The sequence below is a fragment of the Mycolicibacterium sp. TUM20985 genome (genome assembly GCF_030295745.1).
Taxonomy (GTDB): domain Bacteria; phylum Actinomycetota; class Actinomycetes; order Mycobacteriales; family Mycobacteriaceae; genus Mycobacterium.
The window spans coordinates 5,520,504-5,635,846 of sequence record NZ_AP027291.1; the positions used below are offsets into that span (position 1 = coordinate 5,520,504).

The 115,343-nt window shown below is 68.8% G+C and carries 104 protein-coding genes (2 of these 104 cut by a window edge); 56 read left to right on the top strand and 48 right to left on the bottom strand.

All coding sequences use genetic code 11. The annotated features are described in order from the left end of the window. Both QUE68_RS26850 and QUE68_RS26855 read left to right on the top strand, forming a co-directional pair. A protein-coding gene (locus tag QUE68_RS26850; protein ID WP_284229693.1) for a 3-oxoacyl-ACP reductase crosses the window boundary here: on the top strand, positions 1–596 show its final stretch. It extends 811 nt beyond the left edge of the window; 596 of the gene's 1,407 nt are visible here — the last part of the coding sequence; its start codon lies off the left edge, out of view; the stop codon is at positions 594–596. Position 597: 1 nt separating this feature from the next. Next, positions 598–1,440, top strand: coding sequence for a MaoC/PaaZ C-terminal domain-containing protein (locus tag QUE68_RS26855; protein WP_286274699.1), 843 nt, complete (start codon positions 598–600; stop codon positions 1,438–1,440). A gap of 117 nt (positions 1,441–1,557) precedes the next feature. Here the strand turns inward: QUE68_RS26855 and QUE68_RS26860 are convergent, their stop codons facing one another. Genes QUE68_RS26860 through QUE68_RS26870 form a run of 3 tightly spaced genes read right to left on the bottom strand, consistent with a single transcriptional unit; the run spans position 1,558 to position 5,324 of the window. Beyond that, positions 1,558–3,426, bottom strand: a complete 1,869-nt coding sequence (locus tag QUE68_RS26860; protein WP_286274700.1) for an ABC transporter ATP-binding protein — start codon at positions 3,424–3,426, stop codon at positions 1,558–1,560. Between the two features lie 10 nt (positions 3,427–3,436). After that, a complete protein-coding gene (locus tag QUE68_RS26865; protein ID WP_286274701.1) occupies positions 3,437–4,060 on the bottom strand; it encodes a TetR/AcrR family transcriptional regulator in 624 nt (207 codons plus the stop codon). A gap of 28 nt (positions 4,061–4,088) precedes the next feature. Then, complete coding sequence (locus QUE68_RS26870) at positions 4,089–5,324, bottom strand: glycoside hydrolase family 3 N-terminal domain-containing protein (protein WP_286274702.1); 1,236 nt, start codon at positions 5,322–5,324, stop codon at positions 4,089–4,091. Positions 5,325–5,386: 62 nt separating this feature from the next. Between QUE68_RS26870 and QUE68_RS26875 the strand changes: the two genes are divergently transcribed. From QUE68_RS26875 to QUE68_RS26890, 4 genes are read left to right on the top strand one after another with little or no spacing between them, the layout of a single operon-like run. Then, positions 5,387–6,895 carry a serine/threonine-protein kinase gene (locus QUE68_RS26875; RefSeq protein WP_286274703.1) on the top strand — a complete coding sequence of 503 codons (1,509 nt, stop codon included), beginning with the start codon at positions 5,387–5,389 and terminating at the stop codon, positions 6,893–6,895. Positions 6,896–6,929: 34 nt separating this feature from the next. Continuing rightward, positions 6,930–7,103, top strand: coding sequence for a DUF2613 domain-containing protein (locus tag QUE68_RS26880; RefSeq protein WP_284229704.1), 174 nt, complete (start codon positions 6,930–6,932; stop codon positions 7,101–7,103). A 19-nt stretch (positions 7,104–7,122) separates the two neighbouring features. Continuing rightward, positions 7,123–11,346 (top strand): alpha-(1->3)-arabinofuranosyltransferase domain-containing protein, encoded by a 4,224-nt coding sequence (locus QUE68_RS26885; protein WP_455013540.1) that lies wholly within the window; start codon positions 7,123–7,125, stop codon positions 11,344–11,346. Next, complete coding sequence (locus QUE68_RS26890) at positions 11,347–12,324, top strand: phosphotriesterase family protein (RefSeq protein ID WP_284229707.1); 978 nt, start codon at positions 11,347–11,349, stop codon at positions 12,322–12,324. Between the two features lie 36 nt (positions 12,325–12,360). Here QUE68_RS26890 and QUE68_RS26895 read toward each other — a convergent pair whose 3' ends face one another. Then, a complete protein-coding gene (locus QUE68_RS26895) occupies positions 12,361–13,470 on the bottom strand; it encodes an acyltransferase family protein (RefSeq protein ID WP_284231419.1) in 1,110 nt (369 codons plus the stop codon). 198 nt (positions 13,471–13,668) lie between these two features. Here QUE68_RS26895 and QUE68_RS26900 point away from each other — a divergent pair, with 198 nt between their 5' ends. From QUE68_RS26900 to QUE68_RS26910, 3 genes are read left to right on the top strand one after another with little or no spacing between them, the layout of a single operon-like run. Continuing rightward, entirely contained in the window at positions 13,669–14,874 is a 1,206-nt protein-coding gene (locus QUE68_RS26900) for a DUF3068 domain-containing protein (protein WP_284229709.1), read from the top strand. Between the two features lie 56 nt (positions 14,875–14,930). Then, entirely contained in the window at positions 14,931–16,571 is a 1,641-nt protein-coding gene (locus tag QUE68_RS26905) for a hypothetical protein (RefSeq protein WP_284229711.1), read from the top strand. Between the two features lie 5 nt (positions 16,572–16,576). Further along, on the top strand, positions 16,577–17,374 hold the full coding sequence (locus tag QUE68_RS26910; protein ID WP_284229713.1) for a hypothetical protein: 798 nt from the start codon (positions 16,577–16,579) through the stop codon (positions 17,372–17,374). On the opposite strand, the gene QUE68_RS26915 is transcribed toward QUE68_RS26910, so the two are convergent. Beyond that, positions 17,336–18,487: a glycosyltransferase family 4 protein gene (locus tag QUE68_RS26915; protein ID WP_284229715.1), complete on the bottom strand. Its 1,152-nt coding sequence runs from the start codon at positions 18,485–18,487 to the stop codon at positions 17,336–17,338. The genes QUE68_RS26910 and QUE68_RS26915 overlap by 39 nt on opposite strands. 99 nt (positions 18,488–18,586) lie before the next feature. On the opposite strand from QUE68_RS26915, the gene QUE68_RS26920 reads away from it, so the two are divergent. Next, positions 18,587–19,351 (top strand): class I SAM-dependent methyltransferase, encoded by a 765-nt coding sequence (locus tag QUE68_RS26920; protein ID WP_284229717.1) that lies wholly within the window; start codon positions 18,587–18,589, stop codon positions 19,349–19,351. Positions 19,352–19,406: 55 nt separating this feature from the next. Beyond that, complete coding sequence (locus QUE68_RS26925; protein ID WP_284229719.1) at positions 19,407–20,891, top strand: aldehyde dehydrogenase; 1,485 nt, start codon at positions 19,407–19,409, stop codon at positions 20,889–20,891. 9 nt (positions 20,892–20,900) lie between these two features. Here QUE68_RS26925 and QUE68_RS26930 read toward each other — a convergent pair whose 3' ends face one another. Together QUE68_RS26930 and QUE68_RS26935 are read right to left on the bottom strand one after the other, a co-directional pair. Then, a complete protein-coding gene (locus tag QUE68_RS26930; RefSeq protein WP_286274705.1) occupies positions 20,901–22,736 on the bottom strand; it encodes an acyl-CoA dehydrogenase in 1,836 nt (611 codons plus the stop codon). Between the two features lie 5 nt (positions 22,737–22,741). Beyond that, positions 22,742–24,577 (bottom strand): acyl-CoA dehydrogenase, encoded by a 1,836-nt coding sequence (locus QUE68_RS26935; RefSeq protein WP_286274706.1) that lies wholly within the window; start codon positions 24,575–24,577, stop codon positions 22,742–22,744. Positions 24,578–24,798: 221 nt separating this feature from the next. Between QUE68_RS26935 and QUE68_RS26940 the strand changes: the two genes are divergently transcribed. Both QUE68_RS26940 and QUE68_RS26945 read left to right on the top strand, forming a co-directional pair. After that, entirely contained in the window at positions 24,799–24,945 is a 147-nt protein-coding gene (locus QUE68_RS26940; protein WP_284229725.1) for a hypothetical protein, read from the top strand. Next, entirely contained in the window at positions 24,945–25,571 is a 627-nt protein-coding gene (locus QUE68_RS26945; RefSeq protein WP_286274707.1) for a TetR/AcrR family transcriptional regulator, read from the top strand. The genes QUE68_RS26940 and QUE68_RS26945 overlap by 1 nt, the downstream gene beginning before the upstream one ends. Here the strand turns inward: QUE68_RS26945 and QUE68_RS26950 are convergent. Continuing rightward, complete coding sequence (locus QUE68_RS26950) at positions 25,568–26,092, bottom strand: dihydrofolate reductase family protein (RefSeq protein ID WP_286274708.1); 525 nt, start codon at positions 26,090–26,092, stop codon at positions 25,568–25,570. The two genes, QUE68_RS26945 and QUE68_RS26950, sit on opposite strands and share 4 nt — an antisense overlap. A gap of 1 nt (position 26,093) precedes the next feature. Next, entirely contained in the window at positions 26,094–27,029 is a 936-nt protein-coding gene (locus QUE68_RS26955) for a helix-turn-helix domain-containing protein (RefSeq protein WP_286274709.1), read from the bottom strand. A gap of 80 nt (positions 27,030–27,109) precedes the next feature. Here QUE68_RS26955 and QUE68_RS26960 point away from each other — a divergent pair, with 80 nt between their 5' ends. From QUE68_RS26960 to QUE68_RS26985, 6 genes are all read left to right on the top strand, one after another. Next, entirely contained in the window at positions 27,110–28,267 is a 1,158-nt protein-coding gene (locus QUE68_RS26960; protein WP_284229733.1) for an acyl-CoA dehydrogenase family protein, read from the top strand. Next, complete coding sequence (locus QUE68_RS26965; protein WP_286274710.1) at positions 28,264–29,271, top strand: acyl-CoA dehydrogenase family protein; 1,008 nt, start codon at positions 28,264–28,266, stop codon at positions 29,269–29,271. The genes QUE68_RS26960 and QUE68_RS26965 overlap by 4 nt, the downstream gene beginning before the upstream one ends. 88 nt (positions 29,272–29,359) lie before the next feature. Next, positions 29,360–29,875, top strand: coding sequence for a hypothetical protein (locus tag QUE68_RS26970; RefSeq protein WP_286274711.1), 516 nt, complete (start codon positions 29,360–29,362; stop codon positions 29,873–29,875). A gap of 159 nt (positions 29,876–30,034) precedes the next feature. After that, positions 30,035–30,775, top strand: coding sequence for a 1-acyl-sn-glycerol-3-phosphate acyltransferase (locus tag QUE68_RS26975; protein ID WP_284231421.1), 741 nt, complete (start codon positions 30,035–30,037; stop codon positions 30,773–30,775). 5 nt (positions 30,776–30,780) lie between these two features. Further along, a complete protein-coding gene (gene fadD12 / locus QUE68_RS26980) occupies positions 30,781–32,427 on the top strand; it encodes an acyl-CoA ligase FadD12 (RefSeq protein ID WP_284229736.1) in 1,647 nt (548 codons plus the stop codon). Then, a complete protein-coding gene (locus QUE68_RS26985; RefSeq protein WP_286275956.1) occupies positions 32,408–33,640 on the top strand; it encodes an alpha/beta hydrolase in 1,233 nt (410 codons plus the stop codon). Before fadD12 ends, QUE68_RS26985 begins: the two co-directional genes overlap by 20 nt. Here QUE68_RS26985 and QUE68_RS26990 read toward each other — a convergent pair. The 3 genes from QUE68_RS26990 to QUE68_RS27000 form a co-directional block, all read right to left on the bottom strand. Continuing rightward, on the bottom strand, positions 33,637–35,064 hold the full coding sequence (locus tag QUE68_RS26990) for a DUF4185 domain-containing protein (protein ID WP_286274713.1): 1,428 nt from the start codon (positions 35,062–35,064) through the stop codon (positions 33,637–33,639). The genes QUE68_RS26985 and QUE68_RS26990 overlap by 4 nt on opposite strands. Before the next feature lie 166 nt (positions 35,065–35,230). Next, positions 35,231–36,646 carry a WS/DGAT/MGAT family O-acyltransferase gene (locus tag QUE68_RS26995; RefSeq protein WP_286274714.1) on the bottom strand — a complete coding sequence of 472 codons (1,416 nt, stop codon included), beginning with the start codon at positions 36,644–36,646 and terminating at the stop codon, positions 35,231–35,233. Between the two features lie 4 nt (positions 36,647–36,650). Continuing rightward, entirely contained in the window at positions 36,651–37,874 is a 1,224-nt protein-coding gene (locus QUE68_RS27000) for an alpha/beta hydrolase (protein WP_284229742.1), read from the bottom strand. Positions 37,875–37,963: 89 nt separating this feature from the next. Between QUE68_RS27000 and QUE68_RS27005 the strand changes: the two genes are divergently transcribed. Together QUE68_RS27005 and QUE68_RS27010 are read left to right on the top strand one after the other, a co-directional pair. Further along, on the top strand, positions 37,964–40,156 hold the full coding sequence (locus QUE68_RS27005; RefSeq protein WP_286274715.1) for an acyl-CoA dehydrogenase: 2,193 nt from the start codon (positions 37,964–37,966) through the stop codon (positions 40,154–40,156). A 176-nt stretch (positions 40,157–40,332) separates the two neighbouring features. Next, positions 40,333–41,604, top strand: a complete 1,272-nt coding sequence (locus tag QUE68_RS27010; protein ID WP_286274716.1) for a septum formation family protein — start codon at positions 40,333–40,335, stop codon at positions 41,602–41,604. A gap of 28 nt (positions 41,605–41,632) precedes the next feature. Here the strand turns inward: QUE68_RS27010 and QUE68_RS27015 are convergent, their stop codons facing one another. From QUE68_RS27015 to QUE68_RS27040, 6 genes are read right to left on the bottom strand one after another with little or no spacing between them, the layout of a single operon-like run. Beyond that, positions 41,633–42,430, bottom strand: a complete 798-nt coding sequence (locus QUE68_RS27015) for an ABC transporter permease (RefSeq protein WP_286274717.1) — start codon at positions 42,428–42,430, stop codon at positions 41,633–41,635. Further along, the gene (locus tag QUE68_RS27020; protein WP_286274718.1) at positions 42,405–43,319 is read right to left on the bottom strand and encodes a 2-aminoethylphosphonate ABC transporter permease subunit; all 915 of its coding nucleotides are present in this window, start codon (positions 43,317–43,319) and stop codon (positions 42,405–42,407) included. The genes QUE68_RS27015 and QUE68_RS27020 overlap by 26 nt, the downstream gene beginning before the upstream one ends. Next, positions 43,316–44,485, bottom strand: a complete 1,170-nt coding sequence (locus QUE68_RS27025) for an ABC transporter ATP-binding protein (RefSeq protein WP_284234220.1) — start codon at positions 44,483–44,485, stop codon at positions 43,316–43,318. The genes QUE68_RS27020 and QUE68_RS27025 overlap by 4 nt, the downstream gene beginning before the upstream one ends. 2 nt (positions 44,486–44,487) lie before the next feature. After that, entirely contained in the window at positions 44,488–45,534 is a 1,047-nt protein-coding gene (locus QUE68_RS27030) for a 2-aminoethylphosphonate ABC transporter substrate-binding protein (protein WP_284234222.1), read from the bottom strand. Between the two features lie 4 nt (positions 45,535–45,538). Beyond that, complete coding sequence (locus tag QUE68_RS27035) at positions 45,539–46,252, bottom strand: phosphonatase-like hydrolase (RefSeq protein WP_284234224.1); 714 nt, start codon at positions 46,250–46,252, stop codon at positions 45,539–45,541. Then, entirely contained in the window at positions 46,249–47,364 is a 1,116-nt protein-coding gene (locus QUE68_RS27040; protein ID WP_284229755.1) for a TIGR03364 family FAD-dependent oxidoreductase, read from the bottom strand. Before QUE68_RS27040 ends, QUE68_RS27035 begins: the two co-directional genes overlap by 4 nt. A gap of 110 nt (positions 47,365–47,474) precedes the next feature. Here QUE68_RS27040 and QUE68_RS27045 point away from each other — a divergent pair, with 110 nt between their 5' ends. Genes QUE68_RS27045 through QUE68_RS27055 form a run of 3 tightly spaced genes read left to right on the top strand, consistent with a single transcriptional unit; the run spans position 47,475 to position 49,634 of the window. After that, complete coding sequence (locus QUE68_RS27045) at positions 47,475–48,014, top strand: HD domain-containing protein (protein ID WP_284234227.1); 540 nt, start codon at positions 47,475–47,477, stop codon at positions 48,012–48,014. Then, positions 48,011–48,706 (top strand): GntR family transcriptional regulator, encoded by a 696-nt coding sequence (locus QUE68_RS27050; RefSeq protein ID WP_284229759.1) that lies wholly within the window; start codon positions 48,011–48,013, stop codon positions 48,704–48,706. The genes QUE68_RS27045 and QUE68_RS27050 overlap by 4 nt, the downstream gene beginning before the upstream one ends. Positions 48,707–48,716: 10 nt before the next feature. Further along, positions 48,717–49,634, top strand: a complete 918-nt coding sequence (locus QUE68_RS27055) for an alpha/beta hydrolase (RefSeq protein ID WP_454786443.1) — start codon at positions 48,717–48,719, stop codon at positions 49,632–49,634. 15 nt (positions 49,635–49,649) lie between these two features. On the opposite strand, the gene QUE68_RS27060 is transcribed toward QUE68_RS27055, so the two are convergent. From QUE68_RS27060 to QUE68_RS27075, 4 genes are all read right to left on the bottom strand, one after another. Next, complete coding sequence (locus tag QUE68_RS27060) at positions 49,650–50,693, bottom strand: cupin domain-containing protein (protein ID WP_284229763.1); 1,044 nt, start codon at positions 50,691–50,693, stop codon at positions 49,650–49,652. A 112-nt stretch (positions 50,694–50,805) separates the two neighbouring features. Further along, a complete protein-coding gene (locus QUE68_RS27065; RefSeq protein ID WP_284229764.1) occupies positions 50,806–52,110 on the bottom strand; it encodes an amidohydrolase family protein in 1,305 nt (434 codons plus the stop codon). Further along, on the bottom strand, positions 52,104–53,288 hold the full coding sequence (locus tag QUE68_RS27070) for a CoA transferase (RefSeq protein WP_284229766.1): 1,185 nt from the start codon (positions 53,286–53,288) through the stop codon (positions 52,104–52,106). The genes QUE68_RS27065 and QUE68_RS27070 overlap by 7 nt, the downstream gene beginning before the upstream one ends. Positions 53,289–53,318: 30 nt before the next feature. Beyond that, positions 53,319–54,314 carry a MaoC family dehydratase gene (locus QUE68_RS27075; protein WP_284229768.1) on the bottom strand — a complete coding sequence of 332 codons (996 nt, stop codon included), beginning with the start codon at positions 54,312–54,314 and terminating at the stop codon, positions 53,319–53,321. A gap of 50 nt (positions 54,315–54,364) precedes the next feature. Here QUE68_RS27075 and QUE68_RS27080 point away from each other — a divergent pair, with 50 nt between their 5' ends. Both QUE68_RS27080 and QUE68_RS27085 read left to right on the top strand, forming a co-directional pair. Next, positions 54,365–55,513, top strand: a complete 1,149-nt coding sequence (locus tag QUE68_RS27080) for an acyl-CoA dehydrogenase family protein (protein ID WP_454786317.1) — start codon at positions 54,365–54,367, stop codon at positions 55,511–55,513. A gap of 2 nt (positions 55,514–55,515) precedes the next feature. Continuing rightward, positions 55,516–56,265 (top strand): GntR family transcriptional regulator, encoded by a 750-nt coding sequence (locus tag QUE68_RS27085; RefSeq protein WP_284229772.1) that lies wholly within the window; start codon positions 55,516–55,518, stop codon positions 56,263–56,265. Positions 56,266–56,324: 59 nt separating this feature from the next. Here the strand turns inward: QUE68_RS27085 and QUE68_RS27090 are convergent, their stop codons facing one another. The 5 genes from QUE68_RS27090 to QUE68_RS27110 all read right to left on the bottom strand — a co-directional run bounded on the left by QUE68_RS27090 (position 56,325) and on the right by QUE68_RS27110 (position 62,950). Further along, positions 56,325–57,179, bottom strand: coding sequence for an enoyl-CoA hydratase/isomerase family protein (locus QUE68_RS27090; RefSeq protein WP_284231425.1), 855 nt, complete (start codon positions 57,177–57,179; stop codon positions 56,325–56,327). Between the two features lie 26 nt (positions 57,180–57,205). Then, a complete protein-coding gene (gene fadD4, locus QUE68_RS27095) occupies positions 57,206–58,726 on the bottom strand; it encodes a fatty-acid--CoA ligase FadD4 (protein WP_284229774.1) in 1,521 nt (506 codons plus the stop codon). Between the two features lie 138 nt (positions 58,727–58,864). Continuing rightward, entirely contained in the window at positions 58,865–60,694 is a 1,830-nt protein-coding gene (locus QUE68_RS27100) for a phosphoenolpyruvate carboxykinase (GTP) (RefSeq protein WP_286274719.1), read from the bottom strand. A gap of 103 nt (positions 60,695–60,797) precedes the next feature. Then, positions 60,798–61,964 carry a hypothetical protein gene (locus tag QUE68_RS27105; RefSeq protein ID WP_286274720.1) on the bottom strand — a complete coding sequence of 389 codons (1,167 nt, stop codon included), beginning with the start codon at positions 61,962–61,964 and terminating at the stop codon, positions 60,798–60,800. Next, positions 61,961–62,950: a P-loop NTPase family protein gene (locus QUE68_RS27110; RefSeq protein WP_286274721.1), complete on the bottom strand. Its 990-nt coding sequence runs from the start codon at positions 62,948–62,950 to the stop codon at positions 61,961–61,963. Before QUE68_RS27110 ends, QUE68_RS27105 begins: the two co-directional genes overlap by 4 nt. A 133-nt stretch (positions 62,951–63,083) precedes the next feature. Here QUE68_RS27110 and trmB point away from each other — a divergent pair, with 133 nt between their 5' ends. From trmB to QUE68_RS27125, 3 genes are read left to right on the top strand one after another with little or no spacing between them, the layout of a single operon-like run. Continuing rightward, positions 63,084–63,893 (top strand): tRNA (guanosine(46)-N7)-methyltransferase TrmB, encoded by an 810-nt coding sequence (gene trmB, locus QUE68_RS27115; protein ID WP_284234235.1) that lies wholly within the window; start codon positions 63,084–63,086, stop codon positions 63,891–63,893. A gap of 7 nt (positions 63,894–63,900) precedes the next feature. Next, complete coding sequence (locus tag QUE68_RS27120; RefSeq protein ID WP_286274722.1) at positions 63,901–64,620, top strand: NYN domain-containing protein; 720 nt, start codon at positions 63,901–63,903, stop codon at positions 64,618–64,620. Positions 64,621–64,672: 52 nt separating this feature from the next. Next, positions 64,673–67,939, top strand: a complete 3,267-nt coding sequence (locus tag QUE68_RS27125; RefSeq protein ID WP_286274723.1) for an MMPL family transporter — start codon at positions 64,673–64,675, stop codon at positions 67,937–67,939. On the opposite strand, the gene QUE68_RS27130 is transcribed toward QUE68_RS27125, so the two are convergent. Then, the gene (locus tag QUE68_RS27130; RefSeq protein ID WP_284229787.1) at positions 67,936–69,093 is read right to left on the bottom strand and encodes an AI-2E family transporter; all 1,158 of its coding nucleotides are present in this window, start codon (positions 69,091–69,093) and stop codon (positions 67,936–67,938) included. The two genes, QUE68_RS27125 and QUE68_RS27130, sit on opposite strands and share 4 nt — an antisense overlap. Before the next feature lie 75 nt (positions 69,094–69,168). On the opposite strand from QUE68_RS27130, the gene QUE68_RS27135 reads away from it, so the two are divergent. From QUE68_RS27135 to QUE68_RS27145, 3 genes are read left to right on the top strand one after another with little or no spacing between them, the layout of a single operon-like run. Next, positions 69,169–70,236: a lysylphosphatidylglycerol synthase transmembrane domain-containing protein gene (locus QUE68_RS27135; protein ID WP_284229789.1), complete on the top strand. Its 1,068-nt coding sequence runs from the start codon at positions 69,169–69,171 to the stop codon at positions 70,234–70,236. Positions 70,237–70,245: 9 nt separating this feature from the next. Next, entirely contained in the window at positions 70,246–71,472 is a 1,227-nt protein-coding gene (locus QUE68_RS27140) for a M23 family metallopeptidase (protein WP_284229790.1), read from the top strand. Continuing rightward, on the top strand, positions 71,459–71,836 hold the full coding sequence (locus tag QUE68_RS27145) for a DUF3054 domain-containing protein (RefSeq protein ID WP_284229791.1): 378 nt from the start codon (positions 71,459–71,461) through the stop codon (positions 71,834–71,836). Before QUE68_RS27140 ends, QUE68_RS27145 begins: the two co-directional genes overlap by 14 nt. Here the strand turns inward: QUE68_RS27145 and QUE68_RS27150 are convergent. From QUE68_RS27150 to QUE68_RS27165, 4 genes are all read right to left on the bottom strand, one after another. Beyond that, positions 71,751–73,184: a sensor histidine kinase gene (locus QUE68_RS27150; protein WP_284229792.1), complete on the bottom strand. Its 1,434-nt coding sequence runs from the start codon at positions 73,182–73,184 to the stop codon at positions 71,751–71,753. The two genes, QUE68_RS27145 and QUE68_RS27150, sit on opposite strands and share 86 nt — an antisense overlap. A gap of 1 nt (position 73,185) precedes the next feature. Further along, on the bottom strand, positions 73,186–73,854 hold the full coding sequence (locus QUE68_RS27155) for a response regulator transcription factor (RefSeq protein ID WP_284231427.1): 669 nt from the start codon (positions 73,852–73,854) through the stop codon (positions 73,186–73,188). Positions 73,855–73,910: 56 nt separating this feature from the next. After that, entirely contained in the window at positions 73,911–74,294 is a 384-nt protein-coding gene (locus QUE68_RS27160) for a heme-binding protein (protein WP_284229794.1), read from the bottom strand. A gap of 194 nt (positions 74,295–74,488) precedes the next feature. Continuing rightward, a complete protein-coding gene (locus tag QUE68_RS27165; RefSeq protein ID WP_286274724.1) occupies positions 74,489–75,055 on the bottom strand; it encodes a hemophore in 567 nt (188 codons plus the stop codon). 277 nt (positions 75,056–75,332) lie between these two features. Between QUE68_RS27165 and QUE68_RS27170 the strand changes: the two genes are divergently transcribed. Both QUE68_RS27170 and QUE68_RS27175 read left to right on the top strand, forming a co-directional pair. Then, entirely contained in the window at positions 75,333–78,323 is a 2,991-nt protein-coding gene (locus QUE68_RS27170; RefSeq protein ID WP_286274725.1) for an MMPL family transporter, read from the top strand. Continuing rightward, entirely contained in the window at positions 78,320–78,826 is a 507-nt protein-coding gene (locus QUE68_RS27175; protein ID WP_284229801.1) for a helix-turn-helix domain-containing protein, read from the top strand. The genes QUE68_RS27170 and QUE68_RS27175 overlap by 4 nt, the downstream gene beginning before the upstream one ends. Here the strand turns inward: QUE68_RS27175 and QUE68_RS27180 are convergent, their stop codons facing one another. Both QUE68_RS27180 and QUE68_RS27185 read right to left on the bottom strand, forming a co-directional pair. Continuing rightward, complete coding sequence (locus tag QUE68_RS27180; RefSeq protein WP_284229804.1) at positions 78,827–79,516, bottom strand: hypothetical protein; 690 nt, start codon at positions 79,514–79,516, stop codon at positions 78,827–78,829. Next, complete coding sequence (locus tag QUE68_RS27185) at positions 79,513–80,103, bottom strand: hypothetical protein (RefSeq protein WP_284229806.1); 591 nt, start codon at positions 80,101–80,103, stop codon at positions 79,513–79,515. The genes QUE68_RS27180 and QUE68_RS27185 overlap by 4 nt, the downstream gene beginning before the upstream one ends. 89 nt (positions 80,104–80,192) lie before the next feature. Between QUE68_RS27185 and QUE68_RS27190 the strand changes: the two genes are divergently transcribed. Further along, positions 80,193–82,223 (top strand): M13 family metallopeptidase, encoded by a 2,031-nt coding sequence (locus QUE68_RS27190; protein WP_286274726.1) that lies wholly within the window; start codon positions 80,193–80,195, stop codon positions 82,221–82,223. 82 nt (positions 82,224–82,305) lie between these two features. Here the strand turns inward: QUE68_RS27190 and QUE68_RS27195 are convergent, their stop codons facing one another. The 3 genes from QUE68_RS27195 to QUE68_RS27205 form a co-directional block, all read right to left on the bottom strand. Next, a complete protein-coding gene (locus QUE68_RS27195) occupies positions 82,306–83,334 on the bottom strand; it encodes a L,D-transpeptidase (protein ID WP_286274727.1) in 1,029 nt (342 codons plus the stop codon). Between the two features lie 175 nt (positions 83,335–83,509). Then, positions 83,510–83,824 (bottom strand): copper-sensing transcriptional repressor RicR, encoded by a 315-nt coding sequence (gene ricR, locus QUE68_RS27200; RefSeq protein WP_286274728.1) that lies wholly within the window; start codon positions 83,822–83,824, stop codon positions 83,510–83,512. 2 nt (positions 83,825–83,826) lie between these two features. Next, the gene (locus QUE68_RS27205; protein ID WP_286274729.1) at positions 83,827–84,420 is read right to left on the bottom strand and encodes a DUF305 domain-containing protein; all 594 of its coding nucleotides are present in this window, start codon (positions 84,418–84,420) and stop codon (positions 83,827–83,829) included. 78 nt (positions 84,421–84,498) lie between these two features. Between QUE68_RS27205 and ilvD the strand changes: the two genes are divergently transcribed. Further along, on the top strand, positions 84,499–86,211 hold the full coding sequence (gene ilvD / locus QUE68_RS27210) for a dihydroxy-acid dehydratase (protein ID WP_286274730.1): 1,713 nt from the start codon (positions 84,499–84,501) through the stop codon (positions 86,209–86,211). Here the strand turns inward: ilvD and QUE68_RS27215 are convergent. Beyond that, positions 86,208–87,488, bottom strand: a complete 1,281-nt coding sequence (locus QUE68_RS27215) for an HNH endonuclease signature motif containing protein (protein WP_286274731.1) — start codon at positions 87,486–87,488, stop codon at positions 86,208–86,210. The genes ilvD and QUE68_RS27215 overlap by 4 nt on opposite strands. Positions 87,489–87,580: 92 nt before the next feature. Here QUE68_RS27215 and QUE68_RS27220 point away from each other — a divergent pair, with 92 nt between their 5' ends. The 4 genes from QUE68_RS27220 to QUE68_RS27235 are packed head-to-tail and all read left to right on the top strand — an operon-like array spanning position 87,581 to position 90,371. Beyond that, a complete protein-coding gene (locus tag QUE68_RS27220) occupies positions 87,581–88,195 on the top strand; it encodes a LysE family translocator (protein WP_286274732.1) in 615 nt (204 codons plus the stop codon). After that, positions 88,192–88,689 (top strand): peroxynitrite isomerase, encoded by a 498-nt coding sequence (locus QUE68_RS27225; RefSeq protein ID WP_284229854.1) that lies wholly within the window; start codon positions 88,192–88,194, stop codon positions 88,687–88,689. The genes QUE68_RS27220 and QUE68_RS27225 overlap by 4 nt, the downstream gene beginning before the upstream one ends. Further along, a complete protein-coding gene (gene lipE, locus QUE68_RS27230; protein ID WP_286274733.1) occupies positions 88,686–89,930 on the top strand; it encodes a lipase LipE in 1,245 nt (414 codons plus the stop codon). The genes QUE68_RS27225 and lipE overlap by 4 nt, the downstream gene beginning before the upstream one ends. Before the next feature lie 9 nt (positions 89,931–89,939). After that, positions 89,940–90,371 carry a type II toxin-antitoxin system Rv0910 family toxin gene (locus tag QUE68_RS27235; protein WP_286274734.1) on the top strand — a complete coding sequence of 144 codons (432 nt, stop codon included), beginning with the start codon at positions 89,940–89,942 and terminating at the stop codon, positions 90,369–90,371. Here QUE68_RS27235 and QUE68_RS27240 read toward each other — a convergent pair. After that, a complete protein-coding gene (locus tag QUE68_RS27240; RefSeq protein WP_286274735.1) occupies positions 90,368–90,796 on the bottom strand; it encodes a PPOX class F420-dependent oxidoreductase in 429 nt (142 codons plus the stop codon). The genes QUE68_RS27235 and QUE68_RS27240 overlap by 4 nt on opposite strands. A 51-nt stretch (positions 90,797–90,847) precedes the next feature. Between QUE68_RS27240 and QUE68_RS27245 the strand changes: the two genes are divergently transcribed. Then, a complete protein-coding gene (locus tag QUE68_RS27245; protein WP_286274736.1) occupies positions 90,848–92,398 on the top strand; it encodes an acyl-CoA carboxylase subunit beta in 1,551 nt (516 codons plus the stop codon). Position 92,399: 1 nt separating this feature from the next. On the opposite strand, the gene QUE68_RS27250 is transcribed toward QUE68_RS27245, so the two are convergent. The 4 genes from QUE68_RS27250 to QUE68_RS27265 all read right to left on the bottom strand — a co-directional run bounded on the left by QUE68_RS27250 (position 92,400) and on the right by QUE68_RS27265 (position 95,577). Further along, complete coding sequence (locus tag QUE68_RS27250) at positions 92,400–92,798, bottom strand: heme-binding protein (RefSeq protein WP_284229865.1); 399 nt, start codon at positions 92,796–92,798, stop codon at positions 92,400–92,402. Between the two features lie 280 nt (positions 92,799–93,078). Beyond that, a complete protein-coding gene (locus tag QUE68_RS27255; protein ID WP_286274737.1) occupies positions 93,079–94,185 on the bottom strand; it encodes an FAD-dependent oxidoreductase in 1,107 nt (368 codons plus the stop codon). Further along, on the bottom strand, positions 94,182–95,060 hold the full coding sequence (locus QUE68_RS27260; protein ID WP_286274738.1) for a DUF1295 domain-containing protein: 879 nt from the start codon (positions 95,058–95,060) through the stop codon (positions 94,182–94,184). The genes QUE68_RS27255 and QUE68_RS27260 overlap by 4 nt, the downstream gene beginning before the upstream one ends. A 40-nt stretch (positions 95,061–95,100) precedes the next feature. Continuing rightward, on the bottom strand, positions 95,101–95,577 hold the full coding sequence (locus QUE68_RS27265) for a lipocalin-like domain-containing protein (RefSeq protein ID WP_286274739.1): 477 nt from the start codon (positions 95,575–95,577) through the stop codon (positions 95,101–95,103). Positions 95,578–95,689: 112 nt separating this feature from the next. Between QUE68_RS27265 and QUE68_RS27270 the strand changes: the two genes are divergently transcribed. From QUE68_RS27270 to QUE68_RS27285, 4 genes are all read left to right on the top strand, one after another. Then, positions 95,690–96,262, top strand: coding sequence for a hemerythrin domain-containing protein (locus QUE68_RS27270; protein ID WP_284229875.1), 573 nt, complete (start codon positions 95,690–95,692; stop codon positions 96,260–96,262). A gap of 62 nt (positions 96,263–96,324) precedes the next feature. Continuing rightward, positions 96,325–97,521: an acyl-CoA dehydrogenase family protein gene (locus QUE68_RS27275; protein WP_284234248.1), complete on the top strand. Its 1,197-nt coding sequence runs from the start codon at positions 96,325–96,327 to the stop codon at positions 97,519–97,521. Then, complete coding sequence (locus QUE68_RS27280) at positions 97,514–98,734, top strand: acyl-CoA dehydrogenase family protein (protein WP_286274740.1); 1,221 nt, start codon at positions 97,514–97,516, stop codon at positions 98,732–98,734. The genes QUE68_RS27275 and QUE68_RS27280 overlap by 8 nt, the downstream gene beginning before the upstream one ends. Before the next feature lie 121 nt (positions 98,735–98,855). After that, a complete protein-coding gene (locus QUE68_RS27285) occupies positions 98,856–99,221 on the top strand; it encodes a cupin domain-containing protein (RefSeq protein WP_284229881.1) in 366 nt (121 codons plus the stop codon). A 73-nt stretch (positions 99,222–99,294) separates the two neighbouring features. Here QUE68_RS27285 and QUE68_RS27290 read toward each other — a convergent pair whose 3' ends face one another. Continuing rightward, positions 99,295–99,981: a GAP family protein gene (locus tag QUE68_RS27290; protein WP_284229883.1), complete on the bottom strand. Its 687-nt coding sequence runs from the start codon at positions 99,979–99,981 to the stop codon at positions 99,295–99,297. Between the two features lie 146 nt (positions 99,982–100,127). Between QUE68_RS27290 and QUE68_RS27295 the strand changes: the two genes are divergently transcribed. Genes QUE68_RS27295 through QUE68_RS27325 form a run of 7 tightly spaced genes read left to right on the top strand, consistent with a single transcriptional unit; the run spans position 100,128 to position 105,845 of the window. After that, positions 100,128–101,129: an AAA family ATPase gene (locus QUE68_RS27295; protein WP_284229885.1), complete on the top strand. Its 1,002-nt coding sequence runs from the start codon at positions 100,128–100,130 to the stop codon at positions 101,127–101,129. A gap of 20 nt (positions 101,130–101,149) precedes the next feature. Then, complete coding sequence (locus QUE68_RS27300) at positions 101,150–102,022, top strand: DUF58 domain-containing protein (RefSeq protein WP_284229887.1); 873 nt, start codon at positions 101,150–101,152, stop codon at positions 102,020–102,022. Beyond that, positions 102,012–102,485, top strand: a complete 474-nt coding sequence (locus QUE68_RS27305) for a hypothetical protein (RefSeq protein ID WP_455012615.1) — start codon at positions 102,012–102,014, stop codon at positions 102,483–102,485. Before QUE68_RS27300 ends, QUE68_RS27305 begins: the two co-directional genes overlap by 11 nt. Next, on the top strand, positions 102,476–103,456 hold the full coding sequence (locus tag QUE68_RS27310; RefSeq protein ID WP_286274742.1) for a hypothetical protein: 981 nt from the start codon (positions 102,476–102,478) through the stop codon (positions 103,454–103,456). The genes QUE68_RS27305 and QUE68_RS27310 overlap by 10 nt, the downstream gene beginning before the upstream one ends. After that, the gene (locus tag QUE68_RS27315) at positions 103,453–104,439 is read left to right on the top strand and encodes a vWA domain-containing protein (protein ID WP_286274743.1); all 987 of its coding nucleotides are present in this window, start codon (positions 103,453–103,455) and stop codon (positions 104,437–104,439) included. Before QUE68_RS27310 ends, QUE68_RS27315 begins: the two co-directional genes overlap by 4 nt. Next, positions 104,436–105,173: a hypothetical protein gene (locus tag QUE68_RS27320; RefSeq protein ID WP_284229897.1), complete on the top strand. Its 738-nt coding sequence runs from the start codon at positions 104,436–104,438 to the stop codon at positions 105,171–105,173. Before QUE68_RS27315 ends, QUE68_RS27320 begins: the two co-directional genes overlap by 4 nt. Positions 105,174–105,191: 18 nt before the next feature. Beyond that, the gene (locus tag QUE68_RS27325) at positions 105,192–105,845 is read left to right on the top strand and encodes an MOSC domain-containing protein (RefSeq protein WP_284229899.1); all 654 of its coding nucleotides are present in this window, start codon (positions 105,192–105,194) and stop codon (positions 105,843–105,845) included. A 23-nt stretch (positions 105,846–105,868) separates the two neighbouring features. Here QUE68_RS27325 and QUE68_RS27330 read toward each other — a convergent pair whose 3' ends face one another. After that, positions 105,869–107,176, bottom strand: coding sequence for a wax ester/triacylglycerol synthase domain-containing protein (locus QUE68_RS27330; RefSeq protein ID WP_286274744.1), 1,308 nt, complete (start codon positions 107,174–107,176; stop codon positions 105,869–105,871). Positions 107,177–107,241: 65 nt separating this feature from the next. Between QUE68_RS27330 and QUE68_RS27335 the strand changes: the two genes are divergently transcribed. Beyond that, a complete protein-coding gene (locus QUE68_RS27335; RefSeq protein WP_284229901.1) occupies positions 107,242–108,111 on the top strand; it encodes an LLM class flavin-dependent oxidoreductase in 870 nt (289 codons plus the stop codon). 3 nt (positions 108,112–108,114) lie between these two features. On the opposite strand, the gene QUE68_RS27340 is transcribed toward QUE68_RS27335, so the two are convergent. Further along, entirely contained in the window at positions 108,115–108,333 is a 219-nt protein-coding gene (locus QUE68_RS27340; RefSeq protein WP_286274745.1) for a hypothetical protein, read from the bottom strand. Positions 108,334–108,580: 247 nt separating this feature from the next. Here QUE68_RS27340 and QUE68_RS27345 point away from each other — a divergent pair, with 247 nt between their 5' ends. Together QUE68_RS27345 and QUE68_RS27350 are read left to right on the top strand one after the other, a co-directional pair. Then, entirely contained in the window at positions 108,581–108,757 is a 177-nt protein-coding gene (locus QUE68_RS27345; RefSeq protein ID WP_284231473.1) for a hypothetical protein, read from the top strand. A 77-nt stretch (positions 108,758–108,834) separates the two neighbouring features. Beyond that, complete coding sequence (locus QUE68_RS27350) at positions 108,835–109,821, top strand: alpha/beta fold hydrolase (RefSeq protein WP_286274746.1); 987 nt, start codon at positions 108,835–108,837, stop codon at positions 109,819–109,821. Here QUE68_RS27350 and hrpA read toward each other — a convergent pair. Together hrpA and QUE68_RS27360 are read right to left on the bottom strand one after the other, a co-directional pair. Further along, complete coding sequence (gene hrpA, locus QUE68_RS27355; RefSeq protein ID WP_286274747.1) at positions 109,816–113,739, bottom strand: ATP-dependent RNA helicase HrpA; 3,924 nt, start codon at positions 113,737–113,739, stop codon at positions 109,816–109,818. The genes QUE68_RS27350 and hrpA overlap by 6 nt on opposite strands. 31 nt (positions 113,740–113,770) lie before the next feature. Next, the gene (locus tag QUE68_RS27360) at positions 113,771–114,595 is read right to left on the bottom strand and encodes a PHP domain-containing protein (protein WP_284229908.1); all 825 of its coding nucleotides are present in this window, start codon (positions 114,593–114,595) and stop codon (positions 113,771–113,773) included. Between the two features lie 45 nt (positions 114,596–114,640). Between QUE68_RS27360 and QUE68_RS27365 the strand changes: the two genes are divergently transcribed. Then, on the top strand, positions 114,641–115,343 hold the 5' portion of the coding sequence (locus QUE68_RS27365) for an SGNH/GDSL hydrolase family protein (protein WP_284229910.1). It continues 251 nt past the right edge of the window; only the first 703 of its 954 coding nucleotides appear in the window; its start codon is at positions 114,641–114,643; the stop codon falls past the right edge of the window.

Here is a 115,343-nt window from a genome sequence, read left to right on the forward strand (position 1 = left end):
CGAAGGTGGGCGGCACGGCGTTGGCCCTCGACGTCACCGCCGCCGATGCCGTCGACCGCATCACCGAGCACCTGCGCGAGCACTATGACGGCCATGCCGACGTGCTGGTCAACAATGCCGGCATCACCCGCGACAAACTGCTGGCCAACATGGACGATGCCCGCTGGGATTCGGTCGTCGCCGTCAATCTCCTTGCGCCGCAACGACTCGCCCAGGGCCTAGTGGACAACGGCAGCATCGAGGGAGGCGGTCGCATCATCGGGCTCTCGTCCATGGCGGGCATCGCAGGCAATCGCGGCCAGACCAACTACGCCGCCACCAAGGCGGGCATGATCGGCATGACCCAGGCCCTGGCCCCGGTGTTCGGCGAGAAGGACATCACGATCAACGCGGTCGCCCCGGGGTTCATCGAAACCAAGATGACCGAGGCGATCCCGCTGGCCACGCGCGAGGTGGGACGTCGACTCAACTCGCTGTATCAGGGCGGCCAGCCCGTCGACGTCGCCGAGGCGATCGCCTACTTCGCCAGCCCCGCGAGCAATGCCGTCACCGGCAACACGATTCGCGTGTGCGGCCAGGCCATGTTGGGGGCGTGAGATGGAACAACCCAGCGGGCGCAAGAACATGCTGTTGGCCGCTGCGGGCGCGTTGCCCTTCGTCACGCGCGGCGACACCGTCCCCGACCGGAAGATCACCGTCGACGACATCGCGATCGACCCGGCGAACGTCGCCGAGTACGCCGCGGTGACGGGGTTGCGGTTCGCTGACGCCGTTCCGCTGACCTACCCGTTCGCGTTGACGTTCCCCACGGTGATGTCGTTGGTCAGCGGGTTCGACTTTCCCTTCGCCGCAATGGGTTCGGTGCACGTCGAGAACCGCATCACCCGGTACCGGCCCATCGCCGTCACCGACACGGTAAGCGTCGAGGTGCACGCGGAGAATCTGAGGGAGCACCGCAAGGGCCTTCTGGTGGACCTCATCACCGATGTCAGCGTCGGCAACGAGACGGCGTGGCACCAGGTGACGACCTTTCTGCATCAGCAGCGGACCAGCCTGTCCGACGAGCCGAAACCGGAGCAGCCGAAGCGAAAGAAGCTCCCGCCGCCGAATGCGGTGCTACACATCACGCCCGGCCAGATCCGTCACTACGCGTCGATCGGCGGTGACCACAACCCGATCCACACCAGTTCCCTCGGGGCGAAGCTGTTCGGTTTCCCCACCTCGATCGCTCACGGAATGTTCAGCGCCGCAGCAGTTTTGGCGAACATTGAGGGGCAACTTCCGAGCGCCGTCGAGTACTCGGTGCGCTTCGGCAAGCCGGTGCTGCTACCCGCTCGCGTCGGCCTCTACGTCGATCGCGTGGCCGGCGGCTGGGAGTTGGTGCTGCGCAATCTGAGTAAGGGCTACCCGCACCTGACGGCGTCGGTGACCGCGCTCTAGACGTCGCCGGGAGTTGTCGTACCCCTCTGTGATGATGGGGTCATGCCTTCGACGGCAACCTCTCTCGCTCCCGGTGAGCGTTTGGAGCCCCTTCGAACCACAACCACCACACCGCAATTAGCGCGGGTAGACCAACTCGGGGTCGACGTTCTGCGCCTCGTACAACCGCTTGTAGAGGCCGCCCTCGGCGATCAGCGAGTGGTGGGTGCCCTGCTGCCCGATGCGGCCGTTCTCGATGACGAGGATGCGATCGGCCACCGCGGCGATGAAGTCCATGTCGTGACTGATGACCAGGCACGTGCGGTCGCGGGCATAGCCGCGGATGACGCCGGTCAACCTGGCCCGCTGGTCGGCGTCGAGGTTCTCGGTGGGTTCGTCGAGCAGCAGCACTTCGGGTTTGCGCAACAGGCAGCGCGCCAACGCAATCAGGCGCTTCTGGCCACCGGAGGGCACCTGGACGTCGACCACCGTGTCGTATCCGTCGTGCATCTTCATCGGGTCGGTGATCACGGAGTGGACGTTGGCCAGCTCGCACGCCTCTTCGACCTCCGCGTCACTGGCCGTCGGGCGCGCCAGTCGGATGTTCTCGCGGATCGTGTCCTTGGTGAAGAACGGGAACTGGGCGAGTTTGGACACCTGGTCGCGCAGGGAGGCGATGGTGACGCCGTCGATGGGGTGGCCGTCGAGCAGGATCCGGCCCCGCTGGGGATCCAGGAAACGCAGAAGCAGGTTGTAGACGGTCGACTTGCCCGACCCGATGCCACCGACCACCGCCTCCGTCTCGCCCTCGGCAACCGAGAACGACAACCCGTCGAGCACCTTCTGCTCGGGGGTGTAGCCGAAGGCCACGTCCTCGAAGACGAGGTTGCCGTGCACCTCGCCCAGCACGGTGGCGTTCGGCGCTTCCTCCACCGTGGGCCTGGTGTCGAGCAACTCGTAGGTCGACGCCGCGCTGGGGGCGACCGACTGGTAGGTGGTGTAGGCGCCCATGACCCGTTGTGCCGCACCGAACAACGTCGGCACCATCCCCGCGAAGACCATCAACCCGGCGAACGTCAGACCAAAGCTCGCGCTGAACCCGATGCCCACCACCAGCACCACGACGGTGCTGAGCGCGACGAACACCTGGGACCCGTTGGCCGTCGCCTGCATCCACATCACGCCCGACGCGGAATTCCTCGCGGCATCATCCGATACTTCGTGAAAGCGCTTGCTGCGCATCGATTGGGCGTTGAACAACTGGATCTCGGCGATACCGCTGATCGTCTGCTCGAGCTCGGCCCCCATCGCCCGGTCGGCGTCCATCGTGCGCCGGACGGCAGCCTGCACGTAGCGGCCGGCGTACTTCAACACCAGCAGGGCCAGCGGCGTGAGGACCAGCGCGGCGACCGTCATCTGCCATGACAGCGCCAACAGGTAGCAGACTGCCACCAGCAGGACGATGGTGTCGATCAGCGGCGGCATCAGGCAGTCGGTCAGAAGTCGTTGCACCCCAGCTGATTCCGTCGTCACCCGTTGCATCAGCGCGCCACTGCGGGAGGCGGTGAAGAAGTACAGTGACAGCGTCTGGAGATGATCGTGCACGCGTTGCCGGATGTCCGTGACGAGGACCCGCTCGACCTTGGTCCCGACCCAGGCGTTGACGAGGTACATGAGCTGGGTCAGCACCAGCGCCGCGGCCCACACCGCCAGCAGGACCGCGAACGGCACCGAACCCGCCACGCCACTGAGCAGGCCGTCCTCCCGCGCGACCAGAGGTCCCCGCGCGTCCCACACCCCGGTCAGGTTTCCGTTGGCTCCGGCATCGGCGACGACCTGCATCATGGGTCCGAACGCGGCCGCCGAGACGTACGGCAATGCCGACGCGACGATGCCGACGACGAGAAGCGCCAGGATCGAGCCGCGGACCGCGGGGAGCATCTCGAGGCTGCGCCTGATCAGGCGATCGGGCCGCGGCCCGGTTGCCGCTGTCGCTTGGACGCTCACGGGCGGAAGGCTATGCGGTGGCTGCGGGTACCGCCTGGGTATCGGCAGGTCTGCCCTTCAGACCGCGCCAGAACAGGTTGATCATCAACTCGGCAGCCTCGTGCACCTCTGCGTCACCGGTGCTGACCCTGGTCGCGACGGCCTCCCCCGCACCCACCAGGGCGACGGCTGTCATGTCGAAGTCGGTGTCCGGCTCGGGATTTCGCGTACCGGACTGCAGCAGCCTGCCGACGAGGTCGATCATGCGCTCACGACCTTCGCGCACCGTGTGCGCGAACGCCTGGCTGCTGGTGGCCTGCGTATAGAGCACCATCCAGGACGCCCGGTTGGTGTCGATGTAGGACAGGAACGCCACCACCGCGGTGCGCAGGAGGTCCTTCGGGCTCTGCGTGAAGTCGATGTCGGCGCGCACCGTGTCCACGAACCTGCCCAGCTCCCGATCGAGGCACGCGCCGAACAGTTCTTCCTTGGAGCCGTAGTAGAGGTACAGCATCGGCTTGGAGATCTCGGCCTGCGCGGCGATCGCGTCCATGGACGTCTCGTGGTAGCCGTTCACCGAGAACATCTGCACCGCGGCGTCGAGCATCTGCTGCTCACGCACCGCGCGCGGCAACCGCTTCGTTCCACCTGCCATCAGCCGAGGGTAGTCAATCGCGGCCGGATCAGCCCCCGCAGAGTGGACTCCGGCCCTTGAACCCGGCGATTCGCAGCACCGAGGCGTCGACCCGCTTGACGTCGAGTTGGCCCCCGTCGACGGCGGCCTCGAGCGCGTCGAGCACGCCAGGGACCTCGTCGGTGGTGATCCACAGGGCGATGTCGGCGCCCGCCTGCAAGGCCTTCAGCGCGGCCTGGGCCACCGTGTACTGCTCGTTGATGGCGCCCATGCTGGAGATGTCGTCGGTGAACACCACGCCGGTGAACGGCGGGCCGTCGTATCCGCCGGTGCGCAGCAGGTCGTAGGCGGGGGCACTGAGGCTGGCGGGGTCGGCGCCGGTGAGCCCGGGAACCTGCATGTGGCCGACCATCACCGCGGTGCCGGGCAGCTGCACCAGTTGGCGGTAGGGCACCAGGTCGTTGGTCATCAGCTCCGAGAGCGGCGGTGTCACCACGCCGCCGAGATGCGAATCGCCCGACGCGTGGCCGTGACCGGGAAAGTGCTTGAGCACCGGCGTGATTCCCGCTTCCAGGAGCCCGCGGGCATAGGCCCCGGCGTACTCGGTGACCATGGCGGGGTCGGCACTGAACGAGCGGTCACCGATCACGGTGTCGTCGTCCTGATCGGAGACGTCGACGACGGGCGCGAAGTCGACGGTGATGCCCAGCTCCTTCATCGCCCGGCCGCGCGCCAGCGCGATGTCGTGCACCTGCTGAGCGGTCACCGTCTGGCCGAGGACGCGCGCCGATTCCTGGACCCCGATGAGGCTCTTGAGCCGTGAGACGCGACCGCCCTCCTCGTCGGTGCTGACCGCCAGGGGCAGCGGGCTTGCCGTGGCGGCGATGCCCTTGAGGGGATCGCCGAGCATGGTGAGGTCGGTCCAGCTGCCGATCATGATGCCGCCGACGTGCTCGTTGGCCACGACCGCGCGCGCGTCGTCGGCGCCCGTGACACCGACCATCAGCAGTTGCGCCAACTTGTCGCGCGTGGACATGGCCGCGAGAAGAGCGTCACCCTCACCGCAGGCAGGCGCCTCCGGTGGTGGCAAGGGCGCGGAACTGGTTGCGGCGCCATCGGTGGCGGCAGCTTCCGGGCCGTCGGCCGACGCGCCGCGGTGCTTGACGAAGTACACGCCCGCCACCACGACGGCGACGATGGCGAGCACCGCGAGCACGATCGACGCGATGGTGGATCGCTGACCGGTGGGGACGGAGTCATCCTTCGAGTTACGGCCCAGCGACATGGGCCGAATCGTAGCGCGCAGCGTCCGAGGTGCTCGCGGGCGTGCTGAGTAACCTCGCGCGTATGCCGCTGCGATCCGGAGACGTGTTCGCGGGCTACACAGTGGTCCGGCTGCTGAGCGCGGGCACCAACGGCGAGGTTTACCTGACAGCACATCCGCGGACGCTGCGCCAGGATGCCCTGCGGGTGCTGCCCGCCTCGACGTCGGCGAACGAGGGGTTCCGCGCCAGGTTCCGCCGGCACGCCGACATGGCCGCGACGCTGTGGCACCCGCACATCGTCGGCGTGCACGACCACGGCGAACACGGCGGCCGGCTGTGGCTGGCGATGGATTACGTCGACGGCACCGACGCCGGCGCGCTGCTGCGGGACAGGTACGACACCGGCCTGCCCGCCGACCAGGTCCTCGACATCGTCACGGCGATCGCCGACGCGCTGGACTACGCCCACGGCCGGCACACGGTGCACGGCGACGTCTCGGCGGGCAGCATCCTGCTCAGCGGAGACCCACGACGCCGAGTCCTGTTGACGGACTTCGGAATTTCACGCACCGTCGAGGACACCGACGGCGGGGCCGACCAGTACGGCCTCGCCGCGACCGCCTATCACCTGCTGAGCGGATCACCGCCGGAGGAGAACACCTTCCCCAAGCCGCTGGCCCCGCTCGCCGACACCCGCCAGGATCTCGCCGCGTTCGATCCCGCCCTGCTGCGGGCGATGGCGGCCGACCCTCGCGACCGGTTCGGCGCATGCCTGGACTTCGCGGCCGCACTGCGGGACGTCGCGACGGCCGCCACGCTGGCGCAACGCGTCGTCGACCCCGCGGCTCACGCCCCGACCGAACACCTGGCGAATCCGACGACGGGTTCGGGCCTGCCCGAGGTCTTCGTCGCAGCCTGGTCGGCGGAGGAGCCCGGTCCGGATGCCGAATTCGACGGGGAGGTCGAACCCGAGTTCGCCCCGACGATGGCGGCAGCTCAATTGTCCGACCCCAACCCCGACCCCGACGTGGCCGAGGACGAGGACGCCTACGAAGACGAGGACGACGACCCCACGCGGTGGGGCCGGCTGTGGGCATTGACCGGGGTGGCCGCGCTCGTCGCCCTGATCGTCGTGCTGGTCGTGGTCGTTGCCCGCGGTGGGAGTGACGAGCCCGCGCGTCCGACCGCCGCCCCGCCGCCGCCGTCGAGCAGCGCACAGCCGGCACCCGAGGAGGCCGCCACGACCGGGGTGGGCGGCAGGCCCAGGCCCGCGTCGGTCCGGGGCGCCGATCCGACCGGTGAGGAGTGCGAGGGCGGCTTTCAGGTCACCGGTCAGGGGGGATGGGCCAGCCAGGGGGTACGCGGCAGCTCATCGGCGACGTGCTTCTTCGTCGGCAGCGTGCTGAAGGCATACTGGGATGCCGCCGACCCCGGACGCGAACCACGCTCCGTCGTCGCGGCCGGGGCGATCCCCTGCGGCGAGGGTGCCGCCTGCGTCGGCAACGATTTCTTCGTCACCTGCGCGGCCGAGGGCGCGGAACCATGGATCACCTGTCGCGGCGGACGGGACGCCGTCGTCGTCCTCTACTGACGGCCGGCCCGCGGCCGGGTGCTACCGTGGCCAGGTGGAACGGTTCCTCTTGCCCGCAGCGGCCAGCATCGTCGTCGGCCTGTTGCTGGGCGCCGCCGCCGTCTTCGGGGTGACGCTGATGGTGCAACAGGACACGAAGCCTCCGCTGCAGGCGGGTGACCCGGGGTCGTCCGTGCTCAACAGGGTCGAGTACGGCGACCGGACCTAGCTCCCAGGTCGCTACGCTCCTGCCTGCCGAACCCAACTCCCCGGTCGCCACACCTCTGAGCCGTCGCTGGTTGTGGCTCGTCGGAGCCATCGCCCTTGCGCTGACCTTCGCTCAGTCACCCGGGCAGATCTCCCCCGACACCAAGCTTGACCTGACCGCGAACCCGCTGCGATTCCTCGCCAGGGCGGGCAATCTGTGGAACAGCGACCTGCCGTTCGGGCAGTCGCAGAACCAGGCCTACGGCTACCTCTTCCCGCACGGTGCGTTCTTCCTGGCCGGGGACGTCATCGGGCTTCCGGGCTGGGTGACGCAGCGACTGTGGTGGGCACTGCTGCTGATCGTCGGATTCTGGGGCATCATCCGACTGGCCGAGGCGCTCGGCGTCGGCACCACGAGCTCGCGGGTCGTTGCGGCACTCGCGTTCACCCTGTCACCGCGAGTGCTGACCACGCTCGGCGCCATCTCGTCGGAGACCTTGCCGATGATGCTGGCTCCGTGGGTGCTGCTTCCGGTGATCCTGGCGTTGAGGGGATCGGGCTCGGTGCGCCTACTGGCGGCCAGATCCGGGCTGGCCGTCGCGCTGATGGGCGCCGTCAACGCGGTCGCCACGCTGACGGCCTGCCTGGCGGCGCTGATCTGGTGGGCGGCCCATCGCCCGAACAAACTGTGGTGGCGGTTCACGGCGTGGTGGGCGCTGTCCGGGGTGCTCGCGGTCACCTGGTGGCTGGTGGCGCTGGTCATGCTCGGCCGGATCAGCCCGCCATTCCTCGACTTCATCGAATCCTCCGGTGTCACGACGCAGTGGTTGTCGCTGGTGGAGGTGTTGAGGGGTACGTACAGCTGGACGCCGTTCGTCGCGCCGAACGCCACCGCCGGGGCGTCGCTCGTCACGGGGTCGGTCGCCGTGCTCGCCACCACGCTCGTGGCCGCCGCTGGAATGGCCGGGCTGGCGCTGCGGACGATGCCCGCACGCGGCCGACTGATCGCCATCCTGCTCATCGGTCTCAGCCTGTTGGCCGTCGGCTACTCCGGCGGTCTGGGGAGTCCGTTCGCCCAGGACGTGCAGGCCTTCCTCGACGGCTCCGGCACCCCGCTGCGCAATGTGCACAAGCTGGAGCCGCTGATCCGGCTGCCGCTGGTGCTGGGCATCGCGCATCTGCTGAGTCGCGTGCCGCTCCCGGGCAGCGTGCCGAGGCCCGTATGGCTGGCTGCGCTGGCCCATCCCGAACGCGACAAACGGGTCGCTGTGGGCGCCGTCGTCCTGGTCGCGCTCACCGTGGCCACGTCGTTGGCGTGGACCGCGCGACTGACTCCGCCCGGCACGTTCACCGCGATACCCCAGTACTGGCACGACGCCGCCGACTGGCTCGACGAGCAGGATCAGCCGACCGGTCGCGTGCTGGTGGTGCCCGGCGCGCCGTTCGCCACGCAGGTGTGGGGGAACAGCCACGATGAGCCGCTGCAGGTACTGGGCGACAGTCCGTGGGGCGTGCGTGACTCGATTCCGTTGACCCCGCCGAAGACCATCCGCGCGCTGGACTCGGTGCAGCGCCTGTTCGCGGCGGGCAGACCATCCGCCGGCCTCGCCGACACGCTTGTCCGACAGGGCATTTCGTACCTCGTCGTGCGCAACGACCTGGATCCGGAGACGTCACGGTCAGCCCGCCCGCTGCTGGTGCACCGCGTCGTCGACGGTTCACCCGGGCTGACGAGGGTCGCGCAGTTCGGTGATTCCGTCGGGCCGGGCACCCTGGCGGGCTTCATCACCGACAGCGGGCTGCGGCCGCGCTATCCGGCAATCGAGATCTACCGCGTCGACGGCGCCAAGCCGTTGCGCCCCTACCTGACCGACGCAGGTGCGATGGCCCGCGTCGACGGCGGCCCAGAGGCGTTGCTCCGCATCGACGAACGCCGCCGGCTGCTGGGCCAGCCCCCGCTCGGTCCCATGGTGCTGACCGCCGACGCCCAAGCCGCCGGTTTGCCCGCGCCCGTCGTCACGGTCACTGATTCGCCGGTCGCCCGGGAAACCGACTACGGCCGGGTCGACGACCACTCGTCAGCCATTCGCGCGCAAGGGGATTCACGGAATACGTACAACCGGGTGATGGACTATCCCGCCGGTGGCGTCGAACCCGTCTACGGTGGGTGGCCGGGCGGCAGGCTGTCGGTGTCCAGCTCGGCGGCGGATTCGACCGCGTTGCCGTACGTCGCGCCCGCGACGGGGGCGGCGGCGGCCATCGATGGCGACCCCGCAACCAGCTGGGTGTCCAACTCACTGCAAGCGGCTGTGGGGCAATGGCTTCAGGTCGACTTCGACCATCCCATCGCCAACGCCGCGATCTCCATCACCCCGAGCGCCACCGCGGTTGGGGCGCAGGTGCGGCGCATCGAGGTCTCCACCGCGACCGGGACCAGCACCCTGCGCTTCGACCAGGCGGGCAAGCCGTTGTCGGCCGCCCTCCCGATGGGCGAGACGCCCTGGGTGCGATTCACGGCGGCGGACACCGACGACGGCTCCCCCGGCGTCCAGTTCGGCATCACCGATTTCACCATCACCCAGTACGACGCGTCGGGTTTCGCCCAGCCGGTCAGCCTTCGGCATACCGTCTACGTCCCGCCGCCACCACCGGGTTCGGCTGTCGCACAGTGGGATCTTGGCTCAGAGCTGCTCGGGCGGCCGGGCTGCGCGGACGGACCCGACGCGGTCCGCTGCGCCGCGACCATGGCGCTCACCCCCGAGGAACCGGTGAACCTCAGTCGCACGCTGTCGGTACCGGAGGCCATGGCCGTGGCACCCACGGTGTGGGTGCGCGCTCGGCAGGGGCCCAACCTGGCCGACCTGATCGCCGAACCCGGCACGGCGAGAGCCGGCGGTGACGCCGATCTGATCGACGTGCTCGGATCCGCCTACGCCGCAAGCGATGGCGACCCGCGGACCTCGTGGACTGCGCCCCAGAACATCGTGCAGCATCGCACCGCGGGCAACCTGACGCTGAAACTCCCCCGCCCGACGGACGTCGCCGCCCTGCGGTTGACGCCCAGTGCTGCGGAGTTGCCCGCCCACCCGACGCTGGTCGCGATCGATCTGGGCGACGGTCCGCAGGTGCGACCATTGACGACCGACGGGCCGCAGACCGTGCGGCTGCATCCGCGGGTCACCGACACCGTCACGATCTCCATCCTCGACTGGAACGACGTCATCGACCGCACCGCACTGGGTTTCGACCAGGTGAAGCCGCCGGGGCTGGCCGAGGTCACCGCACTGGACGGTCGCGGCGACCCGATCGCCGCCCCCGACCCGGCGCGCAACCGCGACCGTGCGATCGACCTGCCCTGCGGCAAGGGCCCGATCATCGGCGTCGCGGGCCAGTTCATCCAAACCTCGCTGACCACCACCGTCGGCGCCCTTCTCGACGGTGACCCGGTACCGGCCAGGCCCTGTGGAGCGCCGACCATCGCGTTGCCCGCCGGTGAGCAGGAGCTGGTGATCAGCCCAGGTCCCGCGTTCATCGCCGACGGGGTACAGCTGGCCGGTCCCCTCGCAGCTGGATTACCCAGCGCCCCAATGACTCCTACGCAGACGACACGATGGCAGGCCGATCACCGCGAGGTCGACGTGACCGCCGCCGACGCGGAGCGGGTGCTGGTGGTGCCCGAGAGCATCAACCCCGGCTGGACCGCGGAGACGGCCGACGGCACGGTGCTGAAGCCCGTCACGGTCAACGGCTGGCAGCAGGGTTGGGTCCTGCCCGCCGGCACGTCGGGCGCCGTCACGCTCGACTTCGCGTCCAACACCACCTACCGCGTCGGCCTCTTCGGGGGGCTGGCGCTACTACCCCTGCTGCTGCTGCTCGCCTTCGTTCCCGTCCGCCGGGACCGCGCGCCGCTGGACGCCGCCGAGCCGTGGCGACCGGGACCACTGGGCGCGGCCGCGGCGGTGCTGGCGGTGGGCTTCCTGATCTCCGGGTTCGTGGGCGTCGTCGTCGTCGGCGCTGCCGTCGGATGGCGGTACCTGCTGCGGTCGAGACCGGTGATCTCGGACCGCGCCGTGCTCGCCACGTCGGCAGGCGGGCTGATCCTCGCCGGTGCCGTGCTGAGCAGTCACCCGTGGCGATCGGTCGACGGCTACCTCGGGCATGCGTGGGGCGTCCAACTGGTGGCGTTGATCTCGGTGGCCGCGCTCGCGGCGTCGGTGGTGCCCATTTCGCCTGCGGCGCGCAAGATCGTCCCTAACATCGAGTGAGTGCCCCTCCTCAACACCGCCCGCGGCGCCATCGACGTCGGCCACCTCGGTGTGACACTCATGCACGAGCACGTGTTCATGATGACCACGGAGATCACGGAGAACTATCCCGAGGGTTGGGGTGACGGCGCCAAGCGCGAAGCGGACGCGATCGTGCGGCTCGACGAGCTCAAGTCCCGCGGCGTCGACACGATCGTCGACCTGACCGTGATCGGCCTCGGGCGCTACATCCCTCGCATCGCGCGGATCGCCGCGGCGACCGAACTGAACATCGTCGTCGCCACCGGCCTGTACACCTTCAACGACCTCCCGATGTACTTCCACTATCTGGGGCCAGGCGCAGCGCTCGGCGGCCCGGAGATCATGACGGACATGTTCGTTCGCGACATCGAGCACGGCATCGCCGATACCGGTGTGAAGGCGGCGATCCTCAAGTGCGCCACCGACAGGCCGGGGGTGACGCCGGGTGTCGAACGTGTCCTGCGCGCGGTCGCGCAGGCGCACCGTCAGACCGGTGTGCCGATCTCCACCCACACCCACGCGGCGACCCGACGCGGTCTCGAGCAGCAGCGGATCTTCGCCGAGGAGGGTGTCGACCCGACCCGGGTGATCATCGGCCACAGCGGTGACACCACCGACATCGCCTACCTCGAGGAGCTGATCGCCGGGGGTTCCTACCTCGGCATGGACCGCTTCGGAGTGGATGCGTTCCTGTCCACGGAGGATCGCGTCAACACCGTGGCGACGATGTGCGAACGGGGTCACGCCGACAAGATGGTGTTATCCCATGATGCCTCTTGCTATTTCGATGCGCTTCCCGAGGAGACGCTGCCGGTGGCGCTGCCCAACTGGCACTACCTGCACATTCACGATGACGTGCTTCCCGCGCTGCGACGACGCGGTGTGACCGACGAGCAGATCACCACGATGCTCGTCGACAATCCCCGCAGGATCTTCGCCACCCAGGGCGGCTACTGACGGGGTCGACGCCAACGCGCGGGCCGCGCCATCGGGCTAGCGCGCGACGGCAGGCTCGGGCGAGTCGGTGACCGAGCTGTCGAGCGGGGAGATGGCGTAGCGCCTCTCCCAGCGCCGCAACGCATTACGACACGGTGACTCCACCAGCGCGTAGCTCACCGCCGCGATGGCGAAACCGAACACCAGCGTCAGCGCCAGCACCACCGGCATGTGTCCGTTGAACGGAAACTCCCCGATGACGGGGAAGACCATCGCCAGCGCGGCCAGGTGCCAGACGAACAGCCCGTAGGACCACCGCCCGAGCGTCACCATCGCCGTGCTGCCGAGAATGCGGTGCGGCGTGTCCGGCCGGTCGAGCACCAGCGGCGCGAGCAACGCCCCCGCCACCACCGCGCCCATCGACACCTTGATCAGGAACTGCCCCAGCGTGCCCGGGGCCAGACCGGCGGGGCCGGCCAGCGGTGAGGCGGCCAGACCGAAGGCACCCAGCGCGATGATCGCCATCAGGACGCGACGCCGGGCCAGACGGTGCGCCCATCCCACCGGGCTGACGGTCAGTTCGGCGATCAGCATGCCCGCGGCGAACCAGGAGAAGAACGCGGGCGGCCACGTCAACGGGTTGACGCCGAACGGCACCGAGAACGGGATCAGTCCCCAGGCGAAACTGGCCAGGGCGACGACGACGATCGCGGGAATCCGCGCCCGTACCGGCAGCCGTCGCGCCAACAGCGCCAGGAACGGCAGCGCCAGATAGAAGCTCACCTCCACCGAGAGGCTCCACATCTGCGTCAGCCCGGACGTCAGGGTCAACGGCACGTAGATCTGCGTCAGCGTCAGGTTGGCCAACCACACCGTCAGGTCGGCGTTGGCGTCGGGGAACAAGGTCAGGATCACCACCACGGCCACCAGATAGCCGGGCATGATGCGCACGATGCGGGACCGCAGATAGTGGCCCGTCGGTGGCGCATGCCGCAGACCGCGCGCGGCCGCGGCGTGGCCGCGCCACAGCAGGAAGCCCGACAGCGCGAAGAACACCGCGACCGCCAGGTCGAAACGCCCCAGCAGGCGTCCCGTGCTCCACGTGGTGTGCCCGGTCTGGAAGCCGACATGGGTGATGACCACGCCGATGGCTGCACACGCCCGCATGCCCTCGACAGCGGGCAGAAAGCTACGCGTGCCGGACACACTTCCCGCGTCGCTCACCCGGCCCAGTGTGCCCCATGGCCTCGTACTCAGCACCGGCCTCTTCGTCGGGCTGTTAGGGTCGAGCAGGTTTGCCCCAGCTGCCTTCGAGGCAGGTGACGGCCTGAGTGGAGTCGTCTCTCGACGAGAAGGAGGCACGGTTTGAACCGCGCTGTGGCGCTGCGTATAGCGGCGTGCGGGCTCATGGGACTCGGTGCCGCTCTATTGATCGCAGCCCTGCTGCTGTCCACGTACACCGAGGGCAAGATCGCCAAGATCCCGCTCGACATCGACACCACGCTGGTCAGCGACGGTACCGGAACCGTGTTCGACCCCGCCTCGCTGAACACGCAGAAGTTCGTCGTGGATCGGAATGCGCCCGTCTCCTACCAGCAGCAGATCAGCGTCGAGGCCCCGTCCAACGCCGACGTCGTCACCCTGCAGGTAGGCAACACGTTGCGCCGGACCGACAGGCAGCAGGACAACGGGCTGCTGCTGGCCCTCGTCGACACCGTCACCGTGGACCGCAGGACCGCGTTGGCCGTGTCCAGCGACACCAACCCGGGCGGCTCGGTGCAGAAGCCCCGCAGCATCGATGACCCGCAGCCGCCGACCAACGTCGCGCTGCCGCACGAGGGGCTGGCCTACCGGTTCCCGTTCGACACCGAGAAGAAGACCTACCCGTACTTCGACCCGATCGCGCAGAAGGCGTACGACGCCAACTACGACGGTGAAGAAGACGTCAACGGTCTGAACACCTTCCGATTCACCCAAAACGTCGGCTACGACTCCGCGGGCAAGCTCGTCGAACCCATCAAGTACGCCTCGCTCTACGGCGACGATGCGGACAGTGTGGTCTCCGCGCGGGCCGAGCTGTGGGGCCTGCCCGGCGACCCAGAAGAGCAGATCACGATGACCCGCTACTACGCGGCGGAGCGCACCTTCTGGGTGGACCCGGTGTCCGGCACCATCGTGAAGGCCGAGGAGCACGGGTACCACTACTACGCCCGCGACGCCCTCCGGCCCGAGGTGACGTTCGCCGACTACAAGGTCACCTCGACCGAACAGACCGTCGAGTCGCAGGTCGCCAGCGCGCGTTCCGAGGGTGACGTGGTCGCACTGTGGGGCAGGATCCTGCCGATCACCTTCACCGCGCTCGGGCTGGTGTTCCTGGTCGGTGGTGTGCTGCTCGGATCGTTCACGCTGCGCACCGAGTCGGCGCTGATCGATCCGGGGCTGGACGACACCGGCCACGGGTTCTTCGGCCGTCGACCCAGCGATACCGGGCCGATGCCCGCCGCGGAGGCCGCGACCGAGAAGATCCCCACGCAGAGACCGTCGGACCTGCCGCCGGACCGACCGGTCTGATCGTCCGGATTCGTCGGAAACCAACCCCCGGTCGCTTCGCTCCGGCCCGGTGGGCCGTGCCGGCATACGCGCTGGCACTGGCCCTGGCGGTGACCGCGCCGCTGCTGAAACCCGGCTATCTGCTGCTGCGCGATGCGGTGTCCACGCCGCGTTCGCATCTGACCGATGCCGCGTTGGGCCTCACCGAGGCGGCGCCACGGGCCCTGCCGCAGGACTTCGCGATCGCGCTGGCCTCGCACGTCGTCGACGGCGGCGTCATCGTCAAGCTGCTACTGATCGCGGGCCTGTGGCTCGCGGGCTGGGGGGCGGCCCGGCTGGCGGCCGAGGTGGTATCCGACGCCGGACTGCCCGGCCAGTTCGTGGCCGCGACGCTCGCGGTGTGGAATCCCTATGTCGCCGAACGACTCCTGCAGGGTCACTGGAGCCTTCTGGTGGGGTACGGCTGCCTGCCCTGGGTGGCGGTGGCGGTGCTGCGGATGGGTTCCGGAGGGCCGTGGTGGCCCGTGTTGTTCTGGACCGCGCTGGCCGGGCTGACGCCGACCGGGCTGATGCTCGCGGCGACCGTGGCCTTGGTGACGTGCGTCGCCCCCGGCGCGGGCCGCTCGCGGCGGGTGTGCGCAGCGGCCTCGCTCGGCGCGGCGGTCCTCGGCGCGCTGCCGTGGCTCGTCGCGCCCATGTTGGCGGGCTCGCTGTCGTCGACCCAGGCTGCCGGGGTGACCGAGTTCGCCGCCAGGGCCGAGCCGGGACTCGGCACCCTCCTCAGCCTGGCGGGTCTCGGTGGGATTTGGAACGGTGAGGCCGTACCCGCAACGCGGACAACGCTCTTCGCGATCGTCGCGACCGCCGTCCTGCTGATGGTGGTCGTGGCGGGGCTGCCCACGGCGGTGCGTCGACCCGCCGCGCGGCCGCTTCTGATCCTCGCGGCGGTCGCGGTGCTGGCGCCCGCCCTGATGGCGACGGGCCCCGGCTTGGCCGCCGTCGAGGCGCTCCTCCGGGCGGTGCCGGGCCTCGGGGTGCTGCGCGACGCTCAGAAGTGGGTCGCCCTGGCGGTGCCGGGCTATGCGCTGGCCGGCGCCGCGGCGGTCGTCACGCTGCAGCGCCGGATACCGGGCGTCGTCACCGCGGCGGTGTGCTGCCTGGCGCTGGTGGTCGTGCTGCCCGACCTGGCGTGGGGCGTCGGCGGCAAGGTGACGTCCGTGCGCTACCCGTCCGCCTGGCCGGCCGCGGCGGCGCTCATCGACGCCGTCCCCGGCCCCGTTGCGGTGCTCCCCCCCGACAGCATGCGCCAGTACCCGTGGGCGGGCGCCGCGCCCGTGCTCGATCCCCTGCCGCGGTGGGTGTCCGCCGACGTCCTGACCACCGGCGACCTGAACATCGGCGGGCAGACGGTGCCCGGCGAGGGTCGGCGCGCACGAGAGGTGGAACGGCTGGTGCAGAACGGGGCGGGTGTCGACGAACTCGCCAGGGCGGGCGTCGGCTGGGTCGTCGTGGAGGGTGGCGAGCCGCGACTCGATTTGCCCGTCGCGTTCGCCGCCGACGACCTCACCGTCTACCGGGTCGGTGGCGAGCACCCCGCGGCCTCGCACCGCGGCCTCGTGATCGCCGCGCACCTGGTCTGGCTGGCGTCCCTTCTCGCCGGTGCGGTCGGCATGATCGCCGCGGCAATCACACGGCGTCGCCGAGGTGCGGTCTACTAGGCGCCATGAGTTGGCTGAACACGTGGTGGCAGGCCGATGTCGTGGACGGCTACAAGGGCCCGCTGCTGCTCAGCTTCACCGCGTTCGTCGTAACCTTCCTGACCACGCGCACCATCACGCGCCTCATTCGGGCGGGCAAGGGTCCGTTCCACGATGTCAGCAGCGGTGGGGTGCACATGCACCACTCCACGCCGGGGGTGGTGCTGCTCATCGTCGGCGGCTTCACCGGGGTCGGCTCACCGCCGCTGTCGGTGTGGACCTATCTCGCCGCGCTGCTGGTCGGCGTCGGCGCCTCGCTGGTGCTCGACGAGTTCGCGATGATCTTCCGGCTGCAGGACGTGTACTGGTCCCAGGAGGGCCAGCTGTCGGTGAACGTCGTGACGTTGGCGGGCGCCTGCGTCGGGCTGGCGACGGTCGGGGTGTCCCCGGTCCAGGTCCGCGATCTGCCGCCCGACATCGCGGCGTTCCGGTATGCGGCCGTCGGGGTGCTGCTCGCGAACTTCGTGCTGGTCGCGATCACGGCGCTGAAGGGCAAGTACCCCACCGCGCTGCTCGGCGTGTTCTTGTCCCCCATCGCGTGGGTGGCCGCCGTACGGCTGGCCCGTCCGACGTCACCGTGGGCGCGCTGGCGCTACAGTCCGCGCAAGAAGGCCAGGGCGCAGCGGCGGGCCGCCGCGTTCGACCGTCGGTGGGCGCCCGTGCGGCGACACTGGGATGACCTCATCGGTGGCACACCAACACCGCCACCTGCCGATCCACAGGCGTCAGACCACGCCGCCAACCAGCCGGCCGTCGACCACTGAGTCGAGGACGACGCGCATTGCGTCGGTGCTCTGGCGCCAGGAGAAGTCACCACTGCGGGCCTGAGCCTTCGCGCCGAGCTGTTCGCGCAGCACCTCGTCGGACAGCAACCGCTCCAGCCGGGCCACCAGCTCGGCATGGTCGTCGACCAGCAGTCCGGTGACGCCGTCGACGATGGAGTCGGTCAACCCGCCGGAGGACCGGTAACCGATGGTCGGCACGGCGTGCTGAGCCGCCTCGGTGACCGCCAGCCCCCAGCCTTCCTTGCGCGAGGGCAGGACGTGCACCCAACACCGTTGCAGCACCTCATGTTTGGTGCGGTCATCGACATGGCCGTGGAAGACGACGAGATCGGTGATCCCCAGCTGCGCGGCATGCTCGACGAGGCGTTCGTGCCACCAGCCGCCGCCGACGACGTCGAGGCGCAGATCCGGCATCAGCGGTGCCAGCTCGGCGACGGCGTCGAGAACGTCCTCGATCTGCTTGTGCGGCACCAGCCGCGACAGGACCGCCACCCGCGGCGTCTCCGACCGTGGCGCCGTCAACGTATCGGCGGGTGCCTCGTCCAACCCATTGCGCACCACGGCGACGCGCTCCGGATCCACGCCGAGGTCGGCGAGATCGCGCGCCGAGGGCAGCGACACCGTGACGTACTGGTTCTCGCGGTGCAGGCGCGGCGACAGCGTGGCCTCGACGAACCAGCCGATCCGACTCAGCAGTGGGCCTGCGACGGGCCACTGCTCGCGGTGGCAGTGGTGAACCAGGACCACCGACCGCCGCCCGAACGCCAGTCGCGCCAGGAACGGGATGCCGTTCTGGCTGTCGATCACCACGTCCGGCCGCACCCGCCGCAACGGCCCGAGCCCGACGCGCGCCCCCAGCATCGCCAGTCCCGCCAGGACGTAGACGCCGTAGCGGCCGCCACCGCGGCTGATCGTGACGCCGTCGAGCACCTCGCGTCGCGGAGCCCCGGGGTAGCGGGCGGTGCGCAGCGTCACGTCGACGCCGTCGGCCGCCAGTTGACTGCCGATCCGCTGCAGGTAGGTCTCGCTACCGCCGCCCTGCGGGTGGCCGGTGTCGCGCCAGCACAGCAGGAGCACGGAGTGGATGGACATTGCGGCCAGCTTAAACCCCGCGCGAGTGGCCACTTGTCGCACGGTTCTGGCCGTTTTGCGTGACATAACTAGCCACTCGGCGCTGGATAGAGTCGGGCTGTGCGTGCTACCCGTCTCCTCGCCCGCCGGGCAACCCTCGGTCGCTCGGTCCGACTGCTCGGCGAGTTCCGCTTCGAACAGCGCGATCCGGCCCGGTTCTACGGTGCGCTGGCCGCCGACACCGTCGCCATGGTCACCTCGCTGTGGACGGCGACCCACGGCACCGCGCCGACGGGCCGCACGCTGCTCGACGTCGGCGGCGGCCCCGGTTACTTCGCGACCGCCTTCGAGGAAGCCGGCGTGGAGTACGTGGGCGTCGAGCCGGATGCCTCGGAAATGCATGCCGGCCCGGCCGGGGAGCGGGGCAACGGCACGTTCGTCCGGGCCTCGGGCATGGCGCTGCCGTTCGCCGACGACAGCGTCGACCTCTGCCTGTCCTCCAACGTCGCCGAGCACGTCCGGGATCCATGGCGGATGGGCCGCGAGATGCTGCGGGTGACCAGGCCCGGCGGGCTCGTCGTGCTGTCCTACACCGTGTGGCTCGGTCCGTTCGGCGGCCACGAGATGGGGTTGGCGCACTATCTCGGCGGTGCCCGGGCGGCCGAGCGGTACGCCCGCAGACACGGTCATCGCCCTAAGAATGACTACGGCTCGTCGTTGTTCGCGGTGTCGGCCGCCGACGGGCTGGACTGGGCCCGGAGCACCGGGATGCTGATCGCCGCATTTCCCCGCTACCACCCGCGATGGGCGTGGTGGATGACGCGGGTGCCCCTGCTGCGGGAGTTTCTGGTCAGCAATCTGGTGCTGGTGTTGCAACCGTCGTGAATACGAGAACTGCAACAGGTTCTCGTGTGACGGTTCGGTGGGTAATGTGACGGCCATGACACAGAGCACGGCCCTCAAGACATCCGCTTTCAACACCCAGTGGGACAAGCTGTTCATCGGTGGCAAGTGGGTCGAGCCGGCCACGTCCGAGGTCATCGAAGTGCATTCGCCCGCCACCGGCGAGCTCGTCGGCAAGGTGCCGATGGCCTCGGCGGCCGACGTCGACGCCGCCTGCATCGCCGCGCGCAAGGCGTTCGACGAGGGCCCGTGGCCGCACACCTCACCCGCTGAGCGCGCCGCCGTCCTCGGGGCCGCGGTCAAGCTCATGGAGGAGCGTGCCGACGAGCTGAAGTTCCTGCTCGCCGCCGAGACGGGACAGCCGCCGACCATCGTCGACATGATGCAGTACGGCGCCGCGATGTCGTCGTTCAATTTCTACGTCGGTGCTGCCGACAAGTTCACCTGGGAGGACATCCGCGACGGCATCTACGGCCAGACCCTGGTGCTCAAGGAGCCCATCGGCGTCGTCGGCGCGGTCACCGCGTGGAACGTCCCGTTCTTCCTCGCCGCCAACAAGCTGGGCCCCGCCCTGTTGGCCGGCTGCACCGTCGTGCTGAAGCCCGCCGCCGAGACGCCGCTGTCGGTGTTCGCGATGGCCGAGATGTTCGCCGAGGCCGGACTGCCCGAAGGCGTGCTGTCCATCGTGCCCGGCGGTGCCGAGACCGGACGCGCGCTGACCGCCAACCCGCTGCTGGACAAGTACACCTTCACCGGCAGCTCGGGCGTCGGCAAGGAGGTCGCCAAGATCGCGGCCGAGAATCTCAAGGCCTGCACCCTGGAACTGGGTGGCAAGTCAGCCGCCATCATCCTCGAGGACGCCGACCTGGATTCGACGCTCCCGATGCTGGTCTTCTCCGGGCTGATGAACTGCGGCCAGGCCTGCGTGGGCCAGACCCGCATCCTGGCGCCGCGGTCGCGCTACGACGAAGTGGTGGAGAAGCTGTCCGCCGCCGTGGCCGCGATGCCGATCGGCCTGCCCGACGACGCCGGCGCCATGATCGGCCCGCTGATCTCCGAGAGGCAGCGCGAGCGCGTCGAGGGCTACATCAAGAAGGGCGTCGAGGAAGGCGCCCGCATCGTCACCGGCGGCGGTCGCCCTGAGGGCCTCGACGGCGGCTGGTTCGTCGAGCCGACGGTGTTCGCCGACGTGGACAACTCGATGACCATCGCCCAGGAGGAGATCTTCGGGCCCGTGCTCGCGGTGATCCCGTTCGACGACGAGGACGACGCGGTGCGCATCGCCAACGACTCTGCCTACGGGCTGGCGGGCAGCGTGTACACCACCGACTTCCCGAAGGCGCTGGAGATCGCGAAGAAGATTCGCACCGGCACCTATGCGGTCAACATGTACGCCTTCGACCCGGGCGCACCGTTCGGCGGTTACAAGAACTCGGGCATCGGTCGCGAGAACGGCCCCGAGGGCATCGAGGCGTACTGCGAGTCCAAGAGCGTGCTGCTGCCGTTCGGCTACACGCCGTAGCTCGCTGGGCTAGAAGGCCTCCTCCGCCAGCTCCATCGCCGCCAGCTCGGTGGTGTCGATGGCGCGTCGGTCGGCACCGAGACGCGGCAGCACGTTCATCGCGAAGAACGTTGCTGCGGTGACCTTTCCGCGGTAGAAGGCACGGTCGCGATCGCCGGGCTGCCCGGCCAGCGCTGACGAGGCAATCTCGGCGTGCCACAGCAGCAGCCAGCCGATCAGCAGGTCACCGACGGCGAGCAGGAACGGTACCGACTGTAGGCCAACGCGATAGACCTCGGACGGCTCGTTGCTCGCCGCGACGTAGTAGCCCGTCAGCGTCGCGACCATGGCCCGCACGTCGGCGAGTGCGGTGGCCAGCACGGTGCGGGCGGCGGCCAGCTCGGGATGGCCGGCTGCACTCTCGACGAAGTCCCTTACCTGGTTCAGCACGTGGTCCAGCGCGACGCCACGATCGCGAGCGATCTTCCGGAAGAAGAAGTCCTGCGCCTGGATCGCCGTCGTGCCCTCGTACAGCGAGTCGATCTTCGCGTCGCGGACGTACTGCTCGATCGGATAGTCCCTCAGATATCCCGAACCACCAAGCGTCTGAAGCGATTCGGCAAGGTACTGATACGACCGCTCCGATCCGACCCCCTTGACGATTGGCAGCAGCAGGTCGTTGACGCGCCGCGCGACGTCGGGGTCGGCGCCCGACACCAGCTCCGCGACCACGTCGTCCTGATGCGCCGCGGTGTACAGGTAGAGCGCCCGCAGCCCCTCCGCGTAGGCCTTCTGCATCAGCAACGAACGGCGGACGTCGGGGTGGTGCAGGATGGTCACCTTTGGTGCCGTCTTGTTCGTCATCTGAGTCAGATCGGTACCCTGCACGCGCGTCTTGGCGAACTCGAGTGCGTTGAGGTACCCCGTCGAGAGCGTGGCGATGGCCTTGCCGCCCACGGCCATTCGCGCGAACTCCATGATCTTGAACATCTGCACGATGCCCTCGTGGCGGTCGCCCACCAGGAAGCCGATCGCGGGTCTGCCGTTCTGGCCGAAGGTCAGCTCGCACGTCGCCGACGCCGCCAGGCCCATCTTGTGCTCGAGGCCCGTGACGTAGACGCCGTTGCGCTCGCCGGGGGCCGCCGTCTCGGGATCGGGCATGAACTTCGGCACCAGGAACAGGCTGAGCCCCTTGGTCCCGGGCGCCGCACCAACGGGCCGCGCCAACACCAGGTGGGCGATGTTCTCGAAGAGGTCGTCGCAGTCCCCTGAGGTGATGAACCGCTTCACGCCGTCGAGATGCCACGTGCCGTCGGGCTGCTCCACCGCCTTGGTCCGCCCGGCACCGACGTCGGAGCCCGCGTCGGGCTCGGTGAGCACCATCGTTGCACCCCAATTGCGCTCGACCGCCAGTGCAGCCCAACGCTTCTGCTGCTCGTTGCCCACGTCGTAGAGGACGTCCATCATCGGCGGCCCGTCGAGGTAGAAGAAGGCCGCCGGAAGCCCACCGACGAGGAACTCGTTGATCGCCCACCTGACCATCGCGGGCGCGGGGACACCACCGATCTCCTCGGCCAGGCCGATGCGCGTCCACTCACCCCGCTGCCAGCTCAGCACCGACTCCTTGAAGGCCTGCGGCAGCGCCACCGAGTGCGTCTCGGGGTCGAACGTCGGCGGGTTCCTGTCACTCTCCTCGAACGACGCCGCGAGCGGGCCCTCCGCCTGACGGGCGGCCTCCGCCAACATGGCCTGAACGTCATCGGCGTCGAGACCGCCGAATCTACCGGTGGCGAGCGCCTTTTCGAGGCCGAGCACTTCGACCAGATTGAACGCCAGGTCCCGGACGTTGGCTTTGTAGTGGCTCACGGTGGCTAGAAGGCTCCTTCGTCGAGGTCCATCGTGGTCAGGTCGACCGATTCGATGATCTTGCGTTCGGCGGCCAGTCGCGGCAGCACGTTGTTGGCGAAGAACCTGGCCGCGGTGATCTTGCCGAGATAGAACGCGCGGTCGCGATCGGAGGGTTCACCATCGAGGGCGTCCAGGGCGATCTCGGCCCCCTGCAACAGCATCCAGCCGATGAAGAGGTCGCCGACCGCCAGCAGGAACGACACCGAGCCCAGGCCGACGCGGTAGAGGTCACGCGAATTCTGCTGAGAGGCAACCAGATAACTGGTCATCGTGCCGACCATCGCCTGGACGTCGGCCAGCGCCGTCGCCAGCCGCTTGCGGCAGTCGGCGAGTTCGGCGCGGGCCGATTCCGCCCCGAGGAACGACTGGATCTGACCTGCCAGATGCGCAAGCGCGCCACCCTGATCGCGGGCGATCTTGCGGAAGAAGAAGTCCTGCGCCTGGATCGCGGTGGTGCCCTCGTAGAGCGAGTCGATCTTGGCGTCGCGGATGTACTGCTCGATCGGATAGTCCTGCAGGAACCCCGAGCCACCGAAGGTCTGCAGGGACTCCGTCAGCGTCTGATAGGCCCGTTCCGACCCGACGCCCTTGACGATGGGCAGCAACAGGTCGTTGACGCGACCGGCCATCGAGGCATCCGCACCCGAGACCACGTCCGCCGCCGACACGTCCTGATGGGCGGCGGTGTAGAGGTACAGCGCCCGCAACCCCTCGGCGTACGCCTTCTGCGTCAGCAGCGCCCGTCGCACGTCGGGGTGGTGCAGGATGCTGACACGCGGTGCGGCCTTGTCGGTCATCTGAGTCATGTCGGCGCCCTGAATTCGCGTCTTCGCGTAGTCGAGCGCGTTCAGGTATCCGGTCGACAGGGTGCTGATCGCCTTGGTGCCGACCATCATTCGCGCGTATTCGATGATCTTGAACATCTGCGCGATGCCGTTGTGGGTGTCACCGACCAACCACCCGATCGCCGGCCGGCCGTTCTGGCCGAAGGTCAGCTCGCACGTCGCCGACACCTTCAGACCCATCTTGTGCTCGACGCCGGTGACGTACACGCCGTTGCGTTCGCCGGGTTCACCCGTCTCGGGGTCGGGCAGGAACTTGGGCACCATGAACAGCGAGAGTCCCTTGGTGCCCGGCCCGGCGCCCTCGGGTCTGGCGAGCACCATGTGGACGATGTTCTCGAAGAGGTCGTCGGAGTCACCGCTGGTGATGAAGCGCTTCACGCCGTCGAGGTGCCAGGTGCCATCCGCCTGTTCGACGGCCTTGGTGCGCCCGGCACCGACGTCGGATCCGGCGTCGGGCTCGGTGAGCACCATGGTGGCACCCCAGTTGCGCTCGACGGACAGTGCCGCCCAATGCTTCTGCTGCGCGTTGCCCTCCTCGTGCAGGATGCTCGCCAGCACCGGCCCCGCCAGATACATGAAGGCGGCCGGCTGCGCACCGAGCGGAAACTCGTTGATCGCCCACGACAACATCGAGGGGGCCGGTACGCCGCCGACGTCCTCCGAGAGACCGATCCGGAACCATTCGCCCTGCTGCCAGGCCCTGAACGACTTCTTGAACGGTTCCGGCAGCGTCACCGAGTGCGTTTCCGGATCGAACGTCGGCGGATGGCGGTCACATTCGGCGAACGACTCGGCCAGCGGCCCTTCGGCCAGCCGCGCGGCCTCGCTCAGCATGTCGCGGATCGAGGCCGCGTCCAGATCGCCGAACTCGCCGGATGCCAGCACCTTCTCGAGTTGAAGGACCTCGAAGAGATTGAATTCGAGGTCGCGCACATTGCTCTTGTAGTGGCCCATGATCTAGCGCCTTTCGCCATCGAAGTGCGCCACGAAGCGTAGTCCGTCGGTCCGGCGGCAACCAGGGAACTGGGCCGCCCGCCCGCCTACGACGGACTCGGCGAATATGTTTTCGACCATAGTCAGGGTGCCCGAGCGTCGTTCCAGTGTGATGAGGAATACATTCGTTGCGTGCCTGTGTTATGCGATTTATGCTCGGTTACATAGCTAGGGAGGCACCCATGTGGATCATTGAGATCAACGTCTTGGGCCGCAAGTTCACCCACACCGTCGGCGACGTCTCGGTGCCGTCCCTGCCCCCGCTGCGCGCCCCACGCGTGGCCCAGTGGAGGCACGGGAAACAGCGTCACCCGGGGGCCGCCGCCTGATGCCAGACCCCCCCAAGGTCGCCAATCCGCGCGGTTCGACCCGTCACCGGATGTTGGACACGGCCGTCGAGGTCCTGCGCGAGAAGGGCGCCGCGGGCGTCACGATCGACGAGGTGCTGGCGCGCAGCGGCGCACCCCGCGGTTCGGTGTACCACCACTTCCCCGACGGCCGAAGCCAGTTGCTCACCGAGGCGCTGCTGTACGCCGGCGATGCGATCACTGCCGTCATCGACGACGCCGCCGCACAGGGGTACCTCCCGCTGGTGCGACAGTTCGTCGCGTTCTGGGAGCGCACGCTCGCCGAGAGTGACTTCGCTGCAGGCTGCCCGGTGGTGGCTGCAGCGATCGGTTCGGCAGGCGACGATCCCGCCCTGACCGCAATCGCGGGTGACATCTTCGACCGCTGGCGGGTTGCACTCACCCGTGCGTTCGTCGCCGATGGGTTCGACGAGGCCGACGCCGGATCGCTGGCGATGACCTGCATCGCCGCACTGGAGGGTGCCGTGGTGCTGTGCCGCGCGACCCGCACCATCGAGCCACTGCGCGAGGTCGCGCTGCAGATCGAATTCCTCATCAAGTCAAGGGAATTCGTGCACCGCTTCGGGCTGCCCTCCGCCGGGCGCTAGGCGGCTCTTGCCCAACGCGCACAGACGAAGTCGGCGTTGCGGCCCACGTCGCGCAGCACCCATTCGGAGTGCAGCGGCAGTACCTGGGCGCCCGCGCCGAGCGAGCACGGCGCATACGTGATGACCATCTCGTCGATCAGCCCTGCCGCAACGAACTGCGCCGCGACGACGCCACCGCCGACGACCCAGACGTCCCTGCCCGCCGCGGCCGAGGCCAATGTCGGCGCCAGCTCGGCGACTTCACCGGTGAACGTCTGCACGGGATGACCATCGGCGATGACGTCGGACCGGTGGGTGAGCACCCACGTCGGCTGCTCGTACATCCAGTCACCGGGATGGTTCGTCAGAATCCATTCGTAGGTGGCCGACCCCATCACCAGTGCCCCCACGTCATCGGCGAAGGCTTCGTAGCCGAACGGGCCCTTGGCGTCGACTGACCGTGAGGTGAGCCAGTCGAGGCTGTTCGCCTCGTCGACCACGAAACCGTCCAGGCTCGACGCGGTGTAGTACACGAATCCCATGTCAGCTCCTTCGCATCCAGTCCAACGGGTCACCGCGTCCCGCCAGGACACCGTGCCGGGCAAGCATCGTCCGGGCCAGCTCCCGCCGGTGCGCCGCATACGTCAGCACATGCGCGACGATGCCGTACAGCTGGAACGACTCCGGCGGATCGCACAGAGCGTCGATCACGGTGTCGCCCATTCGACCGTCCGCGGCAACCTCGCCCACCATCGACGTCCACCGGGCGGATACCGCAGCATGGTCGTCGGCGAGCCGGGCGGCAGCCCGAAGCCGGGGACACTCGGGCTGGTCGCGTCCCTCGATGCTGGCGAGCCAGACCTCCTTCGACCACACGATGGCGCCGAGCACCGCGCCGACACTGGGCTCCTCCCCATCCCAGTCGAGGACCACCTGTCCCGGTGAAAGACGTTCTCCCCATTGCTCTTCGGTCAACTCGGCGGCCGCACCGATCAGGTACGCGGTGTCGGCCACGTCGTGCGCCACCATCAGGTGGGAGACCTCAGGCGAGGTGGTGTCGTCCGCGCTGTCCAACCAGAGCGACCCCGGCGGATGGAAGTGCAGCCCGTTCGGTGCGGCCAGGCGGAACGCGACGTCACGCGCCTGCGACGGTGGCACTCCGTACGCGCGCCGAAAGGCGCGGGAGAAGACCTCGGGTGACGACCACCCCTCCTCGGCCGCCACGGCCGCGACACCCTCGCCCCGTTGCAGTCGCCATGCGGCCCGCTCCAGCATGACGCGCCGACGCATCGCCGCGGGTGGTTCACCCGTCGATCGGCTGACCTGGCGGGAGAAGTGAAACGGGGACGTGAAGCTGCTGCGCGCCATCTCGGTGACGTCGGCATGGTCACCACCGACGACGGCGTCGAGCAACTCTCGCAGGCGGTCTCGACGCAGAGATCGCAGCGACTCCGGGGAAGAACTCAGCGGATCGCTCACAATCACCGAGTATGGTCCGGCGCTGCGCAGCGCGACATGACGATTCCTGCTCTCACCGCCGCACTAGACTCGGAACCCTAGTGAGCGAATTCGATGCACTGTGCGCCAATGACGGCGATCTCGCTGATCTTCGCAAGGGGATCAGGGAGTTCCTGGCGGCCGACCGCGACTCCTTCGGGTGGACGCCGGCGGTGGACTGCTGGCTGTCCAGCTGGGACACCGCGTTCAGCATCCGGCTCGCCGAGGCCGGTTTCATCGGCCTGACCATCCCCGTCGAATATGGCGGCCGCGCCCCGGCGGACGGGTCGGGGTATCTGCACCGCTACGTGGTGACCGAGGAACTGCTCGCGCACGGCGCACCGGTGGGCGCACATTGGATCGCGGACCGCCAGGTCGCCCCCGGCCTGCTGGCGTACGGGACCGAGGAGCAACGACGGCGCTTGCTGCCACTCATCGCGGCGGGACGGCTGTACTCCGCGATCGGCATGAGCGAGCACGGCGCGGGCTCCGACCTCGCGGCCGTCCAGTCCAGGGCCACGCGCGACGACGACGGCTGGGTGCTCAACGGCACCAAGGTGTGGACCAGCGGCGCGCACCTCGCCCATCAGATCGTCGTGCTGGTACGGACCAGCCCCCTCGATACCGAGCATCGTCACGCCGGCTTCAGCCAGTTCATCGTGCCGACCGACCTGCCGGGGATCACCATCAGCCCGATCGTGTTGATGAACGGTGAACACCACTTCAACGAGGTGCTGTTCGACGACGTCCGGTTGACCGATCACGACGTCCTCGGCCAGATCGGCGCCGGCTGGCACCAGGTCACCTCCGAGTTGGGGTTCGAACGCAGTGGGCCCGAGCGTCTCCTGTCCACGGCGACCATGCTGTTCGAGATCGTGGCGGCCCTGCGCCGGCGCGACGTCGACGACCGGACCGCCGCCGCCGTCGGCGATCTGGTCGCCAGGATGATCTCGCTCCGTCAGCTGTCCATCTCCGTTGCCCGAGCCCTGACCGCAGGGCAGGACGCGAACACGCGAGCGGCCCTGGTCAAGGACGTCGGCACCCACTTCGAGCAGGAGTCCGTGGAACGCGCCGCCGACCTCGTCGACCTCGTCGACGGCCCCGAGGGTGTCCGCCTCCGGGAGCTACTGGACACCGCGCGGGTACATGCGCCGCTGTTCACCCTGCGCGGGGGCACCAACGAGGTGCTGCGCGGCCTGGTCGCCAAGGCGGCCCGGTGAGCGACGAACTGGAACAGCTGATCGAGGAGATCGGACAACGGTCCGCCGATGCGCGCGTCGGACGGCACGGCCTGCCGGAGGCGTTCGACGACGACCTGTGGCGTGTTCTCGAGACCTCGGGGTTGACCAGGCTGACCAGCGCTCAAGGCGCCGGGCCGGCCGAAGCGGCCGTCGTCCTCGGCGGCCTGGCTCGGCATGCGGCAGCCGTACCGATCGCCGAGACGGACGTCCTCGCCGCGTGGTTGGCGGCGACCGCGGAGCTGACGGTTCCGGACGACGGCCCGCTGACGGTGGCGGTCGCCGACGTCGAACCGCACGGCGACCGGATCACCGGGACCGCCGTGAACGTGCCGTGGCCCGCGGCGGGACCCGTCGTCCTGGCCGCGCGCTCGGCCGACGCGACGTTCGTCGCGGTGCTCGATCGGGCGTCGGCGACGACCCACAACCTGGCCGGCGAGCCCCGCGGTGACGTGCCGTTCGACCTGTCCACGGCTGACGTCATCCGACTCCCCCGCGACGTCGCCGACGAACTTCAGCGGCGTGGGGCGTGGGCGCGGTGCGTGCAGATCGTGGGCGCCTTCGACGCCGCGGTGCACCTGACCGCTGCGCACACCAGGGAACGGAAGCAGTTCGGCCGGCCCCTCAGCGCATTCCAGGCCGTAGCGCACTCCCTGGCCGCGATGATCGGTGAAGTCGAACAGGCCCGGGCTGCAACCACCTTGGCGATCGCCGCGGCCAACGAGCACGGCTTCGACAGTCCGCGCGCCGACGTGGCCGTGACCGTCGCGAAGGTGACCGTGGGGCGCGCGGTCGGCCCGGTGACCACGATTGCGCATCAGCTGCACGGGGCCATCGGCGTCACCGCCGAGCACCAACTCTGGCTGGCCACGATGCGTGCGCGGAGTTGGGCCGACGAGTTCGGCACCACGGGTCAGCACGCCGCCCGGCTCGGCCGGATGGCGCTCGGTGCCGACGAGGCGTGGGCCCTGGTCGTCGGCTCCTAACCGACGCGGCCCTCCGCGTCGACGTCACACCGTTTCTGTGATGTGGACAACTGTGCGTTACGCCAGCGGACCGGCACTATGGTGAGTTATGACCAAATTGACGTCGACGACACTTGTCGCCTTCGCGGCGGCCACCGTCGGCGTGGGATTGCTGTTCTCCTCGGTATCGGTGGCCGCACCGCCCGCGTCGGCAGCGCCCCCGGACACCGCGATGTCCGTGATGCCGCTGTCGAGTCAGTGGCGCGCCTGCGACGGTACCGACCTCCGGTGGGTCAGGGCGGTTGGCTACGTCCGGGGCACAGCCCACATGGGCGTGGACTCCGGCAGCATCGTCACCACCGTCGACATGGCAACCGCCACCCCCAACACCCACTACGACGTGCGTGTGATCCAGGTTCCCCGCTCCCCGATGGGGTGCACGGCGGGCGCGCCCGGCGTGATAGTCGGCGGCCTGGATACCGACGCGACGGGGGCTGGCACCACGACGGTCCGCGGTCCCGTCGAATCAGGTGCGACCGGGGCGTGGGTCATGGTCGAACGGCCGTCGGGTTCCTCACAGACACCGGCCGAGTTCTACTCGTCGGAGTTCGTCAAGACCTTCTAGCTGGCGATTACCGCCTGCACACCCGCCCCGGGTACTCTCTCGAACTAGAACACGTTCTACTTCTTGCAGGGGGCACTAGTGAACGCGGACGACATCGACCCTTCCGAGGTCGAACCGAGCGCAGTCACCAAGTGGGACCCGGGCCTCACCGAACGGGTCATGGCGTGGCTCCGGCCGTTGATCAAGGGCTACCACCGCGCCGAGGTGCTCGGACTCGACGACTTCCCGCAGGGTGGGGCCCTGGTCGTCGGCAACCACTCGGGCGGACTGTTCGCCATGGACGTGCCGGTATTCGCCACGGGCTTCTACGAGAGGTTCGGCTTCGACCGGCCCGTCTACACGCTGAGCCACGACATCATCTTCACCGGCCCGACCGGTGAGTTCTTCCGCAAGACGGGCTTCATCCCAGCCAATCACCACAATGCCGACGAAGCTCTGCGCTCCGGAGGCGTCGTCGTCGTGTTCCCCGGTGGCGACTACGACGTCTACCGTCCCACCCTGGCCGAGAGCAAGATCGACTTCGACGGGCGCACCGGCTACGTGCGGGCCGCGCTCAACGCCGGCGTGCCGATCGTGCCCTCGGTGTCCATCGGGGGCCAGGAGGCGCAGCTGTTCCTCTCCCGCGGTGAATGGATGGCCAAGACCCTGCGACTCGACAAGCTGTTGCGGGTGAAGATCCTGCCGATCTCGTTCGGCTTCCCGTTCGGTCTGTCCGCCGTGCTCCCGGTGAACGTCCCGCTGCCGACGAAGATCGTCACCCAGGTGCTCCCGCCGATCGACGTCGTCGCCCAATTCGGTGACGACCCCGACATCGACGAAGTCGACGCACACGTCCGCCGTCTCATGCAGCAGGCGCTCGACGAGCTCGCCAAACGACGACGACTCCCAGTCCTCGGCTGACCGCGATGGCGATCACCGACCGCATCACCGGCCCACTCGGTCTGCTGACCACGATGGCGCGGGCCGGTGTGATCGCCCCGCTGCGGCCCGACAAGTACGTGCGGATCGCCGCCGCGATGGTGCGCGAGAACATGGGCATCACATCGGGTTTCGCGAGCGCTGCCCAGCGCTGCCCGGACCGGACCGGCCTGGTGGACGAGCTCGGTTCGCTGACGTGGCGCCAGATCGATCAGCGGGCCGACGCGTTGGCGGCCGCATTGCAGAATCTGCCCGGCGGCGCACCGCGCGTCATCGGGATCATGGCGCGCAATCACCGCGGCTTCGTCGAATCGCTGGTCGCGGCCAACCGGATCGGTGCGGATGTGCTGCTGCTCAACACGTCCTTCGCGGGACCCGCTCTCGCCGAAGTCGTTTCGCGGGAGAAGGCCGATGCGGTCGTCTACGACGAGGAATTCGCACCCACGGTCGACCGCGCGCTCGCCGATCGTCCCGACGCGGTGCGGATCGTGGCGTGGACCGAAACGCCGCAGCGCGGTCTCACCGTCGAGGGGTTGATTGGCGCGCACATCGGTGAACACCCGCGGCGGGCAGAGGGCAGGTCCAAGGTCATCCTGCTGACGTCCGGGACGACGGGAACTCCCAAGGGCGCCAGCCACTCCGGCGGCAGCCCGATGACGCTCAAGGGAATCCTGGACCGAACCCCCTGGCGGGCAGAGGAAGTCACCGTCGTCGTGGCACCGATGTTCCACGCGTGGGGCTTCTCGCAGCTGGCATTCGCGGCGTCCCTTGCGTGCACGATCGTCACCCGTCGAAAGTTCGACCCCGAGGCGACGCTCGCGCTCGTCGACGAGCATCGAGCGACCGGATTATGCGTCGTCCCAGTCATGTTCGACCGGATCATGGCCCTACCCGACGACGTTCTGGACCGGTACAGCGGACGCTCGCTGCGGTTCGCCGCCGCATCCGGTTCTCGGATGCGGCCCGACGTCGTCACCAGTTTCATGGACCGCTTCGGCGACGTCGTCTACAACAACTACAACGCCACCGAGGCGGGCATGATCGCCACCGCGACGCCCGCCGACCTGCGCGCGGCGCCCGACACCGCGGGCCGACCCGCCGAGGGCACCGACATCCGGATCCTCGACGCCGACCGCCGGGAGGTGCCCACCGGCGACGTGGGCACGATCTTCGTGCGCAACTCCACGCAGTTCGACGGCTACACCTCGGGTGCCACCAAGGACTTCGACGACGACTACATGTCCAGCGGCGACGTCGGTTACGTCGACGACGCGGGCCGACTGTTCGTGGTGGGCCGCGACGACGAGATGATCGTCTCGGGCGGCGAGAACGTCTACCCCATCGAGGTGGAGACGACGCTGGCGGCCCACCGGGAGGTCACCGAGGCGTTCGTCCTCGGCGTGGACGACGAGCAGTACGGCCAGCGGCTGGTGGCCTTCGTGGTACTGGCCACCGGCGCGGCCGCCACTGCCGACGACCTCAAGGGCCACGTTCGCGAGAATCTGGCGAACTACAAGGTCCCCAGGGACATCGTGGTGCTCGCCGACCTGCCTCGAGGCAGCACTGGCAAGATCTCACGACGTGACCTTCAAGCGCTCCTTCCCCCGGATGCCGATGGCCCTCAGACGTCGTAGGCGCTACCCGCTGCTGCGGGCCGCCGCGGAGGTCGTGAACGCAGCCAACGCCGTGCGCCCGCTGGGCCGGGAGGGGTACGTCACGCTGCCGGTGTTCGCGTTCGGCTGGCCGACCGGTGAGGCCGCGCCCGTGGTGGCGGGTGCGTCGATGCTCGACGCGGTCCGACGGGGTCTGCGTGGCGACTTCGCGGGGCCGCGCGGCCGGATCGCGTTGGCCCTGACGGTCTTTGCCTGGGGCCTGCTGGGTCGTGTGTACTACCGCAGCTGGAAGTCTCAGGACTTCTTCGAGGAGCCGCTTCGCATGGCGCTCGGCGACGACTACGCGGAGATCGCCGCCAAGGAGGAGCGTCGCCGTCGCCGCGGCGGGGTGCTGCGCACGTCGTGGGCGCGACGCCAGTACGTCAAGAAGACCGACATCATCCGCTACGGCCCGCACCGAGCCAACGTCGCCGACGTCTGGCATCGCGCCGACCTCCCTCGCGACGGGAAGGCACCCGTGCTGCTGCAGGTACCCGGCGGCGCATGGGCGATCGGAATGCGACGCCCGCAGGCCTACCCACTGATGACCCACATGTCCGAACGCGGGTGGATTTGCGTGTCGATGGCCTACCGGGTGAGCCCGCGCCACACCTGGCCCGCCCACATCGTCGACGTGAAGCGCGCGCTGGCCTGGGTGAAGGAGAACATCGCCGACTACGGCGGCGACCCCGACTTCGTGGCGATCACCGGCGGATCGGCGGGCGGCCATCTGACCGCGCTGGCGGCGCTGACCCCCAACGAGCCGCAATGGCAACCGGGTTTCGAGGCGGCCGACACGTCGGTGGTGGCGGCGGTGCCGATCTACGGCCGCTACGACTGGTTCTCCCGCGAGGGGTCCGGTCGAGGAGAGTTCATCGCCATCCTGCAGCGCTACATCGTGAAGAAGCGGTTCGCCGGAAACCGGCAGCTGTACCTGGATGCGTCACCGATCACCAAGGTCCGCACCGACGCGCCACCGTTCTTCGTCCTGCACGGCACCGACGACTCCATCATCCCGGTCGGCGAGGGCCGGGAGTTCGCCGACGCGCTCGGCCAGAAGTCCGACGACACCGTCGTCTACGCCGAAATCCCGCACGCGCAGCACGCATTCGACTTCTTCGGCTCACCCCACGGGCACTACACCGCGATCGCGGTCGCGCACTTCCTCGACTGGGTCAAGGCCAAGCGCCATTAGGGCAGGACGGTGTGCATCAACATGACGTTGTATGCCGACCACAGCGAAAGGTTGTAGTACAGCTCCTTACCCGTCGACCAGGGATGCAGGTACGGCGCGTAGATACCCCCGGGGAACTGCCCGGACGTCACCAACACCTGTTCGGGACTCCACGGTCCCTGCGGGGTCGGCGACGTCCGCATCACGACGTCGTTGGCTCCGTTGCAGTACAGCGCGAGGTACTGCTTGAGATAGGTGTTGTACTGCGCCGACATCTCGCCCACCGGGCCGGGAATCACCGGGGTCGCCGCCGCCGGGTTGCCAGGGACCCACGACCCGTTGTCTGAGTTCCAGTATTCGTACTTCGTCAGGTCGGGGATGAAACCCGGCGAGACGCGCGCCACGTAGGCCGCGCCGCCGCGACCGTTCGGCGTGCCATACGTGTACAGGTACTGATCTCCGGGCCCCGGCTTGAGGAAGGCCCCCATCTGGAACTTCTCATTGCCCGCCCCCGGCGTGCGGATGGTGCCCGGGTAGACACCCCAGGTCTCCCCGTTGTCGGGCGACATCGCGATCGCCGAGTAATTGGTGGACCACGCGCCGTTGGCGTCCCAACTCCTGATGGACATGAAGTTCAGGTACTGCTTCCCGCCCGCCGAGATGCCCGCCGTCGGGATGATGCCGGTCTCCTGCGGCGCCTGCCCGATGGTGTTGATGATCTGCTTGGAGATGCCCGGCCGCCATACGGGCGATCCCGAATACTTATTGGCGACAACGCCATTGGGTACGGCGATGGTGTTCGCCAAAGAACGGTCCTGGCTGCGGAAGAGCGCGTTGTACCGCCACTGCTTACCGGGGATGCCGCAGAAGCCGTTGGTGTCACCGAAGGCCATCAGCACCTGGTTGTTGGCGGGGTCGCCGTTGTCCCACATGATCCCGAGGTCGGTCCCAGTGATGGCGAACTTCTCGACGGTGTCGTTGGGGCTGTCCGGCCCGGTGACCCACCCCACGAGCGACGTCCCCGGCGGAGCGGTGGACACCGGCGCGGGCGCGGCTACCGGCGCGGGAGCTGGCTGCACCGCGGCGGGTTGCTGCGGGGTGGCCGCACCGGCGGGATTTGGCGAGGGCACGACAGCGGCTTGCTGGCGGACCGGCGCGACGGGCGGTGGAGTGAGCGCCTTGAGCAGGGCGGGCAACAGTCCCAGTTTCGGCAGTGGCGCTGCATCGTTCGCACCGGCAGGCTTGTGTCCGATCGGTCGGTTGAAGGGCGCTATGCCCGAGGGACTGGGAATCTCGAATGCCTGACCGGGCAGCGGCTGGGCTGCCGCGGCGGCCCCCTCACACGGTTCCGCGTTTGCCAGTGGTGCGACGCCGAGGACCGCGCACAATCCGACGGCAGCCGCCGACGCGATCGATGCGGAGGCGATTCGACGACCCGGCGACATGTCACACCTTTCACAGGGGACGTCGCGGTGACGTCGACAGCTAACAAACTGTGACGATAGTGACTAATGGGACTGTTGTGCCCAATGTGTGCCGGCTTGGTATCCGTCCGTGACCGTGTCGCAACCAAAGCGGAGCAAACCAACCGGCGCGATCGCGCCGGCCGACTCAGGGCGCCATCACCCCTTCGACGACCGTCAGCTCCGCCGAAAGCCCTGCCGCATGCCGAATCTCGATGAACGCCTGCACCATCGCATCGGTCAGCTCGTGCGCATCCTCGAGTGTCGCTCCGTCAGAGAGCACCGAGATGTTCAACTGGTCGACGTAGCTCCACACCGTGATGTTGAGCCCGCTGCCGGTCGTGAGCGGACCCACCGAGTAGATCTCGGTCACCAGCGCGCCGCCGACACGGCCGTGCTCGCGAGGGCCCGGGACGTTGCTGATGGGCAGGTTGAGCACCTTGTTCTGCCCATCCTTGTTGGCCAGCCACCGGAACATCGCCTCGGCGGGGGCAGGCGGAAAGTATGCCGACCACCGGCTCACCAGTTCCGGACCCATCAGGTGGTGCGTCTCCTTGGCCGACACCGCGGCGTCGTGTACGGCCTGCACTCGCTCGAGCGGATCCGCCATCTCCACCGGAAGCGTCATCATCACACCGGTGAAGTAGTTGCCCGAGATGCGATCGCGCGAGAAGTCGAAACTCACTGGGACGGAAGCCAACAGCGGGTGGTCGGCACGTCCGTCGTACTTCTCCAGAAGCCGCCGCAATGCCCCGGCCGAGATCGCCAGGACCATGTCGTTGATGGTCACGCCCAGATGCTTGCCGGTCTCCTTGACGTCGGCGAGTGACAACGTGGCCGTCGCGAACCGGCGAGTCCCGTCGACCATGTGGTTCATGAAGCTGGGCGGTGGGGTGAATGGGCGCGTCAGCTCCGGGCCCAACTTGCGCGAGCTCTCGTGCACCCGGCTCATCCCCTGCGCCGTATACCGCATCACGCTCGGCAGCCGTCCGATCTGGCGGAGGTGATCGCCGAAGGCCGTCCGGACGAGTTCCCCCTTGGTCGGCGCCGGATCGGTGGCGTAGGAATCCCGGTCGTCGGGAGCCGTCTGGAGATCCATCCCCCGCGCCATCAGATTGGCCGACGCGACACCATCGGCGAGCGCGTGGTGGATCTTGCCGAGCACCGCAATCCGGCCGTCGGCGAGACCCTCGATGAAGTACATCTCCCACAGCGGGCGGGCGCGATCCAACGGCGTGCTGGCAATCTCACCGACGGCGTCGTCGAGCTGGCGCCGCCCGCCCGGGCTCTCCACCCGGTATGGCCGGATGTGGTATTCCAGGTCGACTTCGCAGTTCTCCCGCCACATCGGATGGTGGAACTTGAAGGGGATGTCGACCAGTTCGTAGCGGAACGGATAGAGCTTGTGCAGCCTGCCGTGGATGACCTTGCGGAAGTCGTCGATGCCGAACGTCCGGTCGCCGAGCTCGTCGAGCGCGATCACCGCCAGTTTCAGCGTGTGCATGTGCACCGTCGGCGTCTCGCTGTAGAGGAGTACCGCGTCCCACCCGCTGAGCCTCTTCACGCAGCTATATAACCGCCCTTGTCCCGTTGATCATCTGGTTTCGATGAACTTCGTTGAGGAACAAGCCAATTGCGGTGGCCATCGACCCGGTGCGGGCGCCGTCGGTCATGTCGAAACCGTGTCCGGCGCCCGGCAGCTCGACGTAGCCGACGACGGAGCGCGAGTCACCCCGCAGCTTCTCGACGAAGTCCCTGGCCTGCTGCACCGGGATGATGGTGTCCGCGCTGCCGTGGATGACGAGGAACGGTGGCGCCTCGGCGTGCGTGCGCGCGATCGGTGACGCCTTGCGGTAGATCTCGGGATGCCTGGCGATTCGGCGCTTCACGACGACCCGTTCCAGGAAGTCGACGAACTGCACCCGCTCGACCGACGAGCGGTCCTCCCAGTCGTAGCGACCGTAGATGCCGACGACGGCGTCCACGGAGGTGTCCGAACCGGCGGGTAGCTCCGTCTGCGCCTCGGGGTCGTTGGGCGTGAGACCGGCCAACGCCGCCAGGTGTCCACCGGCCGAACAGCCCGCCAACGCGAGGAAGTTGCGGTCGCCGCCGAACTTGTCCACGTTCGCGTGCGCCCATGCGATCGCCGTCTTGACGTCGGTGAGGTGCTGCGGCCAGCGGTGATGCGGCGCGACGCGGTAGTCGATCGAGAGGCAGACCCACCCCATCTCGGCCAGGTGGGACATGAGGGCGTAGCCCTGCAGGATCCGGCTGCCGTGCACCCAGGCGCCGCCGGGCACGAACAACAGCACCGGTGCCGGTTGTGCGGGCAGCTCCTTGGGCCGCCACACGTCCAGCACCTGAGAAGGGCTGTCGCCGTAGCGAACCGACGTGCGGTACACGTTGCGACGGTGCTCGAGCGCCTTCCAGACGGGTGGAGTGCGCTGAGGTGCAGGCCATTCGACGTCGAGGGTCTTCATGGGCATCACGTTCCGCAGCGCCGCCTCGGTGACGGCGTTGGTGACGTCGCGCTCGCGCTTCTTCACCTCGCCGATGCCGGGGGTGAACCACGACTTCACCGCGGCGCTCACAAAGCTCGGGGTCTGACGAACGCCCCAGATGCTCATCGCGGTGGCGCCACCGAGGGGTTCGAGGTATCGGCCGACCAGTGGCAACGTCGCCGCCGCAACGCTCATCGCCAGCATGTGGTCGGCCGGGCCGGCCCTGAGCAGCCAGCGCAACCGGGTGGTCTTCGTCGGGCCGGGGTACCGGGTATCCGGTCGTGCCGTCATTGAGCGACCGTACCCCGTGAACCGCGGGTACACGACACATGACCAAAGTTGTCTACCAATCCCCGGCCCACGGTGGTTAAGTCGATGGTGTGGGCAACTCAGCGTTAGCGATCACCGACGAACACCGCGAACTCGCCAATGCGGCGAATGGTCAGCTCAACAGGCTCAAGAGCCGAGTCGCAGCAAGGGCCACCCTGGACGGGGACTCCAATCACCCCGCCGACCTGTGGTCGGCCGCGGTGGCCGTCGGCTGGCCGGGGCTGGCCATTCCCGAGGAATACGGCGGGTCCGGTTTCGGCCTGTCGGAGTTGGCCGTCGTGCTGGAGGCCCAGGGCCGCGAACTATGTCCGGGCCCCTTCCTGCCGAGCGTGTCGGCCGCGGTGGTGATCGACCGCTGCGGTGACGATGTGCTCAGAACACAGCTAATGCCGGGGCTGGCCGACGGCAGCGTCGTCGGCGCCGTCGGACTGGCCGGCAGCGTCACCATCGGATCGGATCTGACGGTGACGGGTGAGAGCCCCGTCGTGCTCGGTGCGCCGGATGCCGACCTCCTCGTCCTCGTCGCGGGAGATGACGTCATCGTCCTGGACGCGAAGGCCGACGGTGTCACGGTGACGGCCCTGCCGGCATTGGACACCACCCGCAGCGTCGGATCGGTGAGGCTCAGCGGCGTGACGGTCGGCCCCGAGCGCGTGCTCCGCGGTGCCACCCGACGGGCGCGAACCGCGTTCCGCACGCTGGCTTCGGCCGAAGCCGTCGGAATCAGTTGGGCCGCTTTGGAGATGGCGGTGGAATACGCCAAGGTGCGCGAGCAGTTCGGCCGCACCATCGGCACGTTCCAGGCGGTCAAGCACCACGCCGCGAACATGCTCGTCGGCGCCGAGCAGACCACGGCGGCCAGTTGGGATGCCGCCCGCGCCGACGATCTCGACGGCGCCTGGTTCGCCGCGGCCGTGGCCGCGGCGCATGCCGGTCAAGCGTCGGTGGCCAACGCGGAGTGCAACATTCAGTTGCACGGCGGGATCGGGTTCACCTGGGAGCACGATGCGCACCTCTACCTGCGCCGGGCCCGCACGCTCGCCGCGATCATCGCCGACGGGGCCGACCCCCTCGTCGACATCGTCGAGGCGCAGCGCAGTGGACAGGCCCACGGCGCCTCCTTCACCTTGCCCGAGGAGGCCGAACGATTCCGCGCGCCCGCGCGCGAGGCCGTCGCCACGTGGGGTGGCCTGCCCGCCGAGAAGCGCCGCGACTTCCTGGTGGACTCCGGCTACCTGGTGCCGCACTGGCCGAAGCCCTGGGGCCGGGACGCCGGAGTGCTGGAGCAGTTGATCATCGAAGAGGAATTCGGTCCCGGGGCGACGGGGGTAAGAGGTGGCGTCGAGCGCGCCGACATGGGCATCACGGGCTGGGTCACGCTGACGATCGCCCAGGCAGGAAACGACGAGCAGCGCGAACGCTGGGTCGAACCGGTCCTGCGCGGCGAGGTGATGTGGTGCCAACTGTTCTCCGAGCCCGGCGCCGGTTCCGATGCCGCCGCGGTGCGTACGTCGGCCAAGAAGGTCGACGGCGGCTGGCTGATCAACGGCCAGAAGGTATGGACCAGCCTGGCGCACCAATGCCAGTGGGGGTTGGCCACCGTCCGCACCGATCCCGACGCCGCCAAGCACGCAGGCGTCACGATGGTCGCAATCGACATGGCGGCCCCCGGGGTGACGATCAATCCGCTCCGGGGCCTCACCGGTCACGCCCACTTCAACGAGGTCTTCTTCGACGACGTCTTCGTGCCCGATTCCGACGTCGTCGGCGAGGTGAACCGCGGCTGGCTGGTGGCCCGCGCGACACTCGGAAACGAACGCATCTCGATCGGTGGCGGTTCGTCGGCACCCACGGGATTCACGCTCGAAGCTCTGGTCAAGCTGCTCGACGGCGGGTCGGCCGAGACCTCGGCGGCCTACGTGCGGCGGGTGGGTGAGGTGATCGCCGGGGCCCACACGCTACGGCTGCTCAACCTGAGGCGGGTCACCCGCGCCATCGCGGGCGCCGAGCCGGGACCCGAGGGGAACGTCACCAAACTGCTCCTGGCCGAGCAGTCCCAGCGACTGACCGAGCTGGGCATGGAGCTGGCCGGGTCGGCCGCCGTCGTCGGGCAGACCCCCGAGCTGACGACGACCTACCTGGGCAACCGCGCGATGACGATCGCGGGCGGCACCTCGGAGATCACTCGCAACACGATCGCCGAACGCATCCTCGGACTGCCGCGGGATCCGCTGCTGAAGTAGTCCTTCGGGGGGTGGCCTGCGGACACGGTATGACGTCGATGCCGGTTACGTTACGGCCGCAGACGTGGCGAGACGTGAGCGGCTGTGCCAAGCTCTGTGTCCGTGACGAGCAAATTCGGCCGCGTAACCGATGTGGTAATCGGGTACGCGCCGAACATGCGACGGGCTAGGTATTCGTGACTGATTCCGGTGGGTCCCCCTCCGCTGGCAAGCGTGCTCCCGACCTTGCCTCCGTTCTCGCGGCGCTCGATAAACCCTTCCAGGACGCCGACTGCAAGCGTCAACTCCGCCGGGCTCATCGGCGGGGAATCCTCACCCTGGTGATGGTCTTCCTCCTCGTCGGCGGCGTCATCCAGTTGTTCACCGCGACCCCCGAGACCCGAACCCGGGTCGACGGTGGCAGCCGCGCCAGCGTCGTGTTCAGCAATGCGGGGACCGGTACGTGCCTGAGCTGGCCCCCGGACGCACCCGAGAAGCCGTCCTTCGTCCAGTGCCGCTCAGACCACATGTTCGAGGTCGCCAAGCCCGTCGACATGAACAGCTTCGGGGAACCCTGCCAGCTCGCGGTGCGGGAGTATCTCGGCACCCGCTACGACCCGAACAGCCGGTTCACGATCAGCGTGCTGTGGGCCGGCGATGCAGACCCCGCCGTCACCGGTGACCGGAACCTGTTGTGCGGACTCCAGCTCCTCGGCCCCGAGGGCAAGCCCATCCCCTTCAAGGGCCGCATCGTCGACCTCGATCAGTCGAAGGTCTGGCCGGCGGGTACCTGCCTCGGCATCGATTCGTCGAACCGCTCGACCGACATTCCCGTCGACTGCTCGGTCCCGCACGGCCTGGAGGTCACCGGTGCCGTCGGCCTTGCCGAACGATTCCCGGGAGGCGCGCCGTCCGACCAGGACCAGCGCGCGTTCATCGGCCAGGCGTGCACTCGCGCCGCCGACGCCTACCTGGCGCCGGGCAAGCTGACCACCCTGGGGCTGGCCCTCGGGTACGACACGGTGTCACCAGCCAGTTGGGCGGCGGGCAGCCGCCAGGTCTCCTGTGGCGTCGGCAAGCCCGCCGAGCAGGGGTGGACGCCCACGTCGGGCAGCGTCAGGACCCTGTCACCCGCCGATCTTCCGCCGCCGGGGACACCGTCGCCGACGACCGCCACGTCGGACACGCCCCCGCCGGCGCCACCGCCACCGCCGGTCTACGAAGAGCCGCTGATTCCGGTGGGTGCGCCGCCCACCGAGGTGCCGCCGCCGGCGACCCCCACCCCGACCGCGGAGCCTTCCCCGACCTCAGCGGAACCGCCGCCGCCGCAGGGCCCGCCGCCGGGACCCGCGACTCCACCTAGCGAGACTCCCCCGGAGCCAGACCCTGGGATTCTGCAGCTCCCCGGGCTGCCGCCGATCACGCTGCCCGGTTACGTCCCACCGGAGCCCGCCCCGCCCGCGGCGTGACCCGCTGTAGAAGGCGCACGCTCGACGGCTAGCGCACCGCCGCCCGACCGCGGATGCGGCCCAGGCCCATCAGTGCGACGAGCGTGGCGAGGAGCAACACCGTGGTGCATGCGGCTGCCTGGAAGGCCTGACCGCGGTCGGTGAGCGCGAAGATGGTCACGGGCAACGTCTTCCACGTGGCGGGATACACCATCACCGTCGCGCCGAGTTCACCCATCGACAGTGCGACCGCGAGGCCCGCCGCGGCGCCCAGTGCCGGAAGCAGCAGTGGCAGCGTGATGCGGGTCAGCACCCGAACCGGTCCTGCCCCAAGCGATTCCGCAGCCTGGCGGTAGGCCGGGTCGAGCCGGTCGAGAGCCGCGGAGACGGCGCTGAACGAGAACGCCAGCACCAGGACGGCATGAGCCAGGATCACGATCCACCGGGTGCCGCCGAGGAGGAGCGGTTGCGTGTTGAAGGCGATCAGCAGGCCCAGACCGATGGCCACCGACGGCACCGCGATAGGCAGATGGAACATCGCGTCGGTGATGCGGCTCAGCCAGGACGGTGACTCACGCGCCGCGAGTGCGGCCCACGCCCCGAGCACCAGGGCGAGTCCACCGGCGACGAACGCGGTCTGCAGGCTCACCGACACACTGGCCAGGTTCTCCCCCGACATTGCATCGCCGAGGTGACCCAGGCCAAGGTTCGACGGCAGGGCGCCCGTCCACGAGCCTGCCAGCCCGGCCAGCGCGACCGTGGCGAGTGGCGCGACGAAGACGCCGAACACGACGACGGTGAAGATGCCGACGAGGATTGCCCTACTTTTCTTGGTCCACAACAACATCGGTATCGCCTCCTCGACGGTTCATCGCGCGGGCGAAGACCACGCGGTACAGGGTGTACAGGGCCAGCGACAGGGCGATCTGCACGGTGGCGATCACCGCTGCTCCGGGCAGGTCGAAGGTCACGATGCCGCGGGTGTAGATCAGCACCGGCAGCGTGGTCACACCCTTCGCGCCGGTGAACAGGACGATGCCGAACTCGTTCAACGTCAACAGCAACACCAGGCTGCCGCCCGCCATCAGCGCGGGCCACGCCTCGGGCATCACCACCGCGCGCAGCACCCGCAGAGGTGAGGCGCCCAGGCTCGCCGCGACGTCGAGCTGAGCCCTCGGCAACGTCGAGAACGATGCCAATAGCGGCCGGATGACGAACGGCGTGAAGAAGGTGATCTCCGCGGCCACGACGCCGGCTGGGGTGTAGAGGAAGTTGAGCGCGGGCGTCGGATCACCCGTGACACCGGCGATCGCCGCGTTGACCGCGCCCGCTGTGCCGTACAGGAACGTGAACGCCAACGTGATGAGGAACGACGGCAGCGCGAGCACGGTGTCGATCAGGCGCCCGACGAGGGAGCTGCCTGGAAACGGCACGAACGCCAACACGACGGCGAGGAACGTCCCGAGCACCAGACATCCGATGGTCGACGTCGCGGCGATCGCGACGGTCCGCCACAGCGCACTCAGAAACGCCTCCGACGAGAGCACTGAACCCCATGTGCCCCAACCATGTTCGGTATCGCTGATCTTCGTCGACTCCAGACACACCCGGATCAACGGATACACCGCCACCAGCACGACGATCGCCAGCGGCGGGACCGCCCACCACGCGGCCCACGACCGCGGCGGCGCCGGTCGATCCGGGGCGTCTGCCGTCGGCTCCAGTAGCGCGGTCACGGGGCGTGAACCAGCACACCGGCGGGTTCGGGGAACCGCAGCCCGATCTCCGTACCGATGTCGAACGTCGTCGCGCCCGGCACGTCGACGTCGATCAGCTGATCTGATAGCCCGTGCACCGACAGGACCAGCCGGGTGTTGGCTCCCCGCCAGACGGCGGCCCTGACCGTGGCACGCAGCGCATCGCGATCACCGAGGCCGACGACCTTCACCGCATGCGGCCGAATGCACAACAGCGCCTTGGACTCCGGCGCCCAGTCGATCCGGCCGACGGCGGGTTGCGGCGCCTCCGCGCTGACCGTCTTGTGCGCGACGCTGACGAGCGCCGACGTTCCGATGACGCGTCCGATGGTGCAGGGAATCAGATTGGCACCCCCGAGGAACGCGGCGGTGAAACTCGTCGGCGGCCGCTTCCAGAGGCTCTCGGCGGTGCCGACGTCCATCAGCCGCGCATCGTTCATGACGACGATCCGGTCTGCGAGCGCCAGCGCCTCGCTCTGGTCATGCGTGACGTACAGCATCGCCGTGTCGGGCAATGCCTCCTTGAGCCGTTGCAACTCCGCGAGCATGGACTGCCGAAGCTGGGCGTCCAGCGCCGCCAGCGGTTCGTCGAGCAGCAACACCCTCGGCCTGATCGCCAGCGCCCGCGCGATGGCGATGCGCTGCTGCTGTCCGCCGGACAGCTCACGGGGCAAGCGCTTTCCGAACGCGGCCATCCCGACCATGTCCAACGCCTCGGCGACCCGGCCGTCGATCTCCCCGCGCGGCACGCGGTGCGACTTCAATCCGAAGGCGACGTTGTCGGCGACCCGCATGTGTGGGAACAGTGCGTAGGACTGCAGCACCACGCCGATCCCCCGCCTGGCTGGAGGCAGGTCGGTGACGTCACGGTCCGCGAGCCGAACCGCCCCCGTCGTGGGGCGGACGAACCCGGCAAGCGCGTTCAGCGCGGTGGACTTGCCGGAACCGCTCGGGCCGAGCAAGGCGACCGTCTCGCCCGTCGCGACGCGCAGGTTGAAGTCGATGAGCGCGCGCGTCGTCCTCTTACCGCGGCCGTACGAGACACCGACGCGGTCGAACGTGATTGCGGCCGTGACGGCTTCGGTCTCTTCGCGTTCGCGGGAACCGACCGCCTCGCTCGTCTGCCCTGCGCGAGTATCGACCATGGTCAGCTACCGGTGACCTTCTGGTAGGCGGCGAGATCGGCGTCGAGATCCTTCAGCACGGCGTTCCAGTCCGGCACCCACACGTCTACACCGGTCAGTACGCCGGCCGGCGTGTTGGGTCCCGCCGCCTCCCCTGACGAGCCGGCGAGTGACTCGAGCACCGGAATGCCGAGAGCCTCGGGGGCAACGGTCTTCTGGACGTCCTCCGACACCAGGAACGCCAGCAGCTTCTTGGCGCCGTCGGCGTGCGGGGCGCCCTTCGTGACACCACCGACGTACGGCAGCGACACGGTGGTCTTCGTGCCGTCGGCGGTCGCGGGGATGAAGACGCTGAACTTGGAGCCGTCATCCTTGATCGAGCCGAGGTTCATCTGCACGTCGCCGTTGGCCACTAGCAGCTCGCCGTTGCTGACCTTCGGCTGCAACTTGCCGGTCGACGACGAGGGACCGACGTTGTTGGCTTGCAGCTTGCCGAGGTAGTCCAGCGCCGCCGGCTTGCCCATCAGATGCTGAAGCAGCACCAACACGGCGGTACCGTCACCGGCCTGTCCCGGCGTCGAATACTGAAGCTTGCCCTTGTATTCGGGGGCGAGCAGGTCATCCCACGTGGTGGGCTGCGGGTTGGCGCCGGGGTTGGCGATGAAGCTGAGTGCGTTGTCGACGATGGGCACGTAGTTGCCGCCGGGGCCGACCTGTTGGGCCGCGATGCCGCTGGTGTCCACGCCACCGGACTGCAGCAGACCCGACTGATCGGCCTTCTGGATGAATGGCGGCAGGGTGACCAATAGGTCCGCCTGCGGGTTGGACTGCTCCTTCTCCACGCGCGAAACCACCTCGCCCGAGCCGGCTTCCACCAGGTTGACGTTGATGCCGGTGCTCTTGGTGAAGGCGTCGAACTGGGTCTTGTACCAGGTGGCCAGACCGTCGGCGCTGTACACCGTGACGGTTTCGCCGCTCCCCGATCCCGAGGATCCGGTGCCACCGCACGCGGTCAACGCGAGGGCCAGCACGGCGGTGGACAGCGCGGCCAGGGTCTTGCTGCGTTTCATGTCTTCAGTCCTTGGGTTGGTGGTCGAGGATCAGGTCGGCGAACTGCGTGACGGTCGGCACCACGTGGGTGGCCCCCGCGGCACGCAGCCGTTCATCGTCGTGGGCACCGGTGAGAGTTCCTGCGGCGATGGCACATCCAGCCCGCAGGGCACTCTGCACGTCGTTGCCGGTATCACCAAGGGCGGCGACGTTGCCGACCCCGTCGACGCCGAGACGCATCAGCGCGGTGAGGATGAGGTCCGGATACGGACGCCCACGCACTCCGTCACCGGGGGCGAGCACCAGGTCGGCGATGGACTGCCAGCCGAGCGCGGCGAGCAACTTCTCCTGCGTGGTGCCGCTGAAACCCGTGGTGAGAGCGACCTTCACGCCCGCATCGCGAAGGCGGGTGATCGCCTCGGCCGCGCCGTCGATCGGCGTGGCATGGCCGTCGTCGATCGCTGCGGCGTAGGCATCCTCGAACGCGGCGTTGGCGCGCTGCGCGAGTTCCTCGGTGCCGAACAGCGCCCGGAATACGACGATCTTGGACTGGCCCATCGTGTCGAGCACGTACTGGCGGGCCCGCTCGCGCTCGTCACCGTCGGCGGGTGGTAGGCCGGCCGCCGTCGCGGCGGCCTCGAACGAGGCGACCACCAGTCCGTCGTCAGCCACGGTGGTGCCTGCCATGTCGATGACGGCGAGTTGAATGCTGTTGTCAGTCAACGTGTTCCTCCTCATAGGTCGAGCACATCGGCGGTCTGCTCGGCGATCGCGGGGCCGAGGGTCATGCCGCGTCCACCCGGTCCGGTGATCACCCAGACGCCCGTGGCCGCTTCCGTTCTGGACACCAACTGCCCAGGGTCGAGGCATTGGCTGTACACGCCCGCCCAGCGGCGCCGGACGGCCGGCAACGGGCGACCGAGGAACTCTTCGACGAGGGCGACCAGGTAGTCGTACGGCGCATCGTCGACGTCGAAGGCGAAGGGCTCGTCGTACTCGTGGGTGTCGCCGATGGTCAAGCCACCGTGCAGGCGCTGCACGCAGAGCAGTTGCATGCGGCCCTCGGCGGCGACCGGATCCTGAGGTTCGTCGTGCCGTAGGTCGTCCAGCGCGCTGCCCGCGAAGCCCGGGTAGTAGCGGAAGCTGTCACCGTCGGCAATGGCCGTGGTCAGTGGTTCGTCCAGGGGGTCGGTCTGCATCATCTGCAGCCGAACGCGCCGCACCGGGAGTTCGCCGGCGATCTCGCGGATCAGGCCGCCGTGCGTGGCACCCGGGCACATCAGCACCACGTCACCCTCGTGGCGTCCACCGCGGTCGTCGCGGACCACGGTGCCGTCGACCGCGCGTGCCTCGGTACCCGGCACGAACTCATATCGGCCGGTGGCGGCGAGGTACCCCCGGATGGCGGGCAGGGCCTGTCGGGACTCGACGGCACCGTCCCGCGAACAGTGCAGGGCTGCAACGAACTTCCCCCTCAGAGCGGGGTTGATCTCCCGCGCTCGGTCGGGTTCGAGGAGGGTGAATCCCCTGGCTTCGGCGTCGGCACGCGCGACGACCTGCTCGGCCACCGCGATCTCGCGGCGCGTGCGCAGCAGGGTGAGCGAGCCGGCGGGCCGGAAGCCGACGCCCGGAATCCGGTCGCCGATCTGCTCCCACAACTCACGCGCGCGGAGGGACGCCGCGAGCTCGTGTTCGGCGCGGCCGGAGACCCAGACCAGGCCGAAGTTGCGAACGGTCGCCCCGCGCGCTTCCTCTTCGCGTTCGAGCTGGATGACGTGGTGGCCGCGTTCGACCGCCTCCAGTGCGTGGGCGGTTCCGAGGATTCCGCCGCCGACGATCGTGACGCGCATGTGCAGTGACCTTTCAGACTCGGGAAGACCGGCTGCGGAAGCGCCCGTGATGCCAGCCCGAACAGCAGGTTAACAATTGGTATAGACCAATTCGGGTTAAGCTCTCGGGGATGAACGTGCTTGCCGAGACGGCCCTGTTGCTGTCGTCCCTGCGTGGCGTCTGGGACGAGGACGCCGTCGACGAACTCGACCACGCGCTGCAGTCGGCCGCCCGCGCCATCGACGACGGGGCCGACGACGAGCTGGTGCTCGCCGCTGCCCTGCACGACCTGGCGCACAGCCCGCTGTTCGACGAGACCGCCGCCCTGCGGCACGACGAGGCGGCCCGGCGGTGGCTGACACCGCGCTTCGGCGCACGGGTGGGGTGGCTGGCCGGGCAACACGTCGCCGCCAAGCGGTATCTCGTCACCACGGAGCCCGGCTACCTCGACGGCCTGACCCCGACGTCGGCGGAATCGCTGCACCTCCAGGGCGGCGCGGGCGTGGACGCCGCCCTCCTCGCACATCCCTGGTGGCCCGATGCCGTGCGGCTCCGGCGGTACGATGACGCCGCCAAGGATCCCGAGGCGCACGCCCACGGCCGGGCTGCGACAATCGACGACGTGCTGGCCATCGCGGATCGGTCACTGCGGCAGCGGATGTCGATGTGAGCAAGCCGTATGCCATCCGCACCGCGCTCGAGGAGATTCTCGACGATCTCGTCGAGGGTGACGCCTTCCCACCCGAGCGCGAGCTGGCGCTGCGTTTCGGCGTCGCGCGCGAAACCGTCCGCCAGGCTCTGCACGAACTGTTGGTGGAGGGTCGCATCGAACGTCGCGGCCGCGGCACGGTGGTGTCGAAACCGAAGCTCGTTCAACCGCTTTCACTAAGGTCCTACACCGAGGGTGCGCTGCGAATGGGCCGCAAGCCCGGCAGGCTCCTGGTCACCTGGGAGGACGTCGAGGCGGCGCCGGAGCTGGCTGCCGCGCTGGAGGTCGCCGACGGCGCCACCGTCATGCACCTCGAGCGGGTGCTGCTCGCCGACGGGCAGCGCATCGGGCTGGAGAGCACCTATCTGCCCGGGCATCGCTTCGGAGCGTTCACCGAGACGTTCGACCCGACGACGTCGCTGTATGCGGCCATCCGCGCAACGGGCGTGCACTTCGGCTCTGCGGTCGAACGCGTCGAGACGGTTCTGGCCACACCTCGTGAGGCCGCGCTGCTGGAGTCCACGACCGCCATGCCGATGCTGCGGCTGCACCGTCGATCGTTGGATACCGACGGCCACCCGATCGAAGTCGTCCGCTCGTTGTACCGGGGTGACCGGGTCGCGTTCGAAGCGCTGCTCCAAGACCGTGATTGACAGTAGGGTCGTGGACATGGCCGACTTTCATCCCGACCTCGCGCGCGCCGCGCGGCTGGCTCCCCGCAGCATGATCACCCCGCGCTCGTTGCCGGTGTTCCGCGTGGCGGCACGCCTGATGGACCGGCGCACGCCGGCCGATGTCGACGAGCTGACGCTGGCCTCGGGGGTTCGGGTGCGCCTGCATCGACCGGCCACCTCGGTGCCGGGCCCGGCCCTGCTGTGGATCCACGGCGGCGGCTACATCATCGGCAGCGCTGCGCAGGACGACGTCGTCTGCCGCCGGTTCGCCAGCGCGTTGGGCGCCACGGTCGCCGCCGTCGACTACCGGCTGGCGCCAGAACATCCCTATCCCGTCCCGCTCGAGGACTGCTACCGCGCGCTCTCCTGGCTGGCCGGGCTGCCCTCGGTCGATCCGGCCAGGGTGGCGATCGGTGGCGCGAGCGCCGGCGGTGGCCTCGCCGCCGCCCTGGCCCTGCTGGCGCGCGACCGAGCCGAAATCGGCGTCGCTGCACAGCTGCTCGTCTATCCGATGCTCGACGACCGGTCGGCCACCCAAGACGGGCTCGACGACCACCGGCACCGTCTGTGGACCCAGAAGTCCAATGTCTACGGCTGGGCCAGCTACCTCGGGGACGCCGACCCCAACGTCGCCGTACCGGCGCGCAACCCCGATCTGAGCGGGCTGCCGGCCGCCTGGATCGGCGTCGGCTCCAATGACCTGTTCCACGACGAGGACCTCGCCTACGCCGAACGCCTGCAGGCAGCCGGCGTGCAGTGCGCTGTCGAGGTGGTGCCCGGCGCCTTCCACGGCTTCGACGGGGTCGTTCCGAAAGCGCCTGTCTCGAAGGCGTTCTCGGCCAGTCAGATCGCGTGGCTGCGTGGGGTTCTCACGCCCTCGGGAACTCCAGCAGATCGGATCGGATGACTCGTGGCATAGGGGTCAGTCGAGCGGGTTGGAGCGCGTGACGATCAGCGGATCCGCGGGGGTGAACGGGAACTGCGGCAGGTCGTCGAGGTGGGTGCCGAATGCGGCGGCCAATACTTCTCTCGAGTAGGCGCTCGCCGAGGCGCGGTAGCCGATGTCGGCCGGGAACGGCTGATCGAAGAAGATCAGGAAGTGCCAGTCGTCGGGGCTGATGTTCTCGATGTGATGCGGGTAGGCGCGGGGGATGAAGTACACGTCGCCGGTCGTCATGGTCCACGTGTCAAGGGTGCCATCGGGATTCATCACGGTCATGCGTGCGTCACCGTGCTGCACGTAGCCCATCTCCGCGGTGACGGGATGCCAGTGCGGTTCCCGCATGCCGTCCTCGGTGATGCGTAGCGAGTACATCGAGATGTCCTTCAGCGCCGGCCAATACTGATCGCGGGCGAACCGGGCATTCCCGCTGACGTAGTTCAGTCCCGGCTGCTGGGCCTCGATATCGAACTTGTGCGGATCACGAAAGTAGGCGCCGTCCGGAATCATTGGAGGGCCGACGCGGGCTGCGAGCCTGTGGTCGGTGGTGGTCCGGCGGATCTTGGACAGGTCGGCGGCCGGCAGGTCATAGGTGTTGCCGAGCACCGCATCGCTGAAGGCGCCGAACGTGGCGCCGAAGCCGAAGTCCTCGGGGCGTTCGTGGCGGAAGGCGATGATGAATTCGGCGATGTCTTCGCCGACGTTCTCGATGTGGTGCAGCGAGCCGGACGCGGCGTGGAACATCTGCCCGGCGGTGATGACGAAGCTGGAGAACTTGCTGCCGTCGTCCAGGATGGACACCAGAGCGGTGCCCGACACGCAGTAGGTGAGCTCGTTGGCGTTCGCGTGCCAGTGCGGTGTGCGCATCGCGCCGGGGTTCAGCAGCACCCGTTTGATGGACAACCCCTTGAGGATCGGCAGATCGTCGACGGTGACTCGTCGCATCGAGCCCAGGTCGGACTCCTCGACGATCTCCCCGTCGAGGAGCGAGACGGTGTGGCTGCTACGGGTGTCTGACGTGCTCACGTATGCATCTCCTCGGTGTGTTCTCCTCGCCCCGACGGGCCTGTCACGTACTTTCCCTCGAGCGCGCTCCAGTGTCGCCGATGCCGGCCATCGTCCGCACCAGGTCGCGCCATCACGGTCGCTCGTACACGACACGGCCCTCGACGACCGTGGCGGCCACCAGCTCTGCATCGAGTTCGCGCAGCACCTCGGCGGGCGGTGCAGCGAGGAGGCAGAGGTCGGCGGGCTCGCCGGGGCGGACGGCCCGCGGAATCGCCAGATGTTCTGGTGCGCCGAGGAAGGCGGTCAGCGCGGTGCGCGCCGGGATGCGCTCCCGATCACCGAGGACGACGCCCGACGACGTCGTCCGCCGCACCGCGGCCCGCATCGCCGCCCAGGGATCGGATTCGCCGAACGGGAAGTCCGTCGACAGTGCCAACGGGATCCCCGCGGCGAGGAGCGACGCCACGCGCCACAGCTGGTGGTGTTCGTCGGGCGGCACGTCGCCGAGGTATTGGTCACCCCGTTCTGCGACGAAGTTCGGTTGCGTGACGACGCCGACGCCGAGTTCGACGAGATCCCCGACGCAGTCGTCCGGCACGACCGCGGCGTGCTCGATGCGGTCCCCGCGGCGAGTTCCGGCCGCGCGCAGCGCTGCGATGGTGACGACGAGTTGTGCGGCAGTCACGCAGTGCAGGGCGGCGATGGCACCCGCTGCGTGGCGGTCGGCGATCCACGAGGTCAGCTCGTCGAGGTCGAGGTCATCGTCGTGCAGGATGCGCTTACCGGGGGCCAGGCAGTGCACGCGCTGCAGAAGCTCGCCGTGGCGGCGCGCCTCGGCGAACCTCACGACGTCTTCGACACCGAGATCCGGTGTGGCGTCGGTTAATCCGGTGACACCGTAGGAGGCGAGTCGGCGGCTGACATCGGCCAGGCCGGTCTCTCGACGGGCCAGCGCCCCAGACCAGCTCGGGTCGGCGCTACGCAGCCGGCCGTCCGGGTGGTCGGGTAGGCCGACGCGCGCCAGGCCCGCGGAGTTCAGGGTCCACATGATCCCGCTGCGGTGCTGCACCCGCACCGGCACCGGCGGCGACAGTGCGTCGAGCGCCGTCCGGTCCAGCTCTCCGGCGACCGCTTCGTGGTAGCCGACCGCGCGGACCCAGCCGTCGTCGCCGATGGACGCGGTCGCCAACGCGGCCCGAAAGTCGTTGTGATCGTGCACTTGGCGGGGACCCACATTCACCGATGTGGTGGCGGCCGCAGCGGAGTGCACGTGCACGTGATGGTCGTGCAGCCCAGGGATCACGGTGCAGCCGGAGGCGTCGAACACCGATTCGCCAGGGGCGGGCACCAGATCGAGGGCAACCTCGACGACGTGGTGCGCGGTCCTGATGTCGGCGACGGTGCCGTCGAGGAGGTGAGCTCGCTGAATCAGCACGAGGTCGCGCTCCGTTCCTCGATCAGGCGATCCACGGAATCGTCGTCGGCCCCGACGTCCGACGCCCGGGGCTGCGGAGCGGGCGGACGCGGAAACAATGCGTCCCAGCGTGCGTCACCGGGCAGTTGGGGCAGTGCGGCGTAGGTCGCGGCCACCGCCGCCATGGCCACCTCGACGACCTCGCCGCCGCCGCGCGCCAGTGACTCGGCGACGGCCAGTGTCGCGTGCAGGCCCGTGAGCGGATCGGCGATCGCATCCCCGCAGAACACCGGACCGTCGGAACTGCGGCCGACCAGCCCGCCCGCGACTGCGGCGTCGTCGCCGAACGCGGGATGCTCGCGACCGGTGCTGTATCCGCTGATGCGCACCCATACGCGGCCGGGCCTGGCGGTGACGTCGTCGGGGCCCAGACCGCGGCGACCAAGCGCCGACGGTCGAGAGGACTCGATGACGACGTCGGCCGCCTCGAGAAGGGCGCGTAGTCGAGACAGGTCATCGAAGTCGATTGTGCCACAGATCTTTCCGGCGTTCACCCAGTCGAAGAAGGCCGGCGAGCCAGCCCGGGTCCCATCGGGTCTGGCCGCGGACTCGAGCTTCACGACGGTGGCACCCGCGCGACGAAGCAACTGTCCACACAGGGGGCCGGCCCACATCGAGGATAGGTCCACGACCACCAGATGCGACAGCTCACGCGGCGGTGCGGTCGGACCGACGCGACGCACGGCGGGGGCGCAGGGGGCGGTCTCCCCCAGCACCGCCGCGGGCAGGTCGAGCAGCCTGGCTCGGTCGACGACCGTGGCGCTGGACCGTTCCCCGGCCCACGCGCGAACGACTTGCCACGGATCGTCCTGCCGCGCAGCCGATTCGATCAGCGCGGGCACTGCCTCGACGTCGTCGGGCCTGGACAGCGTCAGCGCACACCACCCGTCGCGCGTGGCGAGGAGCCGGGTGGCGCCACCCGGGGAGATCCGGCCCCGCCGGGTCAGTCCGAGCAGGGCCGCGCGACCGGTGAGCAGTTCGCCGGCGTCCACGGCCACCCCGAGGTGGCGGTGCAGGTTGGCCGCCGTGGACCGAGCCGCGGCGAGCACGCCGGCGCGCGAGAAGTCGGGTGGACCCGACGGCAGCCCGGTGAGGTGGGCCAGCCCGCTGGCTCCCCACTCCCGCTGCACCGCGTCCATGGGGTCCATCATCGTCGCCAATGGGCTCGGCTAGTACAGAAGCGCCGTGAATCTCCAGTCCAGCACCGGCCGATCCGGCTCGCCGACGGCGTAGACCAGCGAGCGGAGCACGAGGACGCCGCCCCGACCGTCGGGTAGGGGCGTTGCGTCGTCGACGTGGATGTCGCTGTAGAGCGTGTCGCCCTCGTGCACGGGGCCGATGTGGTCGCAGTAGTGCCAGCCGAGCACCGTGACGAGGTTCGGCAGGGCGCGGGTCACCTGGGCGAGGGCCAACCCGATGGTGTGCCCGCCGTAGACCAGTCGTCGGCCGGCGACCCGGACGTCGTGATGGGTGGCGGCGATGTTCAGCGACAGTCTGGCCAGTTCCGGTGCGCTGCTGACCACGTCGGCGGTGCTGCGAAAGTCCGAGCCGGTGATCGTCGCGTCGAAGTGCGGGCCGGGGACCCGGGCGCGAAACGCGTCGGCGTCCCAGTCGGCGGTCGGATCCGGGGGCGCGGCCGCGTCGGTGCCGATGGCCGCGAGGTCGTCGGCGTGGCCGGTGTCGCCGACGCCCTCGCGCAACGGGAGCATCGCGCAGCGGTAGAAGTCGAGCACCAGCCGGTCGGCCTGGTCGATGGTGGTCATCCGGAGCGCGGCGAGACCGGTCGGGGGTCGCCCCGGTTTCAGCGAATTCTGCTTCAGCCCAACGACTTCGGTGCGGGTGTACAGCGTATCGCCGATCGATGGGAAGCGGTGGAACCACAGGCCGCGGTAGAAGAGATTGGCCTTCACCCGCTGGGTGGCCACCGTGCTCTGCCCGATGGCCAGGTCGCAGACCAGACCGGGATGCGCCAGCGTCCCAGGGGCCCCGGTGACGGCGTGGGTGAGCGTCTGGTCGAGCGGCAGTCGCAGCAGGTCGCCGAGGATCGACTGATGCACGGCGGCGGCACCGGCGGTCAGTGTCATCGACGGCGCCCAGTCGAAGACCTGGCCGACGTGCAGATCGTCGAAGTGCGGACCGCCTTGGATATGGCCTGACAAAGTCACAGCGTCACATGCTGGCGTCTCATGGTAGATGTGTCAATATGGCCGTACATATGAACCTGAATGACGAAGAACTCATGCTGGTCGAGACGGTGCGCGCGTTCGTCGACCGGGACGTCAAGCCCACCGTGCGCGAGGTCGAGCACGCGAACTCCTACCCCGAGGCGTGGATCGAGCAGATGAAGCGCATCGGGGTCTTCGGGTTGGCCGTGCCCGAGGAGTTTGGCGGCACGCCGGTGTCGACGCGGTGCTACGTGCTGGTCACCCAGGAGTTGGCGCGCGGCTGGATGAGCCTGGCGGGGGCGATGGGCGGCCACACCGTCGTCGCCAAGCTGTTGGACCTGTTCGGCACCCCAGAGCAGAAGCAACGCTACCTGCCTTCCATGGCGACCGGCGAGATCCGCGCGACGATGGCGCTCACCGAGCCTGGCGGCGGTTCGGACCTGCAGGCCATGACCACCATCGCCCGACCCGACGGTGACGACCTGGTGATCAACGGCACCAAGACGTGGATCAGCAACGCGCGCCGTTCAAGCCTGATCGCCCTGCTATGCAAGACCGATCCGGCGGCGGCGCCCAAGCACCGGGGCATCTCGATCGTCCTGGTGGAGCACGGTGACGGCCTCACCGTGTCGAGGGATCTGCCAAAGCTCGGCTACAAGGGCGTGGAATCGTGCGAACTCTCGTTCGCGGACTACCGCGTGCCGGCCACGGCCGTCCTCGGCGGAGCGCCCGGCAAGGGCTTCGCCCAGATGATGAAGGGTCTGGAGACCGGTCGCATCCAGGTGGCGTCGCGGGCCCTCGGCGTCGCCACCGCGGCGCTGGAGGACGCACTGGCGTATGCGCAGGAGCGCGAGAGCTTCGGTGTGCCCATTTGGAAGCATCAGGCGATCGGTCACTACCTGGCCAACATGGCGACCAAACTGACTGCTGCGCGCCAACTCACGTTCCATGCGGCCGACCGCTACGACAGCGGTGAGCGCGCCGACATGGAGGCGGGGATGGCCAAGCTGTTCGCCTCCGAGACCGCCATGGAGATCGCCCTCGATGCCGTGCGGATCCACGGTGGCTACGGGTACTCCACCGAATACGACGTCGAGCGATACTTCCGTGATGCCCCGCTGATGATCGTCGGTGAGGGCACCAACGAGATCCAGCGCAATGTGATCGCGGCGCAGCTGGTGACACGCGGCGGCATCTGATCATGCGGCCCGCACCGGCGTATCAAGCTCTGCGCCAGACACTTCGAGACGACATCGCCGCCGGCGCATATCGGGATGGTGTGCGGCTGCCCACCGAATCCGAGCTCGTCACGCGGCATCGACTGTCGCGACAGACGGTGCGGCGGGCGTTCCAGGACCTGGTGGCCGAGGGTCTGGTGTACCGGGTCCCCGGCCGAGGGACGTACGCCCGCGATGATGCCTTCGCGGCGGGCCCTCGGTATCTGCGTCAGCTCGGCTCGATCGAGGACCTGATGAGCCTGTCCGACGACACGACCATGGAGGTGCTCAGCGGTCTCCGGCGCAGGGTCGACGTCGATGCGGCGAGCCGGCTGCGGCTCTCCGACGACGTCGTCTACACCGTGGTCTTCCGCCGCCTGCACGGATCCGACCCGGGCGTGCCGTTCGTGCTGACACGGGTGCACCTGCCGGAATGCATCGCCAGGCCCGTGCTCGACTCGGCCGACCTATCCGACGGCGCGGTCAGCACCAACACCGTCATCGGGCTGACTGAGCCGCATCTCGGCGGGCAGATAGCTCAAGCGGCGCAGTCGATTACGGTCTCTGTCGCCGATGACGACGTGGCTGCCGCGGTCGGGTGCGATCCGGGACATCCCATGCTGCGGGTGGACAGGCTGTACTCCGATGCCGACGGCGTCCCCGTCGAACTGGCCGTCAGCCACTTCCTGCCCGAGCAGTACACCTACCGCGTGACCCTGCGCCGCACCACCTAGCGCCCTCGCGATTTCGGCGCGGAAACGCTCGCCCAGCGAACGTTCTCGCGCCGAAATCACTAGGGGGTGAGGGAGTCGACGAGTCCCCAGTCGAACGCGGTCGCGGCGTCGATCGTCTGACCCGACAGCACCAGGTATGCCGTCCGCCAGCGTCCGATCCGCCGCGTGATGCCGACGGTGCCGCCGGCGCCGGGGAGCAGTCCGAGCGACAGCTCCGGCAGGCCGAACACCGCGTCGGGGGTAGTCGCGACGTGTCCGCAGAACGCCGCCATCTCGAGCCCGCTGCCCAGTACCCGGCCGTGCACCTCGGCCCGGCAGGAGGCACCGAGTCGCGCCGTGATCTCGTCGAGGACCAGCGCCGGACTGTGCCGCGTGCGCGCGAGATGCGCTGCCGCAGGGTCGGCGAACGTCCCGAACTCGGCGAGATCGCCTCCACTACAGAAGGATCGACCATTGCCCGACAGCACCACTTCGGCGACCGTCGGGTCCAGGCGGGCTACCTCGAGCGCCTCGAGCAGGGCGGCGCGAGCGTCGGTGGAGAAGGCGTTGTGGCGCTGCGGCCGGTTGAATCGCACGTACAGCGTGTCACCGTCACGCTCGGCGAGGACCGGGTCGGCCAGTTGCGGCACCGCGGCAGGCCCGCGCTCGGCGAGCCAACGGGCGAACTCCGGTCCGGCCTGCAGGGTCGAATAGGCCAACGACTCGGTGATCACGCCCGCGAACGTCGACGCCGCGGGGTCGAGGGCCCGCAGCACGTCATCGCACACCGCCGCGGCGATCGGCCAGTGGGAGACCCGTTCCGCGATGGTGTCGAAGGCCGCCGATACCGACGGCACGGTGATCGCGCGCCGATCGTCACCTTCGGCCTCCGTCAGCGACAAGCAGGCGCTCTCCAGCGAATCCGTCTCGATCAGCGTGCCGTCGGCGACACCGACGTGTTTCACGAGTACTTCTTGATCAGCTCCTGCTTGTACAGCTTGCCCGTATCGGTGCGCGGCAACTGCGCCTCGAACGATATCGACCGCGGGCACTTGTAGTGCGACAGCCGATCCCGCAGCCAGGTCAGCAGCTCGCCGGCGAAGGCGTCGGTGGCGTCGGCCTGGTCCACCGTCTGCACGACCCCCTTGACGCGCTGGCCCATCTCCTCGTCCGGGATGCCGAACACGGCGGCGTCCATCACCAACGGATGCGTCACCAACACGTTCTCCGCCTCCTGCGGGTAGATGTTCACGCCACCGGAGATGATCATGTGATGCCGTCGATCGGTCAGGAAGAGGTAACCGTCGTCGTCGAGATAGCCGATGTCCCCCACCGTCTTCCACCCGCGGGCGTCGCGCGAGGACGCCGTCTTGCCGGGGTCGTTGAGATACTCGAAGTCGAACCCGCCCTCGAAGTAGATCTCCCCGGCCTGACCGGCGGGCAGCTCGTTGCCCTCCTCGTCGAGAATGTGCAGCACGCCCGTCATCGGCTTGCCGACCGATCCCGGGTGGGTCAGCCAGTCCTCGGCGGTGATGAGCGTGGAGCCGATGGCCTCCGAGGAGGCGTAGTACTCGTCGATGATGGGGCCCCACCAGTCGATCATCTGCTTCTTGATCTCCACCGGGCACGGCGCCGCGGCATGCATGACTCGCTCCAGACTGCTGACGTCGTACGAATCACGAACGGCCTGAGGCAGTTTCAGCATCCGTGTGAACATCACCGGGACGAACTGGCCGTGCGTGATCCGGTACTTCTGGATGACCTCCAGTGTCGCCACGGGATCGAACTTCTCCAGGATCACGGTGGTGATGCCGCCGGCCTGCGTCTGCATCGACCACACCGACGGAGCGGTGTGGTACAGCGGCGCCGGACTCAGATAGACGGCGTCGGGGTGCATCCAGAACGCGACGAGCGCCGCCATCAAACCCGGCACCTCGGCGGGCGGTAGGTGCGGCAGTTCGCGCTTGATGCCCTTCGGCCGACCGGTGGTTCCCGAGGAGTACTGCAGCAGATCGCCCTCGATCTCGTCGTCGAGCGGGGTAACGGGTTGGTCGGCAACGCATTCCGGATACCGCTGCCACCCGTCCAGTTCCCCGTCGACGATGAGTCGAATGGCGGGAAGCCCGTTGGGCAGCTCCGCACCCAGACCGGCGAGGGTGTCCAGCAGGCCGCCGGAGCCGACGATTGCCTTCGCGTTGCTGTTGTCGACGATGTAGGCGACCTCGGCCGCCGTCAGGTGGGTGTTGATCGGCACGTAGTACAGCCCCGCCCGGCGCGCCGCCCACATCACGGCGTGCATGTGCTCGCTGTTCTCCATGAGGATCGCCACCGCGTCGCCCTCGACGAGGCCGGCCGAGCGGAACAGATGCGCCAGTTGATTCGCCCTGGCCTCCAACTCACCGAACGTGACCACCACACCGGACGGATGCATGATGATGGCCGGCTTGTCGGGGGTCGCTGCGGCGGTCTCGCGAATCTGCATGAGGTGACTCTACGACGACCGAAGTTGACGGGTGTCAACCAGGTCACCACACCCGGCCGAGCAGACGTAAAAGGCCCTGGATCACGTGGATCGAGGGCCTTTTACGTCTGCTCGCGCACGCTCGCGGGGGCTAGGGGGTTAGTCGGCGTCGGCCAGTCGCTGCTTCAGCGCGTCGAACTCGTCCTTGATGCCGGTCGGCAGCTTCTCGCCGACGAACTCGAACCACTCCTCGATCAGCGGGATTTCCTTGCGCCATTCCTCGGCGTTGACGGCTAGCGCCTCGTCGACGTCGGAGGCGTCCACGTTCAGGCCCTCGAGGTCCAGATCGGCTGCGGTCGGCACGATTCCGATCGGCGTCGACTTCCCGTCCGCGCGGTGCTCGATGCGATCGATCGCCCACTTCAGCACGCGGCTGTTCTCGCCGAAGCCCGGCCAGAGGAACCGGCCGTTGTCGCCGCGGCGGAACCAGTTCACGAAGAACACGGCGGGCATCTTCGACTCGTCGGCGCTCTTGCCGACGTCGATCCAGTGCTGCATGTAGTCGCCCACGTTGTAACCGATGAACGGCAGCATGGCCATCGGGTCGCGGCGGACGGTGCCGACCTTGCCCTCGGCGGCGGCAGTGGTCTCGGAGCCAAGGGTGGCGCCGATGAACACACCGTGCTGCCAGTCGCGGGCCTGGGTGATCAGCGGAACGGTCGTCTTGCGGCGGCCACCGAACAGGATCGCCGAGATCGGCACGCCCTGCGGGTCATCCCACTCGGGGGCCAGTGTCGGGCACTGCGAGATCGGGGTGCAGTAGCGCGAATTCGGGTGCGCAGCCTTGCTTTCCGTCTCCCGTAAATTCCAGTCCTGGCCCTTCCAGTCGATCAGGTGGTCGGGCTCGCCCTCGAGACCCTCCCACCACACGTCACCGTCATCGGTCCTGGCGACGTTGGTGAAGACGGTGTTACCCGCGGCGATCGTCTTCATCGCATTCGGGTTGGAGTCCCAATTGGTGCCCGGCGCGACGCCGAAGAAGCCGAACTCCGGGTTGACGGCGTAGAGCCTGCCGTCCTTGCCGAAGCGCATCCACGCAATGTCGTCACCGACGGTCTCGGCACGCCAGCCGGGGATCGTCGGCTGCAGCATCGCCAGGTTGGTCTTACCGCACGCCGACGGGAACGCCGCGGCGATGAAGTAGGCCTTGTTCTCCGGCGAGATCAGCTTGAGGATCAGCATGTGCTCGGCGAGCCAGCCCTCGTCGTGGGCCATCGCCGACGCGATCCGCAGCGAGTAGCACTTCTTGCCCAGCAGCGCGTTGCCGCCGTATCCGGATCCGTAGCTCCAGATCTCGCGGGTCTCGGGAAAGTGGGTGATGTACTTGGTGTCGTTGCAGGGCCACGGCACGTCGGCCTGGCCCTCCTCCAGCGGAGCGCCGATCGAGTGCAGCGCCTTGACGAAGAACCCGTCATCGCCGATCTTGTCGAGCGCGGCCTTGCCCATCCGCGTCATGGTCCGCATCGAGACGACGACGTATTCGGAGTCGGTGATCTCGACGCCGAGCTTGGGATCATCGGCACCGAGGGGACCCATGCAGAACGGCACCACCCACAGCGTCCGGCCGCGCATCGAACCGCGGTACAGACCGCTCATCAGCGCCCGCATCTCGGCGGGATCCATCCAGTTGTTGGTCGGGCCCGCATCGATCTCGCGGGCCGAACAGATGAAGGTCCTGGACTCGACGCGCGCCACGTCGGACGGATCGGACAGCGCCAAGTAGGAGTTCGGCTGCTTCTTGTCGTTGAGCTTCTGGAAGGTGCCCGCCTCGACGAGCTGGGCGCAGAGGCGCTCGTACTCCTCGTCGGAACCATCGGCGAACATCACGCGGTCGGGCTGAGTCAGCTCGGCAACCTCGCGAACCCAGGCGAGCAGCCCCTCGTGTTTGGTCGGCGCATTGTCCAGACCGGGAATGGTCGCTGAGGTCATCAAAATCTCCTGCTGGCGGTCTCGGTTATACCTGGCTTGAGGTTAACGTGGGTGACATACCCGCGGTAAATCGGGAGTATGTCCGTTGTCTCACAGGAACGATTCAGATTGGCGATTCCGGCAGAATCGACGGCGAAATTCCGGCGAGCTCCCCATTCGTACTGGTCAGTAACATTTCCGACCGGGTTTCCGCCCCCGCGAAATCCAGGGCCAGCAGCCGCTCCGCGACCACCGCTTCGGCGTGCCACCGCACCGCCCCCACCACCTCGGTGACCCATCGGTCGAGCAACGCGCGCTCGTGCAGCAGACCCCGGGTACGCACCACCCACGCCATCAGAGCCAGCCCCATGGCCGCGCCCGCCGCCCATCCCGCGGCCGCCAGTCCCGGCGCGATACCCGCGAGGAGCCGGCTCGACGCCAGGGCGATCCCCAGTCCGAAGCCGACGCCGAGCACCGCCATCAGCCGGCCCTCCAATCCCCGCGCCGACGCCGGCGACCGGCTCACCCCGGGCGGGGGACGATGGATTGGCGCGGGCGGGTCGACCCCGAGTGCGGTGGCGGCGGCGTCGATGGCGCGGGTGATCTCCACGTCCAGCCCGGCGAGGAACTGGTCGACCCTCCCCCGCGCAAGTGTCTCGAATGCCACCGATCCGCCGACGGGAACTGCCGACGCGGCGTCGCGAAGTTCGGCCCGCAGCTCGGCGCACCCGTCCCTGACGAAGCGCAACAGGCCTAGGCGGGCGCGCTGGAGCACTCCTCTGGCCGCCGACGCCCGTCGCGCGGCGGCAACACGGCCCCGCGATGCCCGAAAAGCGCTCCGCTGCAACTGATTCCGGCGGGGCAGGTCTGGGTCGGCGAGGCGCACGTCCAGCTCGGCGAGCAGCTCGCCGAGCCACGGCTCACCGAGATCGGGTGCGGCGGCGACCCCCACCCACGGCATCGCCGCTGCGCGGGCGTCCCACGCCGAGACGAGCTTCCGGTCGGCATCCGCGACGTCCCGCCATTCCCGATGGGCATCGACCTTGGCCACCACGCCGACCACCAGGTCGGCACGTGCCGCGGCGGGCGCGACCAGCACCCAGTCCGACCGGGTCACCGGTGCCACCGCCGACACGACGACGAGCACGGCGTCGGGCGGACGTTGCCGCGCGACCCCGTCGATCCCGACGATCGTCAGGTCGGGTCGTTGACGACGCAGGCCGTCGACGACACCGCCGATGCCGGACAGAGGCGGCCCGACGACGAGGATCACCTTGCCGGTGGCCGTCATTGCATCCGGGCGAGGAGGCGCAGCGAGCCCCGCGCGATGTCGGCGCCGCATCGGCGATGCAGGTCGTTGACCGGCCCACGGCAGTAGCGACGCCAGCGGATGGCCCGGTCGAGGTGGGCGGCCGCCGTGTCACCTCGGTCGACCGGGAGGCCGGCGGCCTCGATCACCTCGACGGCGGCGCCCATCGTGGCCAGCACCGTGACGTCGTCGGCCAGTAGGTCCGAGACGGCGACGGCATCGGATCGTGCTGCGAGCGCACGCAATTCAACGACCGCCGCATGCAACCGCAGGTACCTGACCCTGGCCGAGGCCGTCTCGAGCGCAGCGGTCACCTCGTCGAGGTTGCCAAGCGCTGACAGGTACCCGCCCAGCCGCTGCGGTTCGGTCCCGCCGGCGAGCGCGAGAACGGCGTGCGCGATGCCGAACCTGTCGAGGCGCGCCAGGAGCCGGGCCCGTACGTCGCGTTCGACCGAATGGGGTTGCTCGACGAAGACCTCTACACCGGTGAGGTCCGGCGGCTCGGTGACGAACACGCGCAGCGCTGCCAGCAGTTCGGGGTCGAGCCCGTCGCACTCCAGTGCCGCCAGCAGCCCCACCACCGCGATCACCGGGACTCCGGTCAGCCGCTCCACCGCGATTGCTCGCCGACGCGCCACGGCGATCGGTCCCCCCGGGCCCTTCCCGGCGAGGTCGGCCTTCGTCAGCAGGATGAGGAGCGGCCGTCGAGCCGACCGCACCACCGCGAGCTCCTCGGGCTTGGCGGTCTCGGCGATCACCAGCACGTCGACGTCGGCATCGGCACCGGACGGCGCGACGGGCACGCTACGGTGTCGCAGCGCCGCCTCCACGCGACCCCGGCCGACACCCGGCCGGCCGAGCACCGCAACGCGCACCGGCCGCCGGAGACGCGCGATGATCGGCGTGAACGGTGCGACGCCAAGCGTCTCGGCGACGCGGGTCAGCTCGCCGGTGAACGGATCTGTCACGTCTTCCACCCCCGACATTCATCGTCGCACCCCCGCAGGCCCTCCCCTGGCGGACATTCTGGCCCGCAGTGGTAGCCGAAGAAGGCAACTGTTGGGTATCGAAATGCACCACGATGCGGGTACACAGTGCGCGATGAGCGACCATGGACGGATGCACGTGCAGCGCGAGGAGGCCTGGGAGGCGGCTACCGAGTCGTCGACCGAGCCGTCGACCGGCGCGGCCCCGTTCCTCGCGCACCCGCATCCGCGGATCGCAAGCTTCCGGTCCCGCCGATCGGCGCTGTCCGGTCTGCAGCGCGAAACCTGGGATCGACGCTGGCCGGAGCTGGGCATGCAGGCCAGGGATTCCGACGGGAACCTCGCCGGAACGCTGGACGCAGAGGCCTGGTTCGAGCGTTCGGCGCCCCTGGTGCTGGAGATCGGCTGTGGCACCGGCGTCTCGACCGTGGCGATGGCCGAAGCGGAGCCTCATCTGGACGTGCTCGCGGTCGAGGTCTACAAGCGTGGCCTCGCACAGCTGCTCAGCGGCATCGACCGCCAGCGCCTCACCAACGTGCGCCTGATCCGCGGTGACGGTGTCGACGTGCTCGAACACCTCCTCACCCCGGCGTCGTTGACCGGCGTACGGGTGTTCTTCCCGGACCCCTGGCCCAAGGTGCGGCACCACAAGCGCCGGCTGATCCAGCCCGCGACGGTCGCGTTGATCGCCGACCGGTTGCGGCCTGGCGGAATTCTGCACGCCGCCACGGATCACCCCGGATACGCCGAACAGATCGGCGAGGTCGGCGACGCCGAACCCAGACTGCGCAGGGTGAGTGCAGACGCGATCACGGGAGCAGCGGCCGAGTTGCCGATCTCGGTACGACGCCCCGTCACCAAGTACGAGGACAAGGCGCAGCGCGCGGGCAGCCCCGTCGCCGAATTCCTGTGGGAGAAGTGGTGACCGCCGCATGAGCGTCTCGGAGGACTTCGACATCGTCGGAGGCGTCGACGGCGACCGCGACGGCGAAGATCGCGCCGAGCACCCGTTCCAGGGTCTTCAGCGGGTGTTGCTGGTCTGGGATGCACCAAATCTCGACATGGGCCTCGGCTCGATTCTGGGTGGTCGCCCGACCGCCGCTCACCGCCCGCGGTTCGACGCGCTCGGTCGTTGGCTGCTGGCCCGCACCGCCGATCTGTCCAGCGCGCGGTCCCCCGACGAACCAACCGTCACGTTCGAGCCCGAGGCCACGGTCTTCACCAACATCGCGCCCGGTAGCGCCGACGTCGTCCGACCGTGGGTGGAGGCGTTGCGGAACGTGGGTTTCGCAGTCTTCGCCAAACCCAAGATCGACGACGACAGCGATGTCGACAGCGACATGCTCGACCACATCGAATTGCGTCGCAGCGAAGGCCTGGCCAGCGTGTTCGTCGCCTCGGCCGACGGCCAGGCGTTCCGCCTGCCACTGGAGCAAATCGCCCACGACGGCATCCCGGTCAGCGTTCTAGGATTTCGCGAACATGCCAGTTGGGCGCTAGCGTCGGATACCTTGGAGTTCGTCGACCTCGAGGACATCCCCGGTGTCTTCCGAGAGTCGCTACCGCGAATCGGCCTTGATTCGCTGCCCCAGGAAGGGGCGTGGCTACAACCGTTCCGGCCACTGTCGTCGCTGCTTACCTCGCGCGCGTGACATATGAACAAGCCGAGGCAGAGAACTTGATGAAGATCAGTTAGGAGCTCACGTGTTCGCCTGGTGGGGTCGGATGGTGTACCAGTTCCGATACGCAGTGATCGGAATCATGGTCGCACTGTGCGTTGGTGGCGGCATCTACGGCGCCAGCCTCGGACAGCACGTGACCCAGAGCGGTTTCTACGACGACACCAGCCAGTCGGTGGCCGCCTCGGTGTTGGCCGATGACGTCTACGGTCGCGACCGCCTGAGCCACATCGTGGCCGTGCTGGACGCGCCCGAGGGCAAGAAGGCCAACGACCCGCAATGGTCCAAGCAGGTGAAGAGCGAGCTCGACGCGATCGTCGCCGACCACCCCGACCAGATCCTGTACTGGCGGGGCTACTTGGAGAATCCCTCCGGAGACCCGACCACCAACGCCGCCCTCGCCAACGACGGCACGCGCACCTTCGTCGTCATGCCGCTCAAGGGCGACGACGACGACACCATCCTCAAGAACTACAAGATCATCGAGCCCGATCTGCAGACCGTCGACGACGGGAAGATCAAGCTGGCCGGCCTGCAGCCGATCGCCAGTGAGCTGACGGGCACGATCGGTGACGACCAGAAACGCGCCGAGGTGGCGGCCATCCCGCTGGTCGCGGTGGTGCTGTTCTTCGTCTTCGGCACCGTGATCGCCGCCAGCCTGCCCGCCATCATCGGTGGGCTGACGATCATGGGTGCGCTCGGCATCATGCGGCTGGCCGCCGAGTTCACCCCGGTGCACTTCTTCGCCCAGCCCGTGGTGACCCTGATCGGGTTGGGCATCGCCATCGACTACGGCCTGTTCATCGTCAGCCGGTTCCGAGAGGAGCTGGCCGAGGGGTACGACACCGAGGCGGCCGTCCGCCGCACGATGATGACGTCCGGCCGTACCGTCATGTTCTCCGCGGTGATCATCGTGGCGTCCTCGGTGCCACTGCTGCTCTTCCCGCAGGGGTTCCTCAAGTCGATCACCTACGCGATCATCGCGTCGGTGATGCTCGCGGCGGTCATGTCGAACACCGTGCTCATCGCCGCATTGGCCGTCCTCGGCCCCCGCGTCGACTCGCTCGGGGTCAAGTCGCTGATCAGCTTCGCCGTGCCCGACACGATCAAGTCCGATCCCGCCAACCCGAAGAAGAACACCCTTGCCCTCGCCGCGATCCCGGCGGGCATCCTGCTTCCACCGATCGGCATCGCGGTCGGCCACGTCGCCCGATCCCAGATCAAGAAGACCGGCGAGCAGGGGGCGGGCCTGGCCTACATCGGCCTGGTGTTCGCCTACCTCGGCACCTACGGCGGGCTCGCCTACGGCTGTTACGCGCTGCGGGATGCCGACGTCATCGAGGGTGCGCTGTTCTACATCCTGCTGGGCATCGTCATCTTCTGCGCGTCCGTCACCGCGATCCTCGCCCTGGCGCGGTACATCCCGTTCATTCGCCGGATCACGGTCTGGTGGTTGCACTTCCTCGCCGACAAGACCCAGAAGACGAAGACCCGCGAAGAGGTCGAGAAGGGCTTCTGGGGCACGCTGGTCAACAAGGTGATGAAGCGGCCGGGCCTGTTCGCCCTGCCGATCGTGATCGTGATGATCCTTCTCGTCATCCCGCTGGGTCAGCTGGCACTCGGCGGCATCAGCGAGAAGTACCTGCCCCCGGACAACGCGGTGCGCCAAGCGCAGAACGCATTCGACTCCAGCTTCCCCGGCTACCGCACCGAGAAGTTGACGCTGGTAGTCCAGGGCGCGAGCCCCGAGCAGCTCGCGCAGGTCAAGAGTGAGGCGGCGCAGGTGACCGGCTTCACCGGCACCTGGGACGAGCGCCCCGTCGCGCCGGACGTCAAGGATGCGGCGATCCCGATGGGCGCCAACGGTCAACCGTCGCCGTGCTTGAACGAGGATCTGCCGTGCGTGCTGCAGAACGGCTTGGAGGTGCGCAATGACGCCTCCAAGAAGATCGACGAGCTCCGCAGCATCTCGGCGCCCAAGGGCGTGACCATCTGGGTCGGCGGCACACCGGCCCTCGAGCAGGACAGCATCCACAGCCTCTTCTCGAAGCTGCCGCTGATGGTCGTGGTGCTGATCCTCACGACCACGGTGCTGATGTTCCTGGCGTTCGGTTCGCTCGTGCTCCCGATTAAGGCCGCGTTGATGAGTGCCCTGACGCTCGGTTCGACGATGGGCATCCTGACGTGGATGTTCGTCGACGGGCACGGCTCGGGCCTGATGAACTACACACCGCAGCCGCTGATGGCGCCGATGATCGGGTTGATCATCGCCGTCATCTGGGGTCTGTCGACCGACTACGAGGTGTTCCTGGTCTCCCGCATGGTGGAGGCCAGAGCGCGTGGGCTGTCCACGGCGGAGGCGATTCGCATCGGTACGGCCACGACCGGCCGGTTGATCACGGGCGCCGCGCTCATCTTGGCGGTGGTCGCGGGCGCGTTCGTGTTCTCCGACCTGGTCATGATGAAGTACCTGGCCTTCGGCTTGCTGCTGGCACTTCTGCTCGACGCGACCATCATCCGGATGTTCCTGGTCCCCGCGATCATGAAGATGCTGGGCGACGACTGCTGGTGGGCACCTCAGTGGATGAAGCGCATCCAGGAGCGGCTGGGACTCGGCGAGGTGGAACTGCCCGACGAGCGCAGACGGCCCACGGCCCGCGAGCCCGAGGTGGACGCCGAAGCACTCGTTGGCGCCGGGGCACCGATCCGTGCCCTGCCGCCCCACGATCCCACGCATCCGCAGGGCGGACGATCGCTGACGACGGGCAAGGTCGCGCCGCAGCGGGTCAGCCCGCCGTCGGCGGCCGGGACGACCCGCATCCCGACCGCGTCGGCGCCCGTCGCCGAACCGCCGACCACCCGGATGCCCGCCGCGCCCGCCGATCAGACGACCCGGCTGTCCACCCCCGACGTGGCCACGACACGCACCCCGCGGGTCGACCCGAACCGCCCCGCCACCCCGCCGAGGAGCCCGGCCCCCGCCAGGGGATCCAGCTCGCGCGGTGCCAGTGCCACCGGTAGCCGTGAGATCGAGTCGTGGCTGGGCGATCTGAGGGGTGGCGCCACGGGATCTGGCTCACCGCCAGAAGATCAGCGGCCCACCACGACCGGCCGACATCAGCCGCCCGCCCCGGCGGCCGAGCCGCCCACCACGGCAATTCCCGCCCAGCGGGAGCCGGAGGCCGAACCGTCGACCGAGAAGATCGACATGCGCGAGACCGAGGAGAATCCCAAGCGCCGCGGCGGTGGGATGAGCGCGGCAGATCTGCTTCGCCGGGAAGGCCGGCTCTAGTCGTCCTCGAGGTCGTCGGCCCTGCCCTCGATGGGCGGTCCGACGTTGGCGGCGAGAGCGGCTTCCTCCACGGCCGGATCGTCGGCGAGAAGCACGCGTGCCGCGCTGTTGAGGACCGCCACGATCGGCACTGCGAGAAGGGCGCCGACGATCCCGGCCGTGACCCCGCCCGCCGTGATCGCGAGCACCACCGCGAGCGGATGCAGTGACACCGCCCGGCCCATCACGAGCGGCTGCAGCACGTGCGCCTCGAGTTGCTGCACGGCGATGATCAAGCCGAACGTGATCGCGGCGTAGATCCACCCCTTGGCGATGAGCGCGACGATCACGGCCAGGACGCCGGTGAGGACCGCACCGACCAGGGGGATGAAGGCGCCCAGGAAGACCAACGACGCCAGGGGCAGCGCGAGGGGAATCCCCATGATCGCCAAGCCGGTGCCGATGCCGATCGCGTCGACCAGTGCCACCAGGAACGTCGCGCGGACGTAGCCGATCAGCGAGTGAAACCCGGCGCGGCTGGCATCACGCACCCGGTCCCGCACGGTGAGAGGGAAGACCTTCGTGACGAAGGCGAAGATGTTGCGCCCGCCCTGCAGCAGGAAGATCAGCGTGAACAGCATCAGCAGCGCGCCGGTGACGATCTCGGTGATGGTGCCCGCGGTGGACAGCGCCCCGCTGGTCAGCTTCGACTGATTGTTCTTCAGCGCCTCGATCGCGGTGTCCGTGGCGCTCTTGATCTGGTCGTTGCTGAAGTGCGACAGCAGCCCGGTGTTCAGCGAATTCCTGGCGTTGGTGATGCTGAGAGTCACCTGGTCGATCAGCGCGGGCGCCCCCTGAATGAACTGGCTGACGACGAACGTCAGGATGCCACCCACCACGATGATGCTGCTCAGGATGACCGCGGCGACGGCCGCGCCACGGGGCAGCCCGCGACGGTCGAGGTGGTCGACGAGCGGCAACAGCATCGCCGTCACCATCGTCGCGAGCAGGACCGGCACGATGATGACCTCGAGGTGTATCACCACCCAGAACAGGGCCGCCAGCGCGCCCATGATGATCAGCAGTCGCCACGCCCACGCGGCGGTCTTGCGGACCAGGGGGTGCACCGCTGCGTCGGCCTGCGGGTCTAGCGACAAGGGGAAGCCCTCTGGCATTCCGGTAGCGTAACGACTCGCCGAGCGCGATCCCGGCAAGCTGGTCCGGCGGTCGCGCGCCGTTACCCTGTAGCCGTGTCGCAGGACGCCCCGCACGAGAGGAGCGAAGCGACCCGCGAGCGCGGCAAGTACTGGTGGGTGCGCTGGGCGCTCATCGGTGTCGCGGTCACCGTGCTCAGCGTCGAAGTGGCGCTGGTGTGGGACCAGCTCGCCAAGGCCTGGCGAAGCCTCCTCTCGGCCAACTGGTGGTGGGTGCTCGCGGCCGTGCTGGCGGCGCTGGCCTCGATGCACAGCTTCGCCCATATCCAGCGGACCCTGCTCAAGTCGGCGGGCGTGATCGTCAAGCAGTGGCGGTCGGAGGCCGCGTTCTACGCGGGTAACGCCCTGTCGACGACGATGCCGGGTGGCCCGGTGCTCTCGGCGACGTTCGTCTACCGCCAGCAACGCCTGTGGGGCGCGTCGCCCATGGTCGCGTCGTGGCAGCTGGTCATGTCCGGGGTGTTGCAGGTGGTCGGCCTGGCACTGCTCGGTCTCGCGGGCGCCTTCCTACTCGGCGCCAGCAAGAACCCCCTGTCGCTGATCTTCACCCTCGGCGGTTTCGTCGCGCTGCTGCTGTTGGCGCAGACCGTGGCGTCGAACCCCCAGCAGATCGACGGCATCGGCGTGCGGCTGCTGTCCTGGGTGAACTCCGTGCGCGGCAAGCCGGCCGACACCGGACTGCACAAGTGGCGCGAGATGCTCGTCCAACTCGAGTCGGTCAGCCTGACCCGCCGCGCCCTGGGGACGGCGTTCGGCTGGTCGCTGTTCAACTGGGTGGCCGACGTCGCGTGTCTGGCCTTCGCCGCCTACGCCGCAGGCGGCAAGCCGTCGCTGGCGGGTCTGACGGTGGCCTACGCGGCGGCGCGGGCGGTCGGATCCATCCCGCTCATGCCCGGCGGCCTCCTGGTGGTCGAAGCCGTCCTCGTCCCCGGCCTGGTGTCCAGCGGCATGACGCTGGCGTCGGCGATCTCGACGATGCTCATCTACCGGTTGGTCAGCTGGATCTTCATCTCGTCGATCGGCTGGGTGGTGTTCTTCTTCATGTTTCGCACCGAGAAGGACGTCGATCCCGATGCGGTCCTCGAACCCGAGACCGGGCCATAGGATCACGGCATGCGTCCCACACTCCGGAACACCTGCGCGTTCCTGGGTGCGGCCACCCTCGTCACCGCCTGCGGAACCTCGAGCCAGCCGCCGTCCGAGACGGCCGCCCCGCCGCCTGCCGCCACGGCGGCGAGGGTGCAGGCCACGCCCCTCGTCGCGAGCGTCATCGCAGCACCCATTCCGGTGCCGACCACCGACGGCAAGAAACACCTCGCCTACGAGCTGCAGCTGATCAACGCCCTCGGCAGTGACGTCACGTTGAAGTCGTTGTCCGTCAACGCCGGTGGCGACGAATTACTGACGCTCACCGGTCCGGGACTGGCCTACTGGACACGTGCCCTCGGCGCCGGCCAGACGCCCACCGCGACCCTCGGCCCCGGTCAGGCCGGCATCGTCTGGCTCGACGTCGTGCTCGACGGCTCGGCGCCGGTGCCCACCGACCTGTCGCACACCATCGTCGTCGATCTCGCCAAGCCGATGCCACCCCTGCTGCCCGCCACGATGACCGAGGACGACGTCGCGCCCCTGACGGTGTCCACACGCGAGCCGGTCACCATCTCACCGCCGCTCACCGGCCCGCGCTGGCTGGACGCCAACAGCTGCTGCGATATGACGGCACACCGGATGGCCATGAATCCCCTCGACGGAAGCCTCTGGGCCGCTGAGCGTTTCGCGATCGACTACCTCCAGCTGAGCGCCGACGACACCCTCTATCGAGGTGACCGGTCCGCACCGGAGAGCTACCCGTACTTCGGCGCCGACATCCATGCGGTCGCCGACGGACCGGTCGTCTCCGTGCTCGACGGGTTGCCGGAGCAGGTCGCCGGTAGGAGTCCCACCGGTCTGCCGCTCGAACAGTACGGCGGCAATCACGTCGTGCAGGACATCGGCGGCGGCAACTACGCGTTCTACGCGCACCTCCAGACCGGTTCGGTGCAGGTGAAGCCGGGCGACCGACTCGCGACCGGTCAGGTGCTCGGCAAGCTCGGCAACAGTGGCAACACCGACGCCCCGCATCTGCACTTTCACATAATGAGTACGCCGGATCCGTTGCGCTCCAACGGTTTACCATTCGTATTCAAGGACTTCACCCTGGACGGAAGGATGGCGTCGATGGAAGCGCTGGATCCCCTGCTGACGGGGCAACCCGTGGCCCTGCCCCCTGGCGAAACGGCCCGCGACGAGAAGGACCTCAGCCCGCTGGTTCTCGACGTGATGTCCTATGCCGGAGGCTAACCGGGCGACGGCGCGCACCGCGGCGCTCGCCCTCCTCGCCGACGCGGTGTGCGTGCTGGCGTTCTGCACGGTCGGCAGACGGAGCCACGCCGAGGGCCTCACGGTCGCCGGCATCCTCGAAACGGCCTGGCCGTTCCTGGCGGGGACGGCCGTCGGTTGGCTGGGCGCCAGGGGCTGGCAACGGCCGACGTCGTTGGCCCCGACGGGCCTGGTCGTCTGGTTGAGCACCGTCGTGATCGGAATGCTGTTGCGCAAGGCTACTTCTGCGGGGACGGCGGTCAGCTTCGTGGTGGTCGCTTCGCTTTCGACCGCCATTCTGCTACTCGGTTGGCGCCTCGGCGCAAGGGTCCTGGCTCGCCGTTGAAAGAGCCGTAGTGCGTCGAATCTGGTGTGGGCTCAGGCGAAGTCGATACGGTCAGGGTGGCCCGCAGACCACCGAGCGGGCTGGTCGACAGCTCGATGCCACCCCCGTGCAGCGCCGCCTGCTGGGCCACCAGCGCGAGGCCCAGACCCGATCCACCCGGGGCTGCCGTACTGCCCCGGGCAAACCTCCCCATGACGAACTGGTGCTCGTCGGCGGGTAGTCCGCAGCCGTCGTCGTCGACCACGATGGTGAGCACCTCGGCCTGCCCGTCGACCGCGGCGGGCCGGTGGGCGGTCAACGTGATGGTCGTGGCCCCACCGTGCGCGATCGCATTGCGCACCAGGTTGTCCACTGCGAGCCGAAGTCCGGCCGGCCAGCCCCAGATGGTCCCAATCGCGTCATCGCTCTGCACGACGATCTGCACCGCCCCGGTTCGGCCGTTCTCGCGGGCGACCCGGTCGAGCATGTCCGTGACGTCGATGATCTCGCGGTCCTCGGCCTGTGCCAACTGACCCGACGCGAGCTGCCCGAGAGCGGTGATGATGGCTTCGACCCGGCGTTGCGCCCTGGCGAGGTCGGCGACGACCTCCTCGCGTTCGTCTGCGGGCAGGTCGTGGATGCGCAGGGTGTCGAGGTCGGCTCGCATCGCGGTCAGCGGGGTACGCAGTTCGTGAGCGGCGTTGGCGGCGAAGTCCTGGGCCGCCTGCAGCGAATTGGTCGTGGCCAGCTGCGCGGCGGCGAGGCGTTCGAGCATGCCGGCCATCGCATCGGACAGCTCCTCGGCCTCGCGAGCGCCCTTCACGGCCGTCATCCGGTCGCTGCCCTTCCCCAGCCGCATGGTCTGCTCGGTGAGCTTGCGCAACGGCCGAACCGCGGGGCCGGCCAGCAGCCAGCCGAGACCGCCGGCGAGGAGCACGGTCACGACGCCGACGCTGGTGTAGAGCGGGATGCGCGCCCGGTTCAGCAGGATGCTGTCGGCGCGGATGCCGACCGACATGAGGACCTGACCGCCCTGCTGATCCAGCGGGATGGTGCGGACCCGGTATTCGATGCCATTGACCTCGACGGTTTCGCTGCCCGGCGGTAACTCCGGAAGCTGGAAACCCCGCTGGAACATCACCTGGCCCGACGACTCGGACCGCCCGGTCTGGAGTACGCCGTTCGTCTGGTCGTACACGCTGGCGTCGACGATCGCGTCCAGTCGACGGTCGAGCTGCGCGGCGTCGTTGTTGGCCAGCACCAACGACGTGAGCACCGTGAAGACCGCGACGACGGCGGCCGCGGCCGCGGCCGCCGCGATCGCGACACGCGTACGCAGCGAGGCCGACCGGCCGAGCGGCAGTCGCACCTCAGGGCTCGTCGCGCAGAACGTATCCGATCCCGCGCACGGTGTGGATCACCCTGGGGTGGCCCTCGCGTTCGAGCTTGCGTCGCAGATAGCTGATGAAGACGTCGGCGACGTTGGTGTCCACTTCGAAGTCGTAACCCCACACCAACTCGAGCAACCGCTGCCGGGACAACACGACGCCGGCGTTCTCGGCCAGGACGGCGAGCAGGTCGAACTCCCGCTTGGTCAGGTCGGCCCGCTCGCCGTCGACGAACACCAGCCTCCTGGCGGTGTCGATCGTCAACGGTCCGATCGACATGCTGTCCGGCGAACGGTCCGACAGACTCGAGCGCCGCAACAGCGCGTGCAACCTGGCCACGAGCTCACCGAGGTCGAACGGCTTGGTCAGGTAGTCGTCGGCGCCCGCCTCGAGCCCGGCGATCCGGTCGTTGACCGTGTCCCGCGCCGAGAGCACGCAGATCGGGATGTCGTTGCCGAGGGCCCGCAACGCGGTCACCACGGCCACGCCGTCCAACTCCGGCATCTGCACGTCGAGCACCAAGGCGTCGTGCGATTCAGTCGACAGCAAGCGCAAGGCTTCCTTGCCGGTCGCCGCGACGCGTACGTCGAAACCGGAGTGCCGCAATCCACGGGCCACGGATGTCCTGACGTCCGGATCGTCGTCGACCATCAACACCGTGCGACCCGCGCCGTCAAGCGCGGATGGTTCAGCCACCCGCACCCGGTCTACGGAATGGCTGGGGCAGGTGCCGCGCCGCAGCGATTCTTCAGGTCGACGAGGGGCTGACGGATGCCGGTCAGGTCGGCCTTGACGCCCGGGTTCTGCTCCATGTAGTTCGAGACCTCGGTGCGCACCTCATCGCGCGGCAGGCCTTCGAGGCTGGTGAAGAAGTAGTTCACGTCGGGGTGGGTGAACAGGTACGCCGAGGTCGACGCCGAGACACCCGACGCCACACCCGCGAGGTCCGCGGCACTGCAGTTCGGGGGGTTGAGAGCGGGATCGTCTGCCATGGCAGACGGAAGCGCACCGAACAGCATTGCGCCTGCGATAGCGCCGGCGCCCAGTGCGCCAGCTACCGCACGTCGCCCAGCACGGGCCGAGACTGACATGATCAAGCTCCTTCTTCCAGGGTGCACGGTCGATCAGGTTCCTTCGGCGCCCACCAAACCCGTGAAGTCGCCGATAACCGAAAGCTAAGCAGAATTGGTGACGACTTTCTTGCCTTGCGACCAAACCGGCGCCAAAGAGACGGAACGCGCAGTTCACGGCGCATCTCGTGAACACGCGGGCGAGTCGCTGTGCGCTACCTGGGATTCGTCGTCGAGGGGCCCGGCAACGGGCCGGTACCCGGTGTGACCGCTGCGGCAGGGGACGGCTGCGCTGGCAGGGACGTTCCCGGCACCCCCACAGGCTGTGCCGTGGGCTGCGCACCTGGCAAACCCCCCGGCAGCGATCCGGCCGACGACTGCGCCCCCTGCAGCAGCCCCAGCAGCTGCGGCAGCGTGAGGGGCAGCTGGCAGCGGGCCGCCAGCCCGGCGAGCGGACTCTGCAGCGCCTGCATGTCCTTGGCGGCTTGCGGGTTGGCGTCGAAGTAGGTCTTCAGCGCGGCGAGCGACTGCGGACCCGACTGCTGCTGCGAGATGGTCGTCAGCGCGGTGTTGGTCTCCGGGTGCGTGTCGAGATAGTTGCCGGTCGACGTGGCCACCGAACCGATCGTGCGGGCGACCTGACTGGCCGCGCACGGGTCGGTCGCGGCCGTCGCCGACGGTGCGCCCGGCGCTGCCATCGTCGTCGCGATCACACCGCCGACTGCGCATGCAGCGAACACGCCTCCGAGGCCGCGCCGCAGCGCACCGGTGGTGGTCTTCACGGGTCACTCCTCACCTGGTGCGGTGGCGCATTGCCTGGCCACCGCGCCAATCACTGGTTTCGCTGCCGGCAAAGGCCGTCCACCCCTTGGCGGTCACGCGCCATCCTGCCATCCGGCGAGCCTGCCGACCAACCGCACAGCAAAGTCCCAGGTCAGCTGGCGGGATAGCTGACGGCGCCCGATGCGGCTGCGGGGGGCGGTTACCCTACCCCACGCTGAGGTAGGCTCTCGCTACGAAACGCGGGGAGTAAGACAGGGGTCTGCCATCCAGCAGTTCATGTTGCGGCTGAGCAGCAAGCTGCGAAGACACCGCTGGGCGGTCTTCATAGCGTGGCTGCTGCTCCTGGTCCCCGCTCTATACCTCGCGCTGAACCAGTCGGGCAACCTCACCGGCGGCGGCTTCGAGGTCGCCGGGTCTCAATCGCTGGCCGTCGAGCACGCCATTCAGGATCACTTCCCCGACCAGGGTGCCTCTCCGCTGGCACTGGTCGCCGCGCCGCGGGCCGATGCCTCGTTCGACGACATGACGCAGGCCGTGGCGCAGCTCGAACGCATCGCCGCAGAAGTCCCCAGCGTCAAGGTCGTCGCCAACCCGCAGCAGCCGCCCCCGCAGCCGGACCGGCCCTACGTGCTGACCCTGCAGACGGACTTCAACAGCGGCAGTTCTGATCTGGCCAAGCAGTTGCGCAAGAAGGTGGGCATCGACGGCGACCAGCCCGGTCAGGCCCAGGACGGCAGGGTCAAGCTCTACGTCATCGGCCAAGGCGCCCTCGGTGCCGCGGCGAGCGAGGCCACCAAGCACGACATCGCCCAGGCCGAGAAGTGGAACCTGCCGATCGTCATGATCGTCCTGCTGGCGGTCTTCGGGTCGCTCGCCGCGGCCGCGATGCCGCTGGTGCTCGGCATCTGCACTGTGGTCGTGACCATGGGGCTGGTCTACCTCCTGTCGATGGTCACCCAGATGTCGGTCTTCGTCACCTCGACGGTGTCGATGTTCGGTATCGCCCTGGCCGTGGACTATTCGTTGTTCATCCTCATGCGGTTCCGGGAGGAGCTGCGGTCCGGTCGCGACCCCGCTCAGGCGGCCGACGCCGCGATGGCGACCTCGGGTCTCGCGGTGCTGTTGTCGGGTCTCACGGTGATCGCCTCGGTGACCGGCATCTACCTCATCCACACGCCGGTCCTGGCCTCCATGGCCACGGGCGCCATCCTCGCGGTCGCCGTTGCGGTGCTGACCTCCACGACGCTGATCCCCGCGGTCCTCGCCACGGTCGGCAAGGCGGCGTCCAAGCGATCGTCGTGGCTGCACGTGTCCCGTCGACCGGAAACCACGCAGTCACGGTTCTGGACCCGCTGGGTCGGCTGGGTGATGCGCAGACAGTGGATCTCGGCGCTCGGCGCGACCCTCGTGCTGGTCGTACTCGCCACGCCGGCGTTCGCGATGACGCTGGGCAACAGCCTGCAGCGCCAGTTCGAGCCCACCCACGAGATTCGGGGCGGTATCAGCGCGGCGTCTCAGGCGCTGGGTCCCGGCGCACTGGGGCCCGTCCGCGTCCTGGTCACCTTCCCCGACGGGAACGCCAACGGGTCGGCGAACACCGGGGCACTGGATGCGATCCAGCAGAAGGTGAGCCAGGGTCCCGACGTGGCGACGGTATCGCCGCCGGTGTTCGCCAACGACAACCGCAGCGCCCTGCTGTCGGCGGTGCTGTCGATCGACCCGGAGGACCCGGCGGCCCGCGACACCGTGGACTGGTTGCGCGCCGAGTTGCCCCGCGCCGCACCGGGTTCGCCCGCCGTCGTCGACGTCGGCGGCCCGACGGCGCTGCTCAAGGACTTCGACCAACGCGTGGCCGTGACGCAACCGCTGGTGTTCGTATTCGTCGCGCTCATCGCGTTCGTGATGCTGCTGATCTCGATCCGTTCGGTCTTCCTAGCGCTCAAGGGCGTCCTGATGACGTGCCTCTCCGTGGCGGCCGCCTACGGCAGCCTCGTCGTCGTCTTCAAGTGGGGCTGGTTCGAGGCGTTGGGGTTGGAGCCGCTCGGATCGCTCGACAGCACCATCCCGCCCCTGGTCCTCGCAATGACCTTCGGGTTGTCGATGGACTACGAGATCTTCCTGCTGACCCGGATCCGCGAGCGCTTCCTGCAGACCAACAACACCCGCGACGCCGTCGCCTACGGCGTCAGCACCAGCGCGCGCACGATCACCAGTGCCGCGCTGATCATGATCGCCGTGTTCGTCGGGTTCGCGTTCGCCGGCATGCCGCTGGTGGCCCAGCTCGGGGTGGCGTGCGCGGTCGCGATCGCCGTGGACGCGACGATCGTCCGCCTGGTGCTGGTGCCCGCGCTGATGGCCATGTTCGCGGAGTGGAACTGGTGGCTGCCCGGTTGGCTCGATCGGATCCTGCCGTCGGTCGACTTCGAGAAGCCACTGCCCAAGGCCGACATCGGCGATCTCGTCGTCATTCCGGAGGACATCTCGACGATCGGGCCGTCGGGTGCCGACATCCGCAACGTGGTGAAGTCGGCTGCGAAGCTCAAGACGCTCGCGCCGCAGACGATCACGGTCGCCGACCCGCTGGCCTTCAGCGGCTGCCTGCCGCCGGGCGGTTCACTCGCCCAACACGTCAAGGGTGGTGACGAGCCCCTGCGTGTGTTGCGGCCGGTCGGCGGGCCGGAGCGCATCGAGCCGGGGCGGCCCGGGGACACCCTCCGGCTGAACGTCAACCACCACGGTAGGACCGGAAGAAACGGCAAGACGGGCGGCGCCCGGTTCCTCCCCCGCCAGCCCATCCATCCGGTGACCATGTGGCGCGGCAGGCTCGCGGTGGCACTCGATGCGCTCGCTGCGGCCGCCGAGGCGGACCAGCCGGCGGTGCGCCGACTCGGCCCCATGGAGACCACCAACGTCCTCCTGCCGACCGGCGACCGGTTGGAGATCCCCACCGGCGCCGAGACCCTGCGCCTCAAGTGCTACCTGATCATGTGCCGCAACAGCGCCAGGGACTACGCCGAGTTTGCCGATCTCGTCGAGTCGATGGAGACTCACACTGCAGCGGTGGTACTGGCCGGAATGGACCGGTATTACTGTGGACAACGGTTGAAGACCCAGTGGGTGGCGACGCAGCTCGTGCGGCGGTTGGCCGATCCACATCCGTCCGATGACGACGAAGAGTGGATGAGTCCCGAGGCGGAGTCCGATTGGGCACACGTCAGGCAGCGATGCCTGTCCGTGGCGGTGGCGATGTTGGAGGAGGCGAGGTGACGTTGACGACGGACGCGCGTGGTGACGCCTCCGACCGCCCAAACGCCGCCGCGACCGCGGCGCGTAGACGCCCCGCCGTCGACCAGCGGCCGGTGGAATTCTGGCCCACGTCGGCGATTCGCGCGGCACTGGAGACCGATGACCTGACCGTGTGGCAGCGGATCGTCGTGGCGATCAAGCGCGACCCGTACGGCAGGACCGCGCGTCAGGTCGAGGAAGTCCTGGACACCGCACCGCCGTACGGGGTGTCCAAGGCCCTGGACGAAGTGCTCGCCCGCACCCGGGCGGATCTCGAGGCCAACGAGTGTGCCGAGGTGGCCCGCCACGTGCTCGGGCTTCTGCAGCGGTCCGGTCTCGGACAGGACGAATTCGCTTCCCGCATCGGCATTCCGGGGGATCAGTTCGCGGCCTACCTCAGGGGTGTCACCAGCCCGCCTGCCTCGCTGATGATCAGGATGCGACGGTTGTCCGACCGCTTCGCCAAGATGCGCCGCCCCGACTGATCACCGGGAGTTGATGGGCGACAGATCGTCGACCAGCCAGCGCCCGTCCTGCTTGACCAGCGAAACCCGCAGTGGCAGAGGCACGGTCGCCGGTTGCCTGCCCGGGCCGTTCTGCGTGCCGCGCATGACCACCGCGACGACGGCATTCTCGGGACCGATCGCCTCGACACCCGCCGAGACGGTAGTCGCCTGCACGGTCAGCCCCTTGCCCGTCAGATCCTTCGCCATCGCATCGAACTCGCCCCGGAAGCCGTCGGCTCCCCGAGACGTCATCATCGCCGTCAACCGGTCCACGTTGGCGGAGGGACTCTGCGGAGTGAAGGTCGCCGATGCCTCCGCCGCACTGCTGGCGATGTCGACCACCTCGCCCATGTCGCGATGCAGGGTGGCCTCCGGCGCCGTCCACCGCGTGTAGCCGACGACGACGGCAGCGGCCAACACGACGGTGGCCAAGCCGACGACGGCCAACCGTAGACCGGGGCCGTCGTCGTCGGTGCCGACCGTGACGCCGTCGCGGCGGTACAGCACGGCGTTGACCGCCACGCCCTGCACGATCAACAGGCACAGCACCGAGCACACCGACACCCACCACAGCGGCCAGGCGAGTGCGAATCCGGTGTAGACCAGCGCCAGAACCGCTCCAAGGGGTGCGAGGACGTCGAACGCCAGCACCCGGAACCCGTTCCTCATCGGATGGTCTCCAACCGCGACACCAAGAGCTTGCCCTCGACGTCGGACACCGACAGCCGCAGCGTCCAGTGCACGGTCAACGGCTTGGCACCCACGTTCTGGCTGACCGACGTGGCGACCACGATGACGTTGTCGGTCCGCGACGACACGGTCGCCAGCTCCGGCTGCGGCACGGTCGGCAGGCCGGCGTCACCGGGAGCGGCGTGATAGAGCGACTCGATCGCGACGGACTCGACCTGGCCGACAGTCTGGGACTGCAACTTCTGCACCACCTGGCTGAACGGTTCGACCGCGGTCTCGAAGTTCGCGTTGAGCTGGCCGACGGTGCCGTCGTGCAGGGTCTGCATGCTCTGCGTGACGGTGCCCGAGTTCATGTTGATCAGGACACCGGTCCAATCGGCGGCGGCCTGCAATACGCGGGTCTGGTAGGCGCGATCGTCGACCTCGTGCCGATGGCCGATCCACATCAGCGTGCCCAGGACGACGGCCGCCACCGCGATGACGCCGAGCACCGCGGATCCGATGCCGAACCCGGTCATCCGTCCGCTACCCGCCGGCGTGGGCTCGTCGTCGAGCTGGTCTGGCATGGCCGTGAGGGTACCCGGCGTGACGCGGTGGCCTTGTTTGCCGTCGGCCGCACGGTCTCCCCCGCACGCTCCTCGCGTCCGATGGCAGGATGGGTGAGGTGACGTTAGAAGCCACCCAGAACGGTGCGGCCCCGGCCGCGACATCCAAGTCGGGTATCGACCTGTCCTTCGTCGACGACGACGCCCGCCCCCAGGACGACCTCTTCGGTCACGTCAACGGGCGCTGGCTCGCCGACTACGACATTCCGGCGGATCGCGCCACCGACGGCGCCTTCCGGCTCCTCGCCGACCGCGCCGAGGAGCAGGTGCGCGACATCATCATCGAGGCGGCCGCGGCAGACGCAGATCCCGACACCGACGAGCAGCGGGTCGGCGATCTGTACGGCAGCTTCATGGACGTCGACACGGTCGCGCGGGTCGGCGTCGCGCCGCTGCTCGACGAGATCGCGACGATCGACGCCGCGGCCGACCGGAACGCGTTGGCGGCCGTCCTCGGCGGGTTGCAGCGCACCGGCGTCGGCGGGGGTACAGGCCTCTACGTCGACACCGATTCCAAGGACTCGACGCGCTATCTGCTGCACCTCTCGCAATCCGGACTCGGCCTGCCCGACGAGTCCTACTACCGCGACGCCCAGCACGCGGACATCCTGGCCGCCTACCCGGGGCACATCACGCGCATGTTCGCGCTGACCTTCGGCGACGAGCCGCAGCCGAACGAGTGGGAGGCCACGGCCGAGCGAATCATCGGGCTGGAGAGCAAGATTGCGGCTGCGCACTGGGACGTGGTGAAGCGCCGCGACGCCGACCTGACCTACAACCTGCGCGCCTTCACCGACCTGACCGCCGAGGCCCCCGGGTTCGACTGGGCGGGCTGGATCGCCGCGATCGGCACCACGTCGAAAGCCGCCGCCGAAGTCGTGGTGCGCCAGCCCGACTTCCTGACCGCCTTCGCCGCACTCTGGGCCGACGAGGACCTCGAGGACTGGAAGCGCTGGCTCCGTTGGCGTTTGATCAGCTCGCGTGCGTCGATGCTGACCGATCCGCTGGTGGCCGAGAACTTCGACTTCTACGGCCGCACCCTGAGCGGTACCGAGGAGATCCGCGATCGGTGGAAGCGCGGCGTGGCGCTCGTGGAGAACCTGATGGGCGACGCGGTCGGAAAGCTCTACGTCGAGCGCCACTTCCCGCCTGACGCCAAGGGCCGGATGGACGAGTTGGTGGTCAACGTCAGCGAGGCCTACCGCGTCAGCATCGGCAACCTGAAGTGGATGACGCCAGAGACGCGGGATCGCGCACTGGCCAAGCTGGACAAGTTCACCCCCAAGATCGGCTACCCCGCGCGGTGGCGGGACTATCCGGGTCTGGTGATCGACCGTAGCGACCTGTATGGAAACTACAAGCGCGGCAACGCAGTTGGCTACGACCGCGAGCTGGCAAAGCTGGGCGGTCCCGTCGACCGCGACGAATGGTTCATGACGCCGCAGACCGTCAATGCCTACTACAACCCCGGCATGAACGAAATCGTCTTCCCCGCGGCGATCCTGCAACCGCCGTTCTTCGACGCCGAGGCCGATGACGCGGCCAACTACGGCGGTATCGGCGCGGTGATCGCGCACGAGATCGGCCACGGCTTCGACGACCAGGGCGCCAAGTACGACGGTGACGGCAACCTGGTCGACTGGTGGACCGACGACGACCGCACCGAATTCGGCTCACGGACCAAGGCGTTGATCGCCCAGTACGAGGACTTCGTCCCGCGGCAGCTCAGCGGGGGCCAGCATGTCAACGGCGCGTTCACCGTCGGTGAGAACATTGGCGATCTCGGTGGGCTCTCCATTGCGCTACTGGCCTACGAGCTGAGCCTGAACGGCAAGCCCGCGCCGGTGATCGACGGGCTGACGGGCGTGCAGCGAGTGTTCTTCGGCTGGGCGCAGGTGTGGCGCACCAAGTCCCGTGACGCGGAGGCCATCCGGCGACTCGCGATCGACCCGCACTCGCCGCCGGAGTTCCGGTGCAACGGCATCGTGCGCAACCTCGACGCCTTCTACGACGCGTTCGACGTGACGGAGTCCGACGAGCTGTTCCTGGAACCCGAACAGCGCGTCAGCATCTGGAACTAGGCCTCCCCCTCCCGCGAGCAGACGTAAAGGGCCCTGAATCCAATCGATTCAGGGCCCTTTACGTCTGCTCGCGCAGGAAGAACTACATCTGCCAGTCCTGCGCGCCGTCGTTCTGGCTGTAGGTGCCAACCGAATTCTTCACGACGATCGGGTCGCCGCTGCCGAAGTTGTCCAAGAACCACTGCGCGTTGGCCGCACTGAGGTTGATGCAACCGTGGCTGACGTTGCGCTTGCCCTGATCGGCCACCGACCACGGCGCGCCGTGTACGAAGTTGCCGCTGTTATCGATGCGGACCGCGTTCTTCACGGTCAACTTGTAGCCCTGCGCAGAGTTGTTGTCCACGCCGTAGGTCGCGGAGTCCATCACGATGCTCGGGAACTTCTCGAGCACGTAGTAGGTGCCGTTCGGGGTGTCATAGCCCGTCTTGCCCATCGACACCGGGAACGTCTTCTCCAGCGTTCCGTTGCGGACGATCTGCATCTGATGCGTCGAGTTGTCGACGGTCGCCACCAGAGATTCGCCGGTCCGGAAGCTGGACTTGGTACCACCCGCGTCGATGTTCACGATCGTGTTCGCCGGCCAGAAGTCGATCGGACGCCAGCGCAGCTGCGTGTCGCTCAACCAGTAGAACTTGCCGGGCACCGCAGGTACCGACGAGACATGGACCGCCGACTGCGCCATCGCGCGATCGGCGATGGGCCGGGCGAAGTTGATGGCGATCGGCTTGGCCACCCCCACCATCGACCCGTTGCTCGGGTTGAAACTCGGCGGCGCGAAGACCGGCTTTCCGGTGTAGGGCGTCGGGTCCTGACCCGCGGGGGTGCCCTCCGGAATCACCGTCGGAGCGGCTACGGGCGCAGCCAACGGATCGACGGGAGCAGGTGCCATCGGATCGGCGGGCGGAGCGAACCCGAACGGAGCGGGCGGCACGTCCCCGACCGGCGGTGCGGGTTGCTCGATGGGTGCCGAACCAATGGCTGCGGGATCCGGGTTGACCTCGGGATCTGCCCAGGCAGACGGGCTGCCGACCAATCCGGCGCCGACCAATCCGGCGGCGAAGATCGCCGCGGCGAGCCTGGTCGTGGTTCGCGTGAACGTTCTCCGTGGCATGGGCCACCTCCAATACACAAGTGATTCCAGTGTCGCACAGCGCGGAAAGCCGTAATCGCCGGTGGAACGCGCCAACTCCGGATGCCGACCAGCCGAAACGGCACTGAGCTGCCCGTTTGATCGCCCCTCGGCGTTCGTTCGTTACCTCCACCGCACTTTGACGATCAGCAGGCGATCAGGACTTGACCAATCGGGCGATGGCCGCCGACGCCTCGGCGAGCTTCTTGTCGGCCTCGGCGCCGCCCTCGGCCACCGCGTGCGACACGCAGTGGCCCAGATGTTCCTCGAGCAAGCCGAGCGCGACGGACTGCAGCGCGCTGTTGACCGCACTGATCTGCGTCAAGATGTCGATGCAGTACTTGTCGTCCTCGATCATCTTGGCGACGCCGCGCACCTGACCCTCGATGCGCCGCAGCCTCTTGGCGTAGTTCTCCTTGTGCGGCGAGTAACCATGTTCGATCGCCTCGACCACGTCGGACGGCTCGGACATCGTCACCCTCCCAACATCTGCTTCATCTGGGTGATCTCGGCCTGCTGCGCGGTGACGATCTGCTGCGCGAGCGTCTTGGCGTCCGCGTTGGCGCCGTCCGCGATCTCGGTGTTGGCCATCGCGATGGCTCCCTCGTGGTGGCCGATCATCGACTGCAGCCAGAGCTGATCGAATGCGGGCCCCTTCAGCGTCTCCAACCTACTCATCGTCGCATCGTCGACCATGCCGTTCATGGCGCCCATGTCGTGCCCCTCGTGACCGGTGTCGGTACCGGCGTTCCACTGGACCAGGAACGCCTTCATGGTCTCGATCTCGGGGCCCTGGGCCGCGGCGATCTCGGAGGCCAGCTTGAGCACCGCGGGATCGGTGGAACGGTCGGGCGCCAGCTGCGACATCTCGACAGCCTGTTCGTGGTGCGGGATCATGCCAGTGACGAACGTGACGTCGGCGGCGTTGTTCGGGGCTGCCGCAGAGCTGGACTCGCTCGTGCTCGCAGGATCGGTTTGGCCGTCCCCGGCCGTCGGGGCCGGCTTCGAGCACGCGGACAGGAACAGGGCGGTGGCCAAGGCAGCCACCAGAGCGATTACGGACTTCATGCCTCCACAGTACCGGATACCCCACCGGGGTATCTGAAATGGTTTGGTCGGCGAACGACCCGAAGGCATACTTGACCGATGCCCTCAGACGCGTCATCTGGCTCCCCCGACGTCAAGCCCCGCAGCCGCGACGTTACCGACGGCCTCGAGAAGACTGCCGCCCGCGGAATGCTGCGGGCCGTCGGCATGGGTGACGACGACTGGGTCAAATCCCAGATCGGCGTCGCGTCGTCGTGGAACGAGATCACCCCGTGCAACCTGTCGCTGGACCGGCTGGCCAAGGCCGTCAAGGAGGGGGTGCACGCGGCTGGCGGATTCCCGATGGAGTTCGGCACCATCTCGGTCTCCGACGGCATCTCGATGGGCCACGAGGGCATGCACTTCTCGCTGGTGTCGCGTGAGGTGATCGCCGACAGCGTCGAAACCGTGATGATGGCCGAGCGCCTCGACGGCTCCGTGCTCCTGGCTGGCTGCGACAAGTCGCTGCCCGGCATGTTGATGGCCGCGGCCCGGCTCGATCTGGCCAGTGTCTTCCTCTACGCCGGCTCGATCATGCCCGGCAAGGCCGTGCTGTCCGACGGCAGCGAGCGCGACGTCACGATCATCGACGCGTTCGAGGCCGTCGGCGCCTGCTCCCGCGGCCTGATGTCCCGCGAGGACGTCGACACCATCGAGCGCGCGATCTGCCCCGGTGAGGGGGCGTGCGGCGGCATGTACACCGCCAACACCATGGCCAGCGCGGCCGAGGCGATCGGGATGTCGCTTCCCGGCAGCGCCGCACCGCCGGCCAGCGACCGTCGCCGCGACGGCTTCGCCAAGGCCAGCGGTGAGGCCGTCGTCGAACTGCTCAAGCGGGGCATCACGGCCCGCGACATCATGACCAAGGAGGCGTTCGAGAACGCGATCGCCGTAGTGATGGCGTTCGGCGGATCGACCAACGCCGTGTTGCACCTGCTGGCGATCGCGCACGAAGCCGAGGTCGAGTTGACCCTCGACGACTTCATCCGCGTCGGCGCCAAGGTGCCCCACCTCGCCGACGTCAAGCCGTTCGGCAAGCACGTGATGTACGACGTCGACCAGATCGGCGGCGTGCCGGTCATCATGAAGGCCCTGCTGGATGCTGGTCTGCTGCACGGGGACTGCCTGACGGTCACCGGCGAGACGATGGCCGAGAACCTCGCGCACATCGCACCGCCCGACCCCGACGGCAAGGTGCTGCGCGCGCTCGCCAACCCGATTCACCCGACCGGTGGCATCACCATCCTGCACGGATCGCTGGCGCCGGAGGGCGCCGTGGTCAAGTCGGCGGGCTTCGATTCCGACGTATTCGAGGGCACCGCAAGGGTTTTCGACGGCGAACGGGCGGCGATGGACGCGCTCGAGGACGGCACCATCGTCGCGGGTGACGTCGTCGTCATCCGGTACGAGGGACCCAAGGGCGGACCCGGCATGCGCGAAATGCTGGCGATCACCGGTGCCATCAAGGGCGCGGGCCTGGGTAAGGACGTTCTGCTGATGACCGACGGTCGGTTCTCGGGCGGGACCACCGGCCTCTGCGTCGGTCACGTCGCGCCGGAAGCGGTCGACGCCGGACCGATCGCCTTTGTCCGCGATGGTGACCGCATCCGCCTCGACGTGGGCAAGGGCACCCTGGACCTCATCGTCGACGCCGACGAATTCGATTCCCGCAGAGCGGGTTTCACGCCACCGGCACCCAAGTACCCCACCGGGGTGCTGGCGAAGTACCGCAAGCTGGTGGGCTCAGCCGCCCAGGGTGCGGTCTGCGGCTAGTTGCTCGACGGCGGTGGTTGGGGTTGGAAGGGTTGGTACCACCACCAGTCGGCGCGTTCGCCGGTCGGTCCGCGGCAGGGTGCGACCCGTGGTGGGGGTCGGGTTGGTGGGCGGGCCAGCGATCCCGCGGTGAGCGTTCGGCCCTGGGCGTCGGTGACGACGAGGTGGTGGGCGGGTCCGGTGAGGGTGATGATCTCCCGGTGATGGAGGCGGTGGTGGTGGGGGCACACCAGGACCAGGTTCGCCAGCTCGGTGAGCCCGCCGTCTTCCCAGTGCCGAAGGTGGTGGGCGTGCAGACCGCGGGTGGCCCCGCAGCCGGGGACCATGCAGCAGCGGTCACGGTGCTCCAACGCCCGGCGCAGCCGGCGGCTGATCAGCCGGGTCTCCCGGCCCGCCCCGATCGGCTGGCCGTGGCGCTCGAACCACACCTCGCAGGTGGCGTCACAGGTCAGGTAGCGGCGGTCGGCGTCAGACAGCAGCGGACCCAGATGCAGCGCGGCGATGCGCTGCTCGACGTCGACATGGACCACCACGGTGGTGCGCTGTCCGTGCGGGCGCCGCGCCACGTCGGCGTCCCACCCCGCCTCGACCAGACTGAGGAACCCGTCGATGGTGCTCGGCAACGGCGGGCACTGCCCCCCGCCACCGTCGGGGTGGTCGCGTTTCCACTGGGCGATCAGGGCGTCGGTGTGGGACTGCACCGCCGCGTCGAACGTCGCCGCCTCCGCGTGGGGCAAGGTGATCCGCCAGGTGGTGGATTCCTCGTCCTCGGTCTTGCTGAACGACCGCGGCGGTTCGGGGCGAGGCTCGGGCTCGGCATCCGGGTCGGGGTCGGCATCGGGGTCGGGTTCGGGGTCGGGGTCGGGGCGGGGTTCCCACTTGACCGCGTTGCGGAGCTGGCTGACCGTGGCACTGGCCGCCAACTCGGCGTAGTGCTCATCAGAACCTGCGCCGGCACGCCCGGCGATGACACCGACCTGATCCAGCGACAGCCGTCCTTCTCTCATGTCGGCCGCGCAGCGAGGGAACTCCTCGAGCCGGTGCGCAACCGTGGCGATGGTCTCCGCGTTGGCCGGGGACACACCGGTCTTCCACGCCACCAACGCCGGAACCGAGCGGCACCCCGTGGCACCCCACAACTCGTCGCGGTCGATTTCGGCCACGATCTCCACCAGTCGGCCATCGATCGCATTGCGCTGACCGGCCAACTCCGCCAACTCCTCGAACAACACCTCCAACCGCTCACAGGGAGCGAGAACGGGTGCGGTCGACGACATGACGTCATCATCACAGAGGGGTACGACATCGATGATGGAAGACCGGGCGCGGTCTGCAGCGACCATCCGCGATGTGAGTAGGGTTTTCTCCCATGACGCTCGCGTTCCTCCTCACCTCGCTGATCGTGGTGGCGACACCGGGAACCGGTGCGCTGTACACCGTCGCCACCGGGCTCTCGCACGGAACGCGGAGCAGCCTGGTGGCCGCCGTCGGATGCACCCTCGGGATCGTGCCGCACATGCTGGCCGCAGTGACCGGACTGGCCGCGATCCTGCACAGCAGCGCCGTCGCGTTCCAGACCATCAAGTGGGCCGGCGTGGCCTACCTGCTGTACCTGGCGTGGATCACCTGGCGCGACGACTCCGAACTCGTCGCCACCACCGGTGACACCGCGGCGCCGGGGCCGTTGCGCATCATCTGGACGGCCGTCGCGGTGAACGTGCTCAATCCCAAGCTGACGCTGTTCTTCTTCGCGTTCCTGCCGCAGTTCGTCGATTCTGGCAGGCCCGCCTTCGCCCAAATGCTCACGCTCAGTGCGGTCTTCATGGGGCTGACGCTCGTGGTGTTCGCGCTGTACGGCGCGTTCGCCGCTGTGGTGCGTACGCACGTCATCAGTCGGCCGCGGGTGGTGGCGTGGATGCGTCGGACCTTCGCGGCGACGTACGTCGCGCTGGCGGCCAGGATGGCGGTCACGGCCCGCTCGTGAGCGACCATCCTCCAGACCTCCATCCCGGGTTGGCGACGCTTGCCCCTCTGCTGGGCACCTGGGCGGGCTCCGGCGCGGGCGAGTACCCGACGATCACCTCGTTCGGCTACCTCGAAGAGGTCACCTTCGGTCACGTCGGCAAGCCCTTCCTGAGCTACGGGCAGAAGACGAAGGCCGACGACGACGGGCGTCCACTGCATGCCGAGACCGGGTACCTCCGGGTGCCGTCGGAGGGTCGCGTCGAGCTGGTGCTGGCGCACCCGACGGGTGTCACCGAGATCCAGGAGGGTTCGTTCACGATCACCGATGGCGTACTGGAGTTGGAGCTGACCGCGACCTCGATCGGACTGACCTCTAGCGCGAAAGAGGTCACCGCACTGAGTCGTTCATTCCACATCGACGGTGACGAGCTGACCTACACCCTGCGACTCGGTGCGGTTGGCCAGCCGCTGCAGCATCACCTGGCCGCGACGTTGCACAGGAAGCAGGCATGACCTCCGAGGGACGAATTCAGGTGCCTGCCGATCTCGACGCGGTCACCGACGTCGCCGACGAGGACCACTCCGGCGTGGATTCTTCTGCGGTAGAACAGATTTGGCGCGCCACCCGGTACTGGTATTCGGCAGGCATGCATCCGGCCATCCAGGTGTGCATCCGTCACCGCGGGAAGGTCGTGCTGAACCGGGCGATCGGGCACGGCTGGGGCAACGGGCCCAACGATCCGGCCGACGCCGACAGGGTGCCCGTGACGACCGAGACGCCGTTCTGCGTGTACTCGGCGGCCAAGGCCATGACCACGACGGTCATCCACCTGCTGGCCGAACGCGGCATCTTCTCACTGGACGACCGGGTGTGCGAATACCTGCCGACGTACACCAGCCACGGCAAGGACCGCACCACGATCCGGCACGTCTTGACCCACAGCGCAGGCGTTCCCTTCGCGACGGGGCCCAAGCCCGACCTCAAGCGGATGAACGACAGCGAGTACGCCCGCGAGATGCTCGGCAATCTGCGCACCATCTATCCGCCGGGGCGGGTGCACGTCTACCACGCATTGACCTGGGGTCCGCTGACCCGGGAGATCGTCTCGGCTGCCACCGGCAAGGACATCCGCGACGTGCTCGCCGACGAGATCCTGAATCCGCTTGGCTTCCGCTGGACCAATTACGGGGTTGCGCCCGAGGATGTTTCGCTGGTGGCGCCCAGCCACGCCACCGGCAAGCCGCTGCCGGCGCCCATCGCCGCGGCGTTCAAGCTGGCCATCGGTGGCACCACGCACCAGATCATCCCGTTCACCAACACGCCGCAGTTCCTCACCAGCGTGGTGCCCTCGTCGAGCACCGTCTCGACCGCGAATGAACTGTCCCGCTTCGCCGAGATGCTTCGGCGCGGCGGTGAGCTCGACGGGGTACGGGTCATGCAGCCGGAGACGCTGCGCGCCGCAACCACTGAGGCCCGACGACTGCGACCCGACATCGCCATGGGTCTGATGCCGATGCGCTGGGGTACGGGATACATGTTGGGCTCCAAGCGATTCGGGCCGTTCGGTCGCAATGCCCCAGCCGCGTTCGGCCACACCGGTCTGGTCGACATCGCGATCTGGGCGGACCCCGAACGCGATTTGGCCGTGGGCATCGTCAGCAGCGGCAAACCCGGCGGCCACCCCGAGGCCAAGCGCTACCCCGCGATGCTGGATGCCATCGCCGCCGCCTTCGAGCGCGCCAGCACCCGCTAACCTGTGCGGGTGGCCAAGGTCGAGCTGTCCCGCAAACTATCCATCAGCCCGGAAGAGGCGTGGTCGCACGTCTCGGACCTGTCGTCCCTGGGTGACTGGCTGACGATGCATCAGGGCTGGCGCAGTGACCTTCCCGACGAGCTCACCGTCGGCACCAGGATCGTCGGAGTGGCGGGCGCCAAGGGCATGCGCAACCGCGTCACGTGGACGATCGAGGACCACGACCCGCCGCATCTCATCGGCATCACCGGTGACGGTGTCGGCGGCACCAGGTACGCGTTGCGAATGACGGTGAAGCCGCTGCCGAAGGGTTGCGAGTTCCGGCTCAAGATCGACCTCGGCGGCGCACCGCTGTTCGGTCCCATCGGCATGGCGGCCTCCCGCGCCGTCAAGGGCGATATCGAGCGGTCGATCAAGAAGTTCGAGGAGTTGTACGGCTAGATCTTCACGCCGTAGACCTTCTCGACCGTCAACGCCATCAGCACCCGGCGGTCGGACACCATCACCGACCGGTACTCGTCCCAGTCGGGATGCTCCCCCGCCGCACTGCGGTAGTAGTCGACCAGCGCCTCCACCTCGGGGCCGTGCGGATCGGTTCCCGGGCCGGTCAGAGTCACCGTGCCCTCAGCCGTCGCCCACGACCTGCCGTCGTCGCTGGTGACCTCGAGGGCCGCGCGGGGGTCGCGTCGTAGGTTGGCGGTCTTGGCCCGGCCATGGGTAATCGAGACGTACACGACGTCCGCGGCCTGGTCGTAGAACGGTGTCACGGGCGAGAGCTGGGGAACGCCGTTGGCCTTGATGGTCGCCAGCACGCCGAGTCGTGCGTCGGCCAGCAGCGTGCGCGGGTTGAATGTCGATGCGGTCATGTCACAGCCCAACCCGTGACCGCGCACACACTATTCCGCGAAGGAGTTCCCATGCCGGGTGACGAGACGATGCGCGATGACCTGGCCGAGCTGGTGCGCCGCCGGGCGCTGACCGAGGATGCGGCCCGGCCCGACGCGGTGCAGCGCAGACACGCCGGTGGTGGGCGCACGGCGCGGGAGAACGTCACCGACCTCGTCGACCCGGGATCGTTCATCGAATACGGCAGGTATGCGATTGCGGCACAGCGCTTCCGGCGTGACGTCGAAGATTTGATCGCACGGACGCCCGCCGACGGCATGATCGCCGGAACGGCACGGGTGGAGGGCAGCGCCTGCGCCGTGCTGGCCTACGACTACACCGTGCTGGCGGGCACGCAGGGCGCGCTCGGTCACCGCAAGAAGGACCGGCTGTTCGACGTCATCGAACGGCTGCGGCTGCCCACCGTGTTCTTTGCCGAGGGCGGCGGCGGCCGTCCCGGCGATACCGATTACCCCGTCGTGTCCTCACTCGACGTGCGCGCGTTCAAGCTGTGGGCGGCGCTGTCGGGGATCGTGCCGAGGATCGCGGTCGTCAAGGGGCGTTGCTTCGCGGGCAACGCCGTGATCGCGGGCTGCTCCGACCTGATCGTCGCCACCGAGGATGCGTCGATCGGCATGGGCGGCCCCGCGATGATCGCCGGCGGCGGGCTCGGTACCGTCGCGCCCGACGACGTGGGGCCAATCTCGGCGCAGGCGCCCAACGGCGTCGTGGACGTGGTGGTGGCCGACGAGGCGGAGGCGGTCGCCCTGGCCAGGAAGCTGCTCGGCTACTTCCGCGGCACGGCCGCCTCCGGCTCGGCGGCGGACCAAACCGCCTTGCGCTCAATGGTTCCCGAGCGCGCCCGCCGGGCCTACCACGTCGACCCGATCATCGAGACGATCGCCGACGAGGGCTCGGTCACGTTCCTCCGGGATCGGTTCGCCCCGGAGATGGTCACGGCGCTGGCGCGCATCGACGGTCGTCCGGTGGGCGTGCTCGCCAACAACACCCGCGTGATGGCCGGCGCGATCACCTCGGGCGCGGCGGACAAGGCCGCGAGGTTCCTCCAGTTGTGCGACGCCTTCGGCTTGCCGATCGTGTCCCTCGTCGACTGTCCCGGCTATATGGTGGGCCAAGCCGCCGAGGCAGAAGCCTTGGTACGACACGGTTCTCGCCTCTTGGTCGCCGGCGCGTCCGTGCGGGTGCCTCTGGTGGCGGTCGTGCTACGCCGCGGTTACGGCCTCGGCGCGCAGGCGATGTGCGGCGGCGGGCTGCACGAGCCGCTGCTGACGGTGGCGTGGCCGGGGGCGCACCTCGGCCCGATGGGCCTTGAGGGCGCGGTCCGACTCGGCCTTCGCAAGGAGCTCGAGGCCATCGCCGACGGCGACGAGCGCGAGGAGCGCGTCCGGCAGGCCACTGCCGCCGCGCAGGAGAATGCCAAGGCGCTCAATGCGGCGGCGCTCTTCGAGATCGACGACGTCATCGACCCGGCGGATACCCGCGGGATGATCGCCGCGACGCTTGCCGCGGCCGCGGAACACCCGGTGGATGCTCCGCGGCCGCGGTTCGTCGATACCTGGTAGGTCAGCCGGCCATGAACTGGTCGTAAGCCGACGACAGGTCCGGCGGGAGCACGGACACGTTGCACTGGCTCTCGGTCTCGCCGATCGGCGCGATGATGCCGCGGAGCTCGTAGTACTCCTGCGGGTTGGCCGTGAAGTAGCTCCGGATGTTGCCGGCGGCCTGATCCCGCGGCTGGTTGCGCGCTGCATTGATCACCTGGTCGGCACCCGGGTGGGCGCGCAGGTAATCCCTAGCCGAACCCGTCACAGAGCTGACGGTGTTGGCCACACCGGTTCCGCTGCAGTCCGGCGCCGCCGACGCGGCCGGTGCTGCGATGGTGGCAGCTGCCACTCCGGTGAACAACGCGCCGGCCACCATGCCGACCGCTCCGCGACGCATGGACATACCACTGAATTTCATGTTCGAATTTCCCCTCGGGAGTCTCGTTTGATTCGCCGTTTCCTCGACTCGAAATCCACGGTACGCGTCACACAAGGGGATGCCGGCAGCACGAGAAGGCCCCTCGCAAGGGCCCTGCCAGGTGTTACGCGATTACAGAGTGAAATGGACAACACTCTCGGCCCAATTCGGCCCGCGCTCGGACGATATCTTTAGGATTCGCCCCGAATCCTTAAATGATCGTGATCAGGAGTCGGTTGAGCGTGACCCAATCGTTATCCCGAAAAGCCGTCGGCTGACGTCAGTCCCGCACGCCCTTGTAGATACCGCGCCGCACGATCAGCGGTTGTAGGACGCGGTCGATCGACCAGGCCGGGAACCGGAACGCCCGGCCGTTGGGCGCGAACACCTCCAAGCCGTCGGGTTGGGGGCCCAGGACAGATCCCCAGCGGCGCACCGGCGCGCGGTACTCGCGTAGCGGCTCCCCGTCGAAGTGCGCTCGTACGTTGTGGGCGAGCAGACCGTCGGCCCGGTTGCGGGCGGAGCTGCGCAGCGGGTCGGTCGCGGCGACGTCGCCGACCGCGAACACGCCTGCATGGCCGGGCACCCTCAGGTCGGGCGTCACCCGGACGAAACCGTTGTCGTCCACCATGTCCGGCGGCAACCAGCCGGTATTCGGGGTGACCCGCCCGATCGCCCAGAGCACTGCGTCAGCGGACGTCGGCGGCTGCCCCGTGCTCCAATGCACGGGCCCCGCGCTGATCTCGTCGCAGGCGAAACCGTCGGGCACGATCGCGCGGTGACCGCCGTGCAGCCCCACCCCGAGACGCGTGAGCCGGTGCCTGATGCGGTTCCACACCCGGGGGTGATGCGCGGGTAGGGGTCGCTCGCCGGGGTAGTACAGGTCGACGCGCTTGTCCGGCCAGACGCCCGCGAGGTTGGCGGCACTGCTCACGGCCGCCGCGCCTCCGCCGATCACGACGATGGCGTCGGCGCCGGCCAGGCGATCGTGCGCCGCGCGCAGATCGGCGTCGACGTCAGCGGCGGACTGAAGCGTCGGGCGCCGCCAGAAGCCGTTCGTCACCCCGGTCGAGATGACCAACGCGTCGTAACCCTCGGTCTGGGTGTTGCCATCGGCGCGCTCGACCGAGACCTCCCGCGCCACGGGATCGACGCCAGAGAGCGTGCCGTGCACGGTGCGTACGCGGTCGAGCCCACGGAATCTGTCGAAGCCGATCCGGTAGTCCCTGGCCCAGTCGTCGGGTCGGCTGAGTCGGATGCCGAGTTCCTGACCGCTGACCAGTGCTGGCTTGGCCGAGATGCCGACGACGTCGGCGTGGCGCGCCAATCGCATCGCGGTGAGGATCCCGCTGTCACCGAGTCCGGCGATGACGACCCGGGGCATCATGACACCCGTTTCGGCGGCCGGGGAACGAAACGCGACACCCGGTCCACCACATCCTGATAGGCCGGTCGCCGTTCGAGGCTGCGGGTCTCCATGAGCGGAATGCTGGCGCCCAGGAACATCGCCAGGATGGCCACCGCACCGAGGAGCAGCCACCACGCATCGGCCGGCGCAGCCGCGATGCCGAATAGCGCGAGGGCGACCCAGAAACCGAACTCTCCGAAGTAGTTTGGATGCCGCGACCAACTCCACAGGCCACGGTCCATCACCTCACCGGGACGGCGCGCCCCTACGAAGCGGTGCATCTGGACGTCGGCCACCAGCTCCAGGGCGACCGCCGCGAGCCCGATGGCGAACGCGAGCCAGCTGAGCCAGACGAGACCAGGCCCGGGTCTGGTCACCGCGACGTAGACCGGCACCATCGCGAGGAAGACCTGACACGTCGGGATGAGATGGATGGCCACCAGATCGGCGATGAACTCCCACCGTCCCGCGCGCTGTTTGAACATCGGGTAGCGCCAGTCCTCGTGGTGCAGGCCGGGGAATGCGTAGACCCAGTTGGCGGTGAGGCGGATCGCCCACAGCACCACGACGATCGCGACCAGCGAGCAGCGCAGTCGATCGACGTCCGGTCCCGCCTGACTCCACCAGTAGAAGAGCAGCAGCGGGGGGATCACGCTCCAGTAGGCGTCGTAGAAACTCGAGTTTCGGTACGCCCGGCTGAACGCGAAGATGACGACGGTCGCCAGCACGTCGGCGATGAAGGCGTCCAGCCAGAGCCGCCCCGTGCTCGGGCCCCAACCGAGCCAGGCGGCCGCCACGCCGATGGCGACGAGGTAGGCGGCGGTGACGATGGCGAGTGAGCGGGTCTTGTTCATCGGCTCCTCGGGGTCCGCGGCGCCCGAAATGTAACACGTTCTAGTTGTGCGGCTCCCGTGTTTCCGACGCGATCGCCGCCTCGCCCGGTTGCGCCCTCCGCCACACCAGAACGTGGTGTGACGAAGCGCCCCGGCGGGACGTCACGGCCGCGCTGAGCACCAGAGTGTCCCCGTCGAGGTGACCCTGGCGGACCTGGACGCTGCCGACCCAGTTCGGAAGCAGCGAGACTTGGACGTGGTGGTGCACGACGTCGGCCTGCTCGTCGATGGTGAACGGCCCGGTGTAGCAGAGATAGCCAGCCGCCGCCGACGCCATCTGCCCTGGCGTGCCACCGCCGGTCACGGCCTTGTCGTAGGCAGGCCGATCACGGCGCATCAGCTGCGCCGACATGTAGCCGTCCGACGTGTACATGATGATGCCGACCGGGTCGGCACCCAGCGGTTCGTCCTCGCCGCCATCGGTTTTCGACGTGTAGGACTCGAGGTGCCAGGCGCCGAGGAGGTCGTCGCGGTTCATGTCCGCGATCGTATCCACGCCGGTTTTGCCGTGCGGACCGTCGGGTAGACACCTGGGAGCGCCCAGCCTCCTGCGCTAACCCACACACGTTCTACGAAGACGAGGTACTTCCATGCCCAGACGACACGAGGCAATCGCCGGCACGCAGGACGTCGTCGCCTTCCTCACCGATCAGCACGAGGAGATCAAGCGACTATTCGTCGAGACGCTCGACGCGGCCGACGCTGCGACACAAGAGAAGTCGTTCAACCGCTTGCGCACGCTGCTCGCCGTACACGAGACCGCCGAGGAGATGATGGTTCATCCGCGGGTGCGCCGCAAGATCACCGACGGGCCGGCCATCGTCGCAGCCCGTCTCGCGGAGGAACACGAATCGAAGGTGGCCCTGGAGGCGCTCGAGCAGATGGAGTTCGGCACCGCCGAGTTCAGCAAATCGCTGATCCACCTGCAGGCTGCCGTGCTGAGTCACGCCGAGAAGGAGGAGAGCGAGGAGTTCACGCGCCTCGAAGACGAGTTGGACGCCGACGAGCTCAAGAAGCTGACCGCAGCGGTCCTCGTCGCCGAACGGATCGCGCCTACCCGCCCGCACGCCGGCATCGAAACGGCCGCGGCGAACTTCCTCGTGGGTCCGTTCGCGTCCCTGCTCGACCGGGCGCGCGACGCACTCAAGCGCATCGCCGCGTAGCACCCGACAGCTAGAGGCCCCCCGGTGTGGGTTGACGGGTGTCGACTTCCTATCGTGGCTGGATGAGCAACGTTGCTGATTCCGAGCGGGTCGCCGACCTGGCGTCGGGGGTCGTCCGAGACCACGATCCGAAGTCGGTGCCCGTCCAGGATTTCCTCGGCGCCTGTTACGACGCCGGCCTTTCGTGGGTGCACTTTCCCGAAACGCTTGGCGGACTGGGCGTTTCGCGGCGGAACCAAGCCGTCGTCGACCGGATCCTGCAGGGGGCGGGCGGCCCCGTGCCCTTGGGACTGAACCCCATGGGCTACGGCATGGCGGCACCGACCATTCGCGAACACGCGCAATCCGAAGACGTCAAGAGATCGTGGTTGCGCCCATTGGCCACCACCGAGGACATCTGGTGCCAGCTGTTCTCGGAACCGGGCGCAGGGTCCGACCTCGCGGGGCTCGCCACGTCGGCCGTCCCGGATGGCGACGACTGGGTGATCAACGGCCAGAAGGTGTGGACCAGCCTGGCGCATCGCGCCCGCTGGGGTCTGTTGCTGGCCCGCACCAACCCCGACGTGCCCAAGCACAAGGGCCTGACGTACTTCGTCATCGACATGCACTCGCCCGGTGTCGAGACGCGGCCGCTGCGCCAGTTGACTGGCCAGGCCGAGTTCAACGAGGTCTACTTCACCGACGCCCGCATCCCCGACGAGCACCGCCTCGGCGACGTCGGCAACGGGTGGGCGGTGGCGATGACCACGCTGATGAACGAGCGCAGCGCACTGGGCGGCAGCGGCAGTCGACGAGGTGCGGGCACCATCGCCGAGGCGGTCGCGCTGTGGTCGGCCAGGCCGGAGCGCCAGACGCCCGTCCTGCGGGACCGGCTCACCCAACTGTGGTTGCGCTCGGAAGCCCAGCGCCTCACCTCCGAACGGTCGCGCGCGTCGGCCACCGTCGGCGGCCCGGGACCGGAGGGCTCGATCGGCAAGCTGGTCGGCGCCGAATTGAACCAGCACATCTACCAGTTCTGCATGGATCTGCTTGGGCCCGAGGGGATTCTGTACCACGGCTACGCAAGCCCAGAGTCCGACCGGGAGGATTCCGACTGGCGGGGTCCCATCCAGCAGAGGTTCCTACGAAGCAGGGCCAACACCATCGAAGGCGGTACATCCGACGTGATGCGCAACATTCTCGGCGAGCGGGTCCTCGGCCTGCCCGGTGACCTGCGGGCGGATGCAGGCATGCCGTGGAAAGAGGTTCCCCGTGGCTGAGAAGCTTGCGGATCAGCCCGGCCGGTCGGCTGATCTCGCGGATCAAGCGGATACCGCGGAGTTCATCTTCACCGACGAGCAGGCGGAGCTGCTGAGCGCAGTCCGCAGATTCTGCGCCGAGAACTTCGACGAGCCGACCGTGCGTCGGCTGATGGAGTCCGATCCGCCGTTCGACCGCGCGTCGTGGCAGCGGTTGGGCGCCGAGCTGGGCGTGCTGGGGCTGTCGGTGTCCGAGGCGGACGGCGGGGTCGGCGGCACGCTCGTCGACCAGGCCGTCGCGGTCGAGGAGCTCAGCGCGGTGCTGGCGTGCGGGCCGTTCTTCGGCACGGTGTACCTCGCGATCCCGGCACTGGTGGCCGCCTCGTCCGGACCGGTCCGCGACGAACTGCTGGCCGAACTCGTCGAGGGCCGCCGGACCGCGGCCTTCGCCGTGGCGGACCACGCGGGTGCCTTCGACGCCGCCGCGGTGGCGGTCACTGCGTCCGGCTCGGGTGAGGCGTGGACCCTGAGCGGGACCGTCGACCGCATCGTCGACGCCGGCGCGGCCGACGAGCTACTGGTGGCGGCGGTCGGCCCTGACGGAGTGGGTCTGTATGCCGTCGACGCCGCCGGAGCGGGTGTGCAGCGGACGCCGCTTCACACCGTCGACCAGACGCGGCCCCAGGCCGGGGTGACGTTGTCCGACGCACCCGCCCGCCTGGTGGCCGGACCCGACGAGGCCGAGCGCGTCATCACCCACGCATTCCAGGTGGGGTCGGCGTTGTTGGCGGCCGAGCAGGTCGGCGCGGGGCAACACTTGCTCGACGTCGCGGTGCAGTACGCGAAGGACCGCTGGCAGTTCGGTCGGCCGATCGGATCGTTCCAGGCCGTCAAGCATCGGTTGGCCGACATGATGGTCGACCTCGAGCACGCCCGGTCGACGGCGTATCACGCAGTGTGGGCGTTGACCGACGGCTCCGACGACCCGGCGCTGGCGACCAGCATCGCGCAGGCGACGTGTTCGGCGGCGTTCAGCCGGATCGCCAACGACGCCATCCAGACCCTCGGCGGCATCGGTTTCACGTGGGAACACCAGGCGCACTTGTACTTCAAGCGCGCCACCACCGACGCGGCGCTGCTCGGCAGCGCTGAGCAGCACCGGTCGCGGGTGGCCGACCTCGTCCTAGACGAGCCCTCCGAGACCAAGCCGCCGCGGGTCGCCGACGGCACCTAGCACCCCGCCCCCTCGCGATTTCGCGCGAAAACATTCGGTGAGCGAACGTATGCGCGCCGAAATCGCCGGAGGGGTGCGTTTAAATCTGTCCATTCGCGGCGGACCGTGCTGCAATTTTGCGATGAGCAGCTATCACCCCGACATGCAGAAGGCCCGTTTCGCCGACATCGACAGCGACGTGCACGGCCTGATCTCCAAGAAGACGGCCGAACTCGACGGCGTCGCGGTCACGCAGGTGACCTTCCACACCGGCGCCCGGTGGTCGAACGACCTCAAGGAGTACGCGGGTACCGACCTCTGTCAGCTGCCGCACGTGGCGGTCGTCGTCAGCGGTGCGCTCGGTGTGCAGATGACCGACGGTTCGGAGGAAGTCTTCGCCGCCGGTGACGTCATGTTGCTCCCACCGGGCCATGACGCGTGGACCGTAGGCGACGAGGACTGCACGTTCATCGAGTTCTCCCGCGGCGGCGACTACTACGCGTCCTAGCCTCGATTTCGGCGCGTAAACGTTCGGTCAGCGAACGTATGCGCGCCGAAATCGAGGGGGGCCGGGGGTGGGGTCACCACAGCACGCGGTAGTTCAGCAGCGCGTCGATGACGAGCACCGACCCGACGGCCAGGAACAGCACCCGCACGGCGATCGGACCGTAGCGGGTGGTCACCCGGACCAAGGTGCGCTGCACGCGCCTGGCGCGGATGGTCCGCTGCGTCGAGAGCGCCAGCACCATCAGCGACGGCACCACCGCCACGGCGCAGTAGACCACCACGATCAGCGGCCACAGGTCCGGCAGCGGGTCGCGCGCCGACACCATCGTCAGGGTCGTCAGGTACGGGACCGACGTCGCCGCCTGGCCCAGCCCGATCACCATCCCGACGACCGCGAACAACCATGGATTTCGCCGCGTCAGGTTCAGCGCCCAGATCGGTGGTGCGGGCCGCGCCGAGCTCAGGGAGAAGCTCGCCACGGCGATCAACACGAGCCCGAGCGTCAACTGGCCCCAGTAGCGGTAGGTCGGCGTCAGGTCGAACTCGACGCGGTCGGTCACGAAGTTGATGCCCAACACCGTGAGCACGCCGAACGCCGTGGTGGCCAGGAAGACGCCAGCGACGAAGCTCAGCCCGCCGGGGAGCGCCGACCTGCGGCTCAGCCGGCTGTCGTACACCACCGCCGACGTCACCCCCAGGTTCAGCACGTTCAGCGAGTCGAGTACGGCGAAGCCCAGGAGAGGCAGGAGGAGTCCCAGCATGACGTGACGAACCTACGGGAGCGGCCGCCACGGGGCGACGCAGGCAACGGCTGAGGGCCGGGAGTGACGCGTATCCGGGCGCGACGGGGCGTGAATCCGGCGTGGACGGGTATCCAGCACACTTCCCCCCGCTATTGAAAGGACCCATGACCGCAGCGCGATCTCAGCTCGACCAGCCCGCCCTCGCCGAGGCCCACCGCATCACGAGCGCCGTGGCCAGTGCGTTCTCCGCGAAGGTCGTCGGTCAGCACCACCTGCGGGAATCGTTGATGATCGGCTTGCTGGCCGGGGGTCACCTGCTCGTCGAGAGTGTCCCCGGATTGGCGAAGACGACGGCCGCCCGGGTGGTTGCCGAGTCGGTGGGCGGCGCCTTCAAACGCATCCAGTGCACGCCGGACCTCCTTCCCAGCGACATCATCGGCACGCAGATCTACGAGGCGGCGACCAACTCCTTCGTCACCCGCCTCGGGCCCGTGCACGCCAACATCGTCCTGCTCGACGAGGTCAACCGCTCCAGCGCCAAGACGCAGAGCGCGATGCTGGAGGCGATGGAGGAACGCCAGACCACCATCGCAGGCGTCGAATATCCGATTCCGGAACCGTTCCTCGTGATCGCCACCCAGAACCCGGTGGACCAGGAGGGCACCTATCCCCTTTCGGAGGCCCAGACCGACCGCTTCATGCTCAAGGAGGTCGTGCACTACCCGTCCATCGACGACGAGGTCGAAGTCATCTCCCGGATGGACGCCGGACTCTACGAGAAGGACCACCGCACCGCGCCGGTGGTGCACATCGACGACATCCGGCGTGTGCAAGAGCTGACGGCGGCCGTGCACATGGACCGCGTCCTGGTGCAGTACGCCAGCCGTCTGGTCGGCGTCACGCGCGAACCCGAGCAGCACCTGTCGCCGGGGACCGCCCGGCTCATCGAGTACGGCGCCAGCCCGCGCGCCACCATCGCGTTCTGCCGCACCGCCCGGGCGCTCGCCGTCCTACGCGGACGCAACCACGTCGTCCCCGACGACATCGCGAACCTGGCGCACCGCGTGTTGCGGCACCGTCTGATCCTTGGTTTCGAGGCGGCCAGCGCGCGCGTCACGCCCGACGTCGTCGTCGACGCGGTGCTCGCTGCGGTACGGGTCCCGTGAGCTCCCGGCGGGTGCACTAGGTGGGGACCCATCTCGACCGCGCGAAGGCGGCCTTCGGGCGCGATACGAGCGGCCTCCTCGAAGGCGGTCGCTACGCGCTGGTCCACACCCGCAGCCTCGAGTTCGACGACCTTCGACCGTACGTCCCGGGCGAAGACGTCCGCGACATCGACTGGAAGGCGTCGGCCCGTTCCGGCCAGGTGTTGATCAAGCGCTTCGTCACCGAGAAGCACCACAAGATCATGGTGGTCGCCGACGCGGGCCGGAACATGTCGGCCTCGACCCCCTCCGGTGAGGTCAAGCGGGACGTGGCTGCCAACGTCATCGGCGCGATGGGGCTGATCACCCTGCGGCGATCCGACGAGATCGGCATGGTCTTCGGGGACGCCCGCGGCTGCGTCGACATCCGGCTACGTCGCGGCGAGACCCACGTCGAACACATGCTGCACCGCTATCACGACCACGCCAACAGCCGACCCTCGTCGAGTCGTGTGCTCGCACAACTAAACTGGGTGGCAACGCATCAGCGGCGGCCACTGCTGCTCTTCGTGGTGTCCGACGAGCCCGATCCCGACTCCGCACTGGGAGAGGTCCTCACGAAGCTCACCGCGCGGCACGAGGTCCTGTGGGCAATGGTGTCGGACATGCCTGCGGTCGGCGCGGCCGACGACGAGCGCGACGGCTTCGACGTGAGTGACGGCCGCTTCGTCCTCAGTGGTGCGGACCTCGGATCGCGGGTGGTCGACGCCTATCGCCGTGCCGAAGCGCAACGACGCGAACAGCTCTCGGAGTTCATGGTCAGCCATGGCATCCCGCACGCGATGATCCCGAGCAGCGTCACCCTCCGTGATCGGCTGATCGCGATGACCGAGGTGTATGCGCGTGCCGGATGACCTCATCGGGCACGTCATCGGTCCGATGCCCTACTCGTCGTGGTGGTTCTGGGTCGCGGTGGCGCTCACCGTGGCCCTGCCCGCCTGGTACGCCGCAGTCGTGGTCGCCACGATGCCGCGCCGACGACTGCGTGGCGTCCCCGTGCTCGGTGCCACGCGCGACCGTCTCCTGAGGCACCGCTTCGCCCGCGCGGTGCACGCCATCGGAGACCGTTACCGGGCCGGCGAACTCGGAGCCGCGCCAACGGGTGAGGCGGTCAGTCGCGAACTGCGCCGCTTCCTCCGCGAGGCGACCGGGGTGCCCGCCGAGTTCATGCAGCTCGACGACATCGCCACGAGCGAGATCGGCACGGCTGCAGACGTTCTGGCCGACCTGATCGACGTCCAGTTCAATGCGGAGTCCGAGGTGGACGCCGGCCGGGTCAGCCAGGACGCCGAGGAGCTGATCCGATCGTGGGCCTGACGTGGATTCTCGTCGTCATCGTCGGTTGCGTCGGCCTGGCCGGCTGCATCGTCGCGGTGCTGATGCGCCCGATGGCCGACGAACGCCGCCGCCTACGCCCGCTGGCCAACGCGGGGCGCCTGACCCGCTTGCCCGAGTACGTGCGCGCCGTCCGGGCGCGCACGCGGGCGGCCGTCGTGACGATCGGGCTGCTCGTCGTGATGTTCGGCGCCGCGATCGTCGTCGGGGCGCGTCCGACCGGATTGCCCACGGCGGCAGAGAAGTCCGGTGCCGGTGACCCCGAGGACATCATGCTGTGCATCGGCGGGCCGCCCAGCGACCCGGCCGCGAGCGCCGCGCTGAACTACTTCGCCGGCCAGGTCGACGGGTTCGGTACCCAGCGCATCGGGCTGACCTCACCGAACCGCCGCGTGATACCGCTGACGCGGGACTACCAGTACGCCAAGCAGACGCTCTCGGACTACGCCCGGCCGGCCGGCGATCGCGGGGACGTCGCGGCGTTCGCGCCGGGCGTGACCTACACCGATTACAGCGAGGACGCCCGGGACACGCTGGCACTGTGCCTGACGGGGTTTCCCGGCTTCGATCAGGCTGCAGCACAACGCCGGTCGGTGATCTACGTCGGACCGGACGCGCCGCGGCGCCCTGACGCCAGGGGCCCGGCGCTGTTCACCGCGGACGCGGTGAGGGACCTGGCGGTCGCGGCGGGGGTCCAGGTGAACACCGTCATCACCGGCCCCGACTCGGGTGCGCTCTCGTCGATGGCCCGTGACACCGGGGGGCGCTCGTTCCCCGCGGGGGCAAACATGTCCCTGAGCCTGAACGACATTCGCGATCATCCACCGACCGCCAGGTTCACCGAGGGGGACGGTGAGAGCGGGCGCCCACCGGAGTCCCCCGACGTACCGGCGTTGATCGCACTCGCGGCGGCCGTGGCGCTGGCCGGTTGGCCGATGGTGCAGCGCCGATGACGTTCCAACCCGCCTTGGCGCCACTCGTGCTCATCGCCGTCGTCGTAATCGTCGTGGTGGCCCGCATCGCCGCCCTGCGCAGGCTGCCCCCGGCTGGCCGGACCAGGGTCGCGCTGTGGCGGTGGGCCGGCCTGACGGGTGCGATCCTGCTACTCGTCGTGGCTGCGGCACGGCCGGTCCTCGAGCGCGGTGACGAATCCGCCACCCGCGTCGCCGATCGTGATGCGCCCAACGTGTTCCTGGTCGTGGACCGCTCACCCGACATGCGGGTCACCGACCAGGCCGACGGTGCATCGCGAATGTCACTGGCTCGCAATGACGTCGGCGCGCTGATCGACCGGTACCCGGGGGCCCGCGTCGCCGTCATCTCCTTCGCGGCGCGCCCCGCGCTCGACTGGCCGCTATCGGTGGACACCTGGAGTCTGCGACCGGTGACGTCCACCCTCGTGCCCTACGCGTCGGCACCCGACGCGGTGTCCCCGACCAATGCGGGCGCCGCCGGGAACATGTTGCGCTATCAGCTCATCGGGGCGGTGCAACAGTATCCGCGGGCCAAGAATCTGGTCTTCTATCTCGGCGCCGGCGCAGCTGAGTCGGAGGTCCCGCCCCGCGACTTCAACCTGCCGGAAGGCGCGGTCGACGGCGGCGCCGTGCTGGGCTACGGCACGGCCGCGGGCGGTCCGATCCCCGGCACGGCCGTCACCCGGTCGCCGCTCGACGAACCTGCGCTGCGCGGCGTCGCCGATCAGATCGGCGTGCCATATCTGACGCGCAATGGCGCCGAACCGCTGGCGTCGGTGCTGCCGGACGACGCCGCCGACGTCGGTGCCTCCCGCCCGCCCTCGGCCACCGACTCCGCGGGCCGGACGGAACTCTATTGGGCACCGGCACTTCTGGCGGCCGCGCTGGTGCTCGTCGAGCTCTACTTCGTGCTGCGGGAGTTCCGCCGCACCCGCCTGATCACCGCGGACGTGAACGTATGACCGGTCAGTGGTGGCGAGGCGGGTCGCGCCGGGAGCGGCTGCGGCGTCGGCTCCTGGTGTTCTCCGCACCCGTCGTGATCGTGCTCGTCGTCGTGGTGGTGAAGGCGTGGTCGGTGGTGATCGCCGGCGACTCGGCCGCGACCGCGTTCGCCGAACGCGACGCCGGGGGAATGCGCGGTGACGTCGCCGTGCTCGAGTTGCTCGACGTCGTCGAACCCGCGAAGGCGCCGTTCGCGGCGGGTGACCTGGCCGTGCTGGAGAATCGCCTCGCCGACGCCGACGCGCGGTTCGGCGAGGCGCTGGCCCTCATCGCGGCGTCGGAGTCGTGTCCCGTTCGCGTCAATCTCGAACTGGTCAGGGAGACCCTGGGCGACCGCGCTGCCGACGTGTTCGACGGCAGGACCGCCGTGCGCTGGTACCGCAGCGCGTTGGCGGTCGTCGACGACGCGCCCGACGGCTGCTTCCTCGGCAGCTCCGATCCCGACGAGGAGCGCCGGCCGCTGCTGGACACGGCGGCCGCGCGGCTCGCCGACAAGATCGCCGCCGTCTCGGTCGCACCACCGCCCCCGCCGCCGCCGCCCGGGGCGCCACCGCCGTCGGCACCCTTGTCGCCGTCGGGGTCGGCGCCGACGGACCCGGACCGTCAGCTCCAGCTCAATCCCGGGGTCGGTGACCCGCTGGAACGTCTGCAGCAGATCCTGCGGGATGCGGCGGCCGCCCAGAACGGCGGCTAGGAGCACTAGCCTCGTGGGGTGGCAACGGTATTGACGGTGAATCGAACGCAGGTCGAGGCGGACGGCGACGCCCCCAAGACGGGAATCGACAAGCGGCCGACCCGCGGTGCTCTCGCCGTCCGGGCACCGGGTTCCAAGCGCGGCGGGCTCGGCAGCGGGATCGCCGGCGACGTGATCGGCAACCGCAAGCTGCACGGCGGCGACGATCAGGCCGTCTACGCCTACGCCCGCGAGGATCTCGACGCGTGGGCGGCCCGACTGGACCGCGAGCTCACCAACGGCATGTTCGGCGAGAACTTCACCACGTCGGGCGTCGACGTGACCGGTGCGGTGATCGGTGAGCGCTGGCGCGTCGGCTCCGATGGCGTGCTGCTCGAGGTGACCAGCCCCAGGACACCATGCAAGACCTTCGCCAAGCGACTCGGAATCACCGGCTGGATCAAGACATTCGCACACGGCGATACGCCGGGTGGCTATCTGCGGGTGATCGAACCGGGATCCGTGTCCGGCGGAGACCTCGTCGAGGTGGTGGAACGTCCGGCGCACGGCATCACCGTCGGCTTCGTATACCGGGCGCTCATGGTCGAGCCGGACCTCCTGCCCGACATCCTCGCGGCGGACGCCCTCCCAGAGGCCATCAAACGAGCCGCTCGCCGCCGCGCGGCCACATAGGCTCCAGCGCAGGGTGATCCGACTCAGTCGCCACGAACTCCCAGGGCCGCCCCGCGCAGCTCCAGGTAGGACGCCTCGATGCTGTCCGCCAGTCGCGCGATGTCCGGGAAGGCGAGCGGGTCGGTGCACAGCCCGATCCCGATCTCCTCGGCGCACGAGATCGCCGAGATGCGCAGCGCGTGGTGCGGCGCGGGCTCCGACGACGAGAACAGCTGCGTCACCCGCCGGCCCGCGACGCTGACCGGCGTCGACGGCCCCGGCACGTTGGAGATGGCGACCGCGAATTCCCTTGGGCTGTTGGCCAACCGGAGTGCGGCGGGCCCGACGTACTTGACCCGGCCGAGCGCGTGGAGGAAGTCGTAGAGCTCGTCGGCGTCGTCGAGGTCCTTGCACCGACTGGTGTCGGCCCTGATCCGATCCAGCCGCCGCAGCGGGTCGCGCTCGCGATGGTGCAGGTCGACGTTCATGAACGAGTCGTGGTTGCCCGGCCCCTGCGCCTCGGCGTCGCGGTGGTGCAGGCTGACGGGAATCTGGGCGCGAACGTCTCCATGCCGACGTCGACCCGCGTCGCCGAGGCCTAGCCACTCGTGCAGCCCGCCGCCGACGATCGCGAGCAGGACGTCGTTCACGGTGGCGCGCGCGGGTCGGGACGCTCCGATGGCCTTCACCTCCGCCAGGGGGGCGACCGTGAAGGCGAGTTCGCGTGAGCCGGTGACGGGCCGGTCCAGTGGTGACGGCCCGGCGAGGTGACCCAGTTCGCGCACCACGGCCGACGGCATTCGCCTCGCCTCGCCGATCCGGCTCGACGTGGCCGGAGGCACACGCCTCGGCGGCGCGACCGCGGTGGCGGCGCGAACGTCCCAGAGCACGGCGTCGAGGAACCCGATGGCGGCGATCCCGTCGGCCATCGCGTGATGGATGCGCACGGCGATCGCCTCGCGGCCGTCGGCCAGCGGGCCGATCACGTCGAACGTCCACAGCGGTTTCGCGCGGTCGAGATGCTCGGCCATCAACCCGCTGACCGCTTGCCAGAGGCCTGCCCGCGTGAGGTCGTCCCCGCTGGGTTGCCGGCGCACGTGATCGCGGATGTCGAAGTCGAGCGCCTCCACCCAACGTGGCTCGGTCGCCGAGGTGTCCACTCGCTGGGTGGCGCGGGTCTCCGCCGAGAGGCGGGCGAGCACAGCGGCCCGCAGCGCGTCGAGGTCCAAGGGCGTCGCGGCCGGCTCGAGGACATTGAGCTTCAGCGTGTGCCCCATGATGACGGCCGATTCGAGGCTCAGGATGTGGGCGTCGTCGGGCTCCAACGGAACGGAACCAGCCTCGCCGACCACGGCGAAAGTGTATGGCCGCGTCGGTATCTCCGAGGTGTTTGTCCGCGATCACGCATGATGGGGCGGTGAGCACCCGCATCGGCGTCATCTACCGCCCGGACTTCCACCCCGACGGCCTGCGCGCGGTCGCGTCCGCAGCAGAGGCCGCGGGGGTCGACGAATTGTGGTTGTGGGAGGACTGCTTTCAACAGGGCGGCATCGCTCAGGTGGCCGTCGCGCTCGCCTCGACCGAACGACTGACCGTCGGGATCGGTCTGATTCCGGCCCCCCTGCGCAACGTCACCGCGGCCGCGATGGAGTTCGCCACGCTGGAGGCGATGTTCCCCGGCCGCAGCCGCATCGCCGTGGGCCACGGCGTCCAGAGCTGGATGCGACAGGCCGGGGCGGCGGTCGCCTCGCCGCTGACGCTGCTCCGGGAGTACACCAACGCCCTGCGGAGCCTGCTCGCCGGCGACACCGTCAGCGTCGAGGGCCGGTACGTCCAGCTGTCCGACGTCCGCCTCGAGTTCGTGCCCGAGCGTCGGCCCGCGATCCTGATCGGCGGCACCGGTCCGAAGACGCTGCGGCTGGCCGGCGAGATCGCCGACGGGGTCCTGGTGGACAGCAGCTATTCGACCCGGACGGTGCACACTGCGCTCGCGCACGTAGCCGACGGCCGGGCTGCGGGTGGCGCCGGACCCTTCAGCACGGTGATGTTCGTGGTGTGCGCCCCCGGGAACGACGCCGACGAACGCCTCGCCGCGGAAGCCGTCCGGTTGGAGGTGCCCCCCGGGGATCCGTTCGGCGTCGGCGGCGCCGCCGGGCAGATCGCCGCGGGTATGGACCCGTACGTCGCCGCCGGTGTGGACGACATCGCCTTGCAGCCGGTGGGTCGCCTGCAGGACATGGCCGAGTTCGTGGCGATCGCGGGCCAGGTGCGCTCGCTCAGAGGGTGACTGCTACCACCTGTTGCGGTGGATGATGATGATCTGGGGCGGCCGCTGCATCACCGGCACGTTGGCCGTGATCTGACTGTTGCCGGGTGAGACGCATTGCGTGGCCGAGCCGACGTCGGTGCAGGTGAGCGGGGACGCGGCAGCCGTGGGTGCTGCGGCAATCGCGATCGCGGCACCAGCGGCGACGGCCAGCGGGGTCAGGTAACGAACTGAGAAGTGCACGAGTGGATCCTTAGAGCCGCGACTGCGGCGATGTTGCTACGGGTTTACCTGTCCTTGAACGGCTCTGCGGCACAGACTATTCCGATCCCCATCTGCTGATGTGGCACCCGACACAGGCGGAATGAAAGCCCCACCCCGCCGGTTGAAGCCACCAGACCGGGACGAAGAGGCTTCCACCGGTAAGAGCGTCCGAAGCGCGGCATCAACGCCACGACTCGAACACGTTCGAGATGAAGGGATCAGCATCATGAAGAACATTCAGAAATTCGGCTTCGCCACGATCGTCGCCGGTGGACTCGCCGCCAGTGCCCTGGGTTTCTCCGGTGCCGCACAGGCCGACATCGAGCACCACGCGTTCATCGATCAGATCACGCAGACCGTCAACGTTCCTCAGGTCGACACCACGGTTCACCAGAGCCGCTGAGCGTACTCAAGGAATTGGGGGCATCCGCATTGCGGGTGCCCCTTCTTCATGGGCGCGTCAGGCGGCAGGATGGCCTCGTGACACTCACTCACCAAGACATCGAGGCCAACGGAATCTCGATCCACACCGTATCGGCGGGTGCGGGCCCGCTGGTGCTGTTCTGCCACGGCTTTCCCGAATCCTGGTACTCCTGGCGCCACCAACTCGAGGCCGTGGCCGACGCGGGTTTCCGGGCGGTGGCGATGGACATGCGCGGGTACGGCCGGACCAGCGCGCCCGACGACGTCGGCGCGTACACGATGAGCCATCTGGTGGGTGACACGGTGGGCGTGGTCGCAGCCCTCGGCGCTGACGAGGCGGTCATCGTGGGCCACGACTGGGGTGCGCCCGTCGCCTGGTACAGCGCGGTGATGCGGCCCGACGTCTTCCGCGCCGTAGCAGCCCTCAGCGTGCCCTACACCCCGCCGATCGGCGGCTTCCCGCCCGGCCTGACGATGAACGATCTGATGCGGGCGGCGGCCGGTGACGACCGCGACTACTACCGGCTGTACTTCCAAGAGCCCGGCGTCGCCGAGGCCGAGGCGGAGGCCGACCTCGAGCACTTCGTCCGCGGCTTCCTGTACACCGTCAGCGGTGACATCGTCGAAGACGGTGTGCGCGAAAGCGGTTGGGACGGATACTTCCCCATGGGCGAGCGGGTCATCGACCAGCTGGTGTCACCTCGGCAGCTTCCCGGCTGGATCACCGAGGCCGACGTCGCCACCTACGTCGAGGAGTTGTCCCGCAAGGGGATTCGCGGCGGGCTCAACTGGTACCGCAACCTCAATGCGCTACCAACCGTTCTCGCACCGTTCGTCGGGGCGGTCATCGACCAACCGTCGCTCTACCTCGCCGGTGAGCACGATCTCATCGCGGGCAACACCGACGACGCGCTCGACGGCATGCGGGCCGACCTACCGAACCTGCGCGGGCTGAAGGTGTTCCCCGGCGCCGGGCACTGGTTGCAACAGGAGCGGCATGTGGAGGTCAGCGCGGCGCTGGTGGAGTTCCTGCAGTCGCTATGACCGGGTGATGGCATCGATGGCGCGGTAGATGCGCTGCTCACTGACCGGTCTCGCGGTGCCCAGCTGTTGGGCCCACAGGCTGACCCGGAACTCCTCGATCAGACGAGCGACGTCCCGCACGTCCTCGGCCGCCGCCCGCGACTGTGAAAGCGCCTGAACCACTTCGCCATACGCCTGCTGTAGCTGGTGCACCCGCTGCATCCGGTCGCGGTCGGCGTTGATCCCGTGCGGCAGCCTGTCGAGGCGTCGGCCGACCGCCGTCACGTAACGCGCCAGATCCAGCAGATGCGTGCCACCGGTGGCGGCGACGAAGCCCACCGGAAGCAAGGCGGCCAGCTGGGCACGGATGTCGGCGATGGCCTCCGCCTGGGTCGGTGACGGTGCGGCGGGCAGGGCGAGCTCGACCTCGCGGAGTGCCGCCAGCACCCGTTCGACGCGGTTGAGGATGTCTTGCATCGTCGGGGCGATGGCCGTCGCCACCCGGCTCTGCAGGGCGGTGAACTCGGCGCGGGTCCACACCGGCTTCGGCGCGAGGACCGCCACCGCGGCGTCGGCGCAGTCGTCCAGCAGCGCGGCGAGTGAACCGTCCGGGTTGGCGCCCAACATCAGACGCGTGCGCATATCCAGTGACTTCTCAACGGATTTGGTCGGCGACGGCACCGAAAGCCGCAGGAGGCGACGGGTGCCCGGCGCCATCGCGGCCGTTTGTTCCGCCGGCGTAGCGAACACCCGCACGTCTACCGAGGTGCGTTCGTCGACCAGGGCCGGATAGCCCCGCACGGCACGTCCACCGCCGGTGGTCTCCACCACCCGCGGCAACTCGTCGAGACCGACCGGCCACGCCCGAAGACCCCGCTGCTCGAGCTCACCGGCGAAGGCGTCGGCGACGGCGTCGCGGACCGGCGCGGCGAGTCGCTCCTGCAGCGCCTCGAGATCCTTGCCGCGCGCCAGCTCGGTGCCGTCGTCGGCCTCCACGGCGAACGTCACGCGCAGGTGATCGGGGATCTTCTCGAGGTCGAATGCCGCGATCGGGACCAGTACGCCGGTGCGGCGCCGCAGCTCCCGCTGCAATTCATCCAGCAGCGGTCCGGCGGTCGGGTCGATCGAGCCGACCACGGCCCGCGCGGTGTCAGGTGCCGGTACGAAGTTCCGTCGCAGGTCCTTGGGGAGCGACTTGATGAGTGCGGTGATCAGCTCTTCACGCAATGCCGGGACGTGCCAGGCGAACTCATCACCGCCGAGACGGGCGAGCACCTGCACCGGTATGTGCACGGTGACACCGTCGTCCTCTCGGCCCGGCGCGAAGCGGTACGTCAGCGGCAGCGACAGGTCGTCGGCCTCCCAGGTGTCCGGCTGATCCGTGTCGTCGTCGTGGCGCAGGAGGTCGTCGCGGGCGAAGGTCAGCAGATCCGGCGTGCGGTGCCGTTGCTTCTTCCACCACCCGTCGAAGTGACGTGACGACACCACCTCCGGTGGCACGCGGGCGTCGTAGAGGGCGTAGATCTCGTCATCGTCGACGAGGAGGTCGCGGCGGCGGGCGCGTTCCTCCAGCTCGGCGAGTTCGGTTCGCAGCGCTGCGTTGTCGCGGAAGAAGTGGTGCCGGGTCTGCCAGTCACCCTCGACGAGGGCATGGCGGATGAAGAGGTCCCTGGCGACCGCCGGATCGACCTGCGCGTAGTTGATGCGGCGGTGCGCGACCAGCGCCAGCCCGTACAGCGTGACCCGCTCGTAGCCCATCACCGCACCGCGCCGTGCGTCCCAGTGCGGTTCGCTGTAGGTGCGCTGAACGAGGTCACCCGCGACGCGTTCGACCGTTTCCGGTTCGATGCGCGCCGCGATCCGGCCGAACAGCCGACTGGTCTCGACCAGTTCGGCGACGACGACCCACCGCGGTGGGCGTTTGGTGAGCACCGATCCCGGCGCGAGGACGAACTTCGAGTTGCGTGCCCCCTGATAGTCCCGGGAATCCTTGTTGTCCACCTCGCGAAAGCCGATGTGCGACAACAAACCCGCGAGCAGTGCGGCATGCACCCGCGCCGGGTCGGCGGGTTCGGGATCGTCGGTCTCGCGGATGCCGAGGTCGCGGGCGATGCTCCGCAGCTGACCCGCCAGGTCCTGCCACTCACGGATCCGCAGGTAGTGCAGGTATTCCGTGCGACACATGCGGCGGAACGCACTGCCCGACAGGGCCTTTCGCTGCTCGCCTAGATAACGCCAGAGATTCAGGTAGGCACTGAAGTCGGAGAAGTCGTCGGCGAACCGCGCGTGCTTCTGGCGCGCGGCCTCCTCGTGGTCGGTCGGTCGCTCGCGCGGATCGGGGATCGACAGCGCCGCGGCCAGCACGAGCACCTCGCGGACGCAGCCCTCGGCATCGGCGGCGAGGATCATCCGACCGACGCGCGGATCCAGCGGAAGCTTGGCGAGCCGGCGGCCCAGGTCGGTGATCGCGCCATCGCCGTCGAATGCGCCGAGCTCGCGGAGCAGTTGCACGCCGTCGCGGATGCTGCGTGCATCCGGTGGGTCCAAGAAGGGGAAGTCCTCGATGTCGCCGAGGCCGAGTGCAGCCATCTGCAGGATGACGGCGGCCAGGTTGGTGCGGAGGATCTCGGGATCGGTGTAGCGGGGCCGTAATTCGAAGTCGGGTTCGGAGTACAAGCGGATGCACACACCCGGCGCGGTACGTCCCGACCGGCCGGCGCGCTGGGCCGCCGACGCCTGCGAGATCGGTTCGATGGGCAGGCGCTGGACCTTGGTCCGGCGGCTGTAGCGGGAGATGCGGGCCATCCCGGGGTCGACGACGTAGCGGATTCCCGGCACCGTCAACGACGTCTCGGCGACGTTGGTGGCCAGCACCACCCGGCGGCGCGAATGTGATGGCGCGAAGACCTTCTGCTGCTCCGCGGTCGGCAAGCGCGCGTACAGCGGGAGCACCTCGGTGAAGCTGAACGCCTCGCGCAATACCTCTGCGGTATCACGGATCTCGCGCTCGCCGGACAGGAACACCAGCACGTCACCGGGCGGCTCGGCCTCCAGTTCGCGCACCGCGTCGATGATCGCCTCGGTCTGGTCGCGGACCTCCGTGCGGATCACGTCATGGTCCGGATCGTCGGGATCCTCGGAACCGTCGTCCGCACGCGTGACGACTTCCAAGGGGCGGTACCGGATTTCGACGGGGTACGTCCGTCCCGACACCTCGACGATCGGGGCATCTCCGAAGTGGGCTGCGAATCGGCCGGGTTCGATCGTCGCCGACGTCACGATCACCTTCAGGTCGGGCCGTCGTGGCAGCAGCTCGCGCAGATAGCCGAGCAGGAAGTCGATGTTCAGGCTGCGTTCGTGCGCCTCGTCGAGGATCAGGGTGTCGTAGCGCAACAGCCGACGGTCCCGCTGGATCTCGGCGAGCAGGATGCCGTCGGTCATCAGCTTGACGAGCGTGCGGTCACTCGCGTGATCGTTGAACCGGACCGTATAGCCGACGGCCTCCCCGAGCGGGACACCCAACTCGTCGGCGATGCGCTGGCCGACGGTACGGGCGGCGAGCCGTCGCGGTTGGGTGTGGCCGATGGTCCCGCGGATGCCCCGGCCCAGCTCGAGGCAGATCTTCGGCAGCTGCGTGGTCTTGCCCGATCCGGTCTCCCCGGCGATCACGACCACCTGGTGTTCGCCGATGGCCTTGGCGATGTCGTGGCGCATCTCGCTCACGGGCAAATCGGGGTAGCTGATCTCGGGCACTGCGGCACGGCGGGTGGCGACCAGCGCCTCGCCCGTCGTGACCTGTTCGGCGATCTTGGCCAAGGCGTGGGGATCGTCCCCGCGCACCCCACGAAGTCGACGCCGCAACCGGTCGGCATCGCGGATCGTGAGGCCATCGAGGCGGGCGCGGAGCTCGCTCAGATCGCCACGGGACGGTTCGGACACTGGATCAACGATAGGCGTTCGCCGCGGGCGGTCAGCGCCGCCAGAAGTCGTACTCGTCACGGCCGGGCCGGAAGCCCGCGGCCTCGACCACGTCGACCGCGATCCCGAACTTGTCTCCGACCCGCAGGGGCACGTGTGCGTCGCTGCCGAAGGACACCGCACCGCCGCCCTCCTCGTACCACCACCGCATCAACGTTGTCGACGCGAGCGGGCTGGCGGTGTTGAACTCCAGTGGCCGGTCCGACGCGGCGAGCGCACGGAACACCGTGCGGTACTCCTCCTCGAAGTCGCCTTCCCGGTAGGTCCCCTCCCGCGCGGCGGGCCAGTAGCGGCGGGGGTAGTCGCAGTGCGCCAGCACTTCGAAGACGTCGGAGCCCTCGACGAGACGTAGCAGCTCGCCGAAGTAGTCCCGCACGACGTCGTGGGCGGGCAGCGTGCCGAACAGCCGATTGGCGAAGACCAGCCGGCCGTCGTGCACGATCGAGTGCAGCGACCCGAGCACGCGGTCGAAGGTGCCCGTTCGCAGGACGGCGGTGACGCTGCCCTCGAAGTGGTGCGGCTCACCGGCTTCGATGCCCGAGAGGATGCGGAGTTCACCGAACAGGTCGCGACACCGCTCGATGCTGGCGAGGTAGCCCTCGACGTCGACCGGCTGAACGCGCGAACGGGCTGTGATCTGGGCGCCCTCCGGCGGGCGGTCGCACTCACCCCATTCGGTGAAGTCGACGTGCTCGGTGAAGGCGACGGCGGGCAGACCCACCTCGACGGCACGACGGCAGGTGTCCTCCATCGAGGCGACCGGGCCGGTGTCCCAGGAGAACTGCGTGTGCACGTGGTTGTCGGCGGGAAGGGTCACGCAGCCCACAGTGGCACGGTCGGTGGTTCTGGGTATGAAGGGGTGATGGCCACGACGCGGACGACCCGGATCCGCCGCACGGCGGTCGCCGTCCTCGCGACGGCATCGCTCGTCTCGGCCTGCGGGGATACCGCGCGGGCACCCGTCCCGCCGGGTGCCGGGGCACCGTCGGTGGTGACTGATGAGACACCGCAGGGCGGTTGGACTCCCGGCAACGGCCCCACCTACGTCGCGATGGGGGATTCGGCCGCGGCCGCGCCGCTGGTCCCGCCGCAGGCGCAGCCCGCCGGGTGCCTGCGGTCGACCAACGACTATCCGTCGGTCCTGGCCCGCCACGTCGAGGCGTCGGCCTTCACCGACGTGACGTGCAGCGGCGCGCGGACCGAGCACCTCGCGTCGCGCTCGCAGTCCACCCTCACCGGGGACGTGCCGCCGCAGCTGGACGCCGTCACCGCGGACACCCAGTTGGTGACGGTCACCGTCGGCGGCAACGACGTCGATCTGCCGACGATCGCCGCGAACTGCCGCCGGACGAGCCTGGACGTCCAGCCCTGCATGCCCGACCTGGTCACCGACGGCGTCGACACCATCTCCCAAGCCATCGACGCGGATGCCGACGACTGGTCGGACCTCGTGGCCGCCATCCGCGACAAGGCGCCGGCGGCGCGGGTGATCGTCGTCGGGTACGGCACGTACGTGCGGCCCGAGGGTTGTTTCCCCGACGAGCCGATCAATCCGACCGACGCCG

Excerpts from the sequence above, each read along its gene's own strand:
- QUE68_RS26855 (WP_286274699.1), top strand. The coding sequence starts at position 598 with ATGGAACAACCCAGCGGGCGCAAGAACATGCTGTTGGCCGCTGCGGGC.
- QUE68_RS26865 (WP_286274701.1), bottom strand. The coding sequence starts at position 4,060 with ATGGCAGGTGGAACGAAGCGGTTGCCGCGCGCGGTGCGTGAGCAGCAG.
- QUE68_RS26870 (WP_286274702.1), bottom strand. The coding sequence starts at position 5,324 with ATGTCGCTGGGCCGTAACTCGAAGGATGACTCCGTCCCCACCGGTCAG.
- QUE68_RS26875 (WP_286274703.1), top strand. The coding sequence starts at position 5,387 with ATGCCGCTGCGATCCGGAGACGTGTTCGCGGGCTACACAGTGGTCCGG.
- QUE68_RS26895 (WP_284231419.1), bottom strand. The coding sequence starts at position 13,470 with ATGCGGGCGTGTGCAGCCATCGGCGTGGTCATCACCCATGTCGGCTTC.
- QUE68_RS26910 (WP_284229713.1), top strand. The coding sequence starts at position 16,577 with ATGAGTTGGCTGAACACGTGGTGGCAGGCCGATGTCGTGGACGGCTAC.
- QUE68_RS26915 (WP_284229715.1), bottom strand. The coding sequence starts at position 18,487 with ATGTCCATCCACTCCGTGCTCCTGCTGTGCTGGCGCGACACCGGCCAC.
- QUE68_RS26925 (WP_284229719.1), top strand. The coding sequence starts at position 19,407 with ATGACACAGAGCACGGCCCTCAAGACATCCGCTTTCAACACCCAGTGG.
- QUE68_RS26935 (WP_286274706.1), bottom strand. The coding sequence starts at position 24,577 with ATGGGCCACTACAAGAGCAATGTGCGCGACCTCGAATTCAATCTCTTC.
- QUE68_RS26940 (WP_284229725.1), top strand. The coding sequence starts at position 24,799 with ATGTGGATCATTGAGATCAACGTCTTGGGCCGCAAGTTCACCCACACC.
- QUE68_RS26945 (WP_286274707.1), top strand. The coding sequence starts at position 24,945 with ATGCCAGACCCCCCCAAGGTCGCCAATCCGCGCGGTTCGACCCGTCAC.
- QUE68_RS26950 (WP_286274708.1), bottom strand. The coding sequence starts at position 26,092 with ATGGGATTCGTGTACTACACCGCGTCGAGCCTGGACGGTTTCGTGGTC.
- QUE68_RS26970 (WP_286274711.1), top strand. The coding sequence starts at position 29,360 with ATGACCAAATTGACGTCGACGACACTTGTCGCCTTCGCGGCGGCCACC.
- QUE68_RS26975 (WP_284231421.1), top strand. The coding sequence starts at position 30,035 with ATGGCGTGGCTCCGGCCGTTGATCAAGGGCTACCACCGCGCCGAGGTG.
- fadD12 (WP_284229736.1), top strand. The coding sequence starts at position 30,781 with ATGGCGATCACCGACCGCATCACCGGCCCACTCGGTCTGCTGACCACG.
- QUE68_RS26985 (WP_286275956.1), top strand. The coding sequence starts at position 32,408 with ATGGCCCTCAGACGTCGTAGGCGCTACCCGCTGCTGCGGGCCGCCGCG.
- QUE68_RS26990 (WP_286274713.1), bottom strand. The coding sequence starts at position 35,064 with ATGTCGCCGGGTCGTCGAATCGCCTCCGCATCGATCGCGTCGGCGGCT.
- QUE68_RS27000 (WP_284229742.1), bottom strand. The coding sequence starts at position 37,874 with ATGACGGCACGACCGGATACCCGGTACCCCGGCCCGACGAAGACCACC.
- QUE68_RS27015 (WP_286274717.1), bottom strand. The coding sequence starts at position 42,430 with ATGTTGTTGTGGACCAAGAAAAGTAGGGCAATCCTCGTCGGCATCTTC.
- QUE68_RS27025 (WP_284234220.1), bottom strand. The coding sequence starts at position 44,485 with ATGGTCGATACTCGCGCAGGGCAGACGAGCGAGGCGGTCGGTTCCCGC.
- QUE68_RS27030 (WP_284234222.1), bottom strand. The coding sequence starts at position 45,534 with ATGAAACGCAGCAAGACCCTGGCCGCGCTGTCCACCGCCGTGCTGGCC.
- QUE68_RS27035 (WP_284234224.1), bottom strand. The coding sequence starts at position 46,252 with ATGAGGAGGAACACGTTGACTGACAACAGCATTCAACTCGCCGTCATC.
- QUE68_RS27040 (WP_284229755.1), bottom strand. The coding sequence starts at position 47,364 with ATGCGCGTCACGATCGTCGGCGGCGGAATCCTCGGAACCGCCCACGCA.
- QUE68_RS27045 (WP_284234227.1), top strand. The coding sequence starts at position 47,475 with ATGAACGTGCTTGCCGAGACGGCCCTGTTGCTGTCGTCCCTGCGTGGC.
- QUE68_RS27070 (WP_284229766.1), bottom strand. The coding sequence starts at position 53,288 with ATGGACGCGGTGCAGCGGGAGTGGGGAGCCAGCGGGCTGGCCCACCTC.
- QUE68_RS27080 (WP_454786317.1), top strand. The coding sequence starts at position 54,365 with ATGAACCTGAATGACGAAGAACTCATGCTGGTCGAGACGGTGCGCGCG.
- QUE68_RS27085 (WP_284229772.1), top strand. The coding sequence starts at position 55,516 with ATGCGGCCCGCACCGGCGTATCAAGCTCTGCGCCAGACACTTCGAGAC.
- fadD4 (WP_284229774.1), bottom strand. The coding sequence starts at position 58,726 with ATGCAGATTCGCGAGACCGCCGCAGCGACCCCCGACAAGCCGGCCATC.
- QUE68_RS27100 (WP_286274719.1), bottom strand. The coding sequence starts at position 60,694 with ATGACCTCAGCGACCATTCCCGGTCTGGACAATGCGCCGACCAAACAC.
- QUE68_RS27105 (WP_286274720.1), bottom strand. The coding sequence starts at position 61,964 with ATGACGGCCACCGGCAAGGTGATCCTCGTCGTCGGGCCGCCTCTGTCC.
- trmB (WP_284234235.1), top strand. The coding sequence starts at position 63,084 with ATGAGCGACCATGGACGGATGCACGTGCAGCGCGAGGAGGCCTGGGAG.
- QUE68_RS27120 (WP_286274722.1), top strand. The coding sequence starts at position 63,901 with ATGAGCGTCTCGGAGGACTTCGACATCGTCGGAGGCGTCGACGGCGAC.
- QUE68_RS27130 (WP_284229787.1), bottom strand. The coding sequence starts at position 69,093 with ATGCCAGAGGGCTTCCCCTTGTCGCTAGACCCGCAGGCCGACGCAGCG.
- QUE68_RS27140 (WP_284229790.1), top strand. The coding sequence starts at position 70,246 with ATGCGTCCCACACTCCGGAACACCTGCGCGTTCCTGGGTGCGGCCACC.
- QUE68_RS27145 (WP_284229791.1), top strand. The coding sequence starts at position 71,459 with ATGCCGGAGGCTAACCGGGCGACGGCGCGCACCGCGGCGCTCGCCCTC.
- QUE68_RS27155 (WP_284231427.1), bottom strand. The coding sequence starts at position 73,854 with ATGGTCGACGACGATCCGGACGTCAGGACATCCGTGGCCCGTGGATTG.
- QUE68_RS27160 (WP_284229794.1), bottom strand. The coding sequence starts at position 74,294 with ATGTCAGTCTCGGCCCGTGCTGGGCGACGTGCGGTAGCTGGCGCACTG.
- QUE68_RS27170 (WP_286274725.1), top strand. The coding sequence starts at position 75,333 with ATGTTGCGGCTGAGCAGCAAGCTGCGAAGACACCGCTGGGCGGTCTTC.
- QUE68_RS27180 (WP_284229804.1), bottom strand. The coding sequence starts at position 79,516 with ATGAGGAACGGGTTCCGGGTGCTGGCGTTCGACGTCCTCGCACCCCTT.
- QUE68_RS27185 (WP_284229806.1), bottom strand. The coding sequence starts at position 80,103 with ATGCCAGACCAGCTCGACGACGAGCCCACGCCGGCGGGTAGCGGACGG.
- QUE68_RS27190 (WP_286274726.1), top strand. The coding sequence starts at position 80,193 with ATGGGTGAGGTGACGTTAGAAGCCACCCAGAACGGTGCGGCCCCGGCC.
- QUE68_RS27195 (WP_286274727.1), bottom strand. The coding sequence starts at position 83,334 with ATGCCACGGAGAACGTTCACGCGAACCACGACCAGGCTCGCCGCGGCG.
- ricR (WP_286274728.1), bottom strand. The coding sequence starts at position 83,824 with ATGTCCGAGCCGTCCGACGTGGTCGAGGCGATCGAACATGGTTACTCG.
- QUE68_RS27205 (WP_286274729.1), bottom strand. The coding sequence starts at position 84,420 with ATGAAGTCCGTAATCGCTCTGGTGGCTGCCTTGGCCACCGCCCTGTTC.
- ilvD (WP_286274730.1), top strand. The coding sequence starts at position 84,499 with ATGCCCTCAGACGCGTCATCTGGCTCCCCCGACGTCAAGCCCCGCAGC.
- QUE68_RS27215 (WP_286274731.1), bottom strand. The coding sequence starts at position 87,488 with ATGTCGTCGACCGCACCCGTTCTCGCTCCCTGTGAGCGGTTGGAGGTG.
- QUE68_RS27220 (WP_286274732.1), top strand. The coding sequence starts at position 87,581 with ATGACGCTCGCGTTCCTCCTCACCTCGCTGATCGTGGTGGCGACACCG.
- lipE (WP_286274733.1), top strand. The coding sequence starts at position 88,686 with ATGACCTCCGAGGGACGAATTCAGGTGCCTGCCGATCTCGACGCGGTC.
- QUE68_RS27240 (WP_286274735.1), bottom strand. The coding sequence starts at position 90,796 with ATGACCGCATCGACATTCAACCCGCGCACGCTGCTGGCCGACGCACGA.
- QUE68_RS27245 (WP_286274736.1), top strand. The coding sequence starts at position 90,848 with ATGCCGGGTGACGAGACGATGCGCGATGACCTGGCCGAGCTGGTGCGC.
- QUE68_RS27250 (WP_284229865.1), bottom strand. The coding sequence starts at position 92,798 with ATGAAATTCAGTGGTATGTCCATGCGTCGCGGAGCGGTCGGCATGGTG.
- QUE68_RS27255 (WP_286274737.1), bottom strand. The coding sequence starts at position 94,185 with ATGATGCCCCGGGTCGTCATCGCCGGACTCGGTGACAGCGGGATCCTC.
- QUE68_RS27260 (WP_286274738.1), bottom strand. The coding sequence starts at position 95,060 with ATGAACAAGACCCGCTCACTCGCCATCGTCACCGCCGCCTACCTCGTC.
- QUE68_RS27265 (WP_286274739.1), bottom strand. The coding sequence starts at position 95,577 with ATGAACCGCGACGACCTCCTCGGCGCCTGGCACCTCGAGTCCTACACG.
- QUE68_RS27270 (WP_284229875.1), top strand. The coding sequence starts at position 95,690 with ATGCCCAGACGACACGAGGCAATCGCCGGCACGCAGGACGTCGTCGCC.
- QUE68_RS27275 (WP_284234248.1), top strand. The coding sequence starts at position 96,325 with ATGAGCAACGTTGCTGATTCCGAGCGGGTCGCCGACCTGGCGTCGGGG.
- QUE68_RS27285 (WP_284229881.1), top strand. The coding sequence starts at position 98,856 with ATGAGCAGCTATCACCCCGACATGCAGAAGGCCCGTTTCGCCGACATC.
- QUE68_RS27290 (WP_284229883.1), bottom strand. The coding sequence starts at position 99,981 with ATGCTGGGACTCCTCCTGCCTCTCCTGGGCTTCGCCGTACTCGACTCG.
- QUE68_RS27295 (WP_284229885.1), top strand. The coding sequence starts at position 100,128 with ATGACCGCAGCGCGATCTCAGCTCGACCAGCCCGCCCTCGCCGAGGCC.
- QUE68_RS27315 (WP_286274743.1), top strand. The coding sequence starts at position 103,453 with ATGACGTTCCAACCCGCCTTGGCGCCACTCGTGCTCATCGCCGTCGTC.
- QUE68_RS27320 (WP_284229897.1), top strand. The coding sequence starts at position 104,436 with ATGACCGGTCAGTGGTGGCGAGGCGGGTCGCGCCGGGAGCGGCTGCGG.
- QUE68_RS27345 (WP_284231473.1), top strand. The coding sequence starts at position 108,581 with ATGAAGAACATTCAGAAATTCGGCTTCGCCACGATCGTCGCCGGTGGA.